The organism is Paenibacillus sp. UMB4589-SE434 (assembly GCF_030226685.1).
Classification (GTDB): Bacteria; Bacillota; Bacilli; order Paenibacillales; family Paenibacillaceae; genus Paenibacillus_B.
Window position 1 is genome coordinate 57,672 of the sequence record NZ_JASOYK010000005.1, and the last position, 115,343, is coordinate 173,014.

Consider the following 115,343-nt stretch of genomic DNA (forward strand, 5'->3'; position numbering starts at 1 on the left):
GATGCCGCCGATCCCCTCACTATAGATACACCTTCTGTAGAAGTAACTGGCATATTGACACATGCCTCATCTAGCCAACGTGTCCAACTGCTACCGTCAGGGTAATTTTGGCCACGTGCGGTATGTTCATATTGGCAATACTGGTCAGCAGCTGCACAACAATCGTGTAATTCTTGCAATGTTCCAGGCAAAAATGTCGTAAAAGCCAACAGACCTCCAGGATGCAAGCTTTTACTGGCTGCCAGCAGAGTGCGCTGAGGCGCATTAAACCATTGGAATGCAGCGCTCGAAAGGATCAAATCATACCGCAAGTAGGCATTCTCCATCAGCCATAACTCCGCATCAGCTGCTACAATGTCTTTTATACAATCTTGGCCCGCCAGACTCGTAATCTTAGCAACAGCCTGCTGAAGCATGTTAGGAGATAAGTCCAATAACGAAATAGTGGACCGTGGCAGCGCTCCAAGTATAGCTGCCGTCAGCGAGCCCGTACCGCAGCCGATATCCAGAATTGCTGCTGGTGCTTGTAATTGCTCGAATTTCCTCTGATGCAGCTCAATATATGCTCGCATGACAGGATTATCCAACAGTAGCCGAATCATATCACGCTGTATATCTATGTACTTATCATACTCATGGGCGTGGCGATCAAAGCGTCGCTTCACGAGTCGCTTATCAATGACAGTAACATGTGGGGCCACATCATTACGTAAGAGGTCCATGGCAGATGGAGCTTGATCCTTATTGGTCGGAAAAAGCTGGTGTAGTTTCATGCTGCGCGCCCTCCTTTCCCACGCTCAGATGTTGGAACCACGCATTCAGTTCCTGATTCCAACGGTCCCGCGCTGTCAAAAACGGTGCGTGGCCAGCTGAAGCGATGACACGAATGGCCAGCTTACCGCGCCCTCGGTATGCTGCAGCACGCTCCTGTGCACGCAGTGGACATAACGGGTCTTCTGCACCATGCAGCCACAGCACAGGTATGTCCGTGCTGCGCAGCCGCGACCAGGCTTCATGCAGATCTGCTTGCAGAAGATATGCTAACCCTGCATTCAAGCCTGCTGGCGAAAAGTCTGCTGCAGCCAGCGGCTGCCGGCTAAGCGCAGGCACTGGCTGCAAGTCGGCGCCCCCACGCTCGGACGCCGACCAGAACTTAGCCTGAAAATCGTGTAGCACGGGTTCGGGTGCTTGCAGCAACCGTGTACGCATCCTTTCTACAATCCGCTTCGGCCAGCCTGCTGCACCTGTATCGTCCACAAAGCTCAACGTGGTACCAACCAGAACCACGCTAATTAGTTCCGCATTTGTCATACTTTCATCTGCTGCGCTTCTTTTTGCTCTGTCCTTATCTCCAATCGCTGAATCTGCAAAATCAACACAACTGCTTATTACTTCAACGTCCTTAGTTGTCCTGTTTTGTTGCGCTTCAATTACTTTTCTAGCCTGGTTTTGAATCTGCTCTTTAATCTGCTCTTTAATCTGATATTGAGTCTGTTTTTGAGTCTGTTTCTGAATCTGTTTCTGAGTTTGTTTCTGCGTCTGGCCTAGAGCTCGATTTGACAGCCACCCTACGGAAGCATCAATTGCAAGCATGCCCCCCATGGACCAGCCAATCACATGAAAGCGCCGCCTGCTTCTGCCTGCTGCTGCAATCTCTGGTAGCAGACGTACTGCATCTATCATCTCCTCGACCGTTTGACAGTCACGGAACGAGATATAATGATGTTCAAAATGAGGAAACGACTCCGCAGCAGTCCGCCAAATATCCGCGGATACTCCCCAGCCATGAATCCACAGACAAAGATCCTGTTCATCCTCATCACTGAAACATGGTTTCATTGGATTCATCAGTCGCATCCTCCTTCAAGCTCCCAACCACCTGCACGATCTGATCGGCAGCCCAGATTAAGTCCGACTCCTGATGCGATGCCATCGGCGCAAAACGAATACGCGCCGATCCTTCAGGCACAGTCGGCGGCCGAATGGCAATGCCAGCGACGCCAGCCTCCGCCAACGCTTGCCCCGCAGCGACAGCACGCCTGTCGCTGCCAAGCAGCACAGGCACAATATGGCTGTCGCCCGCGCCGGTGTGAAGTCCGCCCGCGCGCAGCCGCGCCCGAAATAGCGCCGCATGGCGTACCAGCCGGTCGCGCGCCTCGTCGGCGGCCTGTACCTCGCGCAGCCGCCTACGTACGATTGCCGCCATAAGCGGCGGCAGCCCAGTGCTGTAAACCAGTGTGCGCGCACGGTTAACCAGATAGCGAATTAAGACCTCATCCGCTGCAACATAGGCGCCAAAGGCACCAAAGGCTTTGCCGAACGTGCCCATGACCACATCTACGCGCTGATGAACGCCAACCGCGTGACACAACCCTCGTCCGCCGAAGCCGTACACGCCGCCGCTGTGCGCCTCGTCAACCATAAGCATGGTACCGTACCGCTCTGCCAAGACGACTAGATCTTCAAGCGGTGCAACCGTTCCATCCATGCTGAATATCCCATCCGTCACAATCAGCCCTTTATGCCGTGTTGCACGATCACCGCTCCATTTTCGAAGACTATGTTCCAACCGATTCATGTCACGATGCGGATAACGAATATGCTCGGCTCGGCTCAGTACTGCCCCGTCGATAAGGCTTGCATGATTCAATCGATCACTGAATACAGTATCATGCCTGCCAACCAGCGCACTGATAACCCCTACATTCGCCATATATCCGCTTGAAAAGACGAGACACCGATCTCTTTGCTTAAAGTTGGCCATATCCTGTTCCAGCTCCGCATGTAGAGGGTCATGTCCGACAACGAGCCGTGAAGCACCTGAACCTATACGCACGCCCGCTTCGCCTGCCGCAAAGCAGTCCGTTTTCACATTCATCAAAGTCGCTTCGTCCAGCCATGGGCAAAGTCCGAGGTAATGATTAGACGCCAAATTGAAAAGCCGTTTTCCTTCACGCTCCATCCAGCCATTTTCCAACCAACGTGTCACTTGCAGGACACGCATTCGACTCCCATTATCCCAATCATCCAGTTCCTCTTGCATCCAAGCATATCGCTCCTGCCGTGCTGCATAAAAGCAATCTATAGTGCGCATCGTTCGATTTCAAACCCCAAATCTTCTATCATTCCGTAATCTGCCAAAGCCTCTTGTCCCTCAGTCGTCAAATAGTCTCCTACAAACACCGAATTAGCTGCGTATAAAGCCATTACCTGCATTGAGCGCAGATTTACTTCCCTGCCACCGGAAGCTCTGATTTCTTTGGAGGGGCACACAAATCGGAATAAGGCAAGTACCTTCAGGCAGCGCCTAGGACTCAAATTGGACAAGTTAGCAAGCGGGGTACCCGGGATCGGGTTCAAAAAATTTACGGGAATTGAATCAGCATCCAATTCGCGAAGGGCAAACGCAACTTGTACGAGCTGTTCATCTGTCTCGCCCATACCTATAATGACACCAGAACAAGGAGACATTCCTGCTTGCTTTGCAATTTCAACCGTATCGATCCGATCATTATAGGTATGAGTAGAAGTAATATGCGAATAATGATCTTCGCTTGTATTAAGGTTATGGTTATAGCGGTCAACTCCTGCCGCCTTTAATCGCTCAGCCTGCTCATCTGTCAAAATGCCTAGGCAGGCGCAAATCTTCATCGGCATCGTCGATTTAATCTCCTCCACAGCAGCTACTACTTGATCCACCTCACGCGGGGTTGGACCACGACCGCTGGCAACAATACAATACGTACCTACTTGCATGTCCATTGCCTTACGTGCGCCATCTACCAGCACTTCTTTTTCCAATAAAGGATACTTCGTTACAGGAGCCTCGGATATACGGGATTGCGAGCAATACCCACAGTCTTCTGGACACAAGCCGCTCTTCGCGTTAATAATCAAATTGAGCTTCACTTTGTTTCCATAATAATGATGACGCACTTGATACGCGGCAGCCATGATGGCAAGCAGTTCCCTGTCCTCAGCTCGAATTACCGAAAGCGCTTCTTCCTTCGTTAATATATCCCCTGCAATTGCTTTTTTGGCGAGTGCCTCCCAGTCGTGTACTGTTGTAACCGCTGTAGTTGTCATCTCCACCATCCTCCTTGTTTGTTGTTAGACTGCTGCCATTGTCCAGACAGCATTCCATAAGATAAATTCGTCAGATATCATGTTTATGTCTATTTATGTACGCAAGCATTGTCTTAGCCAGTCCGTCCAAACGGTCTGTTCTTCCATAGCTTGAACCCATTCTTCTCGCCAAAGGCGCCATTCTACTTCAGAATAGGTCACTGGGTGCGGCAGCCACGGCATAATTCCCAAAACAGGAACACCAGTCAGTTCTTCGATAATCGCTGCATTTTCCTTCACATCAGGTAGACTTTCATCTCGGATCTGAGGTGTCACTCCTCCTATCACAATCTTAATTTTTTGTACCCCGCAATAACGCGCATAATGAATGGCAGTTACGGTATGACTAATCGTACCCAGCAGCGGCGCTGCCACAATCAGCATCGGCAGCCCCAGATCGGCAGCCAAGTGCGCCATCGTCTTGCTGGGTGTAAAAGGTACTGCAACACCACCAGCGCCTTCAATAAGCAGTGGCCCCTCTCGCCCCATGCGCACTCTGCCTTCTTCTATCAAAGAGGTATAGGAAATAGCTGACTGTTCACGCCTCGCTGCAGCCATAGGTGCTAAGGGAGCCCTGAACGTCGACGATACAATCTCCTTTTCCGGCACATTCGTTAACCACCCACCATGTTTCAATCGATAACTATCTGCAATCACATCTCCCAACTGAACCCCACTTTGCACGGGCTTCCACACTTGAGGAGGACGTTTCATATGAGCCTTAAACCACGCTGATATGCCAGAAACAGCTATTGTTTTGCCTATTTCCGTTCCTGTCGATGAAACAAAAAGGCCATCCTGCCGCCCTTTTATGACGGACATTTACTTCACCACCTCTATATGTAAACTTATTTTATTTATATTCTAGTTAACGTTTCAAGAATATATTCTATCGTAATCACTCATTAGTTACAATCATCAGATCTGTTTGCACATCAAGTATGCGAGAATGATAAGCTGGTACAACAAATAAAGCCGCAATCAACGACATGTCCCAAGACATGCCGTTGATTGCGGCTTAGCTGTATTCCCTATAGTACCTTACTTATCTTCCAATGCCTGCAAGGCAAGCGCAATTGAACCTGTAATACCTGCACGATCTTGCAATCCTGGTGTAACGATATATTGATCAGCCTGCTCCAATATAGCTGGATGATGCACATATCCATTAAGCAGCGTACGAAGCTGTTCCCGTATACGCGGCAGCAAATGCGTCTGCTTCGATACACCACCGCCCAGGATAATCTTCTGCGGCGACATAATGAGAATGTAATTCATCAGTGCCTGTGCCAGATAGTACGCTTGGAATTCCCATGCCTTGTGATCCTCGGCAAGCTCGTAGGCTTTCACTCCCCAACGCGCTTCAATAGCAGGTCCTGCTGCCAGGCCCTCCAAACAATCTGCGTGGTATGGACACTTACCGGCATACGTATCTTCTGGATGACGAGGAACTAGAATATGGCCCATCTCTGGATGTGTCAGACCGTGGACAAGCTTTCCTTCCACGACTGCCCCTGCACCGATGCCTGTTCCTACTGTAATATATAAGCAGCTGTTCAAGCCTTTAGCCGCACCCCAGGTCGCTTCACCAAGAGCCGCTGCATTTACATCTGTATCAAAGCCGATCGGCACATCAAAGTAACGTTTCAAATGTCCAACTACATCGTAATGGCTCCAATGGGGCTTCGGTGTTAAAGCGATATGCCCGTAAGTAGCACTTTGGCGGTTCAAGTCAACAGGACCAAACGAACCAAAACCGATTGCACTGACGCCCTTATCTGCAAAATATTCAACCGTTCTGCCCATCGTTTCCTCAGGTGTTGTCGTTGGAAAAGACTGCAAGTCTTCAATCTTACCGTCCGGTGTACCAATGCCTACTACAAACTTCGTACCGCCGCCTTCAATTGCTCCTAATACTGTCATGTAGGTTTCTCCTCGCTCTCCGTGCCTGCTCTCTAGTGTTTGCAATTGCTCTTGTTCTCTCTCCAACTTGCATTACCTTGCGCTCTCTTCACAAGATAACGCTTCCACCTTTAATTATAACATTTAGGGTACTTGAATCCAACAGCAGATGTTATCGCTCACCAATGTAATGTCCACATTCCAATTAAGTGGGATAGACAGTGATACATGATTAATATCTCCATTTCAAAATATATAACATCTGAGCATTGCAAATTTACTAGACTCAAGGTACGCTTGTCCTAAAGAAATGTGGCATTTTAGCCGATACATAGTTAACAGTATGACTTATTTAGGGGGAGCTTGAAGTGCCACGCTTTGTTCGACAGCTTAACCGCTGGCTGCTGTTTTTTATATTACTAGCACTGTGTGCGTTTCCGATACAATATTTGTTTGCTTCCAAGTTGGGCAAAGGCAATTCGTTTTTCTCCTTTGAAATGCCTGGCGATGACGTCGTGCTGATGCTGTACAGCAACACAGCTCGTGCTGGCAGATATCTGATTCCGATTGATGAGAGTACCTCACGCGCAGCGCCATTCACACTGCAAGGGGAGACGCTAGTTCCGGCACGCTTTCTAGCGAGGAACTTCGATGCGGAAGTCAGCTATGACACCAACAATGGCAACATTACACTTGCATCGGACGAACGTAAGATAGTTTATCAATCGAAGCAAGCCCATGCTGTCCACTCTGGCAAGAAGCTAAATTATAAGCTGGGAACAGCTCCACAGATGAGAGACGGAATCGCATATGTTCCGCTGCGTGCAGCAAGTGAGACATTTGGGCGCTACATCCATGTGAAGAACGGATTAGTTCTCCTATCTCGCGATGAAGATCCCCCTGCGGACAAACAATGGGCGGATTGGAAAAAAGAGTTGACCGCCTATTTAGCTTACGAATCTTTTGGTTCCTACTCAGTGGAAGTCCAAGGCCATTTTCAGGCATTGTTCCGTACATGGAGTGAAGCAGTTGCCTATGCACGTCAAGCGCCCGGCAGATCGGTCAAGTACCGAGGGAAGCATGCGATGTTTGATCCAGCCAAGCCGCTGCCTAAGTCGTTCCGCTACAATGGAGCGCCGTTAATTCTCCAACTTCCAGAGCTGCCTCGCGGTTGCGAGGTTACCGTTCTTGCCATGCTGCTTCAGAACGAAGGGGTTCAAGTAGGCAAGATGGAGTTGGCTAAGAAGATTAAGAAGGACCCTTCTACCTTCCGAATGGATGGCAACAATACCTACTTCGGCAACCCGCATGACGGGTTTGTAGGAGATATGTACTCCATCAGCAATCCTGGACTTGGTGTGTACCATGAACCGATTGCCAAGTTGGCGGAATCTTATTTGCCAGGCCGGGTTGCGGATATAACGGGTACTTCCTTTGAACATCTGCTGTTTACGGTCGCACAGGGCTCACCGATTTGGGTGATCCATACCACTTTGTACGATCAAGTTCCTGCTTCCGCATGGCGTACTTGGCAGACACCAACGGGCCCGATCAAGGTCACTTATTACGAGCATTCCTTGCTTGTGACAGGGTACGACGAGCATTACGTCTATGTCCATGATCCGCTTGGCCGCAAAAATAAAGTGGAACGTGAAGCTTTCCGCCGTGGATGGGAACAAATGGGTAGCCAGGCGATTACCATTTTGCCTAAAAGTGAATAAGGACCTTCTTTCGTAGCGTCGTGCTAACCATGTTACATATGGTCACATAAACGAAAAAAGATAGGAAATCCTTTTGTACTAAGAAGTATTTACACAGCAAGGGCTCGGACTCATACAAAATGCTTAATTTACAAAATCTATTAACATCCTATATTTGTATCACTCGCGTTTAAAGAGGATTAACACGTCGTCCTCCGGTTCACAAACGCTCTTGAGTATAGAGCTTCCCTTCGCTGGGCAGCTCTATTTTTTACTAGCTCAGCAACGAGAAACAACGAATCCCCACCGCAAGCAGCCAAGACGGTGGAGATTCGTTGTTTCCAGACCTGCCAGAACCACAAATGGTCAGGCACCATCTATGTTCTGGCAATAGAACCGCTTGAAGCTGTACGGGCATGTATTCGTCTCGCAACTGACAACACTACATAATAAATGAGCAAAATAGCAGCCAATACCACAACAAAGGTGAAGCCATTATAAACAAGAGGGATATAGTCATGTGTGCTTTGGGATACGCTGTCCAAAATGGCTCGCACCACCACAATAGCCAGTGGAGTAAGCACTATATAAGCAACGATCAGAACCCATACATATATATTTAATAGCATCTTTCCAATTTCACGTTGTTTGTATCCTAGCATATGGAGCAGCGCCATATTTCTTTTGTTCTCTTCCACAGTAATCAACGTAATCAGCCAAATCATAATGACGGCAATAACACCGCCAAGTATTTGATTAATGACAGCACTCAGCTGCGAGGATGAGGCCTGCGCCTTCATCTGCTCGCGTAAATTCTCCACAGTCACAATATGAAAGCCTTCTGATTGACGCTGCTCGGACTCTACTGTATTGGTGAACACACCGTTATAAATATCCCGTGAGATGCCAAGTTCATCAGCAAGCTTGGATTTGTTCATATAAATAATAGCTGGATTCCCATTGCCGCTTAGGCCTGCAATCTGAATGTTGATTTTTTTATTGCCGAGGTGAAGCTGCAGGGTATCCCCTACACGTATCCCAAGCAGCTCCGCTTTAGCGGTTGGCATAATGATTCCTTCGCTCAACTTGGCATTTAACTCTTTCCCTGCCACATCTGTCAGGGCCAACCATGTTTCATTTCCGTCAAATGCAAGTATATTCATTTTGGTATCTTTCAGCACACCGCTGCTATCAGTCCAAAACAGCCGTTTATCTCTCAGTAAATAATAAGGATTGCGCTGCTCATGAGAGGAAGACAACCCTGGCTTATCATATTGAACATCATATCGGTAATGGATTCCTTGCATTCGATGTTCTACCGCATTCGTACTGGATTGATTCAGAGACAAACCCATAATAAATAAAATAGAGGATAGGCAAACGGTTATACCAATGAGCAAGATCATTTTTAGGCTTCTTGCCGACATTTGTAGTTTGACACGTTGGATAAACGGCAGTCTCACTGTAGCACGGCTAACCCACTTCGTCAGAACATTGACATGTTCATTCTTTTGGCGGGCAAAAAGCAGTGCAGCCACATCTTGCTGCATAAATCGATGCAGCATCCAGAAAGCCGCTCCATTAAAGACAATCACAATCGAGCCACTGCCTATTAACAAAGAGTCAACGCCGATCAATTTGGGATATGAAGGCAGCACGTATTGAGATTGGAACTGTTGAATGAGCAGATCAGCAGCAAAATAAGCCAGGCTCAGGCCCACTAACACACCTAAGAAACTGAACAACAGATTATTCAACATGTACATCCCCATCAGCTTGGCGCGTGAATATCCCATCGCGATGAGGCAGCCCCAAGACTGCTGCTGCAGCCGCAAGCGGCGATTAAGGAACATGAGGAATACTCCGGTACAAAGCAGCGTCAGTGTTAGTAGGAAGATGTTGGACATACCCGAGTTAGATATAACAGCCTGGATAAGCTCTACGGCTTCTGCGTGTTCTGCAATCGGCAGAAAAGAGGCAAAGCGCGCATCATTTGCCATTTGGTGCACCCTATCTTCATGCTGTTCGCCGTCTCGGAAGCGTCCAGCATAATAAGAGCCTTCATCACCCGTCATACTTTCGTATTGGCTAGGGCTCACAAAGATAGGCAAAAAATAATCTTGATCCACTGCATACTGACGTATATGATCTGGCGAACTTACCTTACCTACAATGTGATAGGTATGCCCTCCAATGGACAAGGATTCGCCTGTCGCCAACTTTCTCTGTCCCAATGTCGTTGCTATAATAGCAATTTCACCATTTCGCGCTGGCAATCTGCCTTCTATGACCTGAACCTGGTTAATAGCTCGACTGTCCGCATCCGTTAGCCACCGATAACGAAAGCCATTCTCTTCAGCCTGTTTGAAACGAATCTTCTCAAATTCAAATGAATATTGCTTGCTTAATTCGGATACTAGCACCGCTGCCTCATTGTCTAATCTCAGGTTGTGAATTTGGAGTAGATTATCAAAACCGTACTGTTCAAGCTCTTGCTCGGGAATCGCTGCCTGATTAAGGATTTGCCGCTGCTGATCATCATTCAAGCCAACGGATAAATTCGGGTGAAAAGAAAAGTGCTCCTGATGTTGTGTCTCTGCAAATCGTTTGTATTCCGCACTTATTCCATCAGAAGCATATCTAATGAAAAAAAAGATAAAGGATGTAACTGCAATAAGGAGCAGCACCAGTCCGATTTGCACACGATTCTTTCTCATGTCACGCCATATAAATGTCAGTACATGCTTCATTACAACACATCCTTTATCACCAACGTTATCCCCAGCTAATCTCTTCGGCTTGAAGCGGGTGATCATTAAATACTTGATCAACCAATTTTCCACTATTCATCTTTATAATGTGACGGGCCATTTTGGAAATTCCAGCATGATGGGTGACAAATACAATGGTAAGGCCATATTTCTGTTGGAGGCTTTGCAAACAAGCTAATACTTGCTTTGCGTTCTTTTCATCCAGCGCGCCTGTTGCCTCGTCGCAAAACAACAAGGCTGGCTTTTTGATCAACGCTCTGGCGATCGCCACTCGCTGCTGCTGCCCTCCGGACAACTCATATGGAAATCGTGCTCTTAAATGCTCAATATTCAGCTCCGTTGTAATTTCTTTAACATCCAGGCTGTCCTCATTAAGATACATTCCGATTTCAATATTTTCTTGAACCGTCAAATTGGGAATCAAATGATACTGCTGAAAAATATAACCAGTATACTTACGGCGGAATTCGAGCAATTGTTTGTCATTGTAGCCTGTTAAAAGATCTGTCCCAAAATAAATCTCGCCTTGATCTGGCCGCTCCAAACCAGATATCACATGAAGCAATGTAGACTTTCCCGAGCCGCTTGGACCAAGCAGCACGACAAAATCATTTTTTTTGATTTGAAGTGTAACCTGATTTAATGCATATATTTGACTCTCTTTCTCGCCATAAACTTTGCTGACATCGTTGATCGTGATCAAATTCATGCAGTCACCTCCCATCAAAACCCTCCATCACTACTTGCTCTGTCTTTTTCCTGCTGTCAGTCATATGCAGGACAGCAAGCAATACGCTCGTTAACACCAACAAACCACTGACGATATAGTAGATTGCAAATACCCCGTACAAATCAATCAGCACGCCCCCCATCAAAGGACCAACAATCGTAGCAAAAGTGCTAAGGCTCCCAATAACACCAAAGACACGGCTTGTATAAGACTCAGGCGTCAGCTTCTGCGCCATGACTTGAAATGGAACAAACACAAGTGCTGCGAAGCACCCGCCCACCAAACCAAATGCCGGATACCATAACCACTGCCCAATCAATTGCAGCTTGGTGAACAACGTGATACAAAAAAAGGCTCCTCCCGTACCTAAACAGCCTAATGACATGTATAGAATGGCACCCTTAATCTTGGCCTTTGACAGCATGGCTGCCACCGCTAAAGTCCCCAATCCGATAGCCCCCATCACAACACCAAACAGTGACATCGATACTCCTGATAATTGACGCATCAATACAACCAGTTGGGTATCGGTTAAGGTCAGAACGAGCATTGCAATACTAAAGGCGATAGCCCCATACATCAAGGCAGGTGTTTTCCGAATAAAGGACAACCCATTTTTAAAGAGCAGCAGGAAGGATTCGTCCTTCTTATCTTGACTCGTTTCTACCGGTACAGTCCGCTTTGACAGTCCCATCAGGAACATGGCTGAAATGAGGAAGGAAGCAGCGTCTAGATAAAACGCTAGTTGAATGCTTGTGGCTGCTACCAGCACACCCCCAACAGCAGGACCCACAATTTTGGAGCCATAATCAATAATGGTCGAAATACTGACGATTTGATCCATTTGTTCATTAGGGACGTATTCCTTTAACTTCCCGTTTTTGGCGGGTGTGAACAGCGATTCAAACACACCTTTTAAAAACAACAGGACATAAATCAGCCAGGCTTCATTCGTAACAGCAACAGCTAACATAAGCACACAACGAGCCAGATCAGATAAAATCATTATTTTTTTACGATCAAACTTGTCGGCCAATACCCCCGTTAATGGACCAAAGATCACAAATGGGAGCCCTAGAGCCAGCGTAATATAAGCCATTTCCATCGGGGAGGCTTCTTTCTGAATCCCGAATAACGCTAGAATAGCCAACAGGAAAATACCGTCCCCTATAGCTGAAAATAATTGAGCAGACAATAAATATACAACATTCTTATTCGCCAATAAGCCTTGTGGTTTCGCTGTTTCCACGCTGTTCCCTTCTCTCTTTCACTTTAATTCTCGGAACTTAAAGAATGAGATGCGGATTGCCCCTTTGTGCGTTTAAAGTGGATCAACAAGTAAACCACACTACATATCAGACCAAAACCAAGCATACACAATCCTGAAATATAGTAGGTGTTCACTACTCCGATCCAGGCTACGCCGTACCCGCCAAAGAGCGGGCCCAAAATGTAGGTTATCGCCATGACCGCACCAAATATAATGGTCATCTTTCCTGCTGGTTCATTGCGCATCAGCTTATTCAGATAAAGCGAGAAACCAATCTGCCAGCACACGCCGCCAGCAAAAAACAATACGAGAAACCACAATACATTCACTTGAAGATGCATACACCAGGTTACAATCAAAAATACAGCAGACAATCCGAGGGAAGAAAAGGTAAGTGCCTTAAATGGGGTCTTGGTGTCGGGGGATTCCAACCCTGTACGAACGAGCAAAGTTCCTAAGCCCGCTGCAGCCATTACAAATGCGACCATACTGGCATCATTCCAAGCGAAAATATCTCGAAACAGAACAACGAGCTGCGAGTCGCCAACGGTCACAAAAAAGGACATTGAAGCTAGAATGATTAGTCCCAGGATGAGGTAGATTCTTGCATCCCAATCTGCTGGTGCTGCAGCTGGCTGTTCTACATCAAGCTGCTTGCCGTCATCTTCCTTCACTTGCAGCAAGTGCGAATGTCTCGCAGAGCCATAACGTATGAGCAGATATACAACAGGAGCAGCTGCAGCGGTATAAACGGCCGCTGCTAGCCACAACGCCGCTTGTGGGGGCCATATCATAACACAGACTCCGGCAGCTAGAGGCCCTGCAAATTTGATGATAGCCGCCAGCCGTTCAAATTGACTGTCAACAGCAGCATATTGAATAGGGTCCCCCATCTGCTTCCATATGCCCGTCTGACCATTTATAAATAGTCCAATTAATCCACCTTTGAGGATAATGAGTAAAATAGCAATCGTAAAAGACTGATTTAGCAATTGAAAAACCATAATAATACCACTGGTCATCGCTGCTATTATCATTACAAGTTCATAATACTTATGATGAAGTCCGTTCCCCAAAACAGATGCCAGAGCCATTGAACCTGAGAAACTCATGACCAATACACCTAGCTGGATGGGTGTTGACGTGTTGTGAAAGCCCCAATAATTCAACATCGAGACAAGATCAACCCAAACCGCTACATTATAGACAACTGCTGCGCATAGGACGATACGAATTATCGTGAATCGCTCGTTCTGCATTCCCATGAGGAATCACTCCTCCTCATGGGGCTTGATGCCGCAAACAGCCATCATTATCAGCAGGGCAAAAGGATGAGGTGTAGCCAAAAACGCAGCTACTCCACGCTCCACTGCCGCGACCTCTTCTTCAGTCACAAAACCATTGTCAACCATAGTTCTCATTTCGTCCGGATCTACCTGCGGCAAGAAGGAACGGATTCCAATCTCATCACTGTGGGCAGCCAGCAGCTTCAAATCCAACTGATCGTATCCGTTAGTCTGCAATATATGCCACAACTGGCGGCCAATAAATCGGTTTCCTCCTTGCGAGGATTGTTCTTTGGCATGCTGATTTAATATATATTGAAGTTCTGGGATCAGAGGATCGATAATCCCCCAAATCGCGTCGTCCACATCCAAAATAACCAACTTTCCCCCAGGCTTAAGCAGATCATAAATATGACGAGCGGCCAAATCAGGATTAGGCAAATGTTGAAACACAAGCCTTGCGATTACCGTATCAAATTGGCCATGCTCTAGACGAGAATCCAAAATATCCTCCTGCAGCACATGCACACGCTCGTTCCATACCGGTATTAAATGCTGTTGAGCATATTCGACATAATAAGGTTCAATCTCGATCGACGTAATTTTGCTGGCAGGATATTTGCGCAAGAGCCGCTCCGTTATATAACCAGGACCGCTTCCCACTTCCAAAATAGAGTCCCCGTCTTTAACACCAAACTGTTCCAACAGCTGTTCTTCCTTTGACCAGCTAATTTCCATTTGCCCCTTCATACGGTCTATTAAACGTTTCATTTTCCATTCATCCATCATCAGCTTGCTCATTTGCTTTCACCTCATTAGCGAATTATGGGTTCAAAATAACCACTAGCAATAAAATAGTTGATATAGGACGTTAACCGATCTGTATCGATTAACGGACAAGTCATATTGCTTGTACTGATGTAAGCGAATGCACGGCTTGCGCTAAATACAGGAGCTTCTCCCCCGATCATGGAAAGCTCTTCGATAAATGGAATCAGGGAGATATCGACTGAATGGGCTTTATCCGTCTCCAATACTTGTTCTACCTGGAGCTTCCAGTCCTCCCAAGGCAATTGTTCAAATTTGTATCCCATATTCGTTAAAATAAGTATGATATCTTGGAAAGAACACTCGTGATCATTCATGATGTGGTAGGTATGATTCGTAGTAAGAGGATTCGATGCAAGCTGGACAATGAGGCTGCCGGCAAAATCAGCCGGAATCAAATTAAAGCGGAAATTGATCTTGGGAAACGCACCAAGCTGCAAGCAAAAACGGATGATCTTCCAAAAGAAATCGTGATCCTGGCATGCTCCCGTTCGGCTGTCTCCAGAGATTCTACCTAGTCGATATATGTTGACAGGAATACCTCTTCTCCTGCCTTCCATCATCAGACCTTCTGCCACCCATTTGCTTTGTGTGTAACCTAATTTTAAAGCGTCATAGCAGGTGGGAACATCCTCCTCGAGAATGATTTTCTTGTGTTGAGCATCCTTTTCTGAAAAAACATATAAGGTTGAAATAAAATGTACCGGCTTGATGTTGTATGTGGACGCCAACTTTAAAACAGAAGCACTTCCTTTAACATTGGCACCTTCAAGCGACATATAAGACTGTGCAAAATTGACGGTAGCTCCATTGTGGTAAATCGCAGTAATGCGCCTCGTTAAATCATCATAACTCTCATCATCAAGTCCGAATTGGTCTGCGGCCAAATCTCCAATCACCACCTTTATTCGGCAGCCATACTCCTCGTTCCATAAGGAGTATTTTTTCATCCCGCTTATGATTCGGTCTAATCCCAACTCGTTAGTAGCGGCGCGCACCAGACAATAAACGTCTGTGTTCGACTCTTGCAGCAGTTCATGCAGCAAAAATACGCCGAAAAATCCTGTTGCTCCCGTCAGCAGAATAGCTGGTTTGCCGTTTGTCTGCACTGCCAACGACATGCCTCTCGTCTGAATATCGGGGGCCAAATGTACTTTACTGGCTAAGTTTAATTGTACAAGAACCGTTCCTTGCGGACCTGCGCTGTCGATTTGCTGCGCAATGCTTCTTATCGTTGGGTTCAGCATCAATTGCATCAGCGGGATTTGCACGTGAAACTGTTTTTTGATTTGAAACATCATTTGACTCACTAAGAGCGAATGCCCTCCAATTTCAAAAAAGTTATCCTCCAATTCTACATGATCAACATCCAGCAAACTTTGCCACATGCCTCGCAGCGCCAGCTCTGTCTCTGTTAATGACGAATGCGCTTCCGGACTTATGTCCGCCTGTAGTCTGGACGGTTTTAATTCTCGTAATTTGCTGCGTTCAATTTTTCCATTTGAAGTCAGAGGAAACTGTTCCAGCACCACAAACTGTGCAGGCATCATATAGTCAGGCAGTTGATTCCGAACTGCTGCTTGAATGTCTGCAATCAGCTTGTTCTCGATCTCATGTTGCATCGGAATACTCGACTTACCCGAACATTGTTTGGACGCCGCTCCCCCTTGCGAATACAAAAAGGGTGTAATTTTCTTAGTGTGGCGAGGTGCGAAGAGCACATCCACACCGCCTGTATGCACCGCATCGGACAACAGCACTTCAACTTGATGACTCTCTCCACCCCACTGAAGCATAACGGCAGGATCAATACCCAACTGCAGCTCGCTTGTTTGCTGCCTGTACGTAAAATAATCCTGAATGAGCGCCTTTGATGCTGCCTGTTTATGCCATTGCAGAAAGTTCCACTCCTCTGCCACACGGCCGTTAGGTACCCCTGTGACAATAAAGCAAGTATTCTGGTGCTGCATGCAGAACTCGCCAGATTGCAGCCCTGCTCCAATTTCAGCGTTCCAAATATAATGGGCAGTCGGCTCCCATATTTCCTGGCCATCCCCCAGATGAAGAACAGCATCATAGCGGAATTTACTCATTTCATTTTGATATTTCCCTTGTTTATAGAGCATCTCTATCGCATATACGCTCGAGTTATGCTGCTTCAGCTCTATAAAATAACTGCTGTCGAGCATCAGCTCCGCATGCTGCTTCATTTTACGCTGCACCATCCGATTGAACTCAAGCATAGGCGTCTTCTCATCAATCCCTTGCATTACAACAGAGCAATGGAATGCCTCTCTGAACATAAGCCCGCATATATCTCCTATAAAAATGCAGCCCCCCGGCTTTACGCGGCCCACACATTGCTGCAGTACCGTATCCAAATAAGAAAGATCCGGGAAATACTGTACTACTGAGTTAATGACAATCATATCTACCTGTTCCAAATCCGGTAGTTCATGAGCGTTACATTTAAATAATCTCACTCTATCGCTAGCATCCCCAAGAATATGCAGCTGACTGCTTACATAGTCGATGGCCTTCTCGGATAAATCGGTACCGATGTATGCTTCACAGTAAGGCGCGATACGAAATAACAGCAGTCCTGTGCCACAGCCAATCTCCAATACTCGTCTTGGTTTGTATTTTAATATCCTTTTGACAGTTTCCTCCGTCCACTCCTCCATCTCCACTTCAGGGATCGGCAGACCTTGAAAGGAATCATTCCAGCCCACGATATGAAAAGTCTTATTGTTATGCTCATTCTCTTTCATATAATAGCTGTCAAATACGGTTTCCCATCGATCCACAAGCTCTTGTGTCAGCTGCGGCCATACGTCCAAGGTGTGCAGTTGATGCTTGTTGGGAATCAAATAACAAATGATTTTGGCATCTCCCTGCTCATTGTGATCTACTACGGCTACATTCTGTGAGACCAGCTTATGCGCGCCCACCACAGCCTCCACTTCACCCAGCTCAATGCGATAACCACGTATCTTGACTTGTTCATCCCGCCTGCCCCAATACTCCAGTTCTCCTTCTGTCGTCCATCTGGCCAAGTCACCAGAACGATACAGCCGCTGCTCTTTGCCAATATCCGTTCCAAATGGATTAACTATGAATCGTTCGCGGTTTAATTCCTCCCGTTTCCAATATCCCCGTGCGACTCCTCTACCGCCAATATACATCTCACCTATCAAGCCCACTGGAACAGGGTCTTGATTGTCATCCAAAATGTAAATTTCCATATCCGGCAGCGGCACGCCTATTACACTTCCTAACTTCTGCTTCAAGTCCAGCATGGATAAAGGACGATAGGTGGCATGTACAGTAATCTCCGTAATGCCATACATATTAATGAGCTGTGGACAAGCATCGCCATGCGCCTCAAACCATGGTCGGAGAGATTGCAGTTCAAGGGCCTCGCCACCAAAAATAATATAACGTAATGCCAGATTGGGATTTTCCACCCTGCCCAAATGCTGTTCGGCATGTATTAATTGTTTGAAGGCAGATGGTGTCTGATTCAGTATTGTGACTCGCTCACGCACAAGCAGTCGGTAAAAATCATCAAAGGAACGTGTGGTTTCAGCAGACACAATGACTAATCGCCCCCCTTGCAGGAGCGCCCCCCATATCTCCCACACAGAGAAATCAAAAGCGTACGAATGATACAAGGTCCATACATCCTGCTCATTAAACTTGAACAAAGGTTGTGTTGTGGCAAATAATCGACTTACACTGCCATGTTCTACGAGTACTCCTTTGGGCAAACCTGTAGAACCTGATGTATAGATCATATAAGCCACATCATCCTCGTTCACTGCAAGCGATAAATTATGGCTTGCATCATCTGCTGAGCACAAGGCTTCTGGCAGCACCTCAAGCTGTTTCCAGTTCCCTGTGGGCAGCAACTCTGCAGTTGTATGATCTGACAGCAGCAGCAAGCAGTCAGCATCCTGCAGCATCCAGCGAATACGTTCGGCAGGAACAGTCGGATCGATTGGAACATAGGCACAACCCGCCTTGAGGACAGCAAGAATACTGGCAATCAAATACGGGGAGCGACTCATGCATATCGCAATAAAGCTTCCTTGGGCCGCACCCGAATCCAGCAAATAACGGGCTAATCGATTAGCGAATGCATTAAGCTCGCTGTAGGTCCAGTTCTTCTCTTGCCAGGTGAGCGCCGGATGGTCAGGGTATAGTGCTGCTATTCTTTCAAATTGACGGTGCAGACTGCTTAGTGGATATGCTGTGGGCTGCTGCGCTTGTGATTGAAGCAGCAGGCTCCTCCTGTCTTGTTCTGCCAACAAACTTAAACGTGCAAGCGGCACCTCTGGCTGAGCCAGTGCGGACTGCATCAACTGAATAAAATGATCAGCAAAATTTTGCATCGTATTTGGGGTAAACAGATCCGTGTCATATTCAATACGACCGCTAAGCCTTCCGTCCATATCTGCCATAGACAGCAGCATATCTGATTTCGATGTGCCATTATGCAGCCTGATCATCTCCGTCTGTACATGTGGAAGCTGAAGGTTTACCGCTGGCGTATTCTGAAAAACAAACAAATTTCGCACCAACGGAATAGCCCATCCCTGACGGTCCGGCTGTAACTCTTCAATCACCCTATCAAACGGAAAATTTTGATGGTCGTATGCTTCAGTAGCGGTTTTAACGACTTGCTTTAATAAGTCTTTAGCTGTCATCTCTGGCTCTATATCCAAACGAAGCGGCAGCAAATTAACAAAATAGCCAATTATCCCTTCAATCTCGGTGTAATTGCGGTTAGCAATCGGGGTTCCGATCACGATCGTCTGTTCACGGGTATATCGGTACATCGCAGCTCCAAACATCGTAAACAATGCCATAAACAGGGTTGTATCCATTTCCGCACAAAATGCTCTCAAAGAACGGGTCAGCTCAGCCGGGAGGTCAAATACTATTTCTCCACCACGGTTTCTGCTCGCACCCGCGCTTTTGCGATCCGGCAGCAGGGCCACACTCGGACATTGAGCCAATTTCTTGGTCCAGTAGTTCAAATGTTTGTTCATTTTGCCTGCGCCCAACTGTTCATTCTGCCAATAGGCATAATCACTATACTGTGTTGTTAACGGTGCTAGTCTTGGTATTTCACCGCCAGCAGAAGCCGTATAGCTTGCAACCCACTCTTTTACAAGTATCCCCATAGACCAGCCGTCAGAAATAATATGATGCATACACAACGCAAGTATATATTCCTGTGGGTGGAGACAAATGAGCCGTACTCGCAATAACGGGTCAACCGCCAATTCAAAAGGGTCTGTAATCATCGTTTCAAGCAGTTGATCTGCCTGATCCATCGCTTCTACTACGGGCAATCCAGTTAGATCTTCAAGAGAAAAAGCGAAATATTCAGCCGTTCTTAAAACGATGCGTGGACTCCCATCTTGATTAGTAAAGTTAATTCTCAAGGATTCGTGACGCTCCATCACAAACTGGAAAGCATTATAAACGGCTTGTGTATCTATCTCTCCTGAGAGCCGGACAGCAAAGTACATATTATAGGCAGACTTGTCTGCCAGCAATTGATCCAAAAACCATAATCTGCGCTGGGCGGGTGAAAGCAGGATATCTGCTTCCTTGGGCCTCGATTCAATCGTAAGACGCTGCCGCTTGCTCCCCTGTTTCCACTGTTCTAGCAGTTGGCGCTGCTGGTCAGTCAATCCCGAACGCCTTGCTTCCAATTCGTTCCTATTTGTCATCGTTATCACCGTTCCGCTGAAATATTGTTTATTGGCAGGTGCGCTCCAAATGCTCAATCATTTGCAGTTCGATTTGCCCTGCTATCTCTTCAATGGTTGGATACACAAATACACGTTCAAATTGGATTTCAATATGAGGCAGCAGATTGCGCAATCGGGAAATCAGCTGAGTGGCTAACAAGGAGTGACCTCCCAATTCAAAGAAATTGTCCTTGATGCCGATTGGGCTGAAGCCCAGCACCTGCTCCCATATCTCTACTAAATGGGCCTGCAAATCGTCTTGAGGCGGGACATACGCCGCTGACAGATGTGTCCGCTCTGATATTGCATCATCTACAGGCTGATCAACAGCTGAACTGGATTGAGCAGGATGATTTCCCTCCCTTAAGCGCTCATATCTGTCATTGATCCAACAAGAAAACTGCTCGAATGCATATGTAGGCAGGGCTGCTTTCCTTGGCTTGTCGCCATACAGTTTCTCCCACTGAATCTCGGCTCCGAGAAGCCAGCACATGGATAACCCTGTTAAGAGGGCGCCTAGGTCAGTTTCTTCTTCTGTAGGGTGTCTCATCATCTGAACTACATTACCCTTGATTTCAACGTTTTTGTGTTGACTGAGCAACTGGCTTAACACCTTGCCCGGTCCCACCTCCAGCCAGATGACAGGCTCCTTGGTCTTTGCCAATGCTAATATCCCCTCACTAAATTTGACGGGACTGCTCATATGGCTGGACCAATAGTGGATATCCTTGGCCTGCTCACTTGTGACGTAGTTTCCTGTCACATTCGAAACATACGGAATAGTCGGTGCTTGCAGGTTGTATTTGCTCAACTCGATCTCTAGTTGACTGGCAGCCTGCGTCATTAACGGGCTGTGGAAAGCATGGGCAGCAGACAGTTTCGCATATCCAATATTGGCAGCATCTAGCTTGCTCATCAGGCGTGACATCACTTCTGCTTCCCCTGCAAACGTGCATGATTCAGGGCTGTTGCTGGCAGACAAGTGCATCCCAGCATCTATATAACTGCTGACTTGATCAAAAGAAGCAGCAACAGCTATCATGACCCCAGAAGGACTTTGCTGCATCATGGCACCTCTCTTGACGACTATAGCCAGTGCATCTTCAAGCGTCATCACACCTGCAATACATGCAGCGACATATTCCCCAAGTCCGTGCCCGATCATGGCGTGTGGCTCCAGCCCCCATTCCATTAGGCAGCGCGCCAATGCATATTCAACTACAAATACAAGCGGCTGAATAACGGCTGTCTGTTCTAAAACTGACCCTTGCTTTCTCGCTGAACCGCTTAATAACCCTTTCCAGTCGGAGGAACCGTCTGTACTGTGCCTTTGCAAGATTGCGATGCACTGATCGGTCCAATATTGGAACAACGGATAAGTATCATATAAACCAGCTGCCATCTCTGGATAGTGACTGCCTGGACCCGGGAACATCATGACAACTTTAGGTTGCGGTTGCTTGCATACAGCTCTGCTGCTCCATTTCAGGCTTCCATCAGAAGCTGTTACCGCGGCATAACGATGCGAAAACACTTTTCTGCCCAGTTGAAGCGTGTACGCGGCATCCTCTAAAGATGTGTCTGGGTGTCGTTGCAAATGGTCATGCAGGGCAACGATCATGTTATCCAAAGCGGTATGGGTACGAGCCGACAACAAGAGTGCTTGCTCTGAGCAACGCCCTCTCTTTACTGAAGGTGCGGGAGCCTCCTCTAAAACAAGATGTGCATTGGTGCCGCCGATGCCAAATGAGCTTACTCCAGCTCGACGCGGGTAGTCCGCAGGAGCCTCCCAATCCTGTAAAACGGTATTCACATAGAACGGACTTTCGATGAATGGAATGACAGGACTTGGTGTATTAAAGTGCAAGCTTGGCGGAAGCTGCTTGTAATACAGCATTAACGCCGTTTTAATAAGCCCGGCAATACCTGAAGCTGCGTTCAAGTGCCCCATGTTGGTTTTGACAGAGCCAATGGCACAGTACTGCCTGAGACCGCCCACATCCCCAAATGCTTCCTGCAGCGCTGCTATCTCGATCGGATCGCCCAATGCTGTTCCTGTACCATGCGCCTCCAAGTAACCAATGGATCTGGCATCGATGTCCGCCATCATTAACGCCTCTGCAATTACTCTTCGCTGCCCTTCAATGCTTGGAGCAGTATATCCAACCTTTGTAGCTCCATCATTATTAACAGCACTGCCCTTAATCAACGCATAAATATGATCGTTGTCGGCCAGAGCATCCTCAAGACGCTTCAAGGCAATCATGCCTGAGCCACTACCAAATATCGTTCCGTTAGCCTCTGCATCAAACGCTCTACAATGCCCATCGGGAGAAAAAATCCCCCCTTCTTGATACTTATACCCCTCAATGGAAGGTATACGAAGGGAAGCCCCACCCGCCAACGCCATATCGGACTGATACATCAATAAGCTCTGACAAGCATAATGCACAGCAACCAATGAAGTGGAACAAGCAGTCTGGACGGTGACGCTTGTTCCACGTAAATTCAGCTTGTAAGAGATTCTTGTACTTAAATAGTCATTACTGTTCGTCTGCAGCACCATCTGCAGTTCTTCTTCAGAAAATTCCGCTCTGCGCGCCAATATTTCGTTTACTAAATAATTGTTAAACCCACATCCTGCAAATACACTAATTAATCCTTCATAGGTGTCAGCAACACAGCCAGCATCCTCCAACGCTTCCCACGCACACATTAACAACATGCGATGCTGTGGGTCCAACAATTCAGCCTCACGCTTGTTCATTCCAAAGAACGGGTAATCAAATTTGTCGATATCCTTCATTAACGGGGCGGCTTTTACATAACGAGGATGAAGTAGCGTTTCTTCGTTAACCCCCGCCTGTCTAAGGCACTCCTCCGTTAACAAAGTGATGGTTTCTTTGCCCGACTTCAAATTGCTCCAATACTCATCGATATGATTGGCACCAGGAAATCTCCCGCTCATGCCAATAATCGCAACTGTGTTCTCCGTCGAGTTTGTTGTCACTGCCGCACGCCCTTTCGCCGTGATTTTTGCGCCTGCTGTGCGGCGCGCTGCTTGCTTGCCCGGTGCTGGCTTGCCTCATCACGATCATGACGGCGATTGGCCGTGGTATCCCGTCCCTCTAAATAACATGCCAACAATGAAATGGTTGGATATTTGAACAAGTCAACCACCTGAATTTCACGCATCAGCACTTCTTCCAAATGCTGCTGTACGCGCAGCAATAGTAAAGAATGTCCGCCTGCTTCAAAGAAATTATCATGTATGCCAATCTCCTTGATATGCAAATGATGTCGCCATACCTCTGCAATCGTTTGTTGAAGCGGCGTTGCAGGCGGGACCATTTCGGACGTGCACCCCCTGTCGATAAACATATCTGGTTCAGGCAGTTGTTCTATAGCAATCTTGCCGTTATGTGTTAATGGAATATGCGGGACTTCTACGACTGCTGCCGGCAGCATGTACTCAGGCAGTTTGTCGCGTAAATAAAGTTGGAGAGCTGCTGGCTCTAATGGCTTGTCCGCTGAAACCACGTATGCCACAATCCGATCACCAGCATGAGCTTGGCAAATAATGCAGCAATCATGGACAGACGGGTGCTGCATTACAACCTGCTGAATTTCACGCAATTGAATACGGTAGCCACGAATCTTGACCCTGTCGCCTTGTCTGCCTATAAATTCAATATTGCCGTCAGGCCTATATCTGCCAAGGTCGCCCGTCCGATAAATTCTGTCATGTGCCGTTGATCCATTAGGGTCTGCTATAAAAGGGGAACTGCGATCCACTTCGGATTGAACATAACCAGAAGCCAGATAAGGTGATCGAATACAGATTTCTCCTGTCTCTCCAATCCCACTTATCAACAAATCTGAATCCGCAATCAAAAGCTGCACTCCTTCGCGGCCTTTGCCAATGGGAATGTTCGGACCGAGAGAGTCTGTTATCGCATAAATTCCCATGATTTGAGGCGTTTCCGTTGCGCCGTAGCAATTATAGCAGCGAACGTGAGGAGCGATCGTACGGATATGCTCGACCTGAGAAGGCAGCAACGTATCTCCACCCAAGAAGGCGTAACGCCAGTCGCTTATAACTTTGCCACGCTTACTGCCCCCTGCCATGACCATCGCCATCGCTGGAGTCAGATGGGTGACGGTAATTTGCTGCTCCACCATCCAGCCATTCAAGTAATCTTTGTCCAGTAAGTTGCTGCTATCCGGGATACAAATGGTGGCGCCTATAGATAAAGGCACAAAAATATCACGCAGCAACGGGTCATGCCCCAGTCCAGAAAACATACTAAAGCGATCTTGTGCCTGTAATTCAAATTCGTTTACGTACCAACGTATAAAGCTGGCAATGGGTTCGTGAGTGCAGGAAATACCTTTAGGTGCAGCTGTAGTGCCCGAAGTAAACAACATATAAGCCGGATCATGCAATGTATGTTCCTTGCGCCGCAATAAAACAGCCGTCTGCTCGGCGTCACTGAACCGCTTATACTCATGTTCCCTCACCACAAAGGACACTAATCCAGACAGTTCCTCGAAAAGTGTAGGCCTGGTTTGGCGAACGGAGCGAGGCAGCACAATCCCCCTTGCTCCTGACACCTTTACCATCTCTGCCACACGAGCACTTGGCTGTGCGGGATCAATGACCACAAAGGCCGAACCACTTTTGAGCACAGCCAGCATCGCGATAATTAAAAAGGCACTGCGTTCACCATAAATGGCAATCACCCCACGCTCAACCGTCCCGAATCGTATGAACTCTGCTGCCAGCTCATCACTGGAACGATCCAACTGGCGGTACGTGTACACTGTATTTTCCCAGTCAACAACAGCTGCCGCCTCTGGGTATTGAGCTGCTTGTTCTTGGAACATCACTTGAATGGGTTGGAGCAGATGATCATCTGGATGTCTGAGCGGCAATGAAGGGTCCGGCAAAACTTTTGCAGCGTGTTCCGTAAGCAGAGAGTATGACCGAAGGGGAGCATTCGGCTGCTTTACAATTTGGCTGCACAAACTTTGGAATTGGCTCAACAGCTCAAGCGCGCGTTCTTGGCTGAACAGTCCTGTCGCATACACGAGTTCCAACTGAATGCCTTCCGCCTGCTCCTGTGCATATAAGGTAAGGTCGCATTTAGAATCATGTTCATCCCACTCCATAATCTGGACTGCCAATCCCTCCAGCTGTGCCGCAACCGGTGGAATGTTAAGCATGTTAAACATAACCTGAAACATTGAAGACCGGCTCAAGTCGCGATCTGGCCTTGCCATTTCCACCAGCTTTTCAATAGGTATATCCGGATGAGCGTAAGCCCCCAGCGCAGATTCACGAATTTGCAGCAGTAGCTCTGTATAAGTGAGCGGCTCAGACAGATTTGTTCGCAATAGAAGCGTGTTTACGAACAAACCTGTAACCTGCTCTAAATGCGGATGGTTGCGCCCTGCAATCGGTACACCAACCGCAATGTCAGCTGTGCCGCTTAACCGATGCAATAATAGATTAAAGGCAGCAAATAGAGTCATAAACAGAGTGCAGCTATGCTGTTGTCCCAAACTTTTCAACTGCTCGCTCAACAAAAGCGGCAATTGTAAGCAAACACGCTTGCCCCCGTAGCTTTGCACCAAAGTTCTGGAATAATCGCTTGGCAGCTGCAAAGGAGGAATGGGGGTTTGAAGAAGCTTCATCCAATATTTCAGCTGACTGTGGTAAGATTCACTCCCGATCCACCCCTGCTCCCAATGCGCATAATCAGAATAAGTCAACGGGAGCGGAGGCAGGTTGGTTGTGGTATGACCGACAAAATCACTATACAACTGACAAAGCTCGTTCATCATGATTCCCATCGACCAGCCGTCCGTTATGATATGATGAAGCACCATCACTAATTGATGCTGCTGCTCACCTGTCCGAAGCAGCGTAATCCGATACAACGCTGGCTCAGACAACAAAATGGGGCGTTGGCATTCCTGCTGTATCCAAAGCTTGGCTTCTTCTTCCGAGCACTGCTTTACTTCCAACTGAAAGGCTGGCGCGGAATGGACTACTGCCACCGGACTTCCCGCTGCCATTTGAATCGACGTACGAAAAGATTCATGCCTATGAATAAGCTTTTGCAGCGACATCGTTAATGCCTCAACGTGCAGATGTCCCTTTAAGGTCATAACACCAGGCAGTAGATAAGCATTTTGTGTCTCATCCAGCTTTTGCAGGAACCACATTCTTTGCTGTGCACTTGTTAAGGGAACTGTAAAATTTGCGGATTGCTGCAGCGGAACGATCTCATTTCGACGGGGTGTATAATTCGTATGCTGCTGCAAAAGCATAATCTCTCCAGCCATATCACGCAGAACGGGCTTGGTAAATACCGTGCGAATAGGCAGCTCAACACCAAACACTTCTTGGATCTTGGAAATCAACTGTGTTGCCAATAAGGAGTGACCGCCTGATTCAAAAAAATGCGCATCCAGCGTGACTCCCTTCTTGTCTAACAGCCGCTGCCATACTTGAATTAACACCTGCTCTGTCATGGACATTGCGTGGCTATTTTCGATCACTTCAGACATTTCTTCCTGATGATGCTCCAACAAAGCGAGCAATGATTTACGATCCATTTTGCCATTAGGTGTTAGAGGTACTTGTTGTACCACGACGAACCGAGAGGGAATATAAGGACTAGGAAGTCTATCCTGTAAGAAACGTTTGACCTCTAATTCGTTCCATGCTGTCTCGGGTTTCATTACGATAAAAGCGACAAGCCTGGCTTGTTCTGGAGGACTGCCCGCCATCATCACCACACTCTGTGCAATTCCCTCATACGTTATCAACTGGGCTTCAACTTCGCCCAAATGAAGTCTAACTCCCCTAACTTTTACCTGATCATCTTGTCTCCCTACAAATTGCAGACTACCGTCAAGGCCGCATCTGACGAGATCGCCCGTCTTATAAAGACGTTCCGCTCCATGGTGTCCTGTACCTTGAACAGCAATAAATTTGGAAGAGGTCATGTCCGGATCATCATAATAACCCCGCGCCAGTCCCACTCCCCCGATATACAGCTCCCCTATTCCGCCTGGCAGCGGACGCTGCATGCAGGAATTGAATACATAAACTTGTACATTAGGGATGGCATGTCCCAGATCTAATACGGGATCATCGGGCGTGCATTCTTTAACAGTGGCCCACACCGTTGCTTCTGAAGGTCCATACGCATTAAAAAACTTGCGTCCAGGCGCCCAACGGGCCACAATCTCAGGGGTGCATGCCTCTCCAGCGGAAATTATAACCTTTAAATCGGGTAAGGCCGCATCCGGAATCAACGACAGGACAGAAGGGGGCAGAACGGCATGAGAGATGCGCTGTTCGGCCAGCCAGCGAACCAGTTCTGTTCCTGACAGCAGCGTTTCCATCTCAGTCATGCACAGCGCTCCGCCACTGCGAAAGGCCATAACGAGTTCAAACACCCAGGCATCAAAACTGAATGAAGCAAATTGAAGAATGTTGCTGGCTTCGGACAGATCAAAATATTGCCGTTGAGCCTGCGCCATGTTCCAGATGCCCCGATGCTCAACCAGCACTGCCTTTGGCTGTCCAGTAGAGCCTGACGTAAAAATAACATATGCCACATCATAAACAGTTGCTTGCTCGCTGCTGAAACTTGCAGGGTCACACGAGGGATCACTTTCAGCAACATCCAGCAGTACAAGTTCTGTCTTTTCGTTGATCATCTCTAGTTCAACGGTGGATACACTGATCAGGGCGGACATGTTTACACGCTCTGCCATGTACTTTTTACGATGCAAAGGATAGGCGGGATCAATGGGCACAAAGGCGGCTCCTAGCTTAAGTACAGCAAATACAGATACAACCATATCAAGTGACCGCTGTAGACAAATGCCTACAAAGTCCCCTTTTCTTACCCCTTTATGGAATAGCATTTGGGCGATTTGATTTGCCCGCTCATTGACCTGAGCGTAACAGAGTGTGCCTCGCTCGGACGTAACGGCAACTGCATGCGGCCGATGCACAGCCTGATATTCCAGCAGATGATGCAGGCAAATCGGAGGAATTTCAGCCTGTGCATTCTGCAATAGGCTCTGCTGATCCGCAGCGGCTGTCTCAAGTCGTATACGGCCGATTTGCTCTTCGGGATGGTTAACAACCTCCTCCAACAGCTTTGTATACAATACTGCCATGTTCTCTACAAAATCTGCAGTAAACAGACTTGCACGATATATTAAAGAGCCTTGAATAGTCGTATCTGTCTCTTCCATCATCAGAACAAGCTCATATTGAGCGTCTGCTGCCTCCAAAGGTACAGATTGTAAAGTAAATGACCCCCATTCCGCTTGAGCTTTATCGTTGCTAATAAACGATGGCAAGTGCTCGCCATTGCCACGCTGAGCCCGTTCCATCACAAAAGCAACTTGAAAGATCGGTGAGACCTTTGCATCACGATCAGGAGACAATCGTTCTACCAGCAGCGGAAATGGATAGTCTCCATGCTTCATCGCTTCCAGTACCTTCTGTTTGGCGGCTGCTACCAAACTATCGAATGCAAGTTCCCCTGGGCACGAAAGGCGCACAGCAACAGGATTCACCAAATAACCGAAAATACGTTCAAAAGCAGCCTCGCTCCTGCCAGATGAAAATGTACCGACCACAATCTCTTCTTGATCGGTATACCTTTGCAAAAGCGCGGCAAATGAGGCAAGCAGCAGTGTGTTTAACGTTACTCCAAGCTCTCTGCACAATCGAATTACAGCCTGTGTCAAAGGATCGCTCAATCTAAAGGAATGACTCCCCCCTTTAGCATCGTTAGCAGCGCCTCCTGCACGATCTGTAACTAGTGAGCATACCGGCAATTCCCCTGCCAATGTCCTGTGCCAATATCCTCCATCCTGCTCCGCCCGCGCACTCTTCAAATATTGATTTTGCCATTCTACAAATGAGCCATAATGCTGTTCGGCTGTCTTCTTTATCGGCGTAGGTATCTCCTGATCATACATGTACACAAAGGCTTGCAGCAGCATGACCACAGACCAGGCATCCGTTATAATATGATGCAAAGACAAGAGAAGCCGAGGCGGACCGTCAGAAAGGATATACAATTTCACCCTGAACAATGGGCCCGCTTGCAATGAGAATGGTTGCCGCAAATGGCTGCGGAATAAAGCCTCCGCTTCTTCATCCCACGTGTTCAGGCGATAGGCTTCATAATCAACCTTACTACCTGCAGGCTGGACCTGCCGCTTGATTTCGCCATTGTGCAGCACAAAAGTTGTACGCAAAGAACTATAGGTATCGTACAAACGTTGAGATGTATCATGCAGTTTCTGCTCGTCAATAGGGGAGAGGAGGTCCCATGCCGCCTGCATATGATAAGCGCAGCTGTCCGGATTTACATGCTGCTGCAACCAAAGAGCCCGCTCCCCTACTGATACCATGGAATCTCGACGCTCTGCACGCTGCTGCAAAAGCTGGCGGATCATTTCTTCTTTTTCCAGGCGAGATAAGTTAGCTTCAACATTTGTATTTTTCTTCATAATCCTACTCCTGTCTAAGGCTTCCTGACATTACGATTCTGTGCCTTTCTCTAATAATAGGTGCAGCAAACGATCCATTTCCTCATCCGATAACGTACCTAAATCATGCTCCACACTATCTGACTGCAATAAGTTGTCGAGCAGCGATTCCTCACGTACAGACTGATGCTGTGTTTCCTGCAAAATATGCCATATGTGTACAGCTGCCTGACGGGTGGTTGCTCCTTCTACAAAATGAAACAACGGAATAGATACATGAAATTGCCGATCTAGTTTGTGCTTGAGCTGCAGAGCCATAATCGAGTCCATGCCGAGTCCAATCAACGACTGATCAAGGGCCAAGCTGTCTGCCGGAACAATTTTTAACGTATCGGCAAACAGTTGCTGCAAATGCTGCTCCAATAACGGCAAAACTTCGTCTTGCTCATGCAGCGCCCCCAAAATGGACTGTACCCGTGCATTGTCCTTCGAATCCTCAGCAGATAGAACCAACTCTAATCCGGCTCCATTCTCAGTTGTCTCGAGCGGAAACACCTCAGGCGAATCTGTCCATAATCGTTTTTTCTCCCACGGTCGTGTTGGAATGAAAACGCATTCACCAGAATTTCCGATGTTATCCCAATTTAATGAAATACCGTGCTCATATAATGTCATCGCACTCCGCAGCATCGTCATTCGCTCTTCGTTTTTTTTCATAGAATGCAGGGAAAGCCCTGCCTTAAGATTATCGTTGGTGATCTCCCCGACATGTGGGATTAATACAGGATGAGGACCAATTTCCACGAAGATTTCATATCCATCCTGCTGCGCCAACGTGACCGCATCACAAAACAAAACCGGATCTCGCATATTGCTGGACCAATGCCCTGCATTTGTACGCAAGCCGTTGTCTGCGCGGCCTGTAACCGTAGAATAAAGGCGCAAGCGTGATAAACGATGTTTGACTGATGCAAGCTGAGCCTGCAACAGTGCACACAAGGAATCCATTTGTTTGCTATGAAAACCATATACATGTGACAGCATCCGTGTCTTGTTGGCAGCAGGCAGCGCTTGCAGACAGTGTTCTACTTCCTGCTTCTCCCCCGCTATAACAAAAGAAGCAGGACCATTTACCGCAGCTACAGACAGGCCAGGATATTGCGCCAGCAGCTGTTGCTGGTCACACTGCGTGCTGTGAACCGAGGCCGTTGCACCTTGCCCTGCTGTAGTCTGCATAAGCGTGCTGCGCCAGTATACGATCCACAGCGCATCCTCTAATGTAAGGACACCTGCCGTACAATACGCGGCTATCTCCCCGAGGCTGTGTCCAATTACCGCTTTGGGTTCAATCCCCCAGCTGCTCCATAACGCAACAAGCGATACTTGTACGGCAAATACCAGCGGCTGCGCAACGTCCGTGCGATCGCTCCAGTTGTCTTCATGACCGCGAAACAACTCCTCCTCAAGGGACCAGCCTGCGTATGGAATCCAGATGGCATCACATGATAAAAATGATTGTTTGAACACATTTTCATTATTAAACAACTGACGTCCCATGCCTGACCACTGGCCCCCTTGTCCTGAAAAAACAAAAGCGAGCTTTGAGGCATCTAATGGGGTTCCATTTAAATCTGAACGTCCAAGGTCTTCGATTAATTCTGACGTGCTGCCTCCGATAGCCGCTGTACGCCACAAACGATGCGTCCTTCTCTGCTGTGCTGTATAGCAAATATCGTTCAGCCTGACTGATGAATGATCGAGCAGATAGTTTCTCATCTCTACATTTAATCGCATTAATCCATCCCGCGTGTTCGCCGACAACGGCAAGACGTAGAGAGAAGCTTCCTCTATCCTCTCGGATTTGATCGTGTTCAGATCATACTGCTGAAGCACAACATGCGCGTTCGTACCACCGAAGCCAAAGGAACTGACCCCTGCTAAAGCAGGCTTCTCCTGTGCCGACCATGGGATTCTCTCTCTTACAACTTGAAGCGGCATATCCTGAAATGAAATATAAGGATTAGGACTTTGAAAATTTAAATGTGGAACCCACTCCTTGTTCGTTAAGCAGAGCACCGTTTTAATAAATCCAGCTATGCCTGCAGCGGCCTCCAAATGCCCAATATTACTTTTGACAGACCCTAAATAGCACTTGTCCCGTACAGAGCGATTAATCGATAGTACTCTTCCTAACACCTGCACTTCAATCGGATCACCAAGAGCTGTTCCTGTCCCGTGCGCCTCAATATAGTTGATATGCTCTGACTGGACTCCTGCAATACGATAGGCTTCCTTAAGCACATCTTCCTGAGCTTGCATGCTAGGTGCAGTTAGCCCATTGCTTAATCCATCCTGGTTTACAGCACTTCCTCTAATAACCGCATAGATTCTATCCTTGTCGCGAATAGCCGCAGACAGCGGCTTTAAAATAATCGCTCCTGCTCCTTCTCCACGTACATAACCATTCGCCTGTGCATCAAATGTTTTGCATTTGCCATCAGGCGCTAGCATACCTGCCTCAAAAAAAGCCTTGCTAATGGCCGGATTCAGAATGACGTTAACCCCGCCTGCAATAGCAAGCTCGGATTCCCCTGTCTTCAGGCTCTGACATGCGAGATGGATGGCTACTAATGAAGAAGAGCAAGCCGTATCCACTGCCATACTGGGTCCCCGTAGATTCCAAATATAAGAGATTCGATTTGCAGCTATACATGTGGAATTGCCTGTTACTCTATAAATGCTGCTCTTATGGATGTCCGACAATTTGCTGTTGCCATAATCATTGCTGGAGATCCCTATAAACACGCCCGTTCTAGAGCCGCTAAGATGCTCATTTGTAATTCCTGCATCCTCCAAAGCCTCCGAGACTACTTCTAGCAGCAGTCGTTGCTGGGGGTCCATCTCCTCTGCTTCTCGTGGAGATATGCAGAAAGCATCATTGTCAAACTGTTCAATATCGTCCACCATACCGGCGTAGCAGATACCCTCCTGTGTAAAATGAGGAGATCGCGTGGTCGGTATTTCACGAATACAATCCAATCCAGTTTTTAAATTATGCCAGTATTCTGCTATGCTGTTCGCAGCTGGAAACCTGCAGCCCATACCAATAACAGCTATGTCCCCTCCCTCTCTATGGAACCTCCTATTCTCTTGTCTCTCTAAATGGTGGGAAAGACTACCATAAGCGTAATATCGAGCCACCGCATCGATAGAGGGGTAATCCCAAAACAAGGTAGGATCTACTTTTTGTTTGATCCAATTCTCCAGCTCCCCAGATAAAACAACGAGTTCCTGCGAGTCAAGACCGTAGTAAGAAAAGGGCCGCTCTGGGTCGACATCATGGTGTGGATAGCGCTTTATTCCCGCAATCTTTTGAATGAACCAATCACGAATATGTTGATAATTATTATGATCCATGTTCGATTAACCACCCCATGCGATTAAGCTTCCACTGAGATACATTTGCTTGCATTTGTGGCGTTGAATTTTATTACTGGATGTTTTCGGAATATGTAAAGGCTTTACGATCTTAATATCGTGAGCATGTAGTTGGAATTGTTCATTAATTTTCATCTGAATGTTCTGAGCAATGTCGTTCAGGCTAGCAGCGAGATCAAGTTGTTTACGCTGGATCACATGTTTGAACTCACGGTTCATTTCACACAATATAACGAGTTCTTCCTTCCCTTGTACGTCAATCGAGAAAGCCGCTGTACTGGCTGCGTTAATTTCCGAATGACAGCCAGCTGCTATTTGCTCAATATCCTGAGGGTAGTAATTCTGTCCTCGTATAATGATGAGATCTTTTAATCTGCCTGTTATAAATAGCTCGCCTTCATGAATAAAACCAAGGTCCCCTGTCCGTAAATAGGGTCCCCCTCCAGTGTCAGACAAGCAAGCAGCAAACGTATCAGCACTCGCGACAGGTGCACCCCAATAACCTTGGGCAACACTATCCCCCTTAATCCATATTTCTCCTATTTCTCCCTCGGTATGTTCTACTTTGGTAAAAGGTTCAACAATCTTAATTTGTTGGTGAGCACTTATCTGTCCACAGCCTACTAATAAGCGGGTTCCCGGTCCAGTATTGTCTTCAAGGAGAACCTGATGCTTCTGCATCGCTTTGTCATTAAGAAGCAGCAGGTTTGGTGATGCTAATCTTGACCCTACAGTTACACATAAGGTGCCCTCCGCCAATCCATAGCTGGGCATCATGGCTTGTTCTTGAAAGCCACATACGCCGAATTGATCTACAAATTGACGGATTGTCTCTGCACGGACGGGTTCTGCGCCATTAAAAGCATTTGTCCATGAGCTTAAATCCAATGCTGCTTTTTCCTCTTGCGATATTTTCTGGATACATAATCGGTAGGCAAAATCAGGACCGCCACTAAAAGTCACACCGAACTTGCTGATGGCCCGCAGCCATCTAATGGGTTTCTGTATAAAATCCAACGGTGACATCAAGTAGCAAGTCCCGCCGTTATAAATATTTTGCAGTACGTTACCAATTAAACCCATGTCATGATATATCGGCAACCAAGTTGCCATAATGGTATTGGCAGCGTGTTCAAACCGCTGCTGCATCATAGCAAAATTATGATGTAGATTGCGATGGCTTACCATAACACCTTTCGGACTGCTGGTAGAACCTGATGTGTACTGCAAAAATGCAATATCTTCGCTAGGGATGGATTCCGTATGTTTGTAAAACAGGTGGTTGCAACTCATAATGTCGTTAAGTTGAATGATGTGGGCAGCTTGCATAGATGATGGAAGTTTATCTGCATCTTGAGGAGTTGGTGTGATAATTAGAGCAGGCGTGCTGTCTGCATAAATAGCTGCAATACGTTCTGCATTGCGAGACTTGCTTGGAGGGTAGACTGGGATGGGTATAGCTTTGGCGTAAAGACTTGCTAAGAAAGAAATAATATAATCAATTCCACTAGGCAAAAGAATCATAATCCTCTCCCCTTCCAAACCTAAATACTGGAAGTAGCCAGCGAGCGCTTGAGATTGGAGCAGCAATTCTCGGTAGGTACAACTGACGCTTTCCATCTCTCCGTCTTTTAAATAAATAAAAGCTTTGCGTTCCGGATAATGGTGCGCCGTCTCGTTTAACACTTCAGGTAAGTTCCGATACAATCTTATACCTCCTACCTTAAGTAACTAAAATATTAAATTTACAAATGTACGGTTATAAAGCTTATTCACGCATGAGCCTTGCTTGTAAATGATATAATCATCACCTCGATTAGAGAAGATTTCTAAATTGACATAACTACATGCGCTTCGGTTTACTGTAATATACTCCCAAATATAGTTGATGTCAATCGCCTTCCATAAAATTAAAGTACAAGCCTAACTAATATTTTGTAAATGGTTACATCCCGCCTTCAGGCCGCACCATCTTCTTTCCTTGATGCAAACCAAATCTAAACGTACCGGCAGTCCAACTCCCCTTTCAGGATAATTGTATCGGGTTTAAAAAATGTTTCTTCCTTTTCATACAAATACTACTTCGGCCGATCCTCTTTTGTTATATGATCACTCGGTGCTAAGTCAGCGTGTACTCTCTTTAAGTATAAATCGTAACGATTATCCACTTCCTTGGCGATACTCCGGAAGCGTCTTGTCTCCTCTACGATCGGGTCCAGCTCAGTCTGAATACGGATCTCCGTGCGTGGAATTACACATTTTCGAGCAGCCTCTTCCATCTCCTCCGTCTCCATCTCCCCTGCCGTCAGAAGCGCCTCTAGCTGTGCTTCCAGCTCCTTAAGCGACCCATCTTGTTGTTCTTGTTGCTCTTGTTCTTGTCCAACTTGTATATCGTTCGATGCGGCATCGTCCGTTATCGCTGCATTGTGCATTTCCTTTTCATTCCTCATGACACAGCCTCCTTACACCTATTAAGATGCTCCATAATATACAAAAGCATGACCAATACCTCTCGGAATTGATCATGCTCAGGGCTTGCTGCAAGTGTCTGGTACGAGTAATACCTGCAAACGAAGCTCGTACATATTCGATGGATCGCGGCATTATATGCCCTAACACCGATACGATCCCCGCTTGTTGCTCTTGTTAACATGCTAACTCTTATGACGCCAAATGATTGCAATTAATTAGAAGTTCACCTGTTACTGCCTATAGTCACTTCTTGTCATGTTAACTTGCATTTACTTTACAACATGCTTAGACAAGCTCCAGTTATCCTTGTGCCTTGGCTTCCTTAAGCACATGAATCATGGCATCATGAATATGTCCATTTGTACCTACAATGTCACGAACAGCTAAATGATATGGATTACCATGCGTATCCGTCAGACGACCGCCGGATTCGGCAATCAGTAAGCTGCCTGCTGCTAAGTCCCACGCATTCAGGTTCAGCTCCCAAAAGCCTGTCAGTCGTCCCGCAGCCACATAGGCCATATGAAGAGCAGCTGATCCGGACGTGCGAATGTTGCGCACCTGCGGTGCCAACGCCTGAATACCTGCCAGATTCAATGGCAGCGCCCGTTCACGTTCCGTCGGGAAGCCTGAGGCAATCAAGCTGTCAGAAAGCTCGGTCTCCTTGGCGACTTCCATCGGAGCGCCATGTACGTAAGCACCTTTGCCTTTTTCCGCAACGAATAGCTCGTCTCTAATCGGATCATACACAACTCCTACAATTACTTCACCTTTATGGGCAAGCGCAATCGACACCGAGAAATAAGGAAACCCATGAACAAAATTGGTCGTGCCGTCAAGCGGGTCAATAATCCATAAGTATTCGGCCTTCTGTGCTTGTTCCAATGCACGTTGAGAGGCGTCTCGGCCAGGCTCTACGCTTTCTTCGCCCAGTATTTCATGATGCGGAAAATGGGTCATAATCAACTTCCGGATCATGACTTCCGCGCCTTTATCTACTTCGGTGACAAGGTCATGCATAGATGACTTTATACTCAACTTCTTAAATTGTCCTAGTCTGCTCTTAATCCACTCTCCCGCTTTAGCTGCACAGTTAACTGCAACCGCGGTAAAGCTTTTGCCCGTCACCACATACGGAATTTTCTCTTCATTGCGCAATGACTTCACACTACTTTCTGTAATAAAGTGACACACCCTTATTCAAATATACGCCATCGTGTTAGCGAAGTTTCATCCCTTTGCCCTATCGGTTATGAAATGAATCATCCGGCCAGTAAGCCACTGACTATCATGCGTATGGAAAGAATAAGCAAGGTTAAACGCAGAAGCAACAGTAGTCCTTTTCCCGACATTTTGTTGGCAATCATCGCCCCCAGCTTGCCGCCAATCCATGCGCTCGGTGCCAAAATAGCTACAAGCAGCCAGTCGACGGATCCGTTCCAGGCGTGTACTGTCGTACCAAGAATTGAACTGAGGAAGATGACAAACATGGAAGTCGCTGTCGCCACATGAGCAGGATAACGGAACAATAACACCATAAGCGGGACAAATAATGAACCGCCTCCGATGCCAAACAGACCGGATACGAGACCAACCATAAAGCCTATGAGCAGCATCACCCATACATGCTGACCATATTCAGACGTAACACCCGCACCATCCGTGAACTGCTTGGTCTGGCTCCAACGGATGTTAAGCGGCTTCATCTTGTCCTTCATCACCATCAAGATCGCCATAGCAAGCATAAAGAAGCCAAATGCCAGCTCAAAGGACTGATTCTTGAACTGTTGGGTCAGAGCCGCGCCCAGCATCGATGCTGGACCGCTTGTAATAAAATAAATGATTCCACTCCGCCAATCCACACGCTTGACCTTCCGATACGCAAGCGTCGAGGATAAGGAAGTAAAAATGAGCACTGCAAGTGACGTTGCTACCGCCACTTGAGCGTCAATCGTCTTGCCTAACATGAGCGGCCCTAAATAAATAAGACCTGGAACCAGTATAATACCTCCACCAAGTCCAACGATACTGCCAAATGTCGCAGCCGCGAGCCCGATTATGGCCAGAAGCAAGATCGTTATCTCCATTTCATGTTCAACCTTTCACATATGAAGTGTAATCTAAGAGGTAGTAGCGCTTATCTTACGCAAAAATCCGCCTTGCCCAAATGACGCTGCTGGAGCGCACTTGTGCCGCAAGGCGGACGATTGACGTACGGATGTCGCCTCTATCTTACGATATAGCGAACGATGGAAAATTATACACCTACGATATTAAAGCCGCCATCTACGTAAATGACTTCACCAGTAATACCACGTGACCAATGACTCATGAGGAACATCGCTGTATCACCCACTTCGGCTGTCTCTGTCGTACGACGAAGCGGCGCTTTCTCCTCCACATCACGCAAGATAGAGTTGAAGTCGGAGATGCCTTTGGCAGCCAGTGTGCGGATCGGGCCAGCTGAGATTGCATTTACACGAACGTTAAACTGGCCAAGGTCATTCGCCAGGTAACGCACGGATGCTTCCAGCGCAGCTTTGGCTACACCCATAACGTTGTAGTTCTTCATCGCACGCTCTGCGCCGAGGTAAGTCATCGTCATGATGCTGCCGCCTTCAGTCATAAGCGGGTACAAACGCTTAGACACTGCCACAAGCGAGTATGCGCTGATGTCTTGAGCAAGCGCAAAGCCAGCGCGAGACGTGTCTGCATACAACCCTGTTAATTCTTCCGTCTTCGCAAATGCAATGCTGTGCACGAGACCGTGAAGCGTGCCAAACTCTTCTTTGAGTTGGGCAGCCAACGTATCGATCTCTTCATCAACCGTAACGTTACACGGTAAAATGACCGAATTCGGGATAGTCTCTGCAAGCTTGCGTACGCGTCCTTCAACGCGCTCGCTCTCGTATGTAAATGCCAATCTAGCGCCCTGGGCGGCAAGTGATTGCGCAATCGCCCACGCGATGCTGCGATCATTTGCTACGCCCATGACCACAATATTTTTACCTGCTAATACTTGAGTCATGTTATAAAATCCTCCTCTTACCGCCTTAATCATGTCGGGTGCCACTACTTGTACAGCAATGTTCAGGCATGATAACGGTTTGCACTCTTTGTCCAACGTAACGTATTTTACGATGATTTTCAAGTCAATCGAGGCGCATTTTACATCATTTGAGCAAATTTTTAGTACCAGATCTTAATATTAGCTCCTGATAACGAAGCCTATTTAAATTTTTGACCCCATCAGGCATTAACCGTCAACAATCACGCTTGCCTGATCTACATAAGTAACGCCCTCATTAGTATAAGATAACAGTTCACGCATCAGTTGGAATAACGCCTCATCCTTCTGTTTGGCCTCAATCATAACGTCCAAACGTTCCGTAAAGGGAGCTATGCGTCGCAGAAAATCAAGGAGTGGCCCTACCTCGACAAAATCCGCATGCCCACGTATGTCCTTCTCGCTTTTCGGACTGGATACATGAATTTTGGGCGGTAATGGATCACTTGATACAGCATCCATTTGGGCATTCCGGGTGGACCACGTTTTCAGAATGTCAGGCCACAACTCCGCTGCATGCTCGCCGTCGTTGTTCACCCAATGGTGATGAATATCTAGCACCATTGGAACTTGCAGGCGGTTACATACGGCAAGTGTTTCCATTGCGTTAAACGTCTTATCGTCATTCTCCAGCGTCATTCTGCACTTGATCTTGTCTGGCAGCGACTCAAAGTTATGGACAAATCGCTCAGCTGCAGAAGGTTTGTCCCCGTAAGCCCCGCCAATGTGGATGTTATTTTTAGCACGTGCATCGAGTCCCATTGCCTCCAGCATGTGCAGGTGGTGCTGAAGATCACGTATAGACTTAACAAGCACATCCTCTCGCGGGGTGCTTAATACGGTAAAATGATCAGGATGGAACGATACACGCATCTGGTGCTTCTTCACATAATCGCCAATTGCCAAGAATGACTCCTTTAAAACAGGGAACGGGTCCCACACCTGAAGCAGCGCCTCGTGAGTTGCAAGTGGAATTAGCTTGGAGGAAAAGCGATAGCACTTAATATCGTGCGCCTTGTTGTGCTTCAACAATCGCAGTGTATTGTTCAGATTTTCTTCTGCGACACGCTCTAACCTGCGAATTGCCGCTTCGTGGTCATCAAGCTTGCTGAATGAAGCATAGGTCATGGTACGGGAGGGAGAACTATTAGCGACAGTCATGGACATAGCCACGTAACCAAGGCGGACCAGCATAAAAGGGCAAGCTCCTTCCGGCAATATTTAAAGTGAATGATGTTGGGATTTATGTTCTATATTGCCCGAAAGGAGCTGCCTGTATGAATAGCCAGAGTCGGCTTTCTTCGTACTATTCTATTTTCATGTTCCGAACTGTTTTTACAATCTCGGTACTGATTCCCAGTTTGTACCCCTCCGACACATAACGAAGATGCCGCTTCGCATCTAGAACAACGACAATTGGGAACTCGCTTCCCTTTATCATCCTAATATCTTCTTGAATTAATTTCAGCCCCTCGTAGGATGAGTCCCGTATAGCCGTGGCTGCGGCAGGAAGTCCTTTCATTGCAATGCTGGAAACTGCTTCCTCGTTACGAGCCAGCAGCAGAACAGCACTGCCGCAGCTATCAAGCTCCAACTGCAACTCTCTCATCTCCCGCAGTAAATGCTTGGAAGGTTCCCGTTCAGGATCGAGCCAAGCCAGTATGATACCCGCTTGTGGTAGCTCTGTCATTACTCCAGCTGAGATACAAGTAATTGTGTCCTCTGACACCTCGCCTAGTACAGGAACAGATTCGTTTTCTTGTCTGAAAATAAGCGTTGTATGCACCGTCTCATTTGGCTTAACTGTGAAGTAGCTGCAGCGTACAAGCACGGTACCATCACTTAATCGTGTACCTGTCGTCACGCGGTAGCTTCCGCTTAACACCTCATAGGGCTTGCCGTATACATCTTTCTCCCCAAAGGGAATCGACAAGGTACGGTACATACCATCTTCCAAGCGAGCAATCGTAAACGTCTGCTGGTAGGCTGCCAACTCGGCGTGTTGTTCCGCCGCTACAAAAACTATCGAACTTCTTGCAGGCATGCTCGTCTCCAATGGGGCATGCACAGTCTCAAATCGAGCCTCCTGCCATTGTTCGTTCAGCCAATATTGAGCACTCAAATTAAGCGGTTCTAGTCTTGCCGGGATACCTAGTGATCTTGCCATCGCCACAAAGTAAATTTCGCGGCTCATTCGATCAGTTACCTTCATACGATGAACACCAGCTGGAGTCATCATCCCCGTGTAGCGGTCTACATCCTGCACGATCAATATACTATCCTTAATATGTGTAATAAGTAATTGTGGATCAGATATATACTCATGACGCTCCACTTCAGATAACGACTGAAGGAGTTGTTCTCTGTAAGGAGCAATCATCTCGAAATGGATACGCGGGCATAACACATAGGGATCAAACAGCCCGGCAGGAACTCCCTGATCAGCATACGCTGCAGCACTGTACAAATGATCAGCTAACGTCGATTGGCACGTATCTGCCAGATCTTTATCCCGCAGCGATTCCAGCAATCTTAACGGAAGATCGCCGTATCGCGGACACTCTTGCAGTAGGAATGCCGCAATCTGCCCACTGTTTCCCTTTGCCTTCTCCAATACCACCCACACCCGATCAGCCGCCAACCCAAGCTGCTGAGCCAGTGCCGCCGCCTGCTGCTCTGAATAAAATGTGCCCTCGAATGCTGCACGAATGGCGGTACCTTCTTTGACACGTGCCTCGTGCCGACGCTTGGCCTCTTCTGATACGACGCATTCCTCCATATCCGTTGTCACTGGAGGCGGAACCATGCTCCATTCCTGAACCAACATCTGTTCTGTCGAAGCATGCAGTTTAACTTCAAACGTATCCGTGTCCGTTACACTGATTTTCCGGACACCAAATCCCTGCTCATTGCGGACGTGCAGCAGAAGGTCGCCAAGACCTGTCTTCAAGGTCACTTGACCAGCAGCATTGGTCTTCTTAGTCACAATAGAATAAAACTCCGCATAGTTGTAAAGCTGGAAATGTACCTCAGCTTCAACCGGAGCCCCCTTTGCATTCACCACTTGCACCGTAATCTGCTTCACTGGCGCATAGTTGTCCAACATGTTGATCTCGGCATACCACGGATGATCGGAACATATTTCTTCGGGACCGTTATAATCAGCCGATACTCGTGTGTTCACAAGCATGGCCCGTCTGGACGGCGAACGGAACCAGCCTTCGTCCAGCTTAGGCTCTGGCTCACAGGCGCCTAGGAAATGCCATCGGCCATCCGCCCAAGCTTCCACCCAGGCATGGTTGGAATCGCAATGTGCCCATCTAGGCGTGTAACATTGGCGAGCGGGAATACCGATGCTGCGCAGTGCTGCCACAGCCAATGTAGATTGTTCGCCGCAGCGCCCAAGCGCTGTACGCATAAGGGTAAGCGGCGACACCGTTCTCATGTCGGTACCGATATAAGTCGCCCGCTCATGGCACCAGTAATTGGTTTCCAAGATGGCGTCATACATAGACAACCCCCTTACACGTTCTGCCAACTCTCCATAAATGACCTTTCGGCTATCATCGATATTTTCATTGTTCACACGATACGGCAATACAAAGTTCAGAAATATCGAATCTGGTATCGTGCTCCCCCACGGCAGCTCTTCACGGACCTTCAAAGCTTGCCGCACATGATCCAGGAAGAAAGCACCATCATAGTCTGCTAGATCATTTAACGGCATGTAGGCATATAACACTTTCAGCAATATTGTCTCTTCTTCTGTCAAATGATGATCCAAGATGCCAAACAGCGCTTGTCTCCGATGCTGCGCCCATTCCATTTTGATCGCCAACTTCTGTTCCAACACCATCTGATCAATCCCGTATGTTACGGCCGTATTCATCCCCATTCCACCCTTCGCCAGTCTAGATGTATTTTCAATCTGTCATTCTCGCCATGTCTTGCCGTCTTCTCGAATATACAACCTGGTGCGTCCATCTGTTGACGGTACCGAAGCCTCAAATAGTCCCCCTGTTGTAGAAAGTTTGAAGGTGCCAGATTCAAACCATTGTTCGTCCTGCTGAAGAGTCAATAGGTCCTCGCAGAATCGGCCATAACGTTCATAATAATCACGCTGCCGATAGTATATTTTTCGCAGCTGCCATTTCGACAGTTCATCATCTGGAAGCTCAAATGATGCGTCTGCGTCCTCTGTAAACAAAACATAGCCCCATAGTTCCGGATAATGCATGTTCACAATACCCATCGGGCTCCACACCCAGTTCTCTTCTGACAACGCGCGCCCGCTATCCAGGTGACGTCTCTTGACATATTGCCCCTCTACAACATCAACGTGCCATTCTACCCGCGAGAAATTAACACGCCAATACTCGCCGTTTCTAGGCATGCGACCTTCTGCTGCGCATTCTTTCAAAGAGCTCCATGGCATTGCAACCTCCACGCTCCATTTCCGGTTAGCCGCATGCGGATTGTTTAATTCACCATCAATATGGACTGCTGTCTGCAGCCCTTTAATATCCCAACCATTAATGGGCGGGCCCCCGTCCCGATAAGGCTTCGGGAGCAGCAGATCCCATACCGTATTTAAGGCATTAATCTCAAATTCATAGTAATTGTGCGTATCACCGTCAGGATCGATAAAGATTTCAAAGTCGTTGTCATGGAAAATAACAGAGTCCCGCTCTGTTAGCGTGGCCCAGATCTGTTCTTCCTCCATTTCAGCACCAAAGTAAAAATATTGATCGTCCCAGAGCATTTTCAGTCGTGTTCGCTTGGTTGGAAGCGGCTTAAGATCACCCTCGATATCTACAAAATCACTCGTCCAATCTGCTGTTTCCCAGAAAGACTTATCCAGACGACCGTCAAGTACAAGCGGCTCGCGCGCGCGCTTGCATATATAATGCTGGGGGCAATAATCACCGATAGCAGGTTCTGGCACATTGCTTCTGTTTATCGTCATCTTAACTTTCATCTCCTCCTGATTAATAAGGCACGGGTTACCTTGTACATCAACTTCTCTGCCTCTCTGCTTCTCTGCTTCTCTGCTGATGATCGTACTAGATTGTTACTAGTCTTGGTGCTGTTCACACTCTATTTCCCGCGACAACTAGCCCTCGCTGCTACATAGTCCGCCAACAAACAAGCGCCATACCCACTTGCCCCTGCAGCAGCATAAGCGGTCTCTGATTTGTACTGGGATGTGCCTGCCATATCAATGTGCGTCCATGTCATATCCTCAGCTACAAATCGGCGTAAAAACAACGCAGCTGTTATCGCCCCCGCCAATGGCAATGAGCTTGTATTGTTTATATCCGCATAGTCGCTGTGCAAATAACATTCGTATTCGTCCATTAATGGCATCGGCCATAATCTTTCTCCACACTTCTCACCTGCTTCTACCAAGTACGCGCTCATTTGTTCATCGCCCCATATCCCCGCGATTCCAAGTCCTAGCGCAGCGCCAACATTACCTGTCAGCGTCGCAATGTCGATAACTTGCTTCGCTCCCAGTCGCTCTGCATGCAGCAATGCATCTGCGAGTATGAGCCGCCCTTCGCCATCTGTATTGCCTACCTGCACCGTCATGTTATTCGGATAATGTATAATTGAAGAGGGCAACATCGCTTTGGCGTCAGGCACATTTTCCGCGATTGGAATTAACGCCACTATATTTACTTTGAGCTTCTTCGATACGATAATGTCTAATGCACCAATTACAGCGGCTGCTCCCCCCATATCCATTCGCGCATCGCTAATATCGTTGCCATTCTTGATGTTCATACCACCCATGTCAAATGTGATTCCTTTGCCAACCAGTGCAAGCAGCGGCAGTTCCGGAGCCGTTGTATAACGAACTTGGAGCATTACTGGCTGGTGGGCGCTTCCTGCACCAACTGCAATTAAGCCGTTCATCTGGTGTTGAACCAGTTCTTCTCCTTGATACACACAGGTTTGCACACCCTCAGCAGCGTTGAAATGCGACACGATGCGCTCGACAAATTCCCCGGGAAATAGCGTGTTTGCAGGTTCATTTACGAGGTTACGCGCCAAGATATTACCTTGGGCACGAATTTTGGCTGTATGCACCGCTTGCTCCATCACTTGTACGGACAATGTCGAGAACGATCCGGTGTCTACCTGTAAATACACAGGCTGAGGTTCTGGTGTTGCTGTCTTGTACTGATGAAATTGATAGTTTCCAAGGAGCCAGCCTTCGGCCCAAGCTGTCAGCCAGTCTTCCGCTGGTATCCCAAATAATGTTCTTATACGTGCTGATACTGGCATCAGATAAGCGCTCGCAAATCCTTCTACCTGAAGCTTACGTGCAGCCGAACTGGCAGCCCGCTTCACCGTTTCGCTTGTGCACACTCTTCGATTGCCCATGTAAATGACCATTATGGTCGGCTCCTCAGCGGAACGACTGTAGAACAACAAATGATCTCCCACCCTCAACTTCCCCGCTGGAAGTGGCAAATGGAAATCTTCGCTGTCATCATGTATATATAGCTGTACAACTGCAGCATCACGGCATCTCTCTGCAACTACAATCATTCGGTCTTCCTCCCAATTGTTCAATCGAAGTCCATTCGGCATCCCATATCACGATACAGCAGTGCCTGTATACTGCTGATTGTGCACGCCTCTTACACCCATTCAAACACCGCTTCTCGTTCACCCACAATCAAGCCGCCATCATTGTAGATGGTATTAGGAACAATTTCGTACAGCCTAGCAATCGTATCTGAATTATCATAGCCAATCCGTTCTAGAATTGAAGCGATTATACATGGCCATACCTGCTCTGATCCATCGGATACCTTTAAAGCGATACCAAGCCGTTCTTTTCTCAAGCCGATGCCGTATACTCCCTTTGCTCCGCCCTTCGCCGAAATATTTGCATCCTTCAAAAGCGCCGAACAAACAAAGTGAGTATCCGCAATCATAGTCGGATATTCGTTCATCAGTGTGGCTATCCGCTCCGCGGCCCCGCGGATATTATGTTCATGAATCAAGTCAGGACAAGCAAGTTTCAAATAAGCGCGGCCAATCGTGTGCAGCGGAACAGCATGAATCGGTAAACCACAACCGTCTATGCCAACCGCTATCCGCTCCTTAGGAACCTCTGTCATTGCAGCAATCACCGATAGAATCTCTTGCTGAACAGGATGCTCCGGCTTGTAATAAGACTTCTCGTCCCAATCCATATGTTTACACAGCGCAAGGAGTCCCATATGCTTACCTGAGCAGTTGTGAAAAATACGGCGCTTCGTCTCGCCGCGTTGAATTCGTTCCGCCTTTGCTTGTTCGTTAAGGGGAAGCGAAGGGCAGCAATATAGCTGCTCTTCCGATATGCCCGTCTTTCGTGCGATCGACTCCAATGCCGCAATATGAAAGGCCTCTCCTCTGTGTGAGGCCGCAAATAGAGAGGCCTCTTCTCCCGTCAGGCCATATACCTGTTCAATCCTTCGCTTCATGACGGGGATCGCCTGGAATGGTTTGGCTGCTGACCTCAAAAATACGACATGGTCAGGATCGCCCGCCTGGTAGACAACTTCTCCACGTTCATTAACTATGCAAACTGCACCGTAATGCACATTTTCCAGCACATCTGCACGATACTCTTTTACTAACTCTGTAAATGCCTTCATGCTTGCGACACCTCCATCTTTTTTGTTCCTCTACTTCGGCGCGAATCTGAGTCTGGAATGTTCATCCAATCTTTTATAGTTGTACAACAATTCCTTATTGCCTAAATATTTTCCTGCCTGTCTACTAAATGTGCCTTTCAAAAATGAATCTTCTGATCTATTTTCACGACCAAAAATTAAAATTCATTGATTTATCGCACGCGCTACCCTAATATTTTCATTAAGGAATGCGTTTTCATGAATAGAATGGAACCGAATACACAAAGACTTACAGGAGGCGCCAAATGAAATGGAATCACTTTAAGTCCAAGCTTCTGCTCAAGTATATTATTTCTTATTTGTCGATCTGTCTCATCCCGTTGGTAATCCTGACTGTCTTTATATATCAAAATGCTGTCAACAACCTCCGTTCCGAGATCGAACAAACAAATGTGAACCAATTAACTCAAGCTAAAAAGTCAATCGACGATCGGATGAAAGAGCTTCAGAACATTGCGACACGTATCGCTTTTGATGAACAGTTAAGCTCTTATCAGGTTCATCATCCTTATTTCAGCAGAGACGCGATTAGCGCTCTAGATAAATACAAAGTGACAAGTGCTATCATCGACGAACTGTTCCTCTATTTTAGAGGAGACAAAGTCATCTATTCATCTCAGGGTTTAACAGACCTGGACGTATTCACCAAGTCTTATATGTTCCACAATTGGACGAAGGAAGTATTCGTTCAAGACTTAAACAATATGAATGTTCCAACGATGCGTCCAGCGGAATTGGTAAATCGGAACTCGGTGCAGGAATCCAAGCTTGCTTATTTGGTACCGATAACTCCCAATAGTCCTTATCCACACGGCACTATCATGTATTGGATAAATGAGTCTATGCTTACAGACCTGATTGAGTCCATCTTGGATAATTTTCAAGGCAACAGCTACATCTTTGATACAAACGGTCAGGTTTTGGCCGCTAACAATCATGGTACCTTGAATTCCAAACAGGATATTAAGCTGCTATCTGCACTTGGCCCTGGCATTCACAGCATGATGCTGAACCATGAACAGCATTCTGTCGTCTCGATCAAGTCGGAGGTAAATGGCTGGACTTATGTGACATCCATGCCGAGCGCCCAGTTTTTCAGTCGCATTTTCCATATCCAGACGATCATTGTGTATGTGTTCTGTATTGTCGTGCTTGCAGGCACTGTTATTGCCATTATGCTGGCTAGAAGGCAATATCATCCGATATTTAATCTGATGCAGTTCGCCAAGTTGAACACGGAATCAGTATCCGAAATTACTTCTCCGACGAGCAATGAGTTGGAATGGATTCAAAAAACGCTGCACGACTATAGCTCTCGTGTTGACATTCAAGAACCGTACGCTCGCAATCAATTTTTGTTTATGATGTTGAAACATGGTAATTCGAGCAGCCTGAATCCAGATTTAATGGACAAACTCGGTATCCATTTAGATCGTTCCCACCACTTTGTCATTCATATGGGATGGGACGGGACACCAGGACTTCAAGACGACCTTCATGAGCGACAGGTTATTATGGAACTGCTGACCGAAGTAGAAATTCCAGAATATGAAGCCCATGCTTATGGCATCGAGCTGCCGCAGCCTGACCAATTGGCTCTTCTCATCAGCTTTACTACTGAGCTGGCCATACCGGTGAACACACGTATGGAACAGATCGTTGAAGCACTACGCATCAGCGTGATGGAAAGCTCCAATCTGATTCCTGCAATCGGTGTAGGCACCTGTTACACAACATTGGAACAATTAAACCAGTCCTACATTGAAGCTTCATCTGCATTCGAATGCCGTATGGTCAACGGCAAAGGCAGTGTCACCTTCTTCGATAAGCTTTCCTATACGCAGGATCATGCGTTCTGGATACCGAAGGATGTGCTTCTGAAGTTAGCCCAAAGCTTAAAACAAGGCAGCCACGATGTTGCCATTCATATGGTCGGAAATGCACTTGCTAACGTAAAAACCGAAAAACTGACTGTACCGTTGCTGCGCTGCATCTGCTTTGATATTTTAAACACAATGCTGAAGACAGCCTCGGAGATGGGCATCAACGATGTCGTGCAGGACCTGCCAAATGTTACTTCCTTTGATTCACTGGAAGAATTGGAGCAGAAGCTGCTGCGGCTCGCGGCCCAAATCTGCTCGCAAGTGGAACAAAAAACAGTTAAAGAAGAACGTTCCTTAATGGATCAGATCGTCGCATATATCGATGAGCACTACACCGACTACACACTGAGTCTGGAAACGATCTCGGTCAAGTATGCGATTTCATCCTCCTACTTCAGCCGCTCATTCAAGGAGAAGGTCGGTACGAACTTCTCTCAATACATTTGGCAGAGGCGCATGGAGGAAGTCATTCGTCAATTGTTGACGACTACGGATTCACTCAAGGACATCATCAACCGTGTCGGTTATCTGGATACGCCTAATTTTATCCGCAAGTTCAAGAAAGAGACAGGCCACACACCTGGGCAATACCGCAAGCTCTTTGCTTCCGACGAGATTGCCAGCACAGTCGAAGACTGCTAGCGTGATATGTATGATCTGTTAAGTCAAATCCCCGAGATGAACGCTCATCCCGGGGATTTTATTCTTTAACAAACTAGGGGGTAGTTTGTGAAGAAAGCTTAAAGATGTACTTCCAACTTGTACTTATCCTTGCTTCCAACGATCATATGCAGCTTGGTAGATTTCAGCGACGCGTTCGCCGCCCATCTTCTTACATGTCTCGAGATACTTATCCCAGTTGGCGAGCGGCTCTTGCCCAGTAACAAACTTTGCTTCCATTTGCTTGACGTAAGTATCAAGATCGGACAGCTTAGCCGATGCTTCGCTTTGTTCATCCTGAGATAGATATACACTAGGGAACGGTACTTTGCTAATTGGATCTATCTTCTCAGATGTTTCTTTCTTCAACCAACGTGCAAAGTCGTCTTCGAAGCCGCGCTTCGTATCTTCATTGCTGACTTTTGGCAGTACCACACCATAATCCGGTGTTAATGTCGCACGGTATTCCTCACGGTCTTTACCGCCAGGCACTTCCAACTTCTCTTTCGTAAAATCAGCTTTATTCGTATATTTCCACAATACGCCTTCTGGTCCGCTGCTAATCAGGTCCGCACCTTCTGTTGAGTAAAGGTAATCAACCCAACGCATCGTTGCTTCCGGGTGCTTGTTCTTGTTGGTAATTGCAAATACGCCTCTGACAAGTCCAGGGTGCTTTGCAGCTACTGGCGAACCGACTACTTCACTTTTTACAGGTGCATACATTGGATCATCTTGGCTTGGCTCGCCACCTAATGTAAAGTAAGCATGGTAGTCAGAGAATAAGGCCACTTGGTTGTTTTTCCCTTTTGCTTTCTTCTGCTCGTCCGTTTGCGAGAACGTTTCTTTATCAAGCAAGCCGTCGTTCCAGAGACGGTTCAGGAATGTGAGATATTCTTTGTATCCAGGTTCCATCGGCGTGTAGTGCACTTTATCTTCTCTGTCTGCATAAATTTGTTCATTAAAGATGCCCCATGAGCCTAGCAGCCACATCCGCACATCATCAAGCTTGACGGACACAAATGGAATTTCATCTTTCTTACCGTTGCCATTCGGATCTTCATCTTTGACTCGTTTCAAATAGGTATACAATTCTTCCGTGGTGGAAGGCACTTTATCCATGCCCAATGCTTTTAGGAACTTCCCGTTATACCAGATTGGACCACGATACCAGCCAGCATCAAGATCAATGTTCGGCAAAGCGTAAATGTGACCATCTGGTGTTGTGATAGACTTGCGGATGTCAGGATGCTCATCCAGTATCTTTTTCAGATTAGGTGCGTACTTATCGATCAACCCTTCGAGCGGAATGAGTACGCCTTGACCACCGTAATTTACTTCATCAGCTGCTTTCAACTGACCGGAGAAAAATACGTCAGGATAATCACCACTTGCAAATACAAGGTTGCGCTTCGTATCAAAGCTGTCTAGCGGCGCATTGCGGAAATCAAACTTAATGCCTGTTTTTTCTTGCATTTGTTTGAAGAATTCCATGTCCTGCCAGTTCTGCATCCCTACGTCTTGCCCCATCATCGTTAACGTGATTGGCTCCTTAACGATTGGGAAGCCATCCATATTCAGATTGGCGCTTGCCTCACTGCCTGTGCTTCCATTCTCCGCAGCTTTGTCGGATGAACCGCCGCAGCCAGACAATAACGAGATAAGAAGAGTCATGGATAATAACATTGCCCATATCTTTTTGTGTCCCATGACAGCATTGCTTCCTTTTGGCATGTAAAGATCCTCCCTTTTGTGTGGTCTTTCTTGCAATTGACAAGCATTTATAATAATCATAGGCACTGGCCTACGTTATTACCTAGCCTCGTATTTCAATAGTACAATTGCCTACAGACGATGATGCATAGACCAGCGTTGGCTGAACTTCTGTTAGGATATCGATAACTTTACCCGTAAAATCAGCCTTTTACAGATCCAATCATCACCCCTTGTACGAAGTAGCGCTGCAAGAACGGATAGACAGCTACCACCGGCAAGGTTGATACAATTATGACCGCATATTTCAAGAGTGATGCCGCATCCGCTTTATTATTCAGTGCAGAAGCTACCGATGCGTTGATCGCAGCGCCGGTTGTTTCGGCCGACATCTCTTGCAGAACAAGAATTTGGCGCAGAATCATTTGCAGTGGATACTTTGATTCCTCGTTCAAATAAATGAGTGCACTAAAGTAACTGTTCCAGTGTCCTACACCGTAGAACAAAGCCATAACGGCAATAATCGGCGCAGACAGCGGGAGTACTATTTTAATGAATAAGCGCATATTGGTACAACCGTCAATATGTGCCGCTTCTTGCAGCTCTTTTGGTATAGTCGACTGGAAAAACGTTCTCGCCACAATGATGTTCCACACTGAAGCTGCACCAGGTAAAATAAGTGCCCACATGCTGTTTATCATACCTAAATTTTTGACTAACAGGTAACCTGGTACCAAACCGCCGCCAAAGAACATCGTGACCATAAACATCCCCATAAAGAATCCACGTCCGACGAAGTCGCTTCGACTTAAGCTGTAAGCCGCTGGCAAGGTCACAAACAAGTTGACTAACGTTCCTACGGTCGTATACAGAATCGTATTTCCATAACCAGACCATATTTTTGAATTTTCAAATACCCTTAGATACCCTTCAAATGTAATGCCTTTCGGTAACAGCCACATTTCACCTGAATTTACATACTTCGGATCACTTATAGACGCGCTTATGATATACAGTACAGGATACAACACGACAAGAAGTGCAATCGATAAGTAAATGTAGTTTAATATAACGAATATTTTATCTCCTCTTGATTCCTTTACAGCTACGGCTGCCATATAGCCACCCTCCTTCTACCACAAGCTGTTGCCGGTGCGTCGTGCGATTTGGTTAACGGTAATCAGCAAAATTGCGTTTACGACTGAGTTAAACAATCCTACTGCAGTTGAGAAGCTGTACTGTGCATCTACAAGACCGGAACGGTACACAAAGGTGGAAATGACGTCAGATGCACCCATATTAAGCGAGTTTTGCAGAAGCAAAATTTTCTCAAAGCCTACACCTAGAATGCTGCCCATATTCAAAATAAGCAGAATCGTAATCGTAGGCGTAATGGCAGGAATGTTAATATGCAAAATCCGTTTAAATCGGCTTGCACCGTCCACAATTGCCGCTTCATGAAGCTGAGGATCAACACCCGATAAGGCAGCGAGATAAATAATCGTTCCCCACCCAGTCCCTTGCCAAACACCCGACAACACATACAAGGTTTTAAACCAAGCCGGTTCCGTTAAAAAGTTGACAGGATCAAATCCTAAAAACTGAATAATATGATTGATAATGCCAGTAGACGGCGACAAAAATGTGATAATAATTCCCGCCATAACAACGACAGAAATGAAATGTGGTGCATAAGTAATCGTTTGTACGCTTCGTTTGAAGAAGCCATCCTTTACCTCATTAAACGCTAAGGCCAAAATAATCGGCAGTGGAAACCCAATTGCTAACTCGTATAAACTAATGCTGAGCGTATTCCACAACAAATCCCAGAAGTAATACGATTCAAAAAATCGCGTAAAGTGGTCGAATCCAACCCATGGACTACCCCAGATTCCCTTCGTTGGGATAAAGTTCTTAAAAGCAATCTGAATGCCGTACATCGGACCATAATGGAAAATAAGGAAGTACAGAAATGCCGGCGCTATAAATAAGTACAGTTCCCAGTTCTGAAGCATCCTCTTCCACACTGTCTTGTTGTTCTTGCCTGGATTCTGAATCACGTTGGCTGAAAGTGCTCCTTGTGCGTTCTCGTGCATCGTGTCCACTCCCTCCTTTCAAATGTTAGGCTTTCTCTTTTCTCTGTATATCTCTCCATCAATCTATAATGGAAGCAGCTAGCCTTCATTGTAGAAAGCGGTTACAACATGATGTGAAATCGTTGATATGTTCAATAACGATGTCCATCAACTACACCTTGTTGCTCGGCTTTCAACAGTCAAGCTATTTAAGATCGCATCGTTGCTAGCGCTTACATTGACAATTGTAGGCCACTTCTTTGCACAACGTAAATATGTCGTTTTCGCTTCGTGCTTTTGATAGCCATAACCCTTGGTACATAAGGATTTTATGGACTTTTAACACTCAAATGACAACGCTTCCTCTGAGGCTGAATGTGTTTATTTTGTTGTCAATAAGCCGAATTTGCACTCGCTTTTGCCACATCAAAAAGCGTCAATTGTCACAATCCCTCGTGACAATTGACGCTAAAAAGAACATTATTTATTTGCGATTAGGTTCGCCGAAAAACATTTCGTGTGCCAGCGCGGTCTGGACATGGGACTCTTCTGACGTTAACTTCCGAACCAGTTCCATCTCCACCTCTGTTACTTCTTCGCCTTGAAAATTAATCTCTGCAATCGAGGCCACAATCTTTACGATCGCAACAGCCACATTTGCAGAACTATAGGCAATGACTTTCTGGCCTGTCGGGAAGATACGCAGTCCCGTTTTTTTCATTTTGCCGCGTCCATACTCCAGCAACTCGTACAATTCCTGATCAGTCTTGAATTTACAAACAGAATTAAATTCCGTAGAGAATCCCATCTTCACCGCTCCTTTACTGTTCTTCTTTCTATTGAACCATGAATACAGAAAAGAAGGCAAACCGAACGTCTGCTACCTGCGTTCAAGAAATAAGGGATGCTCTGTCCAACATCGCTGATTAGAACCAACCTGCCACTGTCTGAGCTAATAGATATACACAAACTTCTGATGTTATATAGATATGCCTTACATTTAACGAATAGAAATCAGCATTTCTCTTGTACCCGAACGTTGCACTGGACCTAACGCAACGAAGACGGCCGCGGCCGTCTTCGTTATCTATGTGAACCGCTGCCAACTGGCAAGCAGCGAAGAACACTGTGTATTCATTGGCCTCATGTACTAAACAAAAACAGTGTGACTTGCATCCAACGTTTGTACTAACTAGAACTGAGTTTCCTAATCCCATTTTGTAGAAAGCCGCTCTCGCTCATTATTAGATCAACTTATGGCTGCTGCCTCTTGGCATCAATTAGACGTTGAATACGCTGTGTCATGTGCTGTTGAAGCTTGGCTGTCTGCTCAGTGGACAGCTGATGATGCTGGACTTGCTCATGAAGCTGATTCTCCATCTCTAACGTCATCGCTCGCGTTAGTTGATCTGGCTGAATCCCCTGATCGCTTGCATACTCACCTAATGACTTTCCGTTCTGAATGGCTTGACGTAAAGCATCCTGTCCTAGTCCAAGCATCATTAACTGTTTGCTGACGTTAACCGTTGCAGCAGGCTGCTTACTTGGGGCTGAATCTGTACGCTGGTTTGGTGTTCCTGTTCTTATTGTGGGTTTATCTTTCGATAATGATAATGTAGATGCAGTTGTCTCCGCATAAGCGTTAGCTGGAATCATCATACCTAACAAAATCGTAATGGCTATAAGTCTAGCGTATTTCGTCATAACTTACTTCCTCCTCAGCTAATATTTCGATTGTTTATCTTATGATCCATGAAGGTAGGGTAATATCCATTCAGTTGATAGGCAATGCCAATGAAAATAGGGCCGTACCGTGTTAACCAAGATCTGCTCAGATATTTCACTGAATAAGAATAAGTATATGGTTCACATCTTAACTAAACATGAGTCCAACCTTAAAAACATATAAAAATAGCGTACAACAGATAGAATTCACGCTCTCCATTGTACGCAAGTTAAGTTATCGTTATCCGTTATTTACGCATTAGGCTCCGCCTTCTTCATTGGCTGTCCGTGCTGGCCATCCCGATTATCGTGATGCCCCTCAATCCATCTGTCCATGTGTGAAAGTATTCTTGCCTTGGTCCGTACACCTTCCTCCGCGGTCAATTTGCCACCCGTTACTTCTACTTCAACTCGCTGCTCAACCTGCGATTTGAACAGCAATCTAAGCTTCTTTTTGCTTACTCCTTTAGCTGCCGCCATGTCGCCAAGAGACTGTCCTGCTGCAGCTGCTTTTCTTACCTCTGCCTGACTAAGACCAATCTGTCCTAATACAGCATGCAGGGAGTCTTTAAAAATTTTCCGTTTGCTTTCTCGCTTTGCCAACTCTGCAAGACTATGTTTGCGATCAATCATCCGTTCCAGCTTTGCTGTCATAGATGCCTTAATTCGAGCCGCTTTCTCGTTTGTAATTGTGCCCTGCTGCAGCTCCTGCTGTAGCTGCCGCTCCAACTGGTCACTCAGTGCTTGTAAAAGTTGGCTGCGCGATACGCCGTTTGCAGCAGCGTATTCGACTAATGATTGGCCTTTGGACATAGCTTTCTTCATTGCATCTTCACCGAGTCCAAGCGATACGAATGCCTTATCGATGTTCATCATTCTGACCTTTCTGGCGCCGTGCATCTGCTCTGTATCGGTCACCTTGTCAGAAGGTTGTGCAGCTTCGGCAAAGTTTACTTCTGGCGTACTATTCTTTGCCCAAGCATCAATAGGCAGCAGCACACTAACTAAGGCAGCCACCAACAACAACCGCACGTACTTGTTCATTCTCATTCCTCCTGCATCACTTACTCATGGCGTTATGGAAATATCTAACCACGGCATAGCATTAGCGTTAGCCGGCCTTCTTAATAAAACATGAGTATAAAATTAAATTTCATTAACGTACACAAGAGCGTAGTAAACGGGCATAAAAAATACCCCTTATGTGGATGCTGGTTGTACTCATCCAGCTTGTCGCCCACATAAGGAGTATTATTGTTAATTGTGTGTATAATAAGTGCAGTTAATAGAAATTAAACACTTTCATAATGAAGCTGCTGCTTCGCCTCAAAACGATCAAGCGCAAGCTGGATCAATTGATCCAACAAATCCTGGTAAGGCAGGCCGGTTTCTTTCCACATAAGCGGATACATGCTGAATGGTGTAAATCCAGGCAGCGTATTTACTTCATTAATAAATACTTCCATATCCGAACGGCGTACAAAGAAATCAATACGCGCCAAGCCTGAACCGTCAATAGCACGGTAAGCCTTTACTGCCAGCTCACGAATACGCTCCGTCAGCTCACTGTCTATCGGCGCCGGAATCGCCATGCTGGACTTGCCATCTGTGTACTTTGCCTTATAATCGTAAAATTCGTGTGCGGAAATAATCTCACCTGGCACAGAAGGTTTAGGCTCGTCGTTGCCCAGTACACTCACTTCAATCTCTCGTGCATCTACGAACTCCTCCACAATCACTTTGCGATCGTATTGCAGGGCCAGTTCAATGGAGGCAATTAACTCCGTGCGATTACGAGCCTTGGATATACCAACCGATGAGCCCAGATTCGCTGGCTTAACAAAGCAAGGATAGCCTAGCTCCGCTTCAGTATGAAGCAGCACCTGTTCACGCTCACGTTTCCACTCGCTTACAATAAAGTGAACGTACTTGCATTGTGGAATATCGGCATGAGCAAATGCCTGCTTCATAAAGGCTTTGTCCATCCCTACAGAGGAAGCAAGCACGCCTGCTCCTACATACGGCAGGTTCGCCATCTCAAATAAGCCTTGAATCGTACCGTCTTCTCCGTTAGTACCATGCAGCAATGGGAAGATAACATCAAGCGTCTTGCTCGGTGCCGTTTCTCTGCTGCTATCCAAGCCCGCAAATAGCAGTTCCATTGCTCGTACAGTTCCACCACTCGAAGAAAGAAGCGTGAGTTCCGATATGTCCTGAAATGGTGCATGCCGCGGCTCGCCGACGCGCCATTCGCCCGACCTTGTAATAAAGAAAGGTACAAGTTCGTATTTGTCATAATCAAATGCATTCATAACCGCAAAAGCAGTCGATAATGATACCTCATGCTCTCCCGACTTGCCGCCGTACACGATGCCGACGCGCATTACTCTTTGTTGTCCCATAAGTCCCTCCGTCAGCGCTGTAGCGCCAATAGTTCTCTCTTATGACGTCTATCCGTCCTGCCCGCTACCAGCCCGCTAATCGGAACGTGTCCAGCCTGTTCAGTCAGAAGAAGTCAGTTATATGAAAAAAGCGATACTGAGTCGCTTCTGTCCATGCATAGGAATCTTGATAATCCCAATAACGGTGCCTGCTGTTGTTCGTATGTGCGTTAACAAGCGGCATTCCATTCTTATCAAATGCGGTCACAATCGTATTGTGCTGGTAGTGGCCGTCGCCATCCCAATCATAAGCAATGACGTCACCCAACTGCAGATCACTAGCATGCTTAACAGCCACAGCCCGCAGCCCAGTCGTACTGGAGGTAAGAAGCCGCTCCATGCTGTTCGATACGGCCCAACTGTAGCTCCAGCCTTCACTGCCATTCACCATGCCTTTATACCACCAGCCCGATTCTCTCCTACCAGTATAGTTCATAGGCGCCCCGCCTGCAAAGAGACATTGGGAGACATAATTGGTGCAATCGACCTCAAATGACAAAAATCTCGGGTTAGGCTCATTCCACCACTGTTCAGCATACTGAACAGCCTTCTCCCTAAGGTAAGGCGAAGATTTTACCGTCTTAACGGACCCTAGAACATCCATATTCAAGTACGGCAGCGGAGGTGATAACTGCCCCTGTTCACGTTCTGTCCCCAGTTGTATATTGCGCACATGCCGCTCTATCTGAGGATGATCAATCTGCGAGATAATCCAGCTTTCCCCCTCTCTCGTCAGTGTGATTCGCTCTCGATCAATACGTTCTTCTACAAATGTTGTTCCCTGCTGCTCTGCCTCTCGCTGTACATGGAACTCCATATCTACCGTCACTTCGCCCTCTCCCTCTCGAGTTCGGACCAGCTTCGCTTTGGTTTGGCTTTTGAGAGGGGAAGTGTCGCGTTCCCGATACCAAAGTTTTAAACGTCTGCTTCGTTCACTCATTCGCAGTGTGTAGTCCATATCGGTAATTGGGGCATGGAGTGTCTGATGCCGATCGTCCACCTCATGCCGATTATGCTGGTCTACATATAAATAGAGCGTATTTTTCCATGCCTGCCGCATCATTCACGCCTCCTTGTTCCGCGTCTTGCGTCTCATTAATAGAACCTTTCTTAATTAGACAGGCAGGACCGCTTTAGTATAAGGAGCATGCCCATCTTAAGCTTGATCAGTTAGTTCATTGTATGCGGGTCATGCAGATCGCATGATGAGGTCATGATGAAGTTGGCAGAATGTTAAGCCACAATCAAATATTTAGGCATTATTTTGCAGCAAAAAACCTTTACCAAATTTCTAATAAACGCTATACTGAGAGTACGAATAAAAATATGAAATCACGTTCCATCTAGTGAAACGTGTACAAAAATTTGGATGAGTTGCCCTACTTTACACACAACCCGCTCTATCAGTCATCAACACAACCATGGAGGAGGTACTATTATGGCAAGAACAGATGCATTCTCCGCAGCTCGCGAACTGAGCGTCGGAACCAAGTCTTACCGTTACTACAGCTTGGAGGCCCTTACAACACAAGGATTTAATGGCATATCCCGCCTGCCGTTTTCGATTAAGGTGCTCCTTGAAGCCGCAATCCGTCAATTCGATGGTCACGCGATCACTTCAGAGCATGTCGCACAGATTGCAAATTGGGCAGAAGGCCGTGACGAGAACAAGGAGATCCCTTTTATTCCCGCACGTATCGTTCTACAAGACTTTACAGGCGTACCTGTCGTTGTTGACCTCGCGGCAATGCGCGATACCGTTAAGAAAGCTGGCGGCGATCCGAAGCAGATCAATCCGCTTGTGCCTGTTGATCTCGTCATTGACCACTCTGTCATGGTTGACGCGTTCGGCACAAAGGATGCGCTTGAATATAACATGAACGTAGAGTTTGAACGCAACGAGGAGCGTTATCGCTTCCTTCGCTGGGCTCAGACTGCATTTGATAACTTCCGAGCAGTACCACCTGCAACAGGTATCGTTCACCAAGTTAATCTGGAGTATTTGGCTTCCGTGGCAGCAACCAAGACGGTTGACGGCGCAACTGAAGTATTCCCGGATTCACTTGTAGGTACAGACTCTCATACGACGATGATTAACGGTCTTGGTGTTGTTGGCTGGGGTGTCGGCGGTATTGAGGCCGAAGCCGGCATGCTCGGTCAGCCGCTTTACTTCGTAACACCTGAAGTTATTGGCTTCAAGCTGACAGGCACACTGGCTGAAGGCGCCACAGCGACTGACCTGGCACTGACAGTTACACAGATTCTGCGTAAGAAAGGTGTTGTTGGCAAGTTCGTTGAATTCTACGGACCAGGGTTGTCCAACATCAGCTTGGCTGACCGCGCTACTGTAGCCAACATGGCCCCAGAATACGGCGCTACTGTCGGGTTCTTCCCCGTAGACAGCGAGACCTTAAACTATATGCGCAGCACAGGCCGCACGGAAGATCAGATCGAGCTGGTTGAAGCCTATTATCGTGCGCAAGGCATGTTCCGTACAGATGAGACAGCAGATCCATCATTTACGGATGCCATTGAACTTGACCTTGGTTCTATCGTGCCAAGCTTGGCAGGACCAAAGCGTCCTCAGGACCGCGTAGAGATGGCTAACATGAAGCAAGCCTTCAACGATATCATTCGTACACCTATCGATAAGGGCGGCTATGGCTTGTCCGATGAGAAGATCGCAGAAGAAGTAACGATATCACATCCGAACGGTCAAGTAAGCAAGTTCGGCACAGGTGCTGTCGTAATAGCAGCGATTACGAGTTGTACGAACACATCCAACCCGAGTGTAATGATCGGCGCTGGCCTAGTAGCCAAGAAAGCCGTTGAACGCGGCTTGAAGAAGCCAGCATATGTGAAGAGCAGCTTGACGCCGGGTTCACTTGTTGTTACCGAGTATTTGAATAAAGCCGGCCTAATCGATCCGCTCGAAGCACTTGGCTTCCATGTAGCCGGATATGGCTGCGCAACATGTATCGGCAACTCCGGTCCATTACCTGATGAAGTCGGCAAGGCAATCACGGATAATGACATGACAGTGGCAGCAGTATTGTCTGGTAACCGTAACTTTGAGGGCCGTGTTCACGCGCAAGTGAAAGCCAACTATTTGGCTTCTCCGCCGCTGGTAGTTGCTTATGCGCTGGCTGGTACGGTGAACATTGACTTGGCTAACGACCCGATCGGTTATGATCAGAACGATCAACCTGTATATTTGAAGGACATCTGGCCATCTAACGATGAGATCAAACAGGCAGTAGCCCAAGCGATCACACCTCAGATGTTCCGTGACAAGTATGAGCATGTATTTACACAAAATGAACGTTGGAATTCTATCCCTGTGCCGCAAGGAGAACTGTACGAGTGGGATGAGAACTCAACATATATCCAGAACCCACCGTTCTTCTCGAACTTGGGTGATGGCTTGGCTGATATTGCAGATATCAAGAATGCAAATGTCCTGGCTTTGATGGGCGATTCTGTTACGACGGACCATATCTCCCCAGCAGGTAATATTAAGGCAGACAGCCCTGGCGGCGAGTACTTGATCAAGCATGGCGTGAAACGCGAAGACTTCAACTCGTACGGCTCCCGTCGTGGTAACCACGAAGTGATGATGCGCGGCACGTTTGCGAACATTCGTATCCGCAACCAAGTCGCACCTGGTACAGAGGGTGGTGTAACAACTTACCTGCCTGATGATGCGGTCATGTCGATCTACGATGCTTCCATGAAGTATCAGGCAGCAGACAATAACTTGATCGTTATTGCAGGTAAGGAGTACGGAACAGGCAGCTCGCGCGACTGGGCCGCGAAAGGCACGCTCCTGCTTGGCGTCAAGGCTGTCATCGCAGAAAGCTTCGAGCGGATTCACCGCTCCAACTTGGTTGGCATGGGCGTACTCCCGCTGCAATTCCAAGAAGGCCAAGGCTGGAAGGCATTAGGAATTACAGGACGCGAGAAATTCGATATCGCCGGCCTGTCCAATGACGTACAGCCAGGTCAAGAAGTTCGAGTGACAGCTACTCGCGAGGATGGTACGACATTTGAATTTAACGCTTGCGTCCGACTGGACAGCATGGTAGATGTAGACTACTACCATAATGGTGGTATTCTACAAACCGTTCTTCGTCAAATGATTGCCAGCGAGCGCACTCATGCTTAATGAATAGCTTAACCTTGAACAGCACCTGCGGATCTAACCGCAGGTGCTTTGTTATGTATACTAGCAGCAGAACCGACCATCACTAACCTTCTACTAGTACTAAATAGCTAGATTTAAGTATGATTATTCATTTCTTATTATATTTTTTTCCGTTTTTTGACACAGAACGACGCACTTTTGTTACAATTAGCTCTGTACTATTCATATTATGAATCTAATGATGAAATGAGGTGTTTATAATAAACGCTGTCACAAAGCTTGTCGAGCCGGGTCACCCTCTCTTGTTCGAGTTAGCCGCTGTAGTTAAACGGAACGAGCTAGTAGCATGGAATTGGCCTCAACTTGAGCTTGAAGCGTTTATCCAACAGCAATTAGCGTTCCAACTGCACGACTATCAGCAGCGATACCCCCACTTAAAATGCAGCATCATTGAGCTTGACGCCCAACCAATCGGACGGCTTATTATTCATCAAGATGCGAGTCATATTCACATCTTAGATATCGCTCTCGCTCCAGAACATCAAGATCAGGGTCATGGGACCCATATCCTGCGCACTATAATGCAATCTGCTTATGATACCAATCGTTCTGTCTTTCTGCATGCAGACATACAAGGAAAAGCAAAAACATGGTATGAAAAGTTAGGTTTTAAGTCTCATCCTGTCGTGCAATATCCTTATGTTCCGATGGAATACATACCAACCGTCATAGATGGCGCTTATTTGAAAGGAGATTAACATATGGCAGAACCTTATATTGGCGAAATACGCATGTTCTCAGGCAGTTACGCCCCTCAAGGCTGGGCACTATGTAATGGACAACTGTTATCTATTTCAGAAAATGAGGTTTTATTTACGCTGCTTGGTACTACTTATGGAGGCGATGGGCAGACCAACTTTGCACTGCCTGATCTTCGTGGCCGTGTCCCTATTCATAATACACCCACGTATCCACTGGGCAGCAGAAGTGGAACCGAGACGGTAACACTTACGTCGGCACAACTTCCAGTTCATAGCCACGGCATCGTCTCCACGAATGATCAGGCGATGCAGCAAAGCCCTGAGAACGCAGTCTGGGCGGCCCCAAGCAGCGCCATTTATGGGGACCAAGCACCCACGGGAACAATGAGTCCGGCAAGTATACTGCCAACAGGCGGTAATCAACCCCATAACAATATGATGCCTTATCTGACGGTCAACTTTATCATTTCTTTATTCGGCATCTACCCTAGCCGAGCCTAATTACGATTCATAGAAGGAGGTATTCTTGTGTCAGAACCCTTTTTGGCTGAAATCCGTCTTTTCCCATATGGCTTTGCCCCTAAAGGCTGGTTACCTTGTGAAGGACAAATACTCAATATTAATACCAACCAGGCCTTATATTCTCTACTTGGTGTTACTTATGGTGGAGACGGCAGAACTACCTTTGCACTGCCCAACCTGAAAGGAAGAGTTCCTATTCATACAAGCCCAACTCATCCATTCGGACAGTCTCAGGGAGAAGCAGCGCATACGCTAACGATTAATGAAATGCCTGTACATACACACACGGCTCGCGCGAGTTCACAGCCACCATCACTCCCATCCGCGCAGGACAACGTATGGGCAGCACCGGTTACGGAGAGCTATGCACCTCTGACGGCAGCTCCCGACTTGATGTCCGTCAATGCGCTGGCTGCAGCAGGAGGCAACCAGCCGCATAATAACATGCAGCCTTACCTTAGTTTACAATTCTGTATTGCCACTGTTGGTATTTATCCAAGCCGCAGCTAATCTGAGGAGGACACATTAATGGATCCATATGTAGGTGAAATTAGAATATTTGCAGGTAACTTTGCACCTGTGGGTTGGGCCTTATGCAACGGACAGCTTCTAAGTATCCGATCATATGCCCCACTGTATTCCATAATAGGAACAACGTATGGCGGAGACGGCAAGACAACCTTTGCACTGCCTAATATGCAGGGCAAAGCTCCAATTCATCAAGGAACAGGAGTATCTCTTAGTAGTTATCCGATCGGCAGCACCGGCGGCGACAAGACTGTGACCTTATCAGAGTCAGAGATTCCGGCGCATACGCATGCTCCACAGTTTACCAAGGGGGCTAGTCAAGAGAAGCCATCTCCCAACCTTTGGGCTGAGTCTTCCAAGAAGCCGCGGCCGAATCTGTATCAAAGCACGGCAGATGTATCCATGTCTCCGTCCACTGTACAGCGTTCCGGTGGCAATCAAGCGCATAACAACATGCAGCCTTACTTGGTAATGAACTATATCATTTCCCTAGAAGGGGTATACCCCCCACGAAGTTAGTCTTGTAGTCTGAGTGCAGAAAGGAGCTTTACCGCATGCGTAAAAGTAAGCCGAGAAGTGCCTTTGCCTTCTTGGTCCGAATCGTTCTATCCATCTTGCTAATTGTTCAAACATTTCCCTTAGAACTGCCGGTTATAGAAGCTGCTGGCAGTGCTACATTTGAAGTTAATTCATTCGCGGATACAGTTGACGTCAGTAGCAGCGATGGAAAATGTCTAGACAGCTTCAATCAATGCAGCTTGCGTGCAGCAATTATGGAGAGCAACCGCACAGCTGATCTCACCATCATTTTGGTCCCGCCTGGTCTCTATACGCTTACTCTTGCAGGTACTGACCATACTGGACTTGCTGGAGATCTGGACATCCACAGCTCTGTAACAATTAGGGGAATGACGCCAGATCCTTCTCAAGTAGTCATTCAAGCAGGCAGTTCCCCTGCGAGCAGCATAGATCGAATCTTCGAGTTGGTGAGTTCCCATTCGCCGGACGATCCCTTGATGAATGCTAACGTTACAATTGAAAACGTAACTTTGCAAAATGCCAAAGGGAAAGACGAATACGGCGGCGGTATTTCCGCTTATGTAAGTAATGGATCTTTGACCATTCGCAACTCCATCTTTAAGCATATAGAGTCCAAAGAAAGCGGAGTAAGCTTGGACGTCGGCGGCTCTGCCCTTTACTATGGCGGCACCAACGGCGCACACTTGATTATTAGCGGAACAACTTTTAGTCAGAATCGTTCCACTTCTAACGGGGGGGCAGTTTTTATTACGGGCACCATAACTGCTAACCTCCAAAATAATGTATTTTCCAATAATTCAGCATCACGCGCTGGTGGAGCGATATACGCGGATAGTCTTTCCGCCTCGACACCAAGTTACATTAATATCGAGAATTCTTCTTTTATCAATAATATTGCTTCTGGCAATACAAGCAGTCGCGGCGGCGCCTTAACTCTTTTTTCTACAACCGGACGTGTCGTGCAGTCCACATTTGTCGGCAACGTTTCTTCTGCCAGCGGCGGGGCGATTAGTGTGGAATCGGGATCGCCCGTGACCCTGGCTCAGAATACGATTGTGCATAATCAAGCCATTGTCGCTGGTGGCGGCTTATGGGTACAAGCGAGCAATCCCAAACTATCGCTGCATAATAATATTGTTGCTGAGAATACGAGCAGCGGTGGCAATATCGCGGGAGCAGCCATACAATCTGCTCAGCATAATTTAATCGGACCAGGCCACGGGACCTTAATTACCGATATTGGAAATCAACTCAATGTCACCAGTGCTGGCCTAGAACCATTAACTGTACTTCCTGGCAAGCTGCCATATATTCCATTACAGATGGATAGTCCAGCTATTGATGCCGGCAGCAACTCTCTTGTATTAACCGCTGTAGATATGTACGGGACCACACGGATCTTAGATAGTGCTGATCCAGATGCAACTGCAACGGTTGATATAGGAGCTATCGAGGCGCATCCTACCCTATCCCCGATTCCTGGGCAGAGTGTCCCGAGCGGCGGTTCTCTACAAATACCATTTCGAGTGGGAGATGTGAGCCAAGTCGCAAACGTAACCGCTGTGACCTATGATCCTGCACTGATTGCCAGTACAACTATCACGGGGTCGGGCCAAGAGCGGATACTTGAAATACGTACCATCCCAGGCAAAGCTGGTTCTGCAAATGTTTTGTTAACAGCTACTGCATTGGATGGAAGAATCGGCACACGCTCTATCGATGTGACTATAACTGCCATACCTGATCTGACGCTTACGAAGACACATACCGGAAATTTTAAGCAGGGGCAGACTAATGCCAGCTATACGCTGATTGCGAAAAATATAGGTGCTGCTGCTACTTCAGGGCCAGTCACGGTGACAGACTTGCTACCGCCAGGCCTTATCGCCACGTCTATCACAGGCGCAGGGTGGACATGTGCAATTGGTACAGCCACTACATGCACACGCAGCGATGTTCTGGCTGGAGGGGGTCAATATCCGCCAATTACCCTACTTGTGAACGTAAATGGTGTACCGTCAACCGCCATCAACCGTGCTGAAGTATCTGGCGGCGGAGACGGCAATCCGATGAATAATAGTGTCGAAGACCCAACTCTGATTGAGTCCGGCATAGACCTGACTCTTAGTCTCGTCCCGCAAGGAACATTCAGTCAGAATGAATTAGGAACTTATTCACTTAGTGTGACAAATCAAGGATCCTTTAAGACGGACGGCTCGCCAGTTGTGGTATCGTTCACAACACCAGCAGCATTTACGCTTACTGGATTAAGTGGGTCAGGATGGTCCTGCTCAGTTGCAACCTCCTCCTGTACACGTACAAATTCACTTCCAGCTGGAGCCAACTATCCGATCATTACAGCACAGGTGATGGTTGCAGCCAATGCACCCGCCAGCGTATCTGTGAATGCATCCATTGCTGGTGGCGGAGATACCATCACGGCCAACAACACAGCTTCACATTTGGCTGTTGTAGAACAAGTACCGGACATCTCTCTCCTGCTGCAATCAAATGATACTTTTAATCAGGGAGATAGCGGCAAATTGGTAAAAGTCGAGGTTCTTAATGAAGGCGGCGGCGCTACAGTAGGCACCATTAATTTGGCACTTCAAGTTCCACCGGGACTTCAATTGACTGGGCTAAGCGGGAATGACTGGATCTGTGATAAGACAACAAAAATATGTACACGGAATACTGCCATCCCAGCACATAGTTCATCAACGATAATGGCCGAGTTAGCAGTAGACCCAAACGCGCCGGCATCCATTGAGTTAAAAGCATCCGCATCAGGTGGCGGTGAGCAGAACACGACTAATAACTCGGCGTCATATATAGTTCAGGTGGTGCAGAAACCGGATCTCGTCCCATCTATCACAGCAGTTGGACCGTACGCACAGCACCAGACCAGTGCCAAAGTACTCCTAACCGCTCAAAATAACGGAACAGGCCCATCTGCAGGCCCGATTACGCTGAAGGTTACTCCTCCCGCTGGTTGGACACTGGACAACTGGAATAACGGCGCGGATTGGTCATGTAATGTAAACACCAGCACTTGTTCCTACTCTGGCGCAATCGATGCAGGCGCTGCTGCATCAGAGGTGGAAGCGGTCTTCCGCATTGCAAGCAATGCATCAGCAGCAGCGGTAATCAGCTTAGAAGTTCAGGGCGGCAGTGACGTGAATAACGCCAATAACACGGTTAGCAAAAATGTAACAGTCAAGCAGTTGGCTGATTTGAAAACTACACTCATAGCGGACAGTACCTTCCGCCAAGGGCAGCAGAATGCCTCCTATAGGATGACGGTGTCGAATGCAGGTAATGGTCCTTCTGAAGGCAGCGTAACTGCCAAGCTTGAACTGCCGTCACAGCTACTATTAAAGCATCTCGCAGGAGCAGGTTGGACCTGTGACACAGCGACAGCCCAGTGTACGCGCAGCGACGCCGTACAGAGCGGGGATAACTATCCAGACATTATCGCCACCGTCGCGGTTGCACTCGATGCCCCTGCCACGCTGACTGCCAAGGCAGTAGTAAGCGGCGGCGGTGAGGTTAATTCAGCCAATAGTAATGCTGAGGCTCACACCGCGATTACAGCGGCAGCAGATCTGACAGCATTATTACAAGCGTCTGGAACATATGAGCAAGGCCAGCAGCAGGCCGAGATGACGGTCACAGTGGCTAACTATGGACAAGGCGCAACGACTGGACCTGTACATGTCCAGTTGGACTTCCCACAGGAGCTGCAGCTGCTCACGGTAGCAGGAAGCGGCTGGTCATGCGACCTAGCCAAAAAGCAATGTACACGGGCGGATGAACTAAAGCAAAGCGAATCCTTCCCTACCCTTCTGCTTCGCTTTAACATTCCTTGGGATGCCTTGGCGTCCTATTCGATAACAGCGGAAGTAAGCGGGGGTGCAGAAATTAACGGTGCCAACAATAAGGCATCATTGCAAGCTGCCATTAAGCAGCTGCCAGACTTAACGATCCAGTTAAGTCCGAACGGCAGTTTTAAGCAAGGACAAAGCGATGCCAAATATGGAATCACTGTCCACAATAAAGGCGCATCCGCAACGACAGCACCTGTAACTGTGCAGGTGCAGCTGCCTTCTGATCTAACACTGGTCAAGGCTGGCGATTCGCAGTGGATCTGTGACATGACCACCAGCACATGCGTTTACAATGGGACTGTTGATGTCGGCAAGTCTGCCCCCGTTCTAGTCGTCATGGTCAAGGTCGCGTCCAACGCTCCAGCAACGTTAACGGCACGTGCAGCTGTTAGCGGCGGGGGCGAGAAACAGACCGCTAACAATACGACCAGCTACCTCACCACCGTCACACCTGCAAGCTCGGGTGGGGACAACGGATCTGGTGGAGATTCAGGTTCAGGATCTGGGAATAATGGTGGTACTACCGGATCAGACGGATCTAGCAACAATGGGAATGGTAATTCCAATGGCAGCACTGGCGGCGGAGACGGCACTGGTCCAATACTGCCGGAGGATACTTCATTACGCGATATTGAAGGTCATTGGGCGAAGGAATACATTGTCAGTCTAGTCAAGGATAAGGTCATTAACGGGTACGAGGATCGCACATTCCGTCCAAACAACTCAATCACACGTGCAGAATTTGCGGTCCTGCTGGACAGACTCCTCCAGTTAGAAGGGGCTGCATCAGCACCTGGTTTTACGGACAAACAGTCGATTCCTGATTGGGCAGCGGCTTCTATTTATCGGTTATACAACAGAGCCATTGTGAAAGGGTATGATAACGGGCAATTTAAGCCGCATGCCATCATCACTCGTGCCGAAATGGCAGCCATGATCTATCGTGCATTTACGCCGACTGCTCCAGTCAGCAAGCTTAAATTTACTGATGCAGACCGTATCCCGGTCTGGGCGCAAGAGGCAGTCCAAATCTTATCCAACACCCATATTCTTACGGGTTATCAAGACGGAAGCTATCGACCGCATAAACAGACAACTAGAGCAGAAACAGCAGCTATCCTGTACAGAATAATTCATAAAAAGTAGTATAACAGCCCTTCTGTCCGTTACTGGCAGAAGGGCTGTTTCACGAATGAGACAACTTACTTCCCCTCAAATAGGCTTATGCATATGATAATGCAGCATGATGAAAGCCCATACATGGAGGTGTCCTATGGGAATAGAACTTGCAGCTATACACGGTGTATACGTCCTATTTGTCGCGCTTATCATCGGTTTTCTAATTTGTCGGAGGGATACAACGCTGATTTGTATTCTGGGTATTCTCGCCCTCGGATGGATGGCAGACGGCTCGCTTATTACTGCGGTCAGCGGTATATTTTCCAGTTTCGTTTACGCCATTAAAGAACTGCTAGGCACTATTCTAATTATCTCGATTATTGTAGGAATGAGCCGCGTGCTGCTCGCCTCCGGTATTAATGAAGCGCTTGTGTCTCCCTTTACACGCTTCATACGCAGTCCGAGCCTTGCCTACTGGACGCTCGGTATCGTTATGATGGTGATCTCATTATTCTTCTGGCCATCCCCAGCAGTAGCGCTTATTGGCGCAGTGCTGCTGCCTGCAGCGGTAAGAGTCGGCTTGCCTGCGCTAGCAGTGGCGATGTCGATGAACCTGTTCGGTCACGGAATCGCCCTCTCAGGTGACTTTATTATTCAAGGTGCGCCTAAGCTTACAGCAGAAGCAGCCGGCCTCCCAGTAGCCAGTGTTATTTCCGCAAGTATACCGCTAGTGCTCGTGATGGGTGTCGTTACGACGTTTACTGCCTTCTGGCTCATACGCCGGGATATGAAGTCCGGCAAATTGAATATGTCTTCAGGCCTTGCTGCATCGAGCGGGTACAGCGGGTTAGATGTTCCTCGTATACCGTTGTCTGTCCGTCTGAAGCAATTCATGGCGTTAACGATTGTGTTCCTGTTTACAATCGACGTCGTAATCTTGTTCCGGTTCCATCTTCAAGGCGGTGCAGCAACTGCACTCGTTGGCGGAACCGCTGCGTTAATTCTCGTGCTGATATGTATTCTGACTCATCGCTTTCGTGCTTTAGAGCAAACGACCTCTTATTTGGTGGATGGTTTCCTTTTTGGATTCCGTGTATTTGGACCTGTCATTCCGATCGCTGCTTTCTTCTATTTAGGCGACTCCGCCTTTACAGAACTGTACGGCAGCGTGCTGCCTTCTGGATCACATGGCATCGTCAACGATCTCGGCGCAGCACTGGCGCATACGGTCCCGCTTCATCCAACTGTTGGTGCACCTACGATGACCGCTGTAGGTGCTATTACTGGCCTAGACGGCTCTGGCTTCTCCGGCATATCACTGGCAGGTTCGGTTGCCGCTGTGTTCGGTGCAGCTATGGGCAGCGGTACCGACACGTTGACCGCCCTAGGGCAAATCGCATCTATCTGGGTAGGGGGCGGCACCCTAATTCCATGGGCGTTGATCCCTGCCGCTGCCATTTGCGGAATTAGCCCGTTTGAGCTAGCACGTCGTAATCTTGTTCCAGTTCTTATAGGTTTGACTGCAACTACAATTACAGCTATTCTATTGCTTCTATTCAGGTAGTAAGCTTCTCATTTATTCAGTACCATACAACACTCCGTCTCCCTATTGGTTTGTCAGACAAGAAACATGTAAAAAAGCTCCCTTTTCCCAAGGGAGCCCAGCTTGTCTATAAACCTAGTCATGACCTAGAGGAGTTACGTTAATAATAGAACTTACAAATATATTAAAATATAATTAGTTAAAAACAGAAAACTCCCATAGTGAATATCCAAATAATGTACCTCTTTTAATTCCTAACATTCTAACATACCTTCCTAAAATATTTAACTCACACAGCTCAAATATTTCACCTTTCCCGTTCGTGACATGTGAAACATCATGCCAAGATTTCAAATCATTAGAAATTTGAATTTTATACTCTTTAGCATAAGCTCCCTCCCAGACCAACTTAATTTTACTAATTTCCTTAGACATCCCCAAATCAATATAAATCCATTGGTCATCACTGTATTCACTGCTCCACCGGGTTAAATCATTTCCATCTACTACATGATTGAAATTAAAATCACAACTTTCAAATGAAGATGCAATAACAGGCTTATGCAATGATAAATTCCCACTAGTTTTGGTTACTGCTGTCCTCACATGTATACAGCTTTCGTTTATACTTATCTGGTTTAATCTGTTTCTTGTTCTTGATGTAATTGAATATGACTTGTCAGGATTAAATTCTCCAATATTACATTCATTTTGATCCGTAATAACTACGAGCTCCGAGTCTACATAAATAATATATTCATAAAAATCTATCTCGTCCTTTTCAATATCCCATGTTAGCCAAACGCTTGTATCCGTTGTACACTGTATTCTAAAATTTTTTGGTTTTTCTGGAGGTCTGAGTGTCAGAGGAAGTTTATCACCAATAGATATTTCCTGTTTTAGCTTATAGAGAGATTCTAGTTCAATTTCTTTAATTAGTTTACACTTTTCCTTCAGGACAAAAATATCACTGCGATCAGAACTAATTGATAATCTAATTAAATAGTTTTTTATAACCTCAGCTAGTTTTATCATCTTAAAAAAAGAGTATATTGTACTTTCAGCATAATGATTTGATCTTAAGAAGAGAGAAGTTAATAACCTAGATAATGTTACGACTCCAATAGCTTGAACAAATTGTGAGATTTCTTTATTCTCAGTCGTATTTTGTATAGCTTCAAACAATCTATCGTACAATAAAAAATCGTCTGATAGTTCAATTATTTTACTACAGAACAAGGTGTTAATGTTCGATTGAACAGCATCATTCATACAATAGTTTTCCAATGAGAAATACGTAACTTGCTTCTTATCATCTGCTGCATGATTATATCCATCACGTAGAATTTCAACATTGTATCGTTCTTCAAATGGATAATCCAAGACATCAAAAGCGTTTAAATCCTTTTGGAAAGAAGAAATGGCTATTGAATGACAGCCTTCCAAATCAGTTTGATTGAGCATAGTATGGGGAATATACTTATTTCGAATCCATATATATACCTCATTGCCGTTATCTAATGTATTAACTATATACGGTAAAGCAGATTCAAAGTCGTTGTACGATCGAGTACACTCTTTAATGCCTAACAACTCATTGTTTAGATTGATTCGCCAAGGATAGTACCAACCAGGCTTGCCGTCAATAATAATTTCATTAAAAACGGTCTCCGTAGACTCATAAGTGTCCCATAACATGTCACTGATCGGTATTTTAGTATGCAAATACCGCAAGGCTTGCGATTTGCGGCAATTCATATAACTATAAAATAGAGGATTCGAAAATAAATCCATGCTTTATACTCCTTTACCTACTGTCGTATTCTCTACGCATTCACATTCTACAATTACTCTTTATGTCTATAATAATTTACAAGTTTCTCCATAAGGTTTGGCGGAATAGAAGAATCTCGCATTTTATTTGAAGAATATCCGGCCAGCAATATATCAACTTCCTGAATGGACAGAGAAGACAGAACGCCATAATTAGTAATTTGTTGTTGCATATGATTTCTCAAATCAGCTTGAAAGTTCCATCGTTTTTGCATTTGTTTCTCGTTAAATATCCCTTCACCGCGTTGAATCATAACTGAGTTAACCAAGCAGCACCCAAACAAACCTGCCCCTCCTACATCACTAAAAAGCCTCGGGCATATATTTATCCATAGTGCAGTCACACTCTTATAATTGATTCTATTTTCAGGAAACATGGATAAGGTGTAAGCTATTCCGTTGGAAGTTGTCATATAACTTGAAAGTTCTTGATGTCGTTTTCTTGCTCTTAATAGCTGTTCTGAGGCATCTTTCAAGCCGTGCAAGGCATCAGCCATCATCATCCTTGTATGCTCAGAGAGCCATGAGATCCTTGATATATTGTCCAGTCTCACTTCTAATGGCAGCAACTTATGTCTAGTACCCGTAGGAGATGGTTCACCTGTTCCTACAAATTTCTCCAGTATTTCCTTTGATCTTTGTTTTATTTGTTTGTTTAAATTATAGAGTAGTTCTATACCTTCTTTTTGCCGTAACGTCTCCACGCCATTTTTTACAATTAAGTTAAGCCCGACAGGATATCCTTTTCGTACGGTTTCCTCAGGATCTGGATCTACTACCCGCACATCAGGGGGCAAATCAATAAAGGATTGTATCATGTCTTTTAATACGAGTGCGCCTAAGAAACTAAATGGATCGAGCAATCGTCTTTTTTGAAAATTTGAATCTATTTCCTTATAACTAGTTTTAGTTTCAATCATGGTCTTAATAACCTCTTGTTCCAAAACATATAGATGAGTATGAAATCGTTTTACAGGTTGTAACCCATCTCTATCATCAGTCCATGGATCGATATTAAATGCAATCCTTGGTAATGAACCTCTTAGCGAATATTTTTTAATGATGCTATCCTGTCCTACAAAATCAAAAAAATTACAAACCATATCTATCCACGCTCTATATTCCTTATCTGATATATCCGTTATAGATGCACGTGGAAGTTGTCCTGTTTGTATAATCATCATCTCTAATAAACTATGTGCACTTTTTTTATCCATTAATGTAATAGAATTGATATCATCAAGTTTAAGAACAAGAGGGGGGATTTGATGAATTGTTGGCGCAGTAGGCATTGAAATCGTTGATACAGTTAATTCTTCAACGTTTGCAGGCAATAAATCTTTCATATATATCTCACCGTTTCACTCTTCGTAATAATCCCTCATTACTTCACAACTTCAAATAAACTCCTACAGCTGCTGCAATAATATTGTTTTACAAGTTGGAATGCTCCAAACTGTGAGATGATGACAACACTAGTTTGGCTACAGTAAGGGCACTCTATAGTGTTTTCTCGTTTCATTAAGCCACCTTACTGGCACTTAGAATAGTATGAAATTTTTGTTCGAATATAGATAAAATATCATTACAGCAATCCGCATCTTCTACTAGCCAGTTGAAAATATGACGAATTTCAATTTTAAAAGTCGAGTATGCATCTAGCAGCAAACATCGTATATTCTCATGATCCTGATGAAGAATTACAACCCAAGATGATAAATATTCCATATACTGCTTTTGTTCTTTGCGTAATTTCTCTATTTTTCCTTTCACAAGAAGGTTCACATTCACCTCTAGCTCTAACATCGTCTCCATTGCCAGGTGAAATGCGATAGAAATAGTCATTAATTGAACCCAGTCGTTTATTTCATATATCGTTTTTAATGATCCATCCAACTCAGTCGTATCCGTGCAAGGATATGTAATATTTACTTGTTCACATAATCGATAAAAAAATCTGGCGTGTCCCAAATGAGCCTGTGCAATAGAAATAGAGCACAATGTGGCTTCCAAGCTAGGAGCACTAATTCCAACTGTCGCAAATTTGTCTCCTAATAACACCAGATTATTAGCATTAAACAAGAGAATGCGGGTTGATGTTGCTTGAACATCCATCTTAGATTCTCCTCTCAATATTTAAGCACGTTCTTACACTTGTTTAACCCAGTAAGCATGTTGAACAGGCACAATAACCATTTCATTCCAATTTTCTTCATCATATAAACGCCAACTCGTTTGTTTTGCCAACTCAATCGTTTCCGCCTCTACACACCCAATGTGCTTCAAAGCCTCTCCATTTCTCTCACGGACAAGTACCCAATATCTCTCTTTTGGCATACTCATTTAGTCACAACCCCCCAGTTTAATAACTGCTGCTTAGCTTTAAGACTCATCTTGGAGGCGTCCCACACAGGCTCCCACACGACAACTATTTCAACATTTGTTATCTCCCCACAAGTTAATAATTGATTTCGAATGTCTTCCATCATCCATTCCATACATGGACAAGATGTATGTGTAAATGTCATTGAAACTTCAAGTTTCCCTTGATGTACATCGATGCCATAAATAAGTCCCATATCAACAATGCTGATGGGGAACTCAGGATCGTTTACTTTTCTTAATAGATTCCAGTATTTTTGATTGTCTTCGTTAACCATCACCATCATCACCCTGTCTCAAAGAAGCTAATTCTTTATAGCAACTTTGAAATGTCGTAATAAATCGATTAATATCAGGACCTCTTCTTACAAATCTCCGTATGACATCTGTCCAAGGGGCAAGACGTTCATAATCCCATTTCTTATTCCCAACATCGAAGTGACATGGATAAGGTACTGTCAGCATGTAAGATGAAGTTTGTTCATTGTATGCAGCAGGTACACGTATACTGACAGACTCAAAAAATGGCACAACTATCGCAAACCATTGTTGTCTAAGTTCATCATTGCTGGATAGTCTGAAGCGATAGGTTTCAGATAATGTTTTCTCTTGAAACTGTTCGTTAGTTCCAAAAAATTCATATGCTAAGAGAAACATCCAGTCTACAGCTGATTGAACTCTTTGCTTGCTGTCTTCGTTCTTCATAGCTTCTTTAATTAAGGTGCGGCCATTTCTCAAGTGGAATATTTCTTCCTTCTCAACCTTCTTTAACGATCGTTTCCATGGACCGTAAGAGCTGTTCTTGTGAGAATCTCTTAATAATGTATATCCTGCTGTATCATACAACATGTTATAAACGCCCAATTCTTCCCAACATGTAATATCAAAGTCCATTGCATACTGATTATTAAACTGGTCGCCACGTCTTTCATATAATAAATTTTCTGTATCTATTCCAAGATCTCGTAATAATTGATATGCGATTAGAGCATGACCCAGTTCATCTTGCATCAACGCAAGGCAAGTAATTTTGTGATTAATAGTCGGTGCTAGTTTGTAAGCAGAGAGGATGGAAAATACAGCAGTAAGTTCTGTATCAGCAAGATACAGAAGCATTTCTTCTAGTGACTTTTTGTATGAAAAAGTCATTTGATTTGGAGTCTCTATAATATAGTCTTGTTGCTTTAGAGCCTCGGCAAACTGACGATCCATGCAAAGTCTCCTTCCTAACTATATCTTGCAACGAGTTCATCTCTTGAATGATCTCTATCACCGATAATCGTATATCCTGCCCCGTCACTTCTTCCATTGGCAGTGTATACAATAGAGAGAATTAACGCTTTGGCCTTCAATAGTATCTCTTCATATTCTTTTTCTTCCTCAGAAGAAATTACAACAGCCCCGCCAACACCGATTGATAGATTATCTCCCTGTGCAACAATCGTTCGGATAACGATATTAAAATCAACAGTACCGTTAAGTGACAAATAACCTAGCACACCCGAATATATTCCTCTAGGACGCCGTTCCAGCTGCTCAATAATTTCCATACTCCTAAGCTTTGGTGCACCCGTCATGGAACCACCAGGAAAAGCCGATCGAATGCAGTCCAATATGGATACTGCAGGTTTAATGGTTCCTCTGATCGTTGAAACAAGTTGATGTACCGTTTGAAACGACTCTACATTCATTAACTTGGGTACGTGAATACTCCCCACTTCGCACGACATTCCAAGATCATTGCGTAGCAAATCAACAATCATTAAATTTTCAGAGCGGTCTTTTTCGCTGTTCAACAATGTATCTTTGAGTTCCTCATCCTCTTCTGTTGTAGAACCACGCCTAATCGTCCCTTTAATAGGTTTAGCCTCTATACTTCCATGTTTATCAATGGCAATAAATCGCTCAGGTGATGTGCATAAAATCGCATTCTCGCCAAAACGCATAAACGCTGAGTATGGTGCTGGATTTATCTTTCTTAAGTTCATATATAGCTGAAATGGATCAAGCTTTATTTTTGTGCGGAGTTCATTTGTTAAATTGATTTCGTATGTGTCGCCTTCATGTAAATATTTTTTTATTTGAGCAATATCCTCCATATATTCTTCATATGAGCGATCTAAATGAAAAATAATGTCCTGTTGATTTCTTGGAGTTACAATCGGTAAGATTGTATCTCCTTTAACAGACGCTTGTTGAAGCAAAAGCTCCGTCTCTTGAACCCAGTCTTTATCCTCCTCATGTTGATGTGGATAAGTTAAATAAATAAGATATGTCGCATGTTCTATATGATCAAAGGCGATCATACGTTCAATGAACATAAACATAGCATCCGGCATGGAAGATTCGTAGCTGTTTTCGACGCCAGCGTGCACTTTTTTCATTTCATATCCAAAGTATCCAACGTAGCCAAGATTAAAAGGTACTGGTGCATCACCTGTTGTTTTAAATGTCTCTAAGTCTTGTTTTAAATAATCAAAAAGATCTGTTGATATTGTAGTAGTCCCTTTTTTTGTGTCTATCTGCATTTCAAGATTGCTCGCGTTATATCGAATGATTTTTCCTTTCGAACCGTTTACTGTCCCCATAAACGTATATCTTGACATGCTGCCATTGAGCTGATTGCTATCTAACCAGAATGAATGTTCTGAGTCTTTATAAAGCGCTGCAAATGCACATTCAGGCTGAATATACTGCGAAATTTTTTTATATTTAACTGTATAATAAGGTGTTGTGCAGGGCACATGGTTTAATTTTTCATTCTTCTGCCCCAAATCTAAATCATTTGTAATGCTAAAGAAACTTTTAGAAGCGCCATAAATACGCCTTGAAATATCTCTAAAATTACTTAAGAGAACATCTCCATATTCCGTACTCACGGATTCAGGATGGAACTGTACACCCCATTGAGGTTTATATTTATGACGAATCCCCATAATGACCCTGTCTGAAGTCCATGCCGTTCGAATTAAACTAGGAGATAATCGAGGATCAACTACTAATGAATGATATCGAACGACATTAAACTTTTGCGGGATTCCTTTAAATAACTCGTCTTCATTATGCGCAACCTCACTTAATCGCCCATGCATAATCTCAGGTGCATATATGATTGATGCATCGGACACACTGGCTATACCTTGATGTCCTAGACAAACTCCTAGGAGAGGTTCTTTGGACTTCATAATCACGTCTTTACAAACACCAAAATCATACTCATTAGTAGGATTTCCAGGCCCAGGGGATATGACAATATTATGATACTGGATCCTTTGTATCTCTTCCCAGCTTACTTCATTATTCCTAATTACAATAGGCTCTTCTTGATTGACCTCAGCAATCATTTGAAACAAGTTGTATGTGTAGGAGTCGAAGTTATCAATGATGAGTGTTCTCACAATATTCACCCTTAACTAATTCAATTTTCTCTCAACCTGCATAGATATTTTGCTTACAGTCGAGAAATGATCAAGAACAAGCTCATCAATCTCAAATTTGATCTTAAAATGATCTTCAAGTTTTACAATAAATTGTATGGATTTTAAGGAGTCCAAACCGAACATAATCAGGTCCTCATCAAACCCAATTACCCGACTCTCTCCTAACAATTCATTAATTAGCTCTACTACTTCCGCCTTTATTTTGTCCAAGTTCTCCAATATCATTATTAATCCCCTCTTCCCATATCGTTAAATGACTTCTAACGTGTCCAAAAATTCTAACGTTGAATGATCCTTCCTAGCTAATTTTCCAGATGAAGTTTTAGGTAGAGACCGAACCCAAAAGTACTTTCTAGGAACTTTATAATTCGCAAGTCTCTCTCTGCACCAACGTAATGCTTCACTTAATTCAAATCCTTCTTTTGCAGTTAACATAACAACGATCTGTTTGCTCTCATTTGTTTTGGCATATACTTCCTCTATCTGAGGCATTAACTTTAATGTATGTTCTATCTCCGTCAAATGAACTTTCAAGCCATTAATTATGACAAGCGAATCAAATCTACCTTTAACATGAAGATAAGAGCTATCCAATTCCCCGCAATCATATGTCCGTAACCAGCCATCTACGTATCTACCCTCACCTGAATGATACAGGTACGGATCAGGATCTGTTCGTATCCATATTTGGTCCTCGACGATTTTGATCGAAATGTCATCTGCCACTTTACCAACGCTTCGAGGGTTAATACCCAGCATATCAACCGAAATAGTCCCCATCTCCGACATGCCATACATTTGACCAACAGGTATACCAAACTTATGACTCCAATCATGTTGTATCAACTCACTTAGTGATTCTCCGGCACAAATGGCCACCCGGATATGATGTTCTCCTATAGATTTATGGTTCTTATTTATCATTTCATATTGAGAAGGAACTCCAAGAAGAACAGTCACTCCGTGCGTTGTTATGGCGTGTATCATATCTGACGTTCTATTGGTTGAGAAAATTAATGTCCCCCCCACATATAACGTCTGCAGTACACCTGCAATAAACCCGTAAGCATAACTAATTGAATTCAAAATTAATACCCTGTCACTCTCTTGAATAGCCCCATCAAATTTCTGAGTTCGTACCAGTTCCTCATATAATGACAATTCAGATCTACCAATTATTTTAGGAGCTCCAGTTGAACCTGAAGAGGTGAGCAGTAAAATACGATCATGGTCTGCAATAGGAGCGTTATGCCTACATTCAATTTGAGTTGTTACTTTCTCCATAAAACTAGACAGCATATTGGGTGATTCCATGGAAGAGATCATGATGTGGGGATTCACTTTAGACAGTATTTCTTCTACTTCGTTCACTTTTAATCTTGTATCCAAGATTAAGACACGACAATCTAGTTTCCAAGATGCTAATATCACAGCTATAAAGGTAACTGAATTATGGACATTTACTGCAAATAAAAAGCCCGGCTTTGCGCCTGCCTCGGACAACTTCTGGGACCACAATTCGATCTCTGTAAACAAATCTTTATACGTAAAGCTATTTTCAAAAATGATGCATTCCTTGCTTGACTTCTGCTTCTCGTATAGTCGATTGAGTAAACGATTTAGTTGATTCATAGCCTATTCTCCTAATTGCCAGTACTTTTATAACTTCGTATTCCTAGTAACCATAAGAAATAAACAGCAATAAAGAACAGTATGCCAATGATCAAGCTCATTGATCCAATGCTTTCCGTCCAAGGATCCATTGCGTCACTTTTATGCAAGAACCACTTAGCCGGATAATACGTAATAAAAGAGAGCGGGAAAGCTGTAAAAGCCCATTGAACAGGCTTGTTGTAAAGGCTAAGCGGATAACTCAAAAAGTTAGCATTGATCACCCACCCAAAACGCACTAGCGCGCTCGTGTTAACCAACCAAAAGCTTAATGCTGCCCATAATAGAAGTAACCCACCTTGAATTAAAGCACCCGCAATTAAGATTTCAATGAATTGCAGTACTTTAATCATTGACCAAGTTATTTCGATATTTTTAAAACACCACCAAAAAAGCAAGGATGCGACTCCAAAGTGGGCAACTGAAGTCAGTTCCAACTTTCCACATATGACTTGAAGCAGAATGTTATGCGGCCTAATTAGCAAAACATCGAAGCTCCCATGGTGAATAAGGCTGGAAAAGTCTCGAAAACCTGCAAAAAAGAAAATCATGATGCCATAAGAGAGTGTAAATAAACCATACATAAAGCTCACTTCATAAATACTCCACCCCCCAATAGAATCAAAGTAGTTAAGAGTGATCCACAAAGCAAGCAACTGCACCATATAATGAAATATGACTGTAAATATGGTCAAAAAGTAATTAAATCGATAGCTTTGACTCGTTTTCACCTGCATGATCATCGATTTATAATATAGTAATAAACTATGCACTTATTAACCTCCATTTACACAAATTCGTTGCACAGCTCTTTTCCACACCCATATGGATAATAATTCAAATACCACGATCCATATAACTTGTATGGCAATGAATTTTAGCGACTGTATGCTATCAAAGTTCCCTAAATAAATATTAATAGGAACGAAAACAATCCCGGCAAATGGGAGCACATATACGATTGCTACCAATGATTTTGGGAAAAACCATAGTGGAATGAGCGTTCCTGATAATAACCGAATCGTTTGATCTTTAAACACGCTTAAACTAAATAAGTTTGTTACCCAAAATGCCATGAGCGCTACAATGTAATTCAAATAAAAAACGAGTAAAAAAGAGAAAATAAGACTTATTATAAAAAGAAACAACGAGCCGAAGGATTTGGGAAGAGACACCCCAATCCAGAGACTAACTGTCAAAAAAATCGGAAGCGTTCTCATAAGAAGCGTACTTGCAAACCGTCCCACCTCTTGAAATAACATGTTCACCTTAAGGGGAATGGGACGAAGAAGCTCTCCTGCAATCTCCCCATTAAGAACCTTCTGTTGAATCTGCGCGACAAACTCCATATCTATTCTTACAATAATTCTTGACAAAGCCATATATGCGACAAGTTGTTCTAATGATATCGGAGTATTCGCACCACCATAGTTATAAAGCGCTTTCCATAGTATGATGCCAAGTAGAACCAATATAAATTCTGTTATAAGATCTATGAAATAGTTGGCTCTGAAAACAAGCGAATTTAGAAAAGACTGCCGACTAATTACTAAGAACGTTGAGAAATATGATGGCTTATTCATTAATGCCTGCCTCGCTCCTCGTACACCATTCGCATTAAATGCTCGATTTTGGGTTCCTCAATTTTGCAATCAATAATCGGGTAGGATTCTGTCATTTTCTGAATAAGTTTTGTTGCACTTATACTATCTTTGTTAAATAATATTTTTGCTTGGTTATTTTGATTTTCTACCAATACACCCTGATCAACATGTAGATTATCTACATGGTGTTCTAATTGAAGCAATAACATTCGTTCTTTCCCGTACTGGTTCACAAAATGTTCCATTGGTGAATCAAAAATTAACTGTCCTCGATCAATCAAGATTAAACGCTCACATACTTGCTGGATATCATCCATATCATGTGTTGTTAATATAATCGTTGTCTGCTTTTCTTTGTTAATTTCTCTTAAAAAAATTCTAACTTGCTCTTTAGCAACTACATCCAAACCGATAGTAGGCTCATCCAAGTAGACAATTAGCGGCTCGTGGAAAAATGCGCAAGCAATTTCGGCCCTCATTCTTTGTCCTAAGCTCAATTGTCGAACAGGAGTAGAATAAAACTCATTTAGTCCTAGCAGCTCTATCATCTTATCCAAATTCTTCTTAAATATGGGGTAGGGAATTCGATAAATGTGTCTAAACAACTCAAATGATTCTCTAATAGCTAAATCCCACCACAGTTGAGAACGTTGACCAAATACAGCACCAATCATGGATGCGTTCTTAAGGCGATTGTGATACGGCTCTACATTATTAACTAGTACCCGGCCGCTTGTGGGATACAAGATGCCTGTCAGCATCTTAATTGTCGTAGACTTCCCAGATCCATTCGGACCAATATAACCCACAGATTCACCTTGATTAATCGTGAAGTTTATGCAGTTAACAGCTTCCTTATCAATCCATTGAGGTGCGAAAAGATCTGCAACTCCCCCAAGTAGGCCTTTCCTTGAATCCTTCACCTTATATACCTTGTATAATTCCTCAACTTTAATAAGCCCCATATGTTCTCCTTTAATAAGTGCTTATCGAAACAGACAATCTTTTAAATACTTCATCTCGATGCACGAATTCAGCTTTTGTAAAAGGGATGTTAAGTATCAATGTGCGTACACCAAAATCAACATATTGTTGAATATAAGCAGCTACTTCCTCATAGCTCCCGATAAAATACGGATACATAATCCCCGTACTTTTAAATGGCCCCGTCCAGTATATGTTATCGAATAGATCATTTTCTAAGGCAAGCTCCGCCATTTGTTTGATCCCACTCATCTTGGAGCCTCTCTTGAAAGCAAGCATTACTCGCTCCTTTTCTTGTTGAGGAAATATCCGATAAGCTTCAGCAATAGCTTCTTCTCTACTAGGTCTAGATATTATACCCAGACAGATACCTAACTGATTATCTTCGTTGTTTCTGTAGCCAGCCATTTCACTTTTATAGCGTTCTATTGGCTGTGGAACCGTTAAATAATCTACCTTTGCCATAAAGGAAGCTTCCAAACCTGGGACTGATGTTCCAGACAAATACACAGATGGCTCATACTTATCTTTATGGCCCAGGCTTTTAGATACGCTTTGATCCTCTTGCGTATACTTAAAAAAGTCCCAATTAAGAGATTCACCTTCGCTAATAGTTCTTTTTACTTGATGAATGTATTCCACCAATGGGTCATATTTATTGTGATGATTTGGATTAGGTGGTTCGGAAAGACGATTAGCCACTCCATTAATAACATTAATATCAATGACTCTGCCTGAGAGCATGTACGAAGTCTGAAGCATCTTGACTAATGTCTCTGAAGGCAACGCACTAGGGGGAACAGCAATTAAAGGTCGTAGAGAAGACGTGTGCTTGATCAGTTCTTGGCTTATCATTAAAGGATCCATACTAGAAGATGAATATGTCACTAATATCCCTGTGTAACCAAACTCTTCAGATAACTTAGCAATTGAAATGATGTTATCCAAATAATTTTCATGACTGCTGTGCGGAGTCTGTGAATATATTTTCAACATTTCTCCTCCTTATACACGTAGTTGTACTTCAAGTGAATTCACTTTGGAAATCTCATGATTTACGAACCGTCTATCTCTAGGAGTAAAGATTTTCAGAGTTTCTTAACCTTAGAACATCGCAATCATTAACCAAATAATTGGAATCATTGCTACAATCATACATGAAAAAAATTAACAAATAAATAATAATAATCAACGATTTTTGATATATTTCCTCAATTTTTTAGTATTTTTATTTTAAAACGAGAAAATTGTAAAATTGCCGTTTACTGGCGCCGTGTTAAGTTTTTCAAATCACAGCTCCCCAAGTTCCATCAAAACGTTTACGTTGTCCATTCTCTCCATTACAACAACAGCCCCCTTATGTAAGAAGGGAGCTGTTCTAATATTCTCTACATTGTTATCTGGCCGCTCGATATTCTTCAGCTTTATCCCGCATCCCTGCTTCGATGGCTTCAGCATCTTCCAGCCCGTTCTCCTTCGCATACTGTCGAATATCCTGCGTGATCCGCATGCTGCAGAACTTTGGCCCGCACATGGAGCAGAAATGGGCACTCTTGGCGCCTTCCGCAGGCAATGTCTCGTCGTGGAACTCTATGGCGCGTTCTGGGTCCAGCGACAAGTTAAATTGATCACGCCATCGGAATTCGAAGCGTGCCTTCGACAACGCATCGTCACGCCGCTGCGCTCGCGGATGCCCTTTTGCAAGGTCTGCTGCATGCGCCGCAATTTTGTATGTAATGACACCTTCGCGCACATCATTCTTATTTGGCAAGCCAAGATGTTCCTTCGGTGTCACATAACACAACATCGAAGTGCCAAACCAGCCGATCATCGCCGCACCGATCGCGGATGTAATATGGTCATAGCCCGGGGCAATATCAGTCGTTAATGGGCCAAGCGTATAGAACGGCGCCTCTTTGCATATTTCCAGCTGAAGGTCCATATTCTCCTTAATCTTATTCATTGGCACGTGACCAGGCCCTTCAATCATCACCTGGACATCGTGCTGCCATGCGATCTCCGTCAACTCGCCCAACGTCTTCAACTCAGCAAATTGTGCTTCATCATTAGCGTCATAAATGCTGCCTGGACGAAGACCATCTCCTAACGAAAATGCAACATCATACTGTTTCATAATCTGGCAGATGTCATCAAAATGAGTATATAGAAAGTTCTCCTTGTGATGCGCCAAGCACCACGCGGCCATAATCGAGCCGCCACGCGACACGATGCCGGTCATACGCTTAGCCGTCATCGGAATGTACCGCAGCAGCACGCCAGCGTGAATCGTAAAGTAGTCCACCCCTTGCTCCGCCTGCTCGATTAAAGTATCGCGGAATACTTCCCACGACAAATCCTCTGCCTTGCCGTTAACCTTCTCCAGCGCTTGATAAATCGGCACCGTTCCAACCGGAACCGGACTGTTGCGAATAATCCACTCCCGGGTCGTATGAATATTTTTCCCTGTCGATAAGTCCATAATGGTATCGGCTCCCCAGCGAATGGCCCATGTCATCTTCTCTACTTCTTCCTCGATCGAAGACGCAACAGCGGAGTTGCCGATATTGGCGTTAATTTTGACATGAAAATGCCGTCCGATCATCATCGGCTCGCACTCAGGGTGATTAATATTAGCTGGCAGTATCGCACGTCCCGATGCAATCTCCGCACGTACAAATTCCGGCGACAGGCCTTCTCGAATAGCTGCAAATTCCATCTCAGGTGTTACAACTCCGCGGCGCGCATAGTGAAGCTGTGTCACATTGCTCCCCGATTTTGCTCTAAGCGGCACATGACGTTCTGCCGGAAATATCTCAGCACCTGCAATTCTTACAGCATCCGTTGTCCGGAATCCGTTGTCCTCAGGACGGACATCCCGTCCCTGATACGCCTCAACATCTCCACGCTCCGTAATCCAGTCATGCTTGATAACAGGTATTCCCTTACGAATGTCCACTGCATACTGTGGGTCTGTGTAAGGACCGCTTGTGTCATAAACACGCAGCGGCTCGTTAGTCTCTATGCCGTCAGGTGTCTCAGTGTCCGCGAGTCTAATCTCGCGCTCAGGCACCTGAATGTCTGTTCGCGACCCTTCCGTATACACCTTAGTGCTATTCGGAAAAGGAGCGCACCACTCTCGAGCGTCTGCATCCATATGAGGAGTATTTTTGTATACATTTGACATTATGAGTCCTCCTTGTACTTTCCAAACCATATTGAAAGTTCATGCGGACTGTGCAGTTCTGAGGATTATGCAGGTACTTGCACCGGGCAACACGTTGCAAGTGGAGCGGCAGGGAAAGTGAAAGGAGCGGTAGTATAGATGTAGCCCTAATGAGAACTGGACGTTGATCTATCTTGCCTAAATCCGTTCATTTCAGAGGTGAAAGAGACACAAGACAATGAGAACAGACGCATACACCATTACCGTCATCACAAATAGAAAAGCCGATCCCCGAAGGAACCGGCTTGAATGGCGTCAACGAACTGCCTCAAGATACAACAAGCGGTGACAAGTCACACAAGTCTCGCTGCATCCATATCAAGTGCCGATTACTTCCCTACGCTGGTATAATCCAGATCAGGTGCAAAGGGTTTAAGATCTTCGTTGCGATCTTGTCTCAGCCCACGCTCGGGGCTCCCCTAGTAACGCATGATTAAATTGGTTGGAAATAATTAACGATTTAATCTATCTTAAGATACACGAAATTAAAGCATTTGGCAAGGCACATTCGAAGTCGTTTATGCCACTTTATGTCATAGCCCTCATCATTGTTTGCATACGCTGAGCCGCTTCCATCAATTGCGGGGCATACTCACGCATCGTCTCAACCGACATACGGCTGACTGGCCCTGACACGGATAACGCTGCCGTCAGTTTATGATTCCGATCAAAGATCGGCACCGATACAGCAGCAGCCCCCGGCTCTCGCTCCTCGATGCTAAGCGCATAACCCATCTGCCTCACCTCTTCCAGTTGGTGCAAATACGAATCGCGGTCAATTGAATCCGGCCATGTCGACTCTTGTACAGCTGCTTCTCGTTCAGCAGACTCCGCGAAGGCCAACAACACCTTACTGGATGCACCAACATACAACGGTAGACGGGCACCCACAGTCGCTACACGGCGAATCGCTTGCTTGCTTTGAACGGCCTGAATACGAATGCGGTTATTCCCATCGCGAACGTAGAGGCTCACCGTCTCACCCAGTTGTTCACGCAATCGTTCCATCTCTGGCAGCAGCAATTGTGCTGGATCGTCCAGTTCCGTCAGATTCGCTGCAAGCTCCCAGATGCTATAGCCCAGTCGGAACTTATCGTTATTCCGCAGAATAAAGCCGCGTTCCTCTAACGTAGCCAGCAGCCGATGAACAGTACTCTTATTTAGCTCGATCCGAGCCGCAATCTCGGTCAAACTTAAATCCTTCTCCCCAGCAAAGCACATTAATATATCAAGCGCGCGTTCAACCGCGCGTACCGTTTGTTTTCCCCCGCGTTCTTCCATCTTATTATCGCCTTCTTTCGTTTCATTCTATGAAACTTTGTTACATCTAGTATAACTCTCCTGCTAATCAATCGTAAAGAGCCCTTTGTATTTCATATTATGAAGTCTCCCTGCACACTAGTAATAAAAAATCAGCACTTCTCGCACAGCTGCAGTATTATGCCATGGACTTTAGTCCCTCTTTCGACATTAGATCCTGTGCTCATCGCTTATGTTACGGGATGATTACATTCTCCTTACAAATCACTCAGAACCGTTGCTATGATAGGCTTCCCGACATACGATAGATATAGAAGAACGAGATTCAGATCCCGTTATAATCTAAGCTACAACTACGACATTTTCGAGAGCAACTCTTTCAAATAAGACTTAGGCCCTAGCCTTTTCTTTTATCGCCTAGAAGGTATAACTAACGAGCAGAAACAGTGAAGCTTATCTATCCAGCATTCACTCGCAAAAGGAGGGCATCATTATGAACGCACCCGTGACAACGACTTCCCCTGCTGTACAACCAGAATGGCTTGTTCCATTAAGTCCCGGCTCATTGGCAGCTAAGCGACTGCGACTTAAACACGTGGCCATCGCCCTCTCGTTGTCCATCCTATTTGCGGCTGTTATCATTTTCCTGGCCCTCCATGCCTTTATTGCTTGGATGTTCGCCAATCCCGAAGTACCACCATTGTTCTCTAATCCTTTGGCATCAAAAGGTATGAAATATGATACCGTTACCTTCCCTGCTCGGGATAAACATACGTTAGTTGACGGATGGTACATCCCAGCCAGCCAAGCTTCTGAACGTACCATCGTGTTCAGCCATGGCTACGGGGCCAATCGTGAAGAATACTGGGTACCTATGTATGACTTGGCGCAATATGCACACCGGCTAGGATACAACGTGGTGATGTTTGACTATGGTTTTGCTTCAGAGCAGCACAAGACGAAGGCGACAGGCGGTCGTTTGGAGAAAGAACAACTCCTTGGAGCGGTAGAACTTGCTCATACACGCGGTGCTAAGGAAGTCATTGTATGGGGATTTTCAATGGGAGCTGGAACTGCATTGCAGGCTGGGCTTGTTGAAAATAACGGCATTGATGGCATGGTTCTTGACAGTACATTTCTATTGGAACCTGATACACTGTATCACAATTTGCAGCAATTCGTTGATGTACCTAAGCATCCTTCTCTGGATATACTGCGCGGTATGTTCCCGCTGCTTAACGATACAAGCTTGAACCAAATCCCTTATAACGAAGTAAAAACGCATCAGTATACGATACCAACCTTGTTTATTCACGGAACGGACGATACCAAAGCACCCTATACGATTGCCGAACACATTGCGGCTAACCAGGACCCGGAGCTTTCCTCCTCCTGGATTGTCCCGCAAGCTCAACATGAGATGGTTTACCGGGCGCATAGTAAAGATTATTTACGTAAAGTGTCCTTGTTCCTGGAACGTGCAGAGGAACGGGAAATGCTGCTTGCGATGCGCAATGAACGCTATTAACTCTAATTGTTACTGCTTATGCGCGAATCACACATGTGCTATATTACATGCTGAAACAAGGCGTCCCACATTAGGGATGCCTTTTATTTTGATACTGCTGTAGAGGCAGCTGCTCTGCAGCAGGAATTACACACATAGCGTATGTTTAATTTTGCAATTGTACAAATAGATCAACATTATTGTTTGCATGAATTCCCATCTAGCATACAAGCATCATAATTGGCTCTGGCTGACGAATCGCCTTCATCTCTTGACTGTTCAAAACAAATAATAGGTCAACCCCTTCTTGTCATATATTTATAGCAGCGCATCATGGAGCTATGAGGCTAGGGAGGGACTGTCGTGCTAACGATTTATGGGCCATTAATGCCCGTTCGCTTATTGGAGGAAATTCAATGTTGGAAAAATCAAGAGCAGGAGCACACCGTACTTGTACACCAAATGGTTCCTGAACTTGAGCCCACCTACGTACAACTGTTAAATGAGTGGGAGCATGTTTTTATCAAGACGGAAGAAACGGCTCGTAATTGGCTCCACGCCATTCAAAAAAACAACGGCCAAACAGATGCCGCTCTGAACGACCAGATCGAACTGCTGCTTAAGGCCGCTGTATATCAGTCCGAACAGTTTACCGAGCAGCTCGACTATTTAAAGCAGTACAGTCAAGCGGTGCAGAACTTACCGCTTGTCAGCCTTGTTATCGCGCACATTGTACGCGAATCCTATGTGTTTGTGAGTGCGGCGCAGGCACTCGCAAGCATGCCGCTGGCTGCGATCAGCAATCATGCCGCTCAGCCAGCAGAGCCGAAGGCGCACATACATGCGCTGCGGTCGGTACCGCCTAGCGCCGCGCAGCCGCATGCTGCGGATGATCGCACTGTGGCACAGGCGCTGACGGGAGGCGCTGACGGCATCCGCGCGGTCATCGGCACTGGGCGCGGCCAGCGCCCGAACGGCGGTAAGCCGTGGCTGGCCGGCAGCAGCAACGGCGCTTATGCGGCTGTCGCGACTGCTGCCGCTGGTATCGGCGCTGGTGCAGCTGCCGATGCTGGTGCAGCTGCTGGCGCTGAGTCGCAGCGTAGCGTCGCACCAATTGCGGCGTCACAGGTCGCAAAGCGTCCCGACAATGTATACGTGCCGCCCGGCGGACACCGCCTGCCGCCGCTTCCGTATCCCTACTATGCGCTTGAACCGCACATTGACGAGAAGACGATGCGTATCCATCATAATCAGCATCATCAGACTTACGTCGACGGCTTAAACCATGCCGAACTTGCGCTTGTAGAGGCACGCCGTACGGGCAACTACGAATCGGTCAAAGCACTCTCTGGTGAGCTTGCCTTTAACGGTGCGGGGCATTACCTCCACACTATCTTCTGGGACACAATGAATCCGCATGGCGGAGGGGAGCCGAATGGCGAGCTTCGGCAGCAGATCGAGCGTGACTTTGGCAGCTATGAAGCGTTTAAGGAGCACTTTTCACAGGCTGCCGTAAAGGTGGAAGGTGGGGGGTGGGTTGTGCTTGTTTGGAGCCCACGCAGCCGACGACTCGAAATATTGCAAGCAGAAAAACATCAAAACCTGTCACAGTGGGATATCGTTCCGCTCCTGCCTGTTGACGTCTGGGAACATGCCTATTATTTAAAGCATCAAAATAAGCGCGCTGATTACATTACAGACTGGTGGAACGTCGTCTATTGGCCTATTGTAAATGAACGTTATGTCCAGGCGCGCAAGCTGCAGTGGGAACCCTTTTAACCTTAGCCTAACTCTACAACCCTCATCATTAACACGACTTCTGTTTATCGTATCGTATAGTTAGATATGGTGTCCAAACGAACCCTCTATGAATGTCAGCCGATTTGCGGCATCCATGTACTACAATTAAATTGGTTCATTCTCCAGTCTTTTCAGTCTTGCTTCCCTATCTCGCCAACGATACAATAGCATTATCAACATTCATTTGTTTAATAATAGTTTGTTCAATAATGCGGCTCTCAGCCGCTTTTTCTTTTATATAAATCGTTTACCATTAAAATAAATGACATGAGATAGGAGATAAGGATGCTTAAGCCAATCGTCAAATGGGCAGGTGGCAAACGACAATTGCTGCCTCATCTTCGTGCGCGGTTACCGCTGCTCGACTGGTCAATCGCGTCCTATTACGAGCCTTTTGTCGGCGGAGGTGCTCTTTTATTTGCAGTTCACCCTGTACGCGCAGTCATTAATGACATAAATGAAGATTTGATTAATGTGTACCGTGTCGTCCAGCAGCACCCCGAGGATCTGATCCATATTTTATCGACGCATCAGAACACAGAAGATTATTATTACGAAGTAAGGTCGTGGGATCGTGACCGGGTAAATTATTCAAATCTTACTCCTATTCAACGGGCTGCGCGCACCTTATATATGAATAGAACTTGTTTTAATGGATTATATCGGGTTAACAGTAAAGGTTTTTTTAATGTTCCCTTTGGCAAATATTCTTCCATTGACTTCGTTCAGGAGCGAAAGATCCGGACCTTGTCACACTATTTTCAATCCAATGAAATTCTGATGCGACAAGGCGATTACACGGCTGCTGTACGACATGCGCGTGCCGGGGATTTTGTCTATTTTGACCCTCCGTACGATGTATTGTCTACGACCTCCTCGTTCACCACGTATACAATCGGAGGATTCGGACGTGAAGAACAGCGCAGACTTGCCGAGTTGTTTCGGGAATTGGACAAGCGTGGCGTATACGTGATGCTGTCCAACCATGCGACTGATTTTATTATGGAGCTATTTGAGGAGTATCACATTCACCATGTAGAGGCACGAAGACTAATTAACTCCGTACCCAGTGCGCGGGGGAAAATTCCAGAACTCATTATTATGAACTATGAGCCACCTCAGTTAGCAGAAAATCTAATCTCCCTGCTACAAGAGGAGGCACCTACTAACCTCGCTTAGTCCCACAATACAAACTAAAACGTCTTGATTTGTAAATCTGAGTTTCCGCAGCGAAACTACAAATGAACAGGTCAGGACGTTTTAATTTTTTGTGAACATGTAATTCTAACCTATTTGATTCTAAAAGCAACAAATATATAAAAAAGATGACTTCTGATCAATTCAGAAGCCACCTCTCATTAATAGATCATATTTATATCTCCACAACACACAGCGGATGTTCCTGTGCGTCATGTCGTTCTTACTTCTGGTTCTTCATAAAGTATTCAAACAGATCGTCGCGTGCCTCTTCCAAATAAGCAAGACGTGGTTCACGCTCAATTCGGATCTTCATGCGCTGCGCTGTCTTTTCGAATAGGTCGACCGTATCATTTGTGCGGATGATCAGCTTTTGTGGTCGTGTCCCTTTCTCCTCAACCAACTGTAAGAAATGCTTCAAGAATTCCTGCTCATAATTGTCGTCATAGGCCAAGTGGAATCCTACCGCTGAACGTGTTGCTCGATCCACCCATAGGCACAGGCGCGGATAGTACGGACGATCGCCTTCTCCCTTAACGGCTACTGGCGCAAAGAAGAACTCCGTCTCCCACTGTCCCTTTTTGTTAGGAAAACGTGTCATAATATCGTTCAGCAGGGCTTGATCCTCACACTCCGCTTTAACAGGGCGCTTTAGAACAAATTCCGGGTCCATCCAGACGTCCTGCCATTCGCCATTCTCATTGGAGCGAACGAGCACTTGCCCGGAACGAGGCGCCGTTAACACAGCCTCATTCTTCTTGGCGCGGCCGGCCAAGTCCATAGCTTGCTCCAAGGCTATCGTCAAATAACGTACCTGCTCCTGATCCAGCGTCCAAGGCACCAACCCTGGGTCAAAAATACGGAACATCGGCCATGTCTTGCGACCACGGAAGCGCTGACCCAACTCCTTTATTTGCGCGAGGTCCTGCTTCTCCAGATCTGTACGGTCTTCAAATGTTACCATAATACATTTCTGACGATGCAGCCAAGCATAACGCTCATCACGCTCTAGCAGCATATCGTGCAGGCTTTCCAGACCTTCCCCGCCCCGGAACACGGCTAGGCCGAATAATGACTCATCGGCACCCATAATGCTGCAGTAACCCATCTCTCCATTTTCCGGATTACGCACACCAAAAATATGGTTTCCCGACATCCACGTCCAGCTTGCCATCTTCTTATAAGCACTAGCCGCTTCATATAGTCGTACCCATTCCGCCTGTTCCTTCGTCAAGACGATCTCCTGCTCAGTGACTTCCACTTGCTCTTTTGATTCTATCATTTGTTCTGTTTTCCTCCTTTGTGTGCCTGACAACGTAATCCATCGCTGTCGTGATGAACCTTAAGAACGCTGTTTCATAAACTTTGCTTTCTGGTCATCATTCCTTCAGATCCGATGCTGTAATAACTTCGAACCTCTGCTGCGTCTGTGATCATTGTTTAGTCCTACACACAGAGGATTAGCAGCTATAACTCCCTTACGATACAAAAACCCGTTCCAGCCCGGAACGGGTTCCATGTTAACATTGATTAAAACCCTGCACTACTGCTTTAATAACGTCAAAAATTCCGAGCGTTGTGCGGCATCGGTCTTATAGACACCTCGTGTCGCAGATGTTATCGTCTTGCTGCCTGGCTTCTTCACACCCCGTGCACACATGCACAAATGTTCGCCCTCTACCACAACAATAACGCCATGAGGCTGTAATACCTCTTCCATAATATCTGCAATCTCGGACGTAATTCGCTCCTGCACTTGCAGGCGACGTGTGACCGCTTCGACGAGGCGGGCAAACTTGCTAAGGCCCGCTATCTTGCCGCTTGGAATATACCCAATATGCACTTTACCAAAGAACGGCGCCATATGGTGCTCGCATTGGCTATAATACGTGATATCTCGAACAATGACAAGCTCTTCATGCTGCTCGTCAAAGGTGACTCCTAATACTTCACGGGGATCGACATCATATCCCGCAAATATTTCTTCATACATACGCGTGACTCGCGCAGGTGTGTCGAGCAACCCCTCTCGCTCGACATCTTCACCGATTAGCTTCAATAATTCCTTAATATGGAATTCGATTCGCTCCCGGTTTGCGCCAACTTGCGTATTGACGTAATCTTTCACGCCGGCCATGATTGCTCCCCCCTGCCATACACTCTAGGTGTCAGACACCCGTCTATAACTAAACTGCTTATCTTTTAAATTTCTTACCTGGATTGCCCTTGCCTGGCATTCCTGCATTACCAGACATCATCTTCTGCGCCTGCTGCATCTGCTTCGAATTCAGGTTGTAGCCCATTTGCTTCGCCATCTTCTGCAGCATTTCAGGGTCAGACTGCATCTTGGTCATCTGATTGCGCAAATAGAATACACCGCCTGCAAAGCCTGCCACAGCGCCAACTATAAGACACACGATCGCCGTAATCGTAATCCACATCTTCTTATGGTCACCCCAACATCATCTAATGTAATATTGCTCTACACCTATAGCGACAGACAGACTGCCACCGCAATAATGATAGCATGTCAGCCGCTCCTTTACAATTATGCCCTAATCTTCTGCAATGGAAAAAACAAGCCCACAGCTACGTGATGATTCCTTCCAAACGCAGTAACTGCTCCTTAATACCTAATCCACCGCCGTAACCTACAAGCGCGCCGGACGCGCCAATTACACGGTGACAAGGGATAATAATCGACATCGGGTTACGATTATTGGCACCTCCAACTGCACGAACAGCCTTCGGATTGCCAATCGCTTCCGCAATTGTCTTATAGCTGCATGTCGTGCCGTAAGGAATCTCTTTCAGCGCCAGCCACACACTGCGCTGAAACGGTGTACCGCCTCGCAGGTCGAGCTTAAGGTCGAACTCACGACGTTCACCTGCAAAATATTGTTCCAGCTGCTCTTTGGCTGCCTTCAGCCTTTCAGGGTGCCGCTGCAAGGTCACAGGGCCTATCGCCTTTTCCGCCCATTCATGAATCTTCTCCGAACGCTCCAGAATCGAGCCAAACTCAATCGCGCACAACCCATCCAGCGTCCCCACCAACGTCAATGGCCCGATTGGAGATACCATCTCCTGCACATACAGCGGCTCTGGTTCGCCCACTGCCTGTGCTATCGCATCTTGCACCATCTGCACAACCCCCTCATCCCGCTCACGCGGCAGTGCCTTCGCGAGCGCTTCGATTGCGGCCGCCCCACCGATGCGGCCAAGAGCCCACGCGGACGTTGCACGAATCTCAGCGCGATCGTCCGCACGCAGCAGCTCCGCCAATGCCGGTACGGCTTGGCGGTCGCGAAAATTCCCCAGCGCCACAATCGCGTTGCGCTGGATCGGCTTCTTGCCGCGCCATGCGGCGGCGCTCATGCCGAATTCCGACTTAAATTGACGATTGGACAGCGCCAGCATCGGAACAAGCAGCGGCTTCGCCTGCTCCGGATCGGGCTGCAGCTCCGGCTGGTGCGTCCAGTTCAATCCCTTATTCTTCGGGCATACCATCTGACACGTATCACAGCCATACAGACGGTTACCCATTTTAACCATCATCTCGTCGGTTAGCGTATCTTTTACCTGTGTCTGGAACGAGATGCAGCGCTGCGCATTCAACTGCCCAGGCCCGACAAATGCCGATGTTGGACAAGCATCCAGGCAGCGCGTGCATTCCCCACAATCCTCTGTCACAGGGTGATCTGGCGGAAATGGAATATTCGTGATCATCTCCCCAAGGTAGATCCATGAACCAAGCTTCGTCGAAATGATAGAACAGTTCTTCCCGCTAAAGCCAATGCCTGCTCGCTCCGCTACTGCACGATCCGACAGCTCGCCAGTATCCACCATACTCATCAAATTGAGCTCCAAATCAGGGACCTGCTCACGGATGAACTCCTCCAGCCGCTTTAATCGTTCACGCAGTACATGGTGGTAATCCATCCCCCATGCCGTTCGTGCAAACATACCGCGGTAAGCACCTGGCTCAGACTTCGGGATCTCCGGCAGCTTGGAAGGATAAGCTATCGCAATGGAGAGAATGGACTGCGCTTCTGGCATCAGCAGCCGTGGATTCGTACGCTTGTCCAGATCTGGCTCCTCAAAACCTGAGGCATACCCCTTATCGACTGACTCCTGCAGACGCGCCTTCAATTCGATGAACGGGTCGGCTGTGGTGAAGCCGATTTGGTCAATGCCAAGCGTAGGTGCTGCCTCTAAAATAAGCTGTTTCAGACGTGCCCAGCGTGCTGTCTGAACAGTGCTGTCATGTATCGGCATAAGTACAGAAGCGTTACTATAGTCAACATCTATGCCCTCTGACATATCAGTTACGATCTCCTCTGTGATGCCTTCTCCCCTATTTACGGCACCATACAACCTCTCGCTGCATCGGTGTTCTTGTGCACCCACGTCTTCAATTAACTGATCCACAGTCGGATCGTTTCGCGCTCCTGATTGCACACCCTTCCTTATACTACGTGCGGCTTCCGCTGCCTGCTCGCGCGCCCACTTTGGTACCAGTTCGACACTATCACGCTTCGTCATTCCCGTTCACCTCCTCCCCTTTGCCCTACAAATCAGATCAGACTCACATCTACATTTGAATCCTTTTTAAATTTTATAATGAAGCATCATAATCAGCAGTGCTTATTTCGCCATACTTTTAATCGCTTCACGTGCAAGAAAATCACAATGATTGTTAAATTCATTGTCGCTATGACCTTTGACTTTAATATATTCAACTTTATGTTTCTGCATCAGCTTCCACAGTTCTTGCCATAATTCCTTGTTCTCTACTGCCTGTCCCTTGCTGTTGCGCCAGCCATTCTTCATCCAATTGTATATCCATCTTTGTTGGAAGCAGTTCACCACATATGCCGAATCACTGTAAAGCTTAACCCCGCATGTCTCATGCAGTGCCTTTAGGGCCTCAATGACGGCCTTGATTTCCATACGATTGTTGGTCGTATATGCTTCTGCTCCCGACATATCCCTTCGATACTGCCCATAAAGAAGAACGGCGCCCCATCCACCGGGACCAGGGTTCCCAGAACAGGCGCCATCCGTATAGATTGTAACTAGCTTCACCCGTATACCCCCAAACACCCGAACTCATTCTGCCCTTATAGCGACTGATCCCAAAAACTTCTCTTGGCGCCATCTCGCGCTAATTCCATAATTAAACGTATGCTGATGATAAAGTATACCTAATCCAACTGCTACTCAGACAACCCCTCCGTCGACATCCACAGCTTCCATTGTTCGAAATACCAACAAACCGCCTCATCCTGAAACGGCGCACGACCTTCGCGTATCCGCTCCATTACTGCTTCGAGACCAGTCGATACCTTGCGTTCCACAAGTTCTGAATAGCGATATACTAAGCGATTATGGTCATATTCATCCCGATCCACCACTGCCACATGCCCATTTGCATGTCGAATAACATCCAGATCATAATCAATGTAGGTATATACACCTGCACATTCATAATAAGGAGATGCCACATTACAATAATAACGAACACCGTGCTCTTCAATTAACGCAACCACATTAAACCATTGCTGAGGGATAAAAAAGGTAACAGCTGGAACTTTACTCAGCCACTGCTTACCGTCAGCTTCTTGTATCGGCGTCTGGCTATTAATGAGTATGCGCATGTCCTCGCACGCATGAAGCGGATGACGCTTCGACTGCGGTACGATCCAATTCTCCAGCCACATGCGGTGAAGATGACCATCATGCTTAAAACTTTTTACGAGCACTTGTTCATAACGATCCATACGCTTTCCTCATTTATAAATGACGTAATTTTAACAAATTATTTATAGTAATAGAAAAGCATATCTTTCCCCCGATTGCAACGGTTGAAAAGATATGCCTTCCCATACAATGATATCCTGATTAGAGTGTTTGTAATCACTCTTGTTGCATTAGCCCGTAACGATACGAAGCTTCTGTAGCGAACGCATGACGTATTGCGCTCCATAACCCAATTGCTCGAAGAATGGCAGTACAACTTCTGTATGCTCATCAACAGCAATCATAATGTTCTTGACCTTACGCTGCTGGAACTTCTGCTCCAACTTGGCGACAAGTGCACGACCTACACCTTGACTGCGGTACTCCGGATGCACGGCTAATCGATAGTAATAACCATTGTTGCGGTCTACTGTGCCGATGGCAATTCCAACGATACTTGTCTCGCCGTCCTGCTCCATCTCTGCAACAACAACCAACTCTCCATCCAACGACAATTGTCTGGCAAAAGCTTCCAACGTCTTCTCACAACACTCTTCTGATAATGACGCTTGCAACAACTCTGTAGCCGGCATATAATCCGACAATCGAAAGGAACGAACATTCATGTTTAGCTTCTCCCTCATCCTGAGCTATAGTGGTTCGACTATTTATCTCTACGTCCGTCTGCTACTTTATATCTAACTTATATCTATTATACAGTTTACAATTACGACAAAAAAGACGAAATTCCTTCTTTCTTAACCATTTTCCATAAAAAATCATGGTAAATCTCTTGTTTCCTCCTGTAAGCGCTTAATAGTAAGCGGTTACATACCTCTCCTACACCAAATCAATAATAAATTGGTAAAACTAGCATGATATACTCGGCCTCAAAGATAAAAACCATATACGTCAGCTGCTGTCGAAAAATAGAATCAGGCTCTCTCAAGTAACGTTAACTCCCCTTTGATTCTGTCATAGCCCACCGAGCTCAACTATTTTCTATATACTGCCTCTATTACTAAGCAAATGGCATGAAATTTGAGCTCCCACCGTTTGAACAACGCTGTTTTCGGGTAATGTGATAAGGTTGGGACATCAGCACATTTGACTCCGCGTTACTTTCTAAACATTTATGTTGATTTATTCCCTTGAATCATGTTTAATGAAGTGTATATACTACTACATATCTTTTAGGAGGTATTTTCAGATGGCACATCAATTACCCGCTCTTCCTTATGCAAATAACGCATTGGAGCCTCATATCGACGAGACTACAATGATGATTCACCACGATCGTCACCATAATACTTATGTAACAAACTTAAACGCGGCGCTGGAATCAGCTCCAGAACTGCAATCCAAGTCGCTTGAAGACCTGATCGCTGATCTTGACAGCGTACCTGAGAACATTCGCACAGCTGTACGCAACAACGGCGGTGGCCATGCGAACCATTCTCTCTTCTGGGAAGTTATCGGACCTAACGGTGGCGGCCAGCCTTCCGGCGCATTAGCAGATGCAATCGGTGCCGAACTGGGCGGCTTCGACAAGTTCAAAGAAGACTTCGCGAAAGCAGCTACAACTCGCTTCGGCTCCGGCTGGGCTTTCTTGGCAGTAGACAACAACGGCAAATTGTCCGTGTACAGCCTGCCTAACCAAGACTCCCCAATCATGGAAGGCAAGACACCGATTCTTGGCCTTGACGTGTGGGAACATGCATACTACCTGAATTATCAAAATAAACGTCCTGACTATATCGCAGCATTCTTTAACGTAATTAACTGGACTGAAGTTGAGAAACGTTACGCGGCGGCTTTGAACAAATAATTAGGGCAATATCTACAGAGGCCTTTGCTTCAGCAGTTATTCTGCTAAAGCAAAGGCCTCTTTGCCTTCCATACTTTATTCCGATTAAGCTTTCGTGCCCGCTTGACGTGAAAGTATAGGCGAGAATGTCGCTGGCTTCTTTCTAATCAAAACAACGCCACTGAGCACGCCTGCAAGAATCATAATACTAATAACGACCAAAGCAGTAGTCACAGACATCAAATCAGTAAGCACGCCTCCCGCTATCGGTCCGAGCATCATACCAACAGCATGAATCATGTTAAATAACGCATACGCGACTCCATAATCACCATCTGTGTCTCGATCCACGATTCCTCCTAGCGTTGGCAAGGTTGGCGAGAGTGTGAAGCCAACCGCTGCTCCAATCAAGCTCCCCACAACAAATACGAGCACGATGTGATCCACAATTGCAATTAGGGGCAGCGTAACGGCAATTCCGGCCAGGCCGATCAGCATTAACTTAAACGGGTTGCCGCGTGAAGCTAACGTTCCCGCTATTGGCGCTATACAGCCATAACTTAACGTCATTGCACCAAAGAGCAAACCTAACGTCAGCGGCGACATTTGGAACCGCTCCGTCATAAAGTTGGGAAGCAGCGGCTCTAATAACGTTAATGTAGTCTCTGCCAACAAAATAACAACGGCAATAAAGAGCACCGTTCGATGACGAAGCAGAGAGAACGTGCCTCCACTAGCCTGCCGCTCCACCCGCTCAGGCTCACGCAAAAATAGAAGCGCCAACAAAAATATAACGGCTGTTATCGCCGCCGCAAACCAAAACGGCGTATGATGGTCACCTACCTCAAACAGCCATCCGCCAATAGGCGCACCAAGCAATGATCCTGACGAGATGCCTGTCATCGCAATTCCCATAACGGTCCCCCGCATTGGTCCCGAGAATAAGTCAGCCAGCAGCGCCAATGCGGCAGTCCAAGATGCTGCTGCCGCCAATCCTTGAATAAACCGTGCTAATATTAGTGTCCCCGTCGTCTGTGAAAAGACGAACAACATCGTAGCACCTATCATACAGACAAGCCCTAGCATAATCGTTCTGCGTCTGCCAAATCGATCTGTAATTCGACCAAACATAGGCGTCATTAAGAACAGCGCAGCCGCATAACTCCCAAATAGCAGCCCTAATGTCGTCGACGACATCTGATACACTTCCGTAAAATACGGAACGACAGGAATAAAGATGCTGTACAATAACATGTCGATAAATAAAATACTGATGACCAAACCTAAACCAATCCATTGCGTCCGTGTTAATTTCTTTAATAAAGACATAACTCCCACTCCTAAAACTATTTCGTTTTTCTTAGTTTTTATATACGATAATGCCAAGCCGTGGACCTGGCATTACGACTGTTAATATTCGATTTCCCTTGTATTCAAGGTATGCATTGCATAAAGCTATAAGCTAGATGTTCTTCACTCACGGCCTAATGCTTGCACTTGGGATTCCCGTGGTACCAACCCAAACAAAATAACATCCGCAATTGCATTCATTGCATCTGGCAGTGAAATATTTTGTTTGGCAAAAAATCGCTGATCCAATGTAGAATTAACGGCATCCGTTATTAACTTCATTAAGAAAGCAACATTCTGCTTGCGAATGACGCCCTGTTCCATTCCTTCTTCTATTAACTCGCGCAGCATCGCCCAATCGTCCTTTAGCATACCATCAATCTTCTCCCACTGTGCGGGAAACAGTCGTTTCATTTGGTCCAGTATTCGATTGTCCACTAATTCAAAGTTGTTCGGAAGTACGGTCATAACCGCTCTAATCTTATCCAGCACCGTTAACGAATGATCTTGCACAATTTCCCTTGCTCTTACCTCAGACTCGTGAAGTGCCTGTTCAACAATCGAATCCAGCACTTCGACTTTGGATGGAAAGTGCTCATATAACGTCCGCTTGCTAATTCCTAGACGATGCGCCAGATCATCCATTGTAAACTTCATGCCCTTATCTAATATCTCATCCACAAAAGCCTGCATTATTCGTTCACGCATCGATGTCTCTTCCCCTCCTGACAACAATGATTAAAAACTTAAAAAACATTTATAGTTTTTTAAGTTACATTCAATTCAATTATTATAGCTCACTCGCACGATAATATGCAACCTCTGCATAACAGCAAGCCAACACCTTGATAGTGTCGGCTTACTTAATTCCATTTTGTCCATACATCCGTACTTATAAGGTATAAAGTAAGATTTATTCAATACTCTATCCTCAAAAATGTTCTATTCTTCATCCATTCGTCTGCTTCTCCTGTATACCGACATTATTCGTATACATGTGTGAGAGTCGCAATTGGCCTGCAGCCAACAATCAATTTTTGTCCATTGCTGTACCCTTCTTCACGTCCTGACAATTCTTGAACCAGAATATTGCGCCAATAAACTACACGTGCTGTCTTATCCGAATCATGGACCGCATTGTGAAGTTCAAGCGGATCGTGAACTAGGTCAAAATATTGCTCTACGCCTGTCTGGGAGAACCAAATATATTTCTCTTTCCCGTTGGTCAGCCAATGATTGGATGCATCTCCTTGTGCTTGCTCACCGTGCAAATAAGAGCGCCAAGCTGATGCTTCTATATTTCGTGTTCGTCCTGACAATGCAGGCAGATCACTAACGGCAGTTCCTTCAATTAAAGCATCCGTCTTCTCAGTTGGAACAGCACGTGCAAGCTTCCATATACTTTGCCCATCGACACTTGATGGAATAGGCACGCTTGCTGCCTCCAGCAACGACGGCATAATATCCCGCATCTCAATCACTTCGCTAAGAACCGCGCCTTGCTTTAAACCCAGCCATCCGCCCGGATCGTTTACGATAAATGGCACCCGAGTACTTCCTTCATAAGGCATCGATTTGCGGAACAAGTGGTGATCGCCAAGCAGCTCGCCATGATCAGAAGTAAACATAATAATGGTATTATTTAATTCTCCATACTCATTCAGCACTTGTAAAAATCGACCAATCTGATGGTCAATGTGTGTAATCAGTGCATAATAGGCAGCCATTGCTTGTTTTAGACGACGCTGCGGCACTTTGCCGCGGAATGTGACTGGATTCAATCCTTCCTGCATGGCATCGTCACCATCCGCCCAATCGCCAACTACTGGTCCCTGAAATTCAGCGTCCGCATATAAATCCAGATAGGCTTGCGGCGGATCGAATGGCGGATGCGGCCTCACAAACGACATCCACAAGAAAAATGGCTTATCAGAGTCTCGACGACGCAAAAAGTCTATCGATTGAGTGACGGTCCAATTGGTTGGATGCAGCATTTCGGGAAGGTGCCATGGTCTTGCTACTGTCGAGGCGTTGCAATCCAAGCCCAGGTCCGTCAGATCTGCTGCCGGTACACGCTCGCGCAGCCAATTCAAGTAGTCGTCCACTTGATCATAATGATCCTTTGCCGCAACATGAGAGCGATTACGGTTATGATGCAAATAACCGTCATGCAGCACCACGTTGTGAAAACCTAATAAGCGGCGCGCAGGATAAACGTGCATCTTGCCAACACACTGTGTATGATAGCCTGCCTTAGCCAATTCACCAGGAAGTGTCGTGTCATAATTCCACGGGACACCGTCCTGATAACCTACACGACCATGCGTACGTTGACTTTGACCTGTAAATATAGCCGCGCGGGCAGGCACACAAGTCGGTGTAGCCGAATAAGCACGATCGAATCGGACTCCCGTACGTGCCAGCTCATCCAGGTTTGGCGTCTCTACGACCGGATGCCCAGCTATACTAAGGCAGTCAAAGCGCATTTGGTCAACCGTAATCAGCAGCACATTGGGGCGCTGCGAGCTGTCGCTTGAAGTTGTCATCGCTTATACCTCTCCCCTGTTCTTATTAAAATAATATTAACTCCATTTAACACCCAATTTGAAATTAAGTAAACTTAATAGGCTATATTTTTTATACCACATTAAATAAATAACCAATTAAAACACCCATTTAATAAATAGTTTATATCATTTTGGAATTAAGTAAGGTATACTTTATGTATAACTTTAATTTTAATTTAGTTCTCGTAACCAATCATCAGGAAAGAAGGATACGCTATGTCAGAACCATCTATCCCTCCAATTCCCAAGCTGCTGCTTTGCATCCCTTTATTTATTACTTTTTTGAAAATTGGACCTACAACTTTCGGTGGAGGCTACGCTATTCTGCCGATTATTGATAAAGAAGTTACAGGACGCCGCCAATGGCTGCGAGAAGATGAAATGAGCGAGATCACCGCCCTGTCGGCTGCTGCCCCTGGAGGCATCGGCATTAATGTTGCTTCCTTAGTTGGTTACCGCATCGCAGGACTGCCAGGACTTCTCGTTTCAGTTATCGGTATCTCTTTGCCGACAATTGTGATCATGCTGACGCTCTGTCTTGGTGCGGCCCACTATAGCCATTATCCATGGGTACAGGCAGCACTTATAGGTATCAAGCCTACCGTTATTGCACTTATTGCCTATGCCGCCATCCGAATGGGACGTCAAATACTCAATGACAAGCTTGCCTGGATCTTGGTGGCTATATGCTCTTTATTGCTGCTGTTTACAACCATTAATCCGTTAATTATTCTCCTGCTTGGTGCGTCAGCTGGGCTTGGCGCAGCGTACAGGCGTTATCGTTCTTTGAGACGCCGCTCTACAAAAAAACATCAGGCAGAAGATCATAATACGTATCACTCCTCCACTTCTGCACGCTGAGCTATGTTTCTTTCAAGCATAATCTTAAATATGCCTGTACTTTCTCAAGCACCATATGGGCCTGTTGGATTATTGTTCAGTATGGACAGCGCAGTCGAACAATATCAAGCGTATATCAACTCTTGACGAACCGTCACAACAGAACAAAGGAAGAAGGCCATCCTATGTTATGGAGTTTATTTTGGACGTTTTTAAAATTGGGCTTTGTCTCGTTCGGCGGCGGCTATGCGATGCTGCCTGTCATCGAATATGAAGCTGCTGTCCATCATTGGATGTCAGCACAGCAATATACTGAAGCCGTAGCACTTGCTGGCATGGCTCCAGGACCTGTAGCTATGAACATCGCTGTATATGTCGGCTTTACAGCTGCAGGATTGCCCGGCAGTCTCGTTGCTTCACTCGGCATTATTTTACCATCTGTTATGATCATGTTTTTGGTTGCCACTATTTTCTATCGAATGTATGATAATCAATGGGTGCAAGCTGCACTCGGCGGCATGAAGCCGGCTGTCATCGCACTTGTAGCGTATGCGGCTGTTAACATGGCGATGCATTCCGAGATCCTTCAAGGTTATTCAATCCGCACTTATGCCAGTATCGTCATATTTGCGCTTTCCTTGCTGGGGCTAGTGAAGTTCCGGATGCATCCAATAACCGTCATCCTATTGTCAGGAATAGTGGGGATTGCCATATATGCCTAATGGACCATACCGTCGAATCGAACTTGCGGAACGACTGCCTTCTCCTAAGGCCAAAGAATTGTTCCACCGGATTCGACGTAAACATGAAATCGCCAAAAATGATCTACTTGCGGATAGCGGCTTAACGGTCAGTACGTTAACTCGTGTATTGGAAGAACTCGTCACGCTGGGACTGATCGAAGAGAGTGGCTTCGGCGCTTCCACGGGTGGAAGACGTCCGATTTTATATCGCGTGCGTGCTGATTATGGATACAGTCTGGGATTGGATATTTCACGTGTCAGTTCCCGCCTCGTGCTGCTGGATTTGGCTGGCAACAAGCTGGATACCTACGTTTGGGAGATGAATGAAGACACGACGCCTGAGAGACTGATAGAATCCGTTGTCAGACAAATTAGGGTCTGGGCAGATGAGCATCATCTCAAGCCCGAGCATATTATCGGTCTAGGTGTGGGAGCAGTTGGTCCGATTCATCGGTTCAACGGCGTGATTGAAGAGCCAGAATGGTTTGCAGCTCCCGGCTGGAGGCACGTTCCGATCGTCAAAGAATTAGAGAGCCAACTTCACTTTCCAGTCTTGCTGGATAATGGTGCAAACGCAGCCATCATCGCTGAGTCTTGGGCAAATCGTGCCAAAAATGTGCAGCACATGCTGTATATGCACGCTGGCATTGGCCTGCGCTCCGCCATGATGTCGGATGGCAAATTAATCTATGGTGCTGTTGATATGGAAGGATCGCTTGGCCAGATGATTATTCAGGCCGATGGCATTCCTTTCCGAACACCAGATGGTAATTATGGCTGTCTCGATTCATACGCAACCATCTATGCCATTGAACGTGAGATCAATGCTCGCATTCGGATGGGACGGCAAAGTTGCTTGCAGCAAATGCTGCGCCGCGACGAGCCCATACAATTTCGCCATGTCATGGAAGCGCTGCGGCTTGGTGATCCACTTACGACCGAGATTGTCACCCAAGCCGCAACTTACTTCGGCATCGGGTTAGCCAATTTGTTGAACGTGCTTCACCCAGAAAAAGTTGTGCTCGGCGGTCCTTTAATGACCACACATGATTTATTTTTCTATACGGCTACACAGACCGCAATACGCAAGACCTATCATTATCCCAATTATCAGGTCGTGTTCAGTAAAGGAAGTTATGGTGAAGAGGCATTAGCTGTAGGTGCTGCGTTAATCGTTATCGACAAGTTGACGGAGTAGCGAGACAGTTCCTGTTCGATACAAGCTCACTAAATCCCTATATACATTCATGAACTGAAATTGGAAGGAGGCGGTTCCGATGGAACGTCACACAGGATCTGAAGCAGCCATCGAGCCGACACCAGCTGCTTGCTGTTCATCTACCCGTGCAGCAGTAGCAAATCCACGGGAGTCCTGCGGCAACGCATCTCTAGAGAATTTGCTTGTTGCCAAGCAAGTAGTGATACCTGTTTTGTTCGAACATTGGCCAATTGTACCTGCCGGCAATTATTGGCTTGGGACAGATGGACACGAAGGCTTTCCTGCGGATGCCGAAGGGCCTGCCCGTGAGGTTGCGGTCGCAAGCTTCCGAATCTCGCCATATGCGGTAACCAATAAGGAATATGCTGCTTTTGTGGACGCTACGGGATATGTAACGGAGAGCGAACGATTCGGTTGGTCGTACGTTTTTCATTTACTGCTCCCATCTCTTGAGCAGGTCAATGTAATCGGAACACCACCACAAACCCCCTGGTGGCTGGCTGTCGAAGGCGCATATTGGAAACAACCAGAAGGTCCAGGAAGTGAGATCGTTTCCCGCATGGATCATCCTGTCGTGCATATATCTTGGAACGATGCCACAGCATACTGCCGTTGGGCAGGTGTACGCCTGCCTACGGAAATCGAATGGGAAACGGCCGCAAGAGGAGGACTTCGAGGGAAGCGTTATCCATGGGGAGATGTGCTTCGCCAAGGAGGAGAGCACCAATGTAACATTTGGCAAGGTGTATTCCCAACCTTTAACCAAGCAAGCGATGGTTATGCAGGAACTTCCCCTGTTCATACGTATAAGCCTAACGGATACGGACTATATAACATGTCTGGGAACGTATGGGAATGGTGTTCAGATTGGTTCACTTCCAATCCGAAGGACAGAGGGTCAAGCGAAAGTCCGCATGGACCTGCCCATGGGACTAGCCGCTTGATGAAGGGCGGCTCTTACTTGTGTCATCAATCCTATTGCAATCGTTACCGCGTTGCTGCACGCAGCAGCAATACGCCAGACAGCTCTAGCGGCAATATCGGCTTCCGTGTCGTCGTCGATTACTTTGCACAGGAAGATAATCATACAACTTATCGAGCGGTGAGTAATCGATAAAAGAGCATCTTGAAGAACCTAATAACCTGGATGGTTTCCACGATGTTGTTAAAAATATTATTTTAATTAAATAGCTATCAAAAATGCGGAACGACTCCCCCGGCAGAGTGCCGGGAAGGAGTCGCAGTATGTAACCTTTTGTAATTGTCCATTCGAATAGAGTTGATCAGAGCGATGTCCTTTTTGCACAAAATGAAGAGAAATGAACCCATACTTATCCAAAGAAGATATCCTCTAGTGTCACTTGCTTAGGAACCACTTTATAAATATCGATATCTCTTTTGGCTAAAGTATACACAATTCGTGGAATATGCTCCTCGTTGGAGACAGAGCAGGTCAACTCTGATTCCTCAAACATCAAGTCTGTGCAGTATTGGGACAGCTCTTGCCGCATACTTTGCACATTCGCAGCTGGTACCGGCCCAATCTTCAAAAATAACTCAATGTGCTGCTGGTATTGCTTCTTCAGCTCATCCATTGAACCGTACTTCGTAATTAACCCCTGTTCCATAATAACAATACGAGAGCACAGCTTCTCCACTTCATGAAGATTATGCGAAGTTAAAAATATCGTCTTGTGCTGAGCGTTAAGCTCTTGAATTAATTGTTGGATTTCAACTACAGATTCCGGATCCAAACCCGATGTCGGTTCATCCAGAAAAATCAGTTTGGGGTCCCCAATCAAAGCCTGGGCAATACCCAGCTTCTTTTTCATACCAAAGGAAAAGCCCTTTACTTTTTTGCGTTCATGTCCACTCAGCCCCACGCGCTCTAAAATGTGGATAAGCTGATCTTGTTTTACCTTTGCGTTTTTTAATTCAGAGAAAAAAACCAGATGGTTAAGTGCAGTCATCTCATAATAATAATTGGCGGCATCAGGCATTACCCCAATCTGGCTCTTGATCATATCCATCCTTGTATGAGTTTGCCCCATAATACAAAATGCACCCTCGGTAGGACGAATAATTCCTGAAAGCATATTAATAGTCGTTGTTTTTCCAGCACCGTTTTTACCGAGAAAACCAAATATTTCTCCTGCTTTTACGTTAAACGAAACCCCTTTAACGACATAATTGTCGTTATACTTTTTTTTCAAGTTATTTACTTCAATCGCATTCATTATAGATCTTTCCTCCTAAACGTATAAATGGACACCATTAAAAAGAGGAGAGAAAAGGCGAATGGCAAGTATGATTTCCAGTCCATTAGAGTGATATAGTGAAATGGAGTCACATACTTGACAACCTGCAATATGCTGTTTGATGAGAACATGCTCCATATACCGAATGTTGGAAACAATATCCCGCCTAATAAACTGATAAACATAGAATAACTCGTTTTTGAAACAAGCGTTGTAATTAGAAAATTGATACCTATGGCGTAAGATATAAAAGTCAGCAGGCGAAGAAATTCAAGGATATCGAACCGTTGAATGCTTATAAAAATAACTGTAAAGGAAATGGACAGACATACAATCCAAAATAAGGACACACCTATATACTTGCCCACCACTATTGATGATTTAGATATTTTAGTGACGACAAAACGAATCGTCTGACTCTCTACTTCTCTGTTTAAGACGTCATGAGAGAGTGTCAGCACAAATAAAAATCCAAATACGGTCGTTAAAAATCGAATGCCCGATACATATGGATTTGAACTTTCATTCAAAAAGAGAGCAGGATTACTCTTTACAAAGTTGGATATGGAAAAAGCAAACACGACAAATAAAAGTACAATCGCAACCGATTTGAAGCTTTTAAACAATGCTAAAAATTCACGTTTGGCAATTGTAAACATATCAAAGTTCACCACGCTCTAAACTTATTTTTCTTTACCAATCGATTCTGCTGCTTTTTTCTTTTTATTATTCGTGAAAACGAGCACTAATCCTAGCACCAGAACGGCCACAAAAATAAAATGATAAGGCGGACTGGAACGAAAAATAATATAACCTATAAGACCTATGACAAGCAAAAGATGCGGCATTGGATCCCCTCATTTCGATTGATTTGAATTTGCATACCAACCTAGAAGTACAACAATTAATAGTCCGATGAGCAAATCTAACCTAAGAAATAAAACTAACGCCACCATGCAACACACACTGTATATGCCGATAAGCTTAAATCTCTCCTTCTTGGTAGAGGGAGGTATCTTGATGTGCATACAAGCACTAATAAAGTAACAACAAAGAAGAAATAATAGACTGCTTAATAAGATAGACAGCGATGTATCCAAAAGGAGGTACCTGTAGATTAATCCAATACATCCAAAGAAGGATACAAATAGCATTCCACAGCTCTGTATTACCCTTCTTTCCACCTTGGCGGGTACTGGGAACAGACGCAAGAGCGAATGCTTCTCTAACAAAAAATGAAGTTTAATCTCACTAAAAAAATAAATACTCATAATGTAGGCCATAATCATCAGATTGTTAGCATGATTCGCATTTCCTTGCATTAAGTAACTGATCGTAGAGTATACAACGGTTAATGAGGTAATGAGCGAATACTTCGATAATATATGAATATTTCTGACATATGCTCTTAGTTGATAGCTGACAAGACGCTTTCTGTGCGAGGTCATTAAAGATATATGGGATAGCTTAGCTGTCAAATTGCTTATTTGAATAATGAGGAGAGGCACAGTAGATTTTTTTGCAACTAACAGCTTGTTTGTAACTATTGGACAAACCAGTATAGCCAAGGCAAAGAGAAGTAACACAGCCACATCATAATACTGCTCTAAGAAGCTTAACCATTGTGAATCGAAACGATTGCTATGACTAAGCACCAAACTTACGATCAGAAGCATTACTGGCAGCATAAAATGATAAAAAAACTTCTCTTTATAATACACATAGGCATACTCCATTGTTTGTGCAATAAAAAGCAATACAAACAATCTGATAAAAAACATAAAGACGGCAAAGGGCTCCTGCTGGAAACACAGAAAAACGACACATAACGAGCCATATAACACAAGCTGATCGATTCCAAAAGTCTTGCACATATAATTAGCCCCGATTATACGCCACTTGGGGATCGGAGTGATTTTCAAAAACGAGAACAGCTGACCCATGTTTCCTTTGGATGGATCTTCCATGAAAATAGCGATGACATTTAAGAAGAAAAGAATAGCCGGGATTACCTTCAACACTAGCGGAGCATCTACAAATAATAACGATAAGCTAACGATTACTGAAAAAACAACTGCGCTCCCAATAGTTAGCAGCCAGGAAAATGAATCCCCTAACATTTTGGCATAAAGTCTGCTGTAAGTTCTTAGAAACATATAAACTCTGCTTTCATCGCTATTTCCCCACCAATGAAATTTGATTGTTCTCTACCCTATAGACGGTAGTAGCAACAGACTCTACCAAATGGTATAGATGAGTCGTAAATAGAACAGCCCGCTTGTTCATAGCACGCTCTTGGAAAATCTCGATTACGGTTGCGACAGAGGTCTGATCCAACCCCTCAAATATCTCATCACAAACGATTAGCATCGGGTCATACAGTATAGTGCCTAATAGCAATACCTTCTTCTTCGTTCCAAACGACAACTCCTTAATTAATTGCTTAAGATGCGACTCCACCCCCAAACGGGAGACGAGCTCCTGTATTAGTGGTAACGTGTCCGTCTGGGAAAGCTGATACACCGTCATAATAAATTCAAAATATTCCTCAGGCGTCAGCAAATCACAGATGTCATAGCCATCCGACGGAATAAACGCCGTAAGCCTTCTGACAGATTCTCGTTCCGCCAGGGGATGACCCGCAATTGACACATGACCGTCCTCAAAAGCCTCAAACCCCAAGATACATTTTAAAAACACCGTTTTTCCAATACCATTTTGGCCTACGAGGGCACAAATTTCCCCAGGGTGAATCTGCAAACTGATATTCTCGAGCAATATATGATTCTGGAATGATTTAGAGAACCTATTGACTTCAAGAAGAACATTTGTCATATTTTACAACTTCCCTAATATAATATAATATAATATTAACAATTAAACAGCAAATACAGGTTGCAAGTGTTTAAATTTGATGTTCTTGACAACCAACGATTACAGATGAATCATGCAAATCCGACTGTTCCTCATCTTAGCTTGGCACAATAACCACAAGACCGTGATCATATAGACTGGACAGCGGGATTAGGTACGGCTGTGCGAGAGCCACCCCTTATCCGTTACAGAAACTGTACAACTGTCCTGTCTGCACTGTGTTGTGTATTGTGCTGAGCCCTTTCTCCTTACAATCCCAACAATTTAGCGATGGCTTCAAGAACCGATTGGCTCAAACCGGAGAGGTAATTTACAAGAGCATCAAATCCTGCGAGGACTGCCTCAACAAGGGCTGTTCCTGCAAGCCACTCGATTCCTTTTTTCACCCATGAGCTCAGCGAGTCCCATTTATCAACCAAGTACCGTGCAATTCTTCTAATAAGTGCTCCCATCGTAATTCCTCCATTTCATTGTGTTACAACCTATATTTGCTGTTACAGTAAATATACGGATTAACACACCGAAATTGGAATTAGGCAAGCAGCACATATTTTTATTCGGTACACCGCATTTAACTTTGCGGTATACCACCAAGTTTACAAATTCAATTTCTGACTGTTCATCTTCTCAATACACTCTGTGCGTGAGCTTACACCCAATTTTTCATAAATCCTTCTTAAATGATTTTCAACAGTTCTTGTACTTACAAATAACTTTTTTGCAATTTGAGTGTTGGTGTTTCTATGTACAACCAGGGACAATATACGCTGCTCATTCAAAGTCAGCATCTGTCTGTTGCTGCTTCTGTCTGAATACAAAGTACATAAACTGGAGATCGGGATAATGGTTTTGCCTTCTTTTACGACGTTAATCATCCTACTAATTTGCTTCTCTGTCGATTTCTTAGGTATAATCCCACTTACACCTATTTCGGCCATATGACAGTAAGATATGTTGTCCGATAATACGATGATTTTGGTCGTTGAGAATTTATTTTTTGCAGCCGAAATAACTTCTAACTGACTGTTAAGTTCATCCATATCGATAATTATAGTATCTATGCTTGTGTTTTCCAAACCACCAAATGAAGCGCTCCAAGTGTTATCTATCACTATAACTTCTGTATGTTCCAGTTCTGCAACAATTTGTCTTAAGGCAGAAGCTCTCAAAGGGTGATCACAAACGATTATAGTCCTGCACGTTTGGGCCATGTCAGCATACTCCTTCTAAAATACATACTCTTGCCTCCATACCACCCCATATAAAGGAATAAAGCATTATTAAATAAGAATACTCGAACGAGCTTTAGCTAAGTAATAGCGCAATTAATAAAACGATTTCCCCAGATATTCAAACATAGACTGTAATAAGAGTTCTCTTTCCCCCTTCTAATTGTATTGATGCAGATTAAGAAAGAAATCTCTCCAAATAATGAGCTGATTCTCTTTAGTATGATTTATCCCGCATACGCAGACATCTAATACACTAGGCATATATTAGCAATATAGATGTGAAATAATGACTGTTCAACTCACTTGGAATCAGGTGCAGGAAATGTAGAGAATATAAAATGACTGGAGGATATAAACTATTTTCGTTCCAATGAATAATAAGGGGTACTGTGGAATAAAATCGGCACCATAATTCATAGAAAGTATCCTTCCCTATGAATGATTGGCTTGTAATGGAATTCGCTGTTGCTCTGAACTTATGAAAATAAGATTGTATTGGGGGCGATTTGGGGTAGTGTCAACAGCAAGTAACGAGTAGTTGGTACTGGGGAAAACGAAAAAAAACTCATGCTTAAATATATTTATAAAAAACTTGATGACATATAACTTTAATATATCTCCTTGATTTGGAAAAATCAACTACTTTCATATTCGATATAAGCCTGCCGCGTTGCCCAGATAAGTGAAAAGGACTTTAATTCAAATGTCTATGTATTTCACAATTCGTTAAATTAATAAAGACGATCCGCCCTACAAGCGAACATTTACGGGCAGACCGTCTTTGCTTCATTTCAAATGACAAACGTTCTGATTGGCAAGCTCAATCACCTTTAACAATGAAATACGAGCATGCGATGATTCATGTACCAAATAATCGCTCACCATCCGATCAATAAACAATACACCGTCCAGATGATCCAACTCATGCTGCATACAAGTAGCCAGAAAACCGTTTGCTTCAACAGTCACTTCTCCTAATTGGCGATTCATCATCCTGACTTTTATCCGTTCAAAGCGCTTCACTAATCCGTAATATCCTGGATAAGACAAACACCCTTCCATTCCTTCCTGTTCTCCATCCGCATCAACAATCTCCGGATTGATTAACTCCCAGTACCCTTCGCCTACATCCAGCACAACAGCACGACGCAGCAGCCCGATCTGTGGTGCCGCAAGCCCCGCCCGACCACGATCTGCATACAAGGTCTCTTTCAAATCTCCCAGCATCGTGAGGATGCGTGGTGTCATCTCTGTAATTGGCTTGCATTTCTTACGCAGCAGCGGATCACCAAATGGCAATATCGTTCGTACAGTCATTTCTCTGCAGCTCCTTTGTTCACCTATATACATATAAACCCTACTATATACTAAAATATACAAAAACGGGCCGCTTGAACAGCAGCCCGCTTCCTAATTCCATTTATTCGAGATTACTTGGCTTCCACTTTATTTGCAATTCCTTTAACTTCAAACCCATAAATGCGTGCTGCCGTGTCGCCGCCTTGTGTTGGTTTCTCCACAATCAACTTCGCATAACGTGCTTTTGTTTTGGCGATCGCATGTTTGCTCACGCCTTTCTCATTGTCATTCACTACCACGGCATCTTTCCAGTTCTCACCGTCAGTGCTCAGCTGGATCTTGAACTCACGTGTATTAAAGGAGGAAGATTCGCCGCCAGCTTCCGCATGATGTATGACAAACTCCGTCAGGTCATAGTTCTCCCCCAGATCAACCGAAATCCAATGTGGAGGATTACCTACCGCACACCATTTTGTCTTGGACTCCCCGTCCACTGCATATTGCGGTGCCTCGCCATCATTTACGAAGGAGGATGCTGTTGTCTTTTTACCTTTTGCCAAGTCTTCCGAGCGGAACGCGGCTTCCTTGTCAACGGTGATCAGTTTTTTCGTAACAACGTCCTGACCGACTTCATTTTTTGCCGTTAACGTAATCTCATATTCACCCTCTTGCGCGTATTTCACAATTGGATGACGATCTTTGCTGGAAGATGGCGTTCCTCCTGGGAAGCTCCAGTTCCACTCACTGGTCACTTCTGTCGACTTGTCTGTCACTTGGACAGCTTCACCTGGTGCCACATAAGTCTTATCTACCTCGAAGTCCGCCTTCGGGGACGGATAAGCCGGCCATTGGAAAGCAACTGTTGCCGCACGGCCTTCCTGATAATGTCGGTTCACCGGCACAACGATCAGCTTTGTTTCTTTCTCTAGGCCATTACGACGCATTTCCGATACATAATAATGATCATTCCCCGTCGCACCCATAAATTCTCGGGATCCGTCCGACTTCACACGGTATACTTGATAGTACATGACATCCTCGCCAGCGTTGTCCCATTTGAGACGTGCATCAGCATAGATTCCGTCACGGAAATCGTTTTCAATAATAGCTGCATGCTTAACTTCTTTAACCAGCTGTGCTTTAACTTTCTGATCGCGGATCGTTAATTCACCAAGGTTAACCGCATAGTTATTCACGACTTGCTTGCCCTCAACTTGCACAGACACACCCACGACTTTCTTACCTGCATATGCAGACAGATCGTAAGTTGCCGTCAGCCAGTCACTCTTAGCACCAACTTGCTTTGTATGCTTCGGCTTCAGAATAACGTACTGATCAGCAGCACCTTCCAAGGCTACTCCCATGTTCAGAGCAGCTGCATCCTTGTTAGCTGATTGGTAAGTCAATGTCATTTCCGTGGACTTTGTAACCGGAACTTCAGCTTTGTACAGCTTAATATTCGATGTGCCGCCAGCTGTCACGCTGCCTGTCGCTTTTAGCGAGCTGCCTCCGTAGAAGGCTTTATCAAAGTCAAAGTCTACCTTCAACTGATTGCCCTGCTCCTCGTTCACCCAACGCCATGTCGGCAGTACGTCCTGCAAGCTGCGGTTAAACCATTCACGATCGCGCACCTGCTTGCCAAACACGCTAAACATTTTACCATTACCTGTATTAAAATGGGTGATAAAATCGGAATCTGTAACTACCGTACGACCCACGATATCGTTAGCAATACCACGCCATTCTTTATCACTTTCCTTGGTCCGAATCGGATTTTTGTCCGCACCGACCCAGAAGATTTGTTCATTGTCCATAAACTGCTCATTGGTTTTTGAAGCATTAAATGCCCAGTCTGGGCGATAAATACCTAGTGAAGTGACTGGACTGCCATCTTTCGGGAATAGTACCGGCCAGTTATACTTGCCTTTGTAACCGCCCGCTTCCACGTCAATACCCGCAAACAGATCGAACGGACTGCGTCCCAATGCCTTTGCCTTGTCAGGCGAATTCAAAAATGGCGTAATATAATCGTAGCTGCCCTCTTTTTTGAACTGCCAACGGAAATCGATAAACATGTTGTCCGCTACACGTTGATCACCGTCCTGCAAGAACATCTGGTTCTTATCCGTCAGGCCGCCCTGCCATTTTACAGGACCATCATTGATCATCGAATCGTACCAAATGATTTCCATTTCAGGTGATTTTACCTTTTGCAAATATTTCAGGAATGCCTGCATTTGCTTCGCGTCTTCCGGCGTTCCGCCTTGCGTCTCTTCATTGATAAACCAACCGTCGAAGCCGTAATACTTCGCTACTTCGATCAGTTTGTCTGCGACAGGGAACGAGCCGTCCGCTTTTTGCTGCAGTAATTCTTTTGTCCATTGGAACTTTCCG

85 protein-coding genes and 1 riboswitch (2 of these 86 cut by a window edge) are annotated in these 115,343 nt (G+C 45.7%); of the genes, 18 read left to right on the forward strand and 67 right to left on the reverse strand.

Annotated elements, in window-relative coordinates; translation table 11 throughout:
* The 6 genes from QP775_RS17745 to QP775_RS17770 all read right to left on the reverse strand — a co-directional run.
* On the reverse strand, positions 1–773 hold the 5' portion of the coding sequence (locus QP775_RS17745; RefSeq protein ID WP_285108060.1) for a methyltransferase. Its footprint begins 256 nt before the window's first position; only the first 773 of its 1,029 coding nucleotides appear in the window; its start codon is at positions 771–773; the stop codon falls past the left edge of the window.
* A complete protein-coding gene (locus QP775_RS17750) occupies positions 742–1,848 on the reverse strand; it encodes an alpha/beta fold hydrolase (protein ID WP_285108062.1) in 1,107 nt (368 codons plus the stop codon). The genes QP775_RS17745 and QP775_RS17750 overlap by 32 nt, the downstream gene beginning before the upstream one ends.
* Positions 1,820–3,094: an aminotransferase class I/II-fold pyridoxal phosphate-dependent enzyme gene (locus QP775_RS17755; protein WP_285108064.1), complete on the reverse strand. Its 1,275-nt coding sequence runs from the start codon at positions 3,092–3,094 to the stop codon at positions 1,820–1,822. Before QP775_RS17755 ends, QP775_RS17750 begins: the two co-directional genes overlap by 29 nt.
* Entirely contained in the window at positions 3,082–4,086 is a 1,005-nt protein-coding gene (gene bioB, locus QP775_RS17760; RefSeq protein WP_285108067.1) for a biotin synthase BioB, read from the reverse strand. Before bioB ends, QP775_RS17755 begins: the two co-directional genes overlap by 13 nt.
* A gap of 93 nt (positions 4,087–4,179) precedes the next feature.
* Complete coding sequence (gene bioD, locus QP775_RS17765; protein WP_285108069.1) at positions 4,180–4,947, reverse strand: dethiobiotin synthase; 768 nt, start codon at positions 4,945–4,947, stop codon at positions 4,180–4,182.
* Between the two features lie 219 nt (positions 4,948–5,166).
* Entirely contained in the window at positions 5,167–6,048 is an 882-nt protein-coding gene (locus QP775_RS17770) for an ROK family protein (RefSeq protein ID WP_285108071.1), read from the reverse strand.
* 347 nt (positions 6,049–6,395) lie between these two features.
* Between QP775_RS17770 and QP775_RS17775 the strand changes: the two genes are divergently transcribed.
* Positions 6,396–7,748 (forward strand): C39 family peptidase, encoded by a 1,353-nt coding sequence (locus QP775_RS17775; protein WP_239329304.1) that lies wholly within the window; start codon positions 6,396–6,398, stop codon positions 7,746–7,748.
* Between the two features lie 356 nt (positions 7,749–8,104).
* Here QP775_RS17775 and QP775_RS17780 read toward each other — a convergent pair whose 3' ends face one another.
* From QP775_RS17780 to QP775_RS17870, 19 genes are all read right to left on the reverse strand, one after another.
* A complete protein-coding gene (locus tag QP775_RS17780) occupies positions 8,105–10,477 on the reverse strand; it encodes an ABC transporter permease (RefSeq protein WP_285108074.1) in 2,373 nt (790 codons plus the stop codon).
* Positions 10,478–10,502: 25 nt separating this feature from the next.
* Positions 10,503–11,207 carry an ABC transporter ATP-binding protein gene (locus tag QP775_RS17785; RefSeq protein WP_285108076.1) on the reverse strand — a complete coding sequence of 235 codons (705 nt, stop codon included), beginning with the start codon at positions 11,205–11,207 and terminating at the stop codon, positions 10,503–10,505.
* 4 nt (positions 11,208–11,211) lie between these two features.
* Entirely contained in the window at positions 11,212–12,477 is a 1,266-nt protein-coding gene (locus QP775_RS17790; protein ID WP_285108077.1) for an MFS transporter, read from the reverse strand.
* 23 nt (positions 12,478–12,500) lie between these two features.
* Positions 12,501–13,763, reverse strand: a complete 1,263-nt coding sequence (locus QP775_RS17795; RefSeq protein ID WP_285108079.1) for an MFS transporter — start codon at positions 13,761–13,763, stop codon at positions 12,501–12,503.
* A 6-nt stretch (positions 13,764–13,769) separates the two neighbouring features.
* Complete coding sequence (locus tag QP775_RS17800) at positions 13,770–14,585, reverse strand: class I SAM-dependent methyltransferase (RefSeq protein WP_285108082.1); 816 nt, start codon at positions 14,583–14,585, stop codon at positions 13,770–13,772.
* A 14-nt stretch (positions 14,586–14,599) separates the two neighbouring features.
* A complete protein-coding gene (locus QP775_RS17805; protein WP_285108084.1) occupies positions 14,600–20,413 on the reverse strand; it encodes a non-ribosomal peptide synthetase in 5,814 nt (1,937 codons plus the stop codon).
* Entirely contained in the window at positions 20,385–23,387 is a 3,003-nt protein-coding gene (locus QP775_RS17810; RefSeq protein WP_285108086.1) for a type I polyketide synthase, read from the reverse strand. Before QP775_RS17810 ends, QP775_RS17805 begins: the two co-directional genes overlap by 29 nt.
* Positions 23,384–29,932 (reverse strand): non-ribosomal peptide synthetase, encoded by a 6,549-nt coding sequence (locus QP775_RS17815; protein ID WP_285108088.1) that lies wholly within the window; start codon positions 29,930–29,932, stop codon positions 23,384–23,386. Before QP775_RS17815 ends, QP775_RS17810 begins: the two co-directional genes overlap by 4 nt.
* 30 nt (positions 29,933–29,962) lie before the next feature.
* A complete protein-coding gene (locus QP775_RS17820) occupies positions 29,963–33,328 on the reverse strand; it encodes a type I polyketide synthase (RefSeq protein WP_285108090.1) in 3,366 nt (1,121 codons plus the stop codon).
* A 6-nt stretch (positions 33,329–33,334) separates the two neighbouring features.
* Complete coding sequence (locus QP775_RS17825) at positions 33,335–35,056, reverse strand: fatty acyl-AMP ligase (protein WP_285108092.1); 1,722 nt, start codon at positions 35,054–35,056, stop codon at positions 33,335–33,337.
* A gap of 371 nt (positions 35,057–35,427) precedes the next feature.
* Positions 35,428–35,799, reverse strand: a complete 372-nt coding sequence (locus QP775_RS25790) for a hypothetical protein (protein WP_350338985.1) — start codon at positions 35,797–35,799, stop codon at positions 35,428–35,430.
* Between the two features lie 322 nt (positions 35,800–36,121).
* On the reverse strand, positions 36,122–36,979 hold the full coding sequence (locus tag QP775_RS17835) for an inositol monophosphatase family protein (protein ID WP_239329830.1): 858 nt from the start codon (positions 36,977–36,979) through the stop codon (positions 36,122–36,124).
* A gap of 104 nt (positions 36,980–37,083) precedes the next feature.
* On the reverse strand, positions 37,084–37,908 hold the full coding sequence (locus tag QP775_RS17840) for a sulfite exporter TauE/SafE family protein (RefSeq protein WP_239329316.1): 825 nt from the start codon (positions 37,906–37,908) through the stop codon (positions 37,084–37,086).
* A gap of 170 nt (positions 37,909–38,078) precedes the next feature.
* On the reverse strand, positions 38,079–38,849 hold the full coding sequence (fabI, locus tag QP775_RS17845; RefSeq protein WP_028544622.1) for an enoyl-ACP reductase FabI: 771 nt from the start codon (positions 38,847–38,849) through the stop codon (positions 38,079–38,081).
* Between the two features lie 228 nt (positions 38,850–39,077).
* A complete protein-coding gene (gene uvsE / locus QP775_RS17850; protein WP_239329317.1) occupies positions 39,078–40,082 on the reverse strand; it encodes a UV DNA damage repair endonuclease UvsE in 1,005 nt (334 codons plus the stop codon).
* 112 nt (positions 40,083–40,194) lie between these two features.
* Positions 40,195–42,777 carry a transglutaminase-like domain-containing protein gene (locus QP775_RS17855; RefSeq protein WP_285108095.1) on the reverse strand — a complete coding sequence of 861 codons (2,583 nt, stop codon included), beginning with the start codon at positions 42,775–42,777 and terminating at the stop codon, positions 40,195–40,197.
* A 42-nt stretch (positions 42,778–42,819) separates the two neighbouring features.
* On the reverse strand, positions 42,820–43,848 hold the full coding sequence (locus tag QP775_RS17860) for a carbohydrate-binding family 9-like protein (protein ID WP_239329832.1): 1,029 nt from the start codon (positions 43,846–43,848) through the stop codon (positions 42,820–42,822).
* Positions 43,849–43,985: 137 nt separating this feature from the next.
* Positions 43,986–45,446 (reverse strand): M17 family metallopeptidase, encoded by a 1,461-nt coding sequence (locus QP775_RS17865; RefSeq protein ID WP_285108097.1) that lies wholly within the window; start codon positions 45,444–45,446, stop codon positions 43,986–43,988.
* Between the two features lie 92 nt (positions 45,447–45,538).
* Positions 45,539–46,543 carry an asparaginase gene (locus tag QP775_RS17870; RefSeq protein WP_285108099.1) on the reverse strand — a complete coding sequence of 335 codons (1,005 nt, stop codon included), beginning with the start codon at positions 46,541–46,543 and terminating at the stop codon, positions 45,539–45,541.
* 284 nt (positions 46,544–46,827) lie between these two features.
* On the opposite strand from QP775_RS17870, the gene QP775_RS17875 reads away from it, so the two are divergent.
* On the forward strand, positions 46,828–49,107 hold the full coding sequence (locus QP775_RS17875) for a helix-turn-helix domain-containing protein (protein ID WP_285108100.1): 2,280 nt from the start codon (positions 46,828–46,830) through the stop codon (positions 49,105–49,107).
* 123 nt (positions 49,108–49,230) lie between these two features.
* Here the strand turns inward: QP775_RS17875 and QP775_RS17880 are convergent, their stop codons facing one another.
* The 8 genes from QP775_RS17880 to QP775_RS17915 all read right to left on the reverse strand — a co-directional run bounded on the left by QP775_RS17880 (position 49,231) and on the right by QP775_RS17915 (position 58,136).
* Positions 49,231–50,856, reverse strand: a complete 1,626-nt coding sequence (locus tag QP775_RS17880; RefSeq protein WP_239329322.1) for an extracellular solute-binding protein — start codon at positions 50,854–50,856, stop codon at positions 49,231–49,233.
* A 182-nt stretch (positions 50,857–51,038) separates the two neighbouring features.
* Positions 51,039–51,953: a carbohydrate ABC transporter permease gene (locus tag QP775_RS17885; protein ID WP_285108104.1), complete on the reverse strand. Its 915-nt coding sequence runs from the start codon at positions 51,951–51,953 to the stop codon at positions 51,039–51,041.
* A gap of 15 nt (positions 51,954–51,968) precedes the next feature.
* Positions 51,969–52,931, reverse strand: coding sequence for an ABC transporter permease (locus QP775_RS17890; RefSeq protein WP_285108106.1), 963 nt, complete (start codon positions 52,929–52,931; stop codon positions 51,969–51,971).
* A 463-nt stretch (positions 52,932–53,394) separates the two neighbouring features.
* Positions 53,395–53,718, reverse strand: coding sequence for a hypothetical protein (locus QP775_RS17895; protein ID WP_239329326.1), 324 nt, complete (start codon positions 53,716–53,718; stop codon positions 53,395–53,397).
* Between the two features lie 446 nt (positions 53,719–54,164).
* Positions 54,165–54,614, reverse strand: a complete 450-nt coding sequence (locus QP775_RS17900) for a hypothetical protein (RefSeq protein WP_239329327.1) — start codon at positions 54,612–54,614, stop codon at positions 54,165–54,167.
* A 273-nt stretch (positions 54,615–54,887) separates the two neighbouring features.
* Positions 54,888–55,679: a hypothetical protein gene (locus tag QP775_RS17905; RefSeq protein ID WP_285108109.1), complete on the reverse strand. Its 792-nt coding sequence runs from the start codon at positions 55,677–55,679 to the stop codon at positions 54,888–54,890.
* 248 nt (positions 55,680–55,927) lie between these two features.
* Positions 55,928–57,037 (reverse strand): D-alanine--D-alanine ligase, encoded by a 1,110-nt coding sequence (locus tag QP775_RS17910; protein WP_285108111.1) that lies wholly within the window; start codon positions 57,035–57,037, stop codon positions 55,928–55,930.
* A 103-nt stretch (positions 57,038–57,140) separates the two neighbouring features.
* The gene (locus QP775_RS17915) at positions 57,141–58,136 is read right to left on the reverse strand and encodes an amidase domain-containing protein (RefSeq protein ID WP_239329330.1); all 996 of its coding nucleotides are present in this window, start codon (positions 58,134–58,136) and stop codon (positions 57,141–57,143) included.
* A gap of 378 nt (positions 58,137–58,514) precedes the next feature.
* Here QP775_RS17915 and acnA point away from each other — a divergent pair, with 378 nt between their 5' ends.
* The 7 genes from acnA to QP775_RS17950 all read left to right on the forward strand — a co-directional run bounded on the left by acnA (position 58,515) and on the right by QP775_RS17950 (position 70,141).
* The gene (acnA, locus tag QP775_RS17920; protein WP_239329331.1) at positions 58,515–61,241 is read left to right on the forward strand and encodes an aconitate hydratase AcnA; all 2,727 of its coding nucleotides are present in this window, start codon (positions 58,515–58,517) and stop codon (positions 61,239–61,241) included.
* Between the two features lie 230 nt (positions 61,242–61,471).
* Entirely contained in the window at positions 61,472–61,978 is a 507-nt protein-coding gene (locus tag QP775_RS17925; RefSeq protein WP_285108114.1) for a GNAT family N-acetyltransferase, read from the forward strand.
* A 3-nt stretch (positions 61,979–61,981) separates the two neighbouring features.
* The gene (locus QP775_RS17930) at positions 61,982–62,482 is read left to right on the forward strand and encodes a phage tail protein (RefSeq protein WP_285108116.1); all 501 of its coding nucleotides are present in this window, start codon (positions 61,982–61,984) and stop codon (positions 62,480–62,482) included.
* 27 nt (positions 62,483–62,509) lie between these two features.
* Positions 62,510–63,013 carry a phage tail protein gene (locus tag QP775_RS17935; RefSeq protein ID WP_285108118.1) on the forward strand — a complete coding sequence of 168 codons (504 nt, stop codon included), beginning with the start codon at positions 62,510–62,512 and terminating at the stop codon, positions 63,011–63,013.
* Positions 63,014–63,031: 18 nt separating this feature from the next.
* Complete coding sequence (locus QP775_RS17940; protein WP_285108119.1) at positions 63,032–63,550, forward strand: phage tail protein; 519 nt, start codon at positions 63,032–63,034, stop codon at positions 63,548–63,550.
* Positions 63,551–63,585: 35 nt separating this feature from the next.
* Positions 63,586–68,604 (forward strand): S-layer homology domain-containing protein, encoded by a 5,019-nt coding sequence (locus tag QP775_RS17945; RefSeq protein WP_285108121.1) that lies wholly within the window; start codon positions 63,586–63,588, stop codon positions 68,602–68,604.
* Between the two features lie 127 nt (positions 68,605–68,731).
* Positions 68,732–70,141, forward strand: a complete 1,410-nt coding sequence (locus QP775_RS17950) for a hypothetical protein (RefSeq protein WP_285108123.1) — start codon at positions 68,732–68,734, stop codon at positions 70,139–70,141.
* Positions 70,142–70,315: 174 nt separating this feature from the next.
* Here QP775_RS17950 and QP775_RS17955 read toward each other — a convergent pair whose 3' ends face one another.
* The 16 genes from QP775_RS17955 to QP775_RS18025 all read right to left on the reverse strand — a co-directional run bounded on the left by QP775_RS17955 (position 70,316) and on the right by QP775_RS18025 (position 86,538).
* Positions 70,316–71,914, reverse strand: coding sequence for a galactose-binding domain-containing protein (locus tag QP775_RS17955; RefSeq protein WP_285108125.1), 1,599 nt, complete (start codon positions 71,912–71,914; stop codon positions 70,316–70,318).
* A 53-nt stretch (positions 71,915–71,967) separates the two neighbouring features.
* A complete protein-coding gene (locus QP775_RS17960) occupies positions 71,968–73,299 on the reverse strand; it encodes a hypothetical protein (protein ID WP_285108128.1) in 1,332 nt (443 codons plus the stop codon).
* A 38-nt stretch (positions 73,300–73,337) separates the two neighbouring features.
* Entirely contained in the window at positions 73,338–73,475 is a 138-nt protein-coding gene (locus QP775_RS25890) for a PaaD-like zinc ribbon domain-containing protein (protein WP_483312028.1), read from the reverse strand.
* On the reverse strand, positions 73,475–74,068 hold the full coding sequence (locus tag QP775_RS17965; protein ID WP_285108129.1) for a Phenylacetic acid catabolic protein: 594 nt from the start codon (positions 74,066–74,068) through the stop codon (positions 73,475–73,477). The genes QP775_RS25890 and QP775_RS17965 overlap by 1 nt, the downstream gene beginning before the upstream one ends.
* A 33-nt stretch (positions 74,069–74,101) precedes the next feature.
* Entirely contained in the window at positions 74,102–74,296 is a 195-nt protein-coding gene (locus QP775_RS17970) for a hypothetical protein (protein ID WP_285108131.1), read from the reverse strand.
* Positions 74,293–74,622: a metal-sulfur cluster assembly factor gene (locus QP775_RS17975; protein ID WP_350338986.1), complete on the reverse strand. Its 330-nt coding sequence runs from the start codon at positions 74,620–74,622 to the stop codon at positions 74,293–74,295. Before QP775_RS17975 ends, QP775_RS17970 begins: the two co-directional genes overlap by 4 nt.
* Positions 74,606–75,547 carry a Phenylacetic acid catabolic protein gene (locus QP775_RS17980; RefSeq protein WP_285108133.1) on the reverse strand — a complete coding sequence of 314 codons (942 nt, stop codon included), beginning with the start codon at positions 75,545–75,547 and terminating at the stop codon, positions 74,606–74,608. The genes QP775_RS17975 and QP775_RS17980 overlap by 17 nt, the downstream gene beginning before the upstream one ends.
* Positions 75,548–75,561: 14 nt before the next feature.
* Positions 75,562–77,742 (reverse strand): aminodeoxychorismate synthase, encoded by a 2,181-nt coding sequence (gene pabB / locus QP775_RS17985; RefSeq protein WP_350338987.1) that lies wholly within the window; start codon positions 77,740–77,742, stop codon positions 75,562–75,564.
* Positions 77,743–77,748: 6 nt separating this feature from the next.
* Complete coding sequence (locus QP775_RS17990) at positions 77,749–78,000, reverse strand: acyl carrier protein (protein ID WP_285108137.1); 252 nt, start codon at positions 77,998–78,000, stop codon at positions 77,749–77,751.
* A 24-nt stretch (positions 78,001–78,024) separates the two neighbouring features.
* Positions 78,025–79,407, reverse strand: coding sequence for a class I adenylate-forming enzyme family protein (locus tag QP775_RS17995; protein ID WP_285108139.1), 1,383 nt, complete (start codon positions 79,405–79,407; stop codon positions 78,025–78,027).
* 11 nt (positions 79,408–79,418) lie between these two features.
* Complete coding sequence (locus tag QP775_RS18000; RefSeq protein WP_285108141.1) at positions 79,419–80,219, reverse strand: ABC transporter permease; 801 nt, start codon at positions 80,217–80,219, stop codon at positions 79,419–79,421.
* 3 nt (positions 80,220–80,222) lie between these two features.
* Complete coding sequence (locus QP775_RS18005; protein WP_285108143.1) at positions 80,223–81,029, reverse strand: ABC transporter permease; 807 nt, start codon at positions 81,027–81,029, stop codon at positions 80,223–80,225.
* Positions 81,029–82,015 carry an ABC transporter ATP-binding protein gene (locus tag QP775_RS18010; RefSeq protein WP_239329340.1) on the reverse strand — a complete coding sequence of 329 codons (987 nt, stop codon included), beginning with the start codon at positions 82,013–82,015 and terminating at the stop codon, positions 81,029–81,031. The genes QP775_RS18005 and QP775_RS18010 overlap by 1 nt, the downstream gene beginning before the upstream one ends.
* A gap of 10 nt (positions 82,016–82,025) precedes the next feature.
* Positions 82,026–83,027 (reverse strand): LLM class flavin-dependent oxidoreductase, encoded by a 1,002-nt coding sequence (locus QP775_RS18015; protein WP_285108145.1) that lies wholly within the window; start codon positions 83,025–83,027, stop codon positions 82,026–82,028.
* A gap of 403 nt (positions 83,028–83,430) precedes the next feature.
* Positions 83,431–85,188 carry a phosphomethylpyrimidine synthase ThiC gene (gene thiC, locus QP775_RS18020; protein ID WP_239329834.1) on the reverse strand — a complete coding sequence of 586 codons (1,758 nt, stop codon included), beginning with the start codon at positions 85,186–85,188 and terminating at the stop codon, positions 83,431–83,433.
* Between the two features lie 386 nt (positions 85,189–85,574).
* Positions 85,575–85,688: riboswitch (TPP riboswitch) on the reverse strand.
* Positions 85,689–85,785: 97 nt separating this feature from the next.
* Positions 85,786–86,538, reverse strand: a complete 753-nt coding sequence (locus QP775_RS18025; RefSeq protein WP_285108147.1) for an IclR family transcriptional regulator — start codon at positions 86,536–86,538, stop codon at positions 85,786–85,788.
* Between the two features lie 472 nt (positions 86,539–87,010).
* Between QP775_RS18025 and QP775_RS18030 the strand changes: the two genes are divergently transcribed.
* The 3 genes from QP775_RS18030 (at position 87,011) to QP775_RS18040 (ending at position 91,003) form a co-directional block, all read left to right on the forward strand.
* Positions 87,011–88,045 (forward strand): alpha/beta hydrolase, encoded by a 1,035-nt coding sequence (locus QP775_RS18030; RefSeq protein WP_239329343.1) that lies wholly within the window; start codon positions 87,011–87,013, stop codon positions 88,043–88,045.
* A gap of 342 nt (positions 88,046–88,387) precedes the next feature.
* Complete coding sequence (locus tag QP775_RS18035) at positions 88,388–89,803, forward strand: Fe-Mn family superoxide dismutase (RefSeq protein ID WP_285108150.1); 1,416 nt, start codon at positions 88,388–88,390, stop codon at positions 89,801–89,803.
* 306 nt (positions 89,804–90,109) lie between these two features.
* A complete protein-coding gene (locus QP775_RS18040) occupies positions 90,110–91,003 on the forward strand; it encodes a DNA adenine methylase (RefSeq protein WP_285108152.1) in 894 nt (297 codons plus the stop codon).
* A gap of 241 nt (positions 91,004–91,244) precedes the next feature.
* On the opposite strand, the gene QP775_RS18045 is transcribed toward QP775_RS18040, so the two are convergent.
* The 7 genes from QP775_RS18045 to QP775_RS18075 all read right to left on the reverse strand — a co-directional run bounded on the left by QP775_RS18045 (position 91,245) and on the right by QP775_RS18075 (position 97,386).
* Entirely contained in the window at positions 91,245–92,303 is a 1,059-nt protein-coding gene (locus QP775_RS18045) for a DUF7309 domain-containing protein (protein ID WP_285108154.1), read from the reverse strand.
* 261 nt (positions 92,304–92,564) lie between these two features.
* Entirely contained in the window at positions 92,565–93,158 is a 594-nt protein-coding gene (gene folE, locus QP775_RS18050) for a GTP cyclohydrolase I FolE (RefSeq protein ID WP_028544652.1), read from the reverse strand.
* Positions 93,159–93,216: 58 nt separating this feature from the next.
* On the reverse strand, positions 93,217–93,462 hold the full coding sequence (locus QP775_RS18055; RefSeq protein ID WP_239329347.1) for a YneF family protein: 246 nt from the start codon (positions 93,460–93,462) through the stop codon (positions 93,217–93,219).
* Positions 93,463–93,610: 148 nt separating this feature from the next.
* The gene (gene queG / locus QP775_RS18060) at positions 93,611–95,296 is read right to left on the reverse strand and encodes a tRNA epoxyqueuosine(34) reductase QueG (protein ID WP_275444661.1); all 1,686 of its coding nucleotides are present in this window, start codon (positions 95,294–95,296) and stop codon (positions 93,611–93,613) included.
* Between the two features lie 369 nt (positions 95,297–95,665).
* On the reverse strand, positions 95,666–96,106 hold the full coding sequence (rnhA, locus tag QP775_RS18065; RefSeq protein ID WP_239329348.1) for a ribonuclease HI: 441 nt from the start codon (positions 96,104–96,106) through the stop codon (positions 95,666–95,668).
* Between the two features lie 131 nt (positions 96,107–96,237).
* Positions 96,238–96,801 (reverse strand): DUF402 domain-containing protein, encoded by a 564-nt coding sequence (locus QP775_RS18070; protein ID WP_285108156.1) that lies wholly within the window; start codon positions 96,799–96,801, stop codon positions 96,238–96,240.
* 150 nt (positions 96,802–96,951) lie between these two features.
* On the reverse strand, positions 96,952–97,386 hold the full coding sequence (locus QP775_RS18075) for a GNAT family N-acetyltransferase (protein ID WP_239329350.1): 435 nt from the start codon (positions 97,384–97,386) through the stop codon (positions 96,952–96,954).
* A 584-nt stretch (positions 97,387–97,970) separates the two neighbouring features.
* Here QP775_RS18075 and QP775_RS18080 point away from each other — a divergent pair.
* Complete coding sequence (locus QP775_RS18080; RefSeq protein ID WP_239329351.1) at positions 97,971–98,588, forward strand: superoxide dismutase; 618 nt, start codon at positions 97,971–97,973, stop codon at positions 98,586–98,588.
* An 84-nt stretch (positions 98,589–98,672) separates the two neighbouring features.
* Here QP775_RS18080 and QP775_RS18085 read toward each other — a convergent pair whose 3' ends face one another.
* From QP775_RS18085 to QP775_RS18095, 3 genes are all read right to left on the reverse strand, one after another.
* Positions 98,673–99,896: an MFS transporter gene (locus tag QP775_RS18085; RefSeq protein WP_239329352.1), complete on the reverse strand. Its 1,224-nt coding sequence runs from the start codon at positions 99,894–99,896 to the stop codon at positions 98,673–98,675.
* Between the two features lie 144 nt (positions 99,897–100,040).
* Entirely contained in the window at positions 100,041–100,625 is a 585-nt protein-coding gene (locus tag QP775_RS18090) for a TetR/AcrR family transcriptional regulator (RefSeq protein ID WP_239329353.1), read from the reverse strand.
* Between the two features lie 275 nt (positions 100,626–100,900).
* Complete coding sequence (locus tag QP775_RS18095; protein WP_285108160.1) at positions 100,901–102,463, reverse strand: arylsulfatase; 1,563 nt, start codon at positions 102,461–102,463, stop codon at positions 100,901–100,903.
* Positions 102,464–102,700: 237 nt separating this feature from the next.
* Between QP775_RS18095 and QP775_RS18100 the strand changes: the two genes are divergently transcribed.
* The 4 genes from QP775_RS18100 to QP775_RS18115 all read left to right on the forward strand — a co-directional run bounded on the left by QP775_RS18100 (position 102,701) and on the right by QP775_RS18115 (position 106,403).
* A complete protein-coding gene (locus QP775_RS18100) occupies positions 102,701–103,345 on the forward strand; it encodes a chromate transporter (RefSeq protein WP_239329355.1) in 645 nt (214 codons plus the stop codon).
* Between the two features lie 164 nt (positions 103,346–103,509).
* Entirely contained in the window at positions 103,510–104,046 is a 537-nt protein-coding gene (locus QP775_RS18105) for a chromate transporter (protein WP_239329356.1), read from the forward strand.
* The gene (locus QP775_RS18110; protein WP_285108164.1) at positions 104,039–105,265 is read left to right on the forward strand and encodes an ROK family protein; all 1,227 of its coding nucleotides are present in this window, start codon (positions 104,039–104,041) and stop codon (positions 105,263–105,265) included. The genes QP775_RS18105 and QP775_RS18110 overlap by 8 nt, the downstream gene beginning before the upstream one ends.
* A gap of 79 nt (positions 105,266–105,344) precedes the next feature.
* On the forward strand, positions 105,345–106,403 hold the full coding sequence (locus QP775_RS18115; RefSeq protein ID WP_239329358.1) for a formylglycine-generating enzyme family protein: 1,059 nt from the start codon (positions 105,345–105,347) through the stop codon (positions 106,401–106,403).
* A gap of 214 nt (positions 106,404–106,617) precedes the next feature.
* Here the strand turns inward: QP775_RS18115 and QP775_RS18120 are convergent, their stop codons facing one another.
* From QP775_RS18120 to QP775_RS18130, 3 genes are read right to left on the reverse strand one after another with little or no spacing between them, the layout of a single operon-like run.
* The gene (locus QP775_RS18120; RefSeq protein WP_239329360.1) at positions 106,618–107,523 is read right to left on the reverse strand and encodes an ABC transporter ATP-binding protein; all 906 of its coding nucleotides are present in this window, start codon (positions 107,521–107,523) and stop codon (positions 106,618–106,620) included.
* Positions 107,523–108,215, reverse strand: coding sequence for an ABC transporter permease (locus tag QP775_RS18125; protein WP_239329361.1), 693 nt, complete (start codon positions 108,213–108,215; stop codon positions 107,523–107,525). Before QP775_RS18125 ends, QP775_RS18120 begins: the two co-directional genes overlap by 1 nt.
* Before the next feature lie 12 nt (positions 108,216–108,227).
* Complete coding sequence (locus QP775_RS18130) at positions 108,228–108,392, reverse strand: hypothetical protein (RefSeq protein ID WP_239329362.1); 165 nt, start codon at positions 108,390–108,392, stop codon at positions 108,228–108,230.
* A gap of 1,117 nt (positions 108,393–109,509) precedes the next feature.
* Between QP775_RS18130 and QP775_RS18135 the strand changes: the two genes are divergently transcribed.
* Positions 109,510–109,674, forward strand: coding sequence for a hypothetical protein (locus QP775_RS18135; RefSeq protein WP_239329363.1), 165 nt, complete (start codon positions 109,510–109,512; stop codon positions 109,672–109,674).
* Positions 109,675–109,719: 45 nt separating this feature from the next.
* On the opposite strand, the gene QP775_RS18140 is transcribed toward QP775_RS18135, so the two are convergent.
* The 5 genes from QP775_RS18140 to QP775_RS18160 form a co-directional block, all read right to left on the reverse strand.
* Entirely contained in the window at positions 109,720–110,379 is a 660-nt protein-coding gene (locus tag QP775_RS18140; RefSeq protein ID WP_239329364.1) for an ATP-binding cassette domain-containing protein, read from the reverse strand.
* A 287-nt stretch (positions 110,380–110,666) separates the two neighbouring features.
* Positions 110,667–110,870, reverse strand: coding sequence for a hypothetical protein (locus tag QP775_RS18145; protein ID WP_239329365.1), 204 nt, complete (start codon positions 110,868–110,870; stop codon positions 110,667–110,669).
* Between the two features lie 144 nt (positions 110,871–111,014).
* Entirely contained in the window at positions 111,015–111,629 is a 615-nt protein-coding gene (locus QP775_RS18150; protein ID WP_239329366.1) for a response regulator transcription factor, read from the reverse strand.
* 807 nt (positions 111,630–112,436) lie between these two features.
* The gene (gene def / locus QP775_RS18155; RefSeq protein WP_285108171.1) at positions 112,437–112,967 is read right to left on the reverse strand and encodes a peptide deformylase; all 531 of its coding nucleotides are present in this window, start codon (positions 112,965–112,967) and stop codon (positions 112,437–112,439) included.
* A 113-nt stretch (positions 112,968–113,080) separates the two neighbouring features.
* Positions 113,081–115,343 carry the 3' portion of an endo-beta-N-acetylglucosaminidase gene (locus tag QP775_RS18160; RefSeq protein WP_285108173.1) on the reverse strand. Its footprint extends 509 nt past the window's final position, so only the last 2,263 of its 2,772 coding nucleotides appear in the window; the start codon falls outside the window, past its right edge; its stop codon occupies positions 113,081–113,083.

Excerpts from the sequence above, each read along its gene's own strand:
- QP775_RS17750 (WP_285108062.1), bottom strand. The coding sequence starts at position 1,848 with ATGAATCCAATGAAACCATGTTTCAGTGATGAGGATGAACAGGATCTT.
- QP775_RS17755 (WP_285108064.1), bottom strand. The coding sequence starts at position 3,094 with ATGCGCACTATAGATTGCTTTTATGCAGCACGGCAGGAGCGATATGCT.
- bioB (WP_285108067.1), bottom strand. The coding sequence starts at position 4,086 with ATGACAACTACAGCGGTTACAACAGTACACGACTGGGAGGCACTCGCC.
- bioD (WP_285108069.1), bottom strand. The coding sequence starts at position 4,947 with ATGTCCGTCATAAAAGGGCGGCAGGATGGCCTTTTTGTTTCATCGACA.
- QP775_RS17770 (WP_285108071.1), bottom strand. The coding sequence starts at position 6,048 with ATGACAGTATTAGGAGCAATTGAAGGCGGCGGTACGAAGTTTGTAGTA.
- QP775_RS17780 (WP_285108074.1), bottom strand. The coding sequence starts at position 10,477 with ATGAAGCATGTACTGACATTTATATGGCGTGACATGAGAAAGAATCGT.
- QP775_RS17785 (WP_285108076.1), bottom strand. The coding sequence starts at position 11,207 with ATGAATTTGATCACGATCAACGATGTCAGCAAAGTTTATGGCGAGAAA.
- QP775_RS17795 (WP_285108079.1), bottom strand. The coding sequence starts at position 13,763 with ATGGGAATGCAGAACGAGCGATTCACGATAATTCGTATCGTCCTATGC.
- QP775_RS17800 (WP_285108082.1), bottom strand. The coding sequence starts at position 14,585 with ATGAGCAAGCTGATGATGGATGAATGGAAAATGAAACGTTTAATAGAC.
- QP775_RS17815 (WP_285108088.1), bottom strand. The coding sequence starts at position 29,932 with ATGAAGAAAAATACAAATGTTGAAGCTAACTTATCTCGCCTGGAAAAA.
- QP775_RS17820 (WP_285108090.1), bottom strand. The coding sequence starts at position 33,328 with ATGGATCATAATAATTATCAACATATTCGTGATTGGTTCATTCAAAAG.
- QP775_RS25790 (WP_350338985.1), bottom strand. The coding sequence starts at position 35,799 with ATGAGGAATGAAAAGGAAATGCACAATGCAGCGATAACGGACGATGCC.
- QP775_RS17840 (WP_239329316.1), bottom strand. The coding sequence starts at position 37,908 with ATGGAGATAACGATCTTGCTTCTGGCCATAATCGGGCTCGCGGCTGCG.
- fabI (WP_028544622.1), bottom strand. The coding sequence starts at position 38,849 with ATGACTCAAGTATTAGCAGGTAAAAATATTGTGGTCATGGGCGTAGCA.
- uvsE (WP_239329317.1), bottom strand. The coding sequence starts at position 40,082 with ATGCTGGTCCGCCTTGGTTACGTGGCTATGTCCATGACTGTCGCTAAT.
- QP775_RS17855 (WP_285108095.1), bottom strand. The coding sequence starts at position 42,777 with ATGAATACGGCCGTAACATACGGGATTGATCAGATGGTGTTGGAACAG.
- QP775_RS17865 (WP_285108097.1), bottom strand. The coding sequence starts at position 45,446 with ATGATTGTAGTTGCAGAGAGATGCCGTGATGCTGCAGTTGTACAGCTA.
- QP775_RS17870 (WP_285108099.1), bottom strand. The coding sequence starts at position 46,543 with ATGAAGGCATTTACAGAGTTAGTAAAAGAGTATCGTGCAGATGTGCTG.
- QP775_RS17875 (WP_285108100.1), top strand. The coding sequence starts at position 46,828 with ATGAAATGGAATCACTTTAAGTCCAAGCTTCTGCTCAAGTATATTATT.
- QP775_RS17880 (WP_239329322.1), bottom strand. The coding sequence starts at position 50,856 with ATGCCAAAAGGAAGCAATGCTGTCATGGGACACAAAAAGATATGGGCA.
- QP775_RS17885 (WP_285108104.1), bottom strand. The coding sequence starts at position 51,953 with ATGGCAGCCGTAGCTGTAAAGGAATCAAGAGGAGATAAAATATTCGTT.
- QP775_RS17890 (WP_285108106.1), bottom strand. The coding sequence starts at position 52,931 with ATGCACGAGAACGCACAAGGAGCACTTTCAGCCAACGTGATTCAGAAT.
- QP775_RS17895 (WP_239329326.1), bottom strand. The coding sequence starts at position 53,718 with ATGGGATTCTCTACGGAATTTAATTCTGTTTGTAAATTCAAGACTGAT.
- QP775_RS17900 (WP_239329327.1), bottom strand. The coding sequence starts at position 54,614 with ATGACGAAATACGCTAGACTTATAGCCATTACGATTTTGTTAGGTATG.
- QP775_RS17905 (WP_285108109.1), bottom strand. The coding sequence starts at position 55,679 with ATGAACAAGTACGTGCGGTTGTTGTTGGTGGCTGCCTTAGTTAGTGTG.
- QP775_RS17910 (WP_285108111.1), bottom strand. The coding sequence starts at position 57,037 with ATGGGACAACAAAGAGTAATGCGCGTCGGCATCGTGTACGGCGGCAAG.
- QP775_RS17915 (WP_239329330.1), bottom strand. The coding sequence starts at position 58,136 with ATGCGGCAGGCATGGAAAAATACGCTCTATTTATATGTAGACCAGCAT.
- acnA (WP_239329331.1), top strand. The coding sequence starts at position 58,515 with ATGGCAAGAACAGATGCATTCTCCGCAGCTCGCGAACTGAGCGTCGGA.
- QP775_RS17930 (WP_285108116.1), top strand. The coding sequence starts at position 61,982 with ATGGCAGAACCTTATATTGGCGAAATACGCATGTTCTCAGGCAGTTAC.
- QP775_RS17940 (WP_285108119.1), top strand. The coding sequence starts at position 63,032 with ATGGATCCATATGTAGGTGAAATTAGAATATTTGCAGGTAACTTTGCA.
- QP775_RS17945 (WP_285108121.1), top strand. The coding sequence starts at position 63,586 with ATGCGTAAAAGTAAGCCGAGAAGTGCCTTTGCCTTCTTGGTCCGAATC.
- QP775_RS17950 (WP_285108123.1), top strand. The coding sequence starts at position 68,732 with ATGGGAATAGAACTTGCAGCTATACACGGTGTATACGTCCTATTTGTC.
- QP775_RS17955 (WP_285108125.1), bottom strand. The coding sequence starts at position 71,914 with ATGGATTTATTTTCGAATCCTCTATTTTATAGTTATATGAATTGCCGC.
- QP775_RS17960 (WP_285108128.1), bottom strand. The coding sequence starts at position 73,299 with ATGAAAGATTTATTGCCTGCAAACGTTGAAGAATTAACTGTATCAACG.
- QP775_RS25890 (WP_483312028.1), bottom strand. The coding sequence starts at position 73,475 with ATGAAACGAGAAAACACTATAGAGTGCCCTTACTGTAGCCAAACTAGT.
- QP775_RS17965 (WP_285108129.1), bottom strand. The coding sequence starts at position 74,068 with ATGGATGTTCAAGCAACATCAACCCGCATTCTCTTGTTTAATGCTAAT.
- QP775_RS17970 (WP_285108131.1), bottom strand. The coding sequence starts at position 74,296 with ATGAGTATGCCAAAAGAGAGATATTGGGTACTTGTCCGTGAGAGAAAT.
- QP775_RS17975 (WP_350338986.1), bottom strand. The coding sequence starts at position 74,622 with ATGATGGTGATGGTTAACGAAGACAATCAAAAATACTGGAATCTATTA.
- QP775_RS17980 (WP_285108133.1), bottom strand. The coding sequence starts at position 75,547 with ATGGATCGTCAGTTTGCCGAGGCTCTAAAGCAACAAGACTATATTATA.
- QP775_RS17990 (WP_285108137.1), bottom strand. The coding sequence starts at position 78,000 with ATGATATTGGAGAACTTGGACAAAATAAAGGCGGAAGTAGTAGAGCTA.
- QP775_RS17995 (WP_285108139.1), bottom strand. The coding sequence starts at position 79,407 with ATGAATCAACTAAATCGTTTACTCAATCGACTATACGAGAAGCAGAAG.
- QP775_RS18005 (WP_285108143.1), bottom strand. The coding sequence starts at position 81,029 with ATGAATAAGCCATCATATTTCTCAACGTTCTTAGTAATTAGTCGGCAG.
- QP775_RS18010 (WP_239329340.1), bottom strand. The coding sequence starts at position 82,015 with ATGGGGCTTATTAAAGTTGAGGAATTATACAAGGTATATAAGGTGAAG.
- thiC (WP_239329834.1), bottom strand. The coding sequence starts at position 85,188 with ATGGATGCAGACGCTCGAGAGTGGTGCGCTCCTTTTCCGAATAGCACT.
- QP775_RS18025 (WP_285108147.1), bottom strand. The coding sequence starts at position 86,538 with ATGGAAGAACGCGGGGGAAAACAAACGGTACGCGCGGTTGAACGCGCG.
- QP775_RS18030 (WP_239329343.1), top strand. The coding sequence starts at position 87,011 with ATGAACGCACCCGTGACAACGACTTCCCCTGCTGTACAACCAGAATGG.
- QP775_RS18040 (WP_285108152.1), top strand. The coding sequence starts at position 90,110 with ATGCTTAAGCCAATCGTCAAATGGGCAGGTGGCAAACGACAATTGCTG.
- QP775_RS18045 (WP_285108154.1), bottom strand. The coding sequence starts at position 92,303 with ATGATAGAATCAAAAGAGCAAGTGGAAGTCACTGAGCAGGAGATCGTC.
- folE (WP_028544652.1), bottom strand. The coding sequence starts at position 93,158 with ATGGCCGGCGTGAAAGATTACGTCAATACGCAAGTTGGCGCAAACCGG.
- QP775_RS18055 (WP_239329347.1), bottom strand. The coding sequence starts at position 93,462 with ATGTGGATTACGATTACGGCGATCGTGTGTCTTATAGTTGGCGCTGTG.
- queG (WP_275444661.1), bottom strand. The coding sequence starts at position 95,296 with ATGCCGATACATGACAGCACTGTTCAGACAGCACGCTGGGCACGTCTG.
- QP775_RS18070 (WP_285108156.1), bottom strand. The coding sequence starts at position 96,801 with ATGGATCGTTATGAACAAGTGCTCGTAAAAAGTTTTAAGCATGATGGT.
- QP775_RS18075 (WP_239329350.1), bottom strand. The coding sequence starts at position 97,386 with ATGAATGTTCGTTCCTTTCGATTGTCGGATTATATGCCGGCTACAGAG.
- QP775_RS18080 (WP_239329351.1), top strand. The coding sequence starts at position 97,971 with ATGGCACATCAATTACCCGCTCTTCCTTATGCAAATAACGCATTGGAG.
- QP775_RS18085 (WP_239329352.1), bottom strand. The coding sequence starts at position 99,896 with ATGTCTTTATTAAAGAAATTAACACGGACGCAATGGATTGGTTTAGGT.
- QP775_RS18090 (WP_239329353.1), bottom strand. The coding sequence starts at position 100,625 with ATGCGTGAACGAATAATGCAGGCTTTTGTGGATGAGATATTAGATAAG.
- QP775_RS18095 (WP_285108160.1), bottom strand. The coding sequence starts at position 102,463 with ATGACAACTTCAAGCGACAGCTCGCAGCGCCCCAATGTGCTGCTGATT.
- QP775_RS18100 (WP_239329355.1), top strand. The coding sequence starts at position 102,701 with ATGTCAGAACCATCTATCCCTCCAATTCCCAAGCTGCTGCTTTGCATC.
- QP775_RS18105 (WP_239329356.1), top strand. The coding sequence starts at position 103,510 with ATGTTATGGAGTTTATTTTGGACGTTTTTAAAATTGGGCTTTGTCTCG.
- QP775_RS18110 (WP_285108164.1), top strand. The coding sequence starts at position 104,039 with ATGCCTAATGGACCATACCGTCGAATCGAACTTGCGGAACGACTGCCT.
- QP775_RS18115 (WP_239329358.1), top strand. The coding sequence starts at position 105,345 with ATGGAACGTCACACAGGATCTGAAGCAGCCATCGAGCCGACACCAGCT.
- QP775_RS18120 (WP_239329360.1), bottom strand. The coding sequence starts at position 107,523 with ATGAATGCGATTGAAGTAAATAACTTGAAAAAAAAGTATAACGACAAT.
- QP775_RS18130 (WP_239329362.1), bottom strand. The coding sequence starts at position 108,392 with ATGCCGCATCTTTTGCTTGTCATAGGTCTTATAGGTTATATTATTTTT.
- QP775_RS18135 (WP_239329363.1), top strand. The coding sequence starts at position 109,510 with ATGAAAATAGCGATGACATTTAAGAAGAAAAGAATAGCCGGGATTACC.
- QP775_RS18140 (WP_239329364.1), bottom strand. The coding sequence starts at position 110,379 with ATGACAAATGTTCTTCTTGAAGTCAATAGGTTCTCTAAATCATTCCAG.
- QP775_RS18145 (WP_239329365.1), bottom strand. The coding sequence starts at position 110,870 with ATGGGAGCACTTATTAGAAGAATTGCACGGTACTTGGTTGATAAATGG.
- QP775_RS18150 (WP_239329366.1), bottom strand. The coding sequence starts at position 111,629 with ATGGCCCAAACGTGCAGGACTATAATCGTTTGTGATCACCCTTTGAGA.
- def (WP_285108171.1), bottom strand. The coding sequence starts at position 112,967 with ATGACTGTACGAACGATATTGCCATTTGGTGATCCGCTGCTGCGTAAG.